Source organism: Actinomadura sp. 9N407, assembly GCF_044326315.1.
Classification (GTDB): domain Bacteria; phylum Actinomycetota; class Actinomycetes; order Streptosporangiales; family Streptosporangiaceae; genus Spirillospora.
On the sequence record NZ_JBIRAW010000010.1, the window covers coordinates 1 to 114,303 of the forward strand.

At 70.8% G+C, this 114,303-nt stretch carries 99 protein-coding genes, 13 tRNA genes and 1 pseudogene (1 of these 113 only partly in view); 70 read left to right on the plus strand and 43 right to left on the minus strand.

Annotated features, from left to right (window positions below; all coding sequences use genetic code 11):
* Positions 1-4,612, plus strand: a 4,612-nt coding sequence (locus ACH34Q_RS17395; protein WP_395984004.1) for a DNA repair ATPase, incomplete at its 5' end; no start/stop codon positions are given.
* 44 nt (positions 4,613-4,656) lie between these two features.
* Here the strand turns inward: ACH34Q_RS17395 and ACH34Q_RS17400 are convergent.
* The gene (locus ACH34Q_RS17400) at positions 4,657-5,307 is read right to left on the minus strand and encodes a TetR/AcrR family transcriptional regulator (protein WP_395984005.1); all 651 of its coding nucleotides are present in this window, start codon (positions 5,305-5,307) and stop codon (positions 4,657-4,659) included.
* 93 nt (positions 5,308-5,400) lie between these two features.
* On the opposite strand from ACH34Q_RS17400, the gene ACH34Q_RS17405 reads away from it, so the two are divergent.
* The 3 genes from ACH34Q_RS17405 (at position 5,401) to ACH34Q_RS17415 (ending at position 10,124) form a co-directional block, all read left to right on the plus strand.
* Positions 5,401-6,408 (plus strand): oxygenase MpaB family protein, encoded by a 1,008-nt coding sequence (locus ACH34Q_RS17405; protein WP_395984006.1) that lies wholly within the window; start codon positions 5,401-5,403, stop codon positions 6,406-6,408.
* A 204-nt stretch (positions 6,409-6,612) separates the two neighbouring features.
* A complete protein-coding gene (locus tag ACH34Q_RS17410) occupies positions 6,613-9,486 on the plus strand; it encodes an ATP-binding protein (RefSeq protein ID WP_395984007.1) in 2,874 nt (957 codons plus the stop codon).
* Between the two features lie 170 nt (positions 9,487-9,656).
* Complete coding sequence (locus tag ACH34Q_RS17415) at positions 9,657-10,124, plus strand: hypothetical protein (protein WP_395984008.1); 468 nt, start codon at positions 9,657-9,659, stop codon at positions 10,122-10,124.
* Between the two features lie 107 nt (positions 10,125-10,231).
* Here ACH34Q_RS17415 and ACH34Q_RS17420 read toward each other — a convergent pair whose 3' ends face one another.
* Entirely contained in the window at positions 10,232-11,080 is an 849-nt protein-coding gene (locus ACH34Q_RS17420; protein WP_395984009.1) for a PaaX family transcriptional regulator C-terminal domain-containing protein, read from the minus strand.
* A gap of 136 nt (positions 11,081-11,216) precedes the next feature.
* On the opposite strand from ACH34Q_RS17420, the gene ACH34Q_RS17425 reads away from it, so the two are divergent.
* On the plus strand, positions 11,217-12,896 hold the full coding sequence (locus ACH34Q_RS17425; RefSeq protein WP_395984010.1) for a class I adenylate-forming enzyme family protein: 1,680 nt from the start codon (positions 11,217-11,219) through the stop codon (positions 12,894-12,896).
* 14 nt (positions 12,897-12,910) lie between these two features.
* On the opposite strand, the gene ACH34Q_RS17430 is transcribed toward ACH34Q_RS17425, so the two are convergent.
* Positions 12,911-13,534 carry a hypothetical protein gene (locus ACH34Q_RS17430; RefSeq protein ID WP_395984011.1) on the minus strand — a complete coding sequence of 208 codons (624 nt, stop codon included), beginning with the start codon at positions 13,532-13,534 and terminating at the stop codon, positions 12,911-12,913.
* 65 nt (positions 13,535-13,599) lie between these two features.
* Entirely contained in the window at positions 13,600-13,986 is a 387-nt protein-coding gene (locus ACH34Q_RS17435) for an STAS domain-containing protein (RefSeq protein WP_395984012.1), read from the minus strand.
* Positions 13,987-14,527: 541 nt separating this feature from the next.
* Here ACH34Q_RS17435 and ACH34Q_RS17440 point away from each other — a divergent pair.
* The 3 genes from ACH34Q_RS17440 (at position 14,528) to ACH34Q_RS17450 (ending at position 15,550) form a co-directional block, all read left to right on the plus strand.
* Positions 14,528-14,782 carry a hypothetical protein gene (locus ACH34Q_RS17440; RefSeq protein ID WP_395984013.1) on the plus strand — a complete coding sequence of 85 codons (255 nt, stop codon included), beginning with the start codon at positions 14,528-14,530 and terminating at the stop codon, positions 14,780-14,782.
* Positions 14,779-15,111, plus strand: a complete 333-nt coding sequence (locus ACH34Q_RS17445; RefSeq protein ID WP_395984014.1) for a DUF2795 domain-containing protein — start codon at positions 14,779-14,781, stop codon at positions 15,109-15,111. Before ACH34Q_RS17440 ends, ACH34Q_RS17445 begins: the two co-directional genes overlap by 4 nt.
* 235 nt (positions 15,112-15,346) lie before the next feature.
* On the plus strand, positions 15,347-15,550 hold the full coding sequence (locus tag ACH34Q_RS17450; RefSeq protein ID WP_395984272.1) for a cold-shock protein: 204 nt from the start codon (positions 15,347-15,349) through the stop codon (positions 15,548-15,550).
* Positions 15,551-15,636: 86 nt separating this feature from the next.
* Here the strand turns inward: ACH34Q_RS17450 and ACH34Q_RS17455 are convergent, their stop codons facing one another.
* The gene (locus ACH34Q_RS17455; RefSeq protein ID WP_395984015.1) at positions 15,637-16,278 is read right to left on the minus strand and encodes a TetR/AcrR family transcriptional regulator; all 642 of its coding nucleotides are present in this window, start codon (positions 16,276-16,278) and stop codon (positions 15,637-15,639) included.
* Positions 16,279-16,364: 86 nt separating this feature from the next.
* On the opposite strand from ACH34Q_RS17455, the gene ACH34Q_RS17460 reads away from it, so the two are divergent.
* Positions 16,365-19,154: an AAA family ATPase gene (locus ACH34Q_RS17460; protein WP_395984016.1), complete on the plus strand. Its 2,790-nt coding sequence runs from the start codon at positions 16,365-16,367 to the stop codon at positions 19,152-19,154.
* Positions 19,155-19,304: 150 nt separating this feature from the next.
* On the opposite strand, the gene ACH34Q_RS17465 is transcribed toward ACH34Q_RS17460, so the two are convergent.
* Entirely contained in the window at positions 19,305-20,273 is a 969-nt protein-coding gene (locus ACH34Q_RS17465; protein WP_395984017.1) for an esterase/lipase family protein, read from the minus strand.
* A gap of 43 nt (positions 20,274-20,316) precedes the next feature.
* Complete coding sequence (locus ACH34Q_RS17470) at positions 20,317-21,057, minus strand: SGNH/GDSL hydrolase family protein (RefSeq protein ID WP_395984018.1); 741 nt, start codon at positions 21,055-21,057, stop codon at positions 20,317-20,319.
* Positions 21,058-21,595: 538 nt separating this feature from the next.
* On the opposite strand from ACH34Q_RS17470, the gene ACH34Q_RS17475 reads away from it, so the two are divergent.
* The 8 genes from ACH34Q_RS17475 to ACH34Q_RS17510 all read left to right on the plus strand — a co-directional run bounded on the left by ACH34Q_RS17475 (position 21,596) and on the right by ACH34Q_RS17510 (position 30,023).
* Entirely contained in the window at positions 21,596-22,525 is a 930-nt protein-coding gene (locus tag ACH34Q_RS17475) for an SDR family oxidoreductase (protein ID WP_395984019.1), read from the plus strand.
* Positions 22,522-23,385: a MaoC/PaaZ C-terminal domain-containing protein gene (locus ACH34Q_RS17480; protein ID WP_395984020.1), complete on the plus strand. Its 864-nt coding sequence runs from the start codon at positions 22,522-22,524 to the stop codon at positions 23,383-23,385. Before ACH34Q_RS17475 ends, ACH34Q_RS17480 begins: the two co-directional genes overlap by 4 nt.
* 63 nt (positions 23,386-23,448) lie before the next feature.
* The gene (locus tag ACH34Q_RS17485) at positions 23,449-24,621 is read left to right on the plus strand and encodes an acyl-CoA dehydrogenase family protein (protein WP_395984021.1); all 1,173 of its coding nucleotides are present in this window, start codon (positions 23,449-23,451) and stop codon (positions 24,619-24,621) included.
* Positions 24,618-25,763, plus strand: a complete 1,146-nt coding sequence (locus ACH34Q_RS17490) for an acetyl-CoA acetyltransferase (protein ID WP_395984022.1) — start codon at positions 24,618-24,620, stop codon at positions 25,761-25,763. The genes ACH34Q_RS17485 and ACH34Q_RS17490 overlap by 4 nt, the downstream gene beginning before the upstream one ends.
* Positions 25,764-25,791: 28 nt before the next feature.
* Positions 25,792-26,193: a Zn-ribbon domain-containing OB-fold protein gene (locus ACH34Q_RS17495; protein WP_395984023.1), complete on the plus strand. Its 402-nt coding sequence runs from the start codon at positions 25,792-25,794 to the stop codon at positions 26,191-26,193.
* Positions 26,190-28,310: an acetate--CoA ligase family protein gene (locus tag ACH34Q_RS17500; RefSeq protein WP_395984024.1), complete on the plus strand. Its 2,121-nt coding sequence runs from the start codon at positions 26,190-26,192 to the stop codon at positions 28,308-28,310. The genes ACH34Q_RS17495 and ACH34Q_RS17500 overlap by 4 nt, the downstream gene beginning before the upstream one ends.
* Before the next feature lie 79 nt (positions 28,311-28,389).
* Positions 28,390-29,397 carry a GlxA family transcriptional regulator gene (locus ACH34Q_RS17505; protein ID WP_395984025.1) on the plus strand — a complete coding sequence of 336 codons (1,008 nt, stop codon included), beginning with the start codon at positions 28,390-28,392 and terminating at the stop codon, positions 29,395-29,397.
* A 2-nt stretch (positions 29,398-29,399) separates the two neighbouring features.
* Entirely contained in the window at positions 29,400-30,023 is a 624-nt protein-coding gene (locus ACH34Q_RS17510) for a DJ-1/PfpI family protein (protein WP_395984026.1), read from the plus strand.
* Positions 30,024-30,097: 74 nt separating this feature from the next.
* Here the strand turns inward: ACH34Q_RS17510 and ACH34Q_RS17515 are convergent, their stop codons facing one another.
* The 3 genes from ACH34Q_RS17515 to ACH34Q_RS17525 form a co-directional block, all read right to left on the minus strand.
* The gene (locus ACH34Q_RS17515) at positions 30,098-30,712 is read right to left on the minus strand and encodes a pentapeptide repeat-containing protein (protein ID WP_395984027.1); all 615 of its coding nucleotides are present in this window, start codon (positions 30,710-30,712) and stop codon (positions 30,098-30,100) included.
* A gap of 168 nt (positions 30,713-30,880) precedes the next feature.
* The gene (locus tag ACH34Q_RS17520) at positions 30,881-31,516 is read right to left on the minus strand and encodes a response regulator transcription factor (protein WP_395984028.1); all 636 of its coding nucleotides are present in this window, start codon (positions 31,514-31,516) and stop codon (positions 30,881-30,883) included.
* On the minus strand, positions 31,504-33,471 hold the full coding sequence (locus ACH34Q_RS17525; RefSeq protein WP_395984029.1) for a sensor histidine kinase: 1,968 nt from the start codon (positions 33,469-33,471) through the stop codon (positions 31,504-31,506). Before ACH34Q_RS17525 ends, ACH34Q_RS17520 begins: the two co-directional genes overlap by 13 nt.
* A gap of 146 nt (positions 33,472-33,617) precedes the next feature.
* On the opposite strand from ACH34Q_RS17525, the gene ACH34Q_RS17530 reads away from it, so the two are divergent.
* The 6 genes from ACH34Q_RS17530 to ACH34Q_RS17555 all read left to right on the plus strand — a co-directional run bounded on the left by ACH34Q_RS17530 (position 33,618) and on the right by ACH34Q_RS17555 (position 37,085).
* Positions 33,618-33,944, plus strand: coding sequence for a hypothetical protein (locus ACH34Q_RS17530; protein ID WP_395984030.1), 327 nt, complete (start codon positions 33,618-33,620; stop codon positions 33,942-33,944).
* Between the two features lie 99 nt (positions 33,945-34,043).
* A complete protein-coding gene (locus tag ACH34Q_RS17535; RefSeq protein WP_395984031.1) occupies positions 34,044-34,748 on the plus strand; it encodes a hypothetical protein in 705 nt (234 codons plus the stop codon).
* Between the two features lie 223 nt (positions 34,749-34,971).
* Positions 34,972-35,454, plus strand: a complete 483-nt coding sequence (locus ACH34Q_RS17540) for a DUF1579 family protein (protein WP_395982024.1) — start codon at positions 34,972-34,974, stop codon at positions 35,452-35,454.
* A gap of 191 nt (positions 35,455-35,645) precedes the next feature.
* Positions 35,646-36,131 carry a hypothetical protein gene (locus ACH34Q_RS17545; RefSeq protein WP_395984032.1) on the plus strand — a complete coding sequence of 162 codons (486 nt, stop codon included), beginning with the start codon at positions 35,646-35,648 and terminating at the stop codon, positions 36,129-36,131.
* 2 nt (positions 36,132-36,133) lie between these two features.
* Entirely contained in the window at positions 36,134-36,529 is a 396-nt protein-coding gene (locus tag ACH34Q_RS17550) for a nuclear transport factor 2 family protein (protein WP_395984033.1), read from the plus strand.
* Positions 36,507-37,085: a CGNR zinc finger domain-containing protein gene (locus ACH34Q_RS17555; RefSeq protein ID WP_395984034.1), complete on the plus strand. Its 579-nt coding sequence runs from the start codon at positions 36,507-36,509 to the stop codon at positions 37,083-37,085. Before ACH34Q_RS17550 ends, ACH34Q_RS17555 begins: the two co-directional genes overlap by 23 nt.
* Positions 37,086-37,134: 49 nt before the next feature.
* Here the strand turns inward: ACH34Q_RS17555 and ACH34Q_RS17560 are convergent, their stop codons facing one another.
* The 5 genes from ACH34Q_RS17560 to ACH34Q_RS17580 all read right to left on the minus strand — a co-directional run bounded on the left by ACH34Q_RS17560 (position 37,135) and on the right by ACH34Q_RS17580 (position 40,278).
* Positions 37,135-38,247, minus strand: coding sequence for a hypothetical protein (locus ACH34Q_RS17560; RefSeq protein ID WP_395984035.1), 1,113 nt, complete (start codon positions 38,245-38,247; stop codon positions 37,135-37,137).
* On the minus strand, positions 38,244-38,384 hold the full coding sequence (locus ACH34Q_RS17565; RefSeq protein ID WP_395984036.1) for a hypothetical protein: 141 nt from the start codon (positions 38,382-38,384) through the stop codon (positions 38,244-38,246). Before ACH34Q_RS17565 ends, ACH34Q_RS17560 begins: the two co-directional genes overlap by 4 nt.
* Before the next feature lie 46 nt (positions 38,385-38,430).
* Entirely contained in the window at positions 38,431-38,835 is a 405-nt protein-coding gene (locus tag ACH34Q_RS17570; protein ID WP_395984037.1) for an RNHCP domain-containing protein, read from the minus strand.
* A 14-nt stretch (positions 38,836-38,849) separates the two neighbouring features.
* Complete coding sequence (locus tag ACH34Q_RS17575; RefSeq protein WP_395984038.1) at positions 38,850-39,236, minus strand: RNHCP domain-containing protein; 387 nt, start codon at positions 39,234-39,236, stop codon at positions 38,850-38,852.
* Between the two features lie 259 nt (positions 39,237-39,495).
* The gene (locus tag ACH34Q_RS17580) at positions 39,496-40,278 is read right to left on the minus strand and encodes a phytanoyl-CoA dioxygenase family protein (RefSeq protein WP_395984039.1); all 783 of its coding nucleotides are present in this window, start codon (positions 40,276-40,278) and stop codon (positions 39,496-39,498) included.
* Between the two features lie 91 nt (positions 40,279-40,369).
* Here ACH34Q_RS17580 and ACH34Q_RS17585 point away from each other — a divergent pair, with 91 nt between their 5' ends.
* From ACH34Q_RS17585 to ACH34Q_RS17610, 6 genes are all read left to right on the plus strand, one after another.
* Positions 40,370-41,245, plus strand: a complete 876-nt coding sequence (locus ACH34Q_RS17585) for a helix-turn-helix transcriptional regulator (protein WP_395984040.1) — start codon at positions 40,370-40,372, stop codon at positions 41,243-41,245.
* 179 nt (positions 41,246-41,424) lie between these two features.
* Positions 41,425-41,754, plus strand: coding sequence for an Lsr2 family protein (locus ACH34Q_RS17590; RefSeq protein ID WP_395984041.1), 330 nt, complete (start codon positions 41,425-41,427; stop codon positions 41,752-41,754).
* Positions 41,755-42,449: 695 nt separating this feature from the next.
* A complete protein-coding gene (locus ACH34Q_RS17595; RefSeq protein ID WP_395984042.1) occupies positions 42,450-42,650 on the plus strand; it encodes a hypothetical protein in 201 nt (66 codons plus the stop codon).
* 191 nt (positions 42,651-42,841) lie between these two features.
* The gene (locus tag ACH34Q_RS17600; RefSeq protein ID WP_395984043.1) at positions 42,842-43,114 is read left to right on the plus strand and encodes a hypothetical protein; all 273 of its coding nucleotides are present in this window, start codon (positions 42,842-42,844) and stop codon (positions 43,112-43,114) included.
* A 63-nt stretch (positions 43,115-43,177) separates the two neighbouring features.
* The gene (locus tag ACH34Q_RS17605) at positions 43,178-47,950 is read left to right on the plus strand and encodes a caspase family protein (protein ID WP_395984273.1); all 4,773 of its coding nucleotides are present in this window, start codon (positions 43,178-43,180) and stop codon (positions 47,948-47,950) included.
* A gap of 125 nt (positions 47,951-48,075) precedes the next feature.
* Complete coding sequence (locus tag ACH34Q_RS17610; protein ID WP_395984044.1) at positions 48,076-49,245, plus strand: phosphatidylserine/phosphatidylglycerophosphate/cardiolipin synthase family protein; 1,170 nt, start codon at positions 48,076-48,078, stop codon at positions 49,243-49,245.
* 170 nt (positions 49,246-49,415) lie between these two features.
* Here the strand turns inward: ACH34Q_RS17610 and ACH34Q_RS17615 are convergent.
* From ACH34Q_RS17615 to ACH34Q_RS17670, 12 genes are all read right to left on the minus strand, one after another.
* Positions 49,416-49,488, minus strand: a tRNA-Arg gene (locus ACH34Q_RS17615).
* A 5-nt stretch (positions 49,489-49,493) separates the two neighbouring features.
* A tRNA-His gene (locus ACH34Q_RS17620) sits at positions 49,494-49,564 on the minus strand.
* Positions 49,565-49,639: 75 nt separating this feature from the next.
* Positions 49,640-49,710 (minus strand) — tRNA-Val (locus ACH34Q_RS17625).
* Positions 49,711-49,737: 27 nt separating this feature from the next.
* Positions 49,738-49,812, minus strand: a tRNA-Asp gene (locus ACH34Q_RS17630).
* A gap of 51 nt (positions 49,813-49,863) precedes the next feature.
* Positions 49,864-49,937, minus strand: a tRNA-Glu gene (locus ACH34Q_RS17635).
* 26 nt (positions 49,938-49,963) lie between these two features.
* A tRNA-Glu gene (locus tag ACH34Q_RS17640) sits at positions 49,964-50,039 on the minus strand.
* 30 nt (positions 50,040-50,069) lie between these two features.
* Positions 50,070-50,142, minus strand: a tRNA-Gln gene (locus tag ACH34Q_RS17645).
* Positions 50,143-50,168: 26 nt separating this feature from the next.
* Positions 50,169-50,254, minus strand: a tRNA-Leu gene (locus tag ACH34Q_RS17650).
* A gap of 6 nt (positions 50,255-50,260) precedes the next feature.
* A tRNA-Lys gene (locus ACH34Q_RS17655) sits at positions 50,261-50,333 on the minus strand.
* A 5-nt stretch (positions 50,334-50,338) separates the two neighbouring features.
* Positions 50,339-50,429: transfer RNA gene (locus ACH34Q_RS17660), tRNA-OTHER, on the minus strand.
* A gap of 4 nt (positions 50,430-50,433) precedes the next feature.
* Positions 50,434-50,508, minus strand: a tRNA-Arg gene (locus ACH34Q_RS17665).
* 583 nt (positions 50,509-51,091) lie between these two features.
* A complete protein-coding gene (locus tag ACH34Q_RS17670) occupies positions 51,092-51,493 on the minus strand; it encodes an arsenate reductase ArsC (RefSeq protein ID WP_395984274.1) in 402 nt (133 codons plus the stop codon).
* Between the two features lie 153 nt (positions 51,494-51,646).
* Between ACH34Q_RS17670 and ACH34Q_RS17675 the strand changes: the two genes are divergently transcribed.
* The 7 genes from ACH34Q_RS17675 (at position 51,647) to ACH34Q_RS17705 (ending at position 56,557) form a co-directional block, all read left to right on the plus strand.
* Positions 51,647-52,003, plus strand: a complete 357-nt coding sequence (locus ACH34Q_RS17675) for an ArsR/SmtB family transcription factor (RefSeq protein WP_395984045.1) — start codon at positions 51,647-51,649, stop codon at positions 52,001-52,003.
* The gene (locus tag ACH34Q_RS17680) at positions 52,000-52,884 is read left to right on the plus strand and encodes a methyltransferase domain-containing protein (RefSeq protein WP_395984046.1); all 885 of its coding nucleotides are present in this window, start codon (positions 52,000-52,002) and stop codon (positions 52,882-52,884) included. Before ACH34Q_RS17675 ends, ACH34Q_RS17680 begins: the two co-directional genes overlap by 4 nt.
* Complete coding sequence (locus ACH34Q_RS17685; RefSeq protein WP_395984047.1) at positions 52,862-53,176, plus strand: ArsR/SmtB family transcription factor; 315 nt, start codon at positions 52,862-52,864, stop codon at positions 53,174-53,176. The genes ACH34Q_RS17680 and ACH34Q_RS17685 overlap by 23 nt, the downstream gene beginning before the upstream one ends.
* 65 nt (positions 53,177-53,241) lie before the next feature.
* Entirely contained in the window at positions 53,242-54,294 is a 1,053-nt protein-coding gene (arsB, locus tag ACH34Q_RS17690; RefSeq protein ID WP_395984275.1) for an ACR3 family arsenite efflux transporter, read from the plus strand.
* 138 nt (positions 54,295-54,432) lie between these two features.
* Complete coding sequence (locus tag ACH34Q_RS17695; RefSeq protein WP_395984048.1) at positions 54,433-54,900, plus strand: hypothetical protein; 468 nt, start codon at positions 54,433-54,435, stop codon at positions 54,898-54,900.
* A 317-nt stretch (positions 54,901-55,217) separates the two neighbouring features.
* Entirely contained in the window at positions 55,218-55,871 is a 654-nt protein-coding gene (locus ACH34Q_RS17700) for a dihydrofolate reductase family protein (protein WP_395984049.1), read from the plus strand.
* A 302-nt stretch (positions 55,872-56,173) separates the two neighbouring features.
* Positions 56,174-56,557 carry a hypothetical protein gene (locus ACH34Q_RS17705; RefSeq protein WP_395984050.1) on the plus strand — a complete coding sequence of 128 codons (384 nt, stop codon included), beginning with the start codon at positions 56,174-56,176 and terminating at the stop codon, positions 56,555-56,557.
* A gap of 189 nt (positions 56,558-56,746) precedes the next feature.
* Here the strand turns inward: ACH34Q_RS17705 and ACH34Q_RS17710 are convergent.
* Positions 56,747-56,832, minus strand: a tRNA-Leu gene (locus ACH34Q_RS17710).
* 112 nt (positions 56,833-56,944) lie between these two features.
* Between ACH34Q_RS17710 and ACH34Q_RS17715 the strand changes: the two genes are divergently transcribed.
* Positions 56,945-58,234, plus strand: coding sequence for a M20/M25/M40 family metallo-hydrolase (locus ACH34Q_RS17715; RefSeq protein WP_395984051.1), 1,290 nt, complete (start codon positions 56,945-56,947; stop codon positions 58,232-58,234).
* Positions 58,235-58,560: 326 nt separating this feature from the next.
* A complete protein-coding gene (locus ACH34Q_RS17720) occupies positions 58,561-60,222 on the plus strand; it encodes a chaplin family protein (protein ID WP_395984052.1) in 1,662 nt (553 codons plus the stop codon).
* Between the two features lie 63 nt (positions 60,223-60,285).
* Here ACH34Q_RS17720 and ACH34Q_RS17725 read toward each other — a convergent pair whose 3' ends face one another.
* Positions 60,286-60,471, minus strand: coding sequence for a DUF5703 family protein (locus tag ACH34Q_RS17725; RefSeq protein ID WP_395984053.1), 186 nt, complete (start codon positions 60,469-60,471; stop codon positions 60,286-60,288).
* Positions 60,472-60,717: 246 nt separating this feature from the next.
* On the opposite strand from ACH34Q_RS17725, the gene topA reads away from it, so the two are divergent.
* The 9 genes from topA to ACH34Q_RS17770 all read left to right on the plus strand — a co-directional run bounded on the left by topA (position 60,718) and on the right by ACH34Q_RS17770 (position 73,227).
* Positions 60,718-63,468, plus strand: a complete 2,751-nt coding sequence (topA, locus tag ACH34Q_RS17730; RefSeq protein WP_395984054.1) for a type I DNA topoisomerase — start codon at positions 60,718-60,720, stop codon at positions 63,466-63,468.
* A gap of 28 nt (positions 63,469-63,496) precedes the next feature.
* The gene (gene tmk, locus ACH34Q_RS17735; protein ID WP_395984055.1) at positions 63,497-65,575 is read left to right on the plus strand and encodes a dTMP kinase; all 2,079 of its coding nucleotides are present in this window, start codon (positions 63,497-63,499) and stop codon (positions 65,573-65,575) included.
* A gap of 157 nt (positions 65,576-65,732) precedes the next feature.
* On the plus strand, positions 65,733-66,872 hold the full coding sequence (locus ACH34Q_RS17740; protein ID WP_395984056.1) for a DNA polymerase III subunit delta': 1,140 nt from the start codon (positions 65,733-65,735) through the stop codon (positions 66,870-66,872).
* A gap of 138 nt (positions 66,873-67,010) precedes the next feature.
* Positions 67,011-68,735, plus strand: a complete 1,725-nt coding sequence (locus ACH34Q_RS17745; protein WP_395984057.1) for a S8 family peptidase — start codon at positions 67,011-67,013, stop codon at positions 68,733-68,735.
* Between the two features lie 103 nt (positions 68,736-68,838).
* Complete coding sequence (locus tag ACH34Q_RS17750) at positions 68,839-69,321, plus strand: low molecular weight protein-tyrosine-phosphatase (RefSeq protein WP_395984058.1); 483 nt, start codon at positions 68,839-68,841, stop codon at positions 69,319-69,321.
* Between the two features lie 3 nt (positions 69,322-69,324).
* On the plus strand, positions 69,325-70,215 hold the full coding sequence (locus tag ACH34Q_RS17755; RefSeq protein ID WP_395984059.1) for a fructosamine kinase family protein: 891 nt from the start codon (positions 69,325-69,327) through the stop codon (positions 70,213-70,215).
* 187 nt (positions 70,216-70,402) lie between these two features.
* The gene (locus tag ACH34Q_RS17760; protein WP_395984060.1) at positions 70,403-71,425 is read left to right on the plus strand and encodes a hypothetical protein; all 1,023 of its coding nucleotides are present in this window, start codon (positions 70,403-70,405) and stop codon (positions 71,423-71,425) included.
* 65 nt (positions 71,426-71,490) lie between these two features.
* On the plus strand, positions 71,491-72,378 hold the full coding sequence (locus tag ACH34Q_RS17765; protein ID WP_395984276.1) for a stage 0 sporulation family protein: 888 nt from the start codon (positions 71,491-71,493) through the stop codon (positions 72,376-72,378).
* A gap of 6 nt (positions 72,379-72,384) precedes the next feature.
* Entirely contained in the window at positions 72,385-73,227 is an 843-nt protein-coding gene (locus ACH34Q_RS17770) for a GNAT family N-acetyltransferase (protein WP_395984061.1), read from the plus strand.
* 4 nt (positions 73,228-73,231) lie between these two features.
* On the opposite strand, the gene ACH34Q_RS17775 is transcribed toward ACH34Q_RS17770, so the two are convergent.
* The 6 genes from ACH34Q_RS17775 to ACH34Q_RS17800 form a co-directional block, all read right to left on the minus strand.
* Entirely contained in the window at positions 73,232-74,149 is a 918-nt protein-coding gene (locus ACH34Q_RS17775; protein WP_395984277.1) for a BTAD domain-containing putative transcriptional regulator, read from the minus strand.
* 187 nt (positions 74,150-74,336) lie between these two features.
* Positions 74,337-75,347 carry a hypothetical protein gene (locus ACH34Q_RS17780; RefSeq protein WP_395984062.1) on the minus strand — a complete coding sequence of 337 codons (1,011 nt, stop codon included), beginning with the start codon at positions 75,345-75,347 and terminating at the stop codon, positions 74,337-74,339.
* A gap of 243 nt (positions 75,348-75,590) precedes the next feature.
* Positions 75,591-76,727, minus strand: coding sequence for a fatty acid desaturase family protein (locus ACH34Q_RS17785; RefSeq protein WP_395984063.1), 1,137 nt, complete (start codon positions 76,725-76,727; stop codon positions 75,591-75,593).
* Positions 76,728-76,743: 16 nt separating this feature from the next.
* Positions 76,744-77,802, minus strand: coding sequence for a ferredoxin reductase (locus ACH34Q_RS17790; protein ID WP_395984064.1), 1,059 nt, complete (start codon positions 77,800-77,802; stop codon positions 76,744-76,746).
* A gap of 178 nt (positions 77,803-77,980) precedes the next feature.
* Positions 77,981-78,661 carry a DUF427 domain-containing protein gene (locus tag ACH34Q_RS17795; protein ID WP_395984065.1) on the minus strand — a complete coding sequence of 227 codons (681 nt, stop codon included), beginning with the start codon at positions 78,659-78,661 and terminating at the stop codon, positions 77,981-77,983.
* A gap of 49 nt (positions 78,662-78,710) precedes the next feature.
* A complete protein-coding gene (locus tag ACH34Q_RS17800) occupies positions 78,711-80,345 on the minus strand; it encodes a TlrC/CarA/OleB/SrmB family ABC-F type ribosomal protection protein (protein ID WP_395984066.1) in 1,635 nt (544 codons plus the stop codon).
* A gap of 394 nt (positions 80,346-80,739) precedes the next feature.
* Here ACH34Q_RS17800 and ACH34Q_RS17805 point away from each other — a divergent pair, with 394 nt between their 5' ends.
* Positions 80,740-82,266, plus strand: coding sequence for an alpha/beta hydrolase (locus ACH34Q_RS17805; protein ID WP_395984067.1), 1,527 nt, complete (start codon positions 80,740-80,742; stop codon positions 82,264-82,266).
* A gap of 58 nt (positions 82,267-82,324) precedes the next feature.
* Positions 82,325-82,400 (plus strand) — tRNA-Thr (locus ACH34Q_RS17810).
* A gap of 129 nt (positions 82,401-82,529) precedes the next feature.
* Here ACH34Q_RS17810 and ACH34Q_RS17815 read toward each other — a convergent pair.
* Positions 82,530-83,195 (minus strand): DUF1361 domain-containing protein, encoded by a 666-nt coding sequence (locus tag ACH34Q_RS17815; protein ID WP_395984068.1) that lies wholly within the window; start codon positions 83,193-83,195, stop codon positions 82,530-82,532.
* A 232-nt stretch (positions 83,196-83,427) separates the two neighbouring features.
* On the opposite strand from ACH34Q_RS17815, the gene ACH34Q_RS17820 reads away from it, so the two are divergent.
* The gene (locus tag ACH34Q_RS17820) at positions 83,428-83,841 is read left to right on the plus strand and encodes a DUF3592 domain-containing protein (RefSeq protein ID WP_395984069.1); all 414 of its coding nucleotides are present in this window, start codon (positions 83,428-83,430) and stop codon (positions 83,839-83,841) included.
* Between the two features lie 170 nt (positions 83,842-84,011).
* Here ACH34Q_RS17820 and ACH34Q_RS17825 read toward each other — a convergent pair whose 3' ends face one another.
* On the minus strand, positions 84,012-84,650 hold the full coding sequence (locus ACH34Q_RS17825; RefSeq protein ID WP_395984070.1) for a hypothetical protein: 639 nt from the start codon (positions 84,648-84,650) through the stop codon (positions 84,012-84,014).
* Between the two features lie 381 nt (positions 84,651-85,031).
* Here ACH34Q_RS17825 and ACH34Q_RS17830 point away from each other — a divergent pair, with 381 nt between their 5' ends.
* The gene (locus ACH34Q_RS17830) at positions 85,032-86,645 is read left to right on the plus strand and encodes a hypothetical protein (protein ID WP_395984071.1); all 1,614 of its coding nucleotides are present in this window, start codon (positions 85,032-85,034) and stop codon (positions 86,643-86,645) included.
* 46 nt (positions 86,646-86,691) lie between these two features.
* Here ACH34Q_RS17830 and ACH34Q_RS17835 read toward each other — a convergent pair whose 3' ends face one another.
* Positions 86,692-87,114: a MarR family winged helix-turn-helix transcriptional regulator gene (locus ACH34Q_RS17835; protein WP_395984072.1), complete on the minus strand. Its 423-nt coding sequence runs from the start codon at positions 87,112-87,114 to the stop codon at positions 86,692-86,694.
* 60 nt (positions 87,115-87,174) lie between these two features.
* Between ACH34Q_RS17835 and ACH34Q_RS17840 the strand changes: the two genes are divergently transcribed.
* Positions 87,175-88,674, plus strand: coding sequence for an MFS transporter (locus ACH34Q_RS17840; RefSeq protein WP_395984073.1), 1,500 nt, complete (start codon positions 87,175-87,177; stop codon positions 88,672-88,674).
* A gap of 107 nt (positions 88,675-88,781) precedes the next feature.
* Here the strand turns inward: ACH34Q_RS17840 and ACH34Q_RS17845 are convergent, their stop codons facing one another.
* Positions 88,782-91,322 carry a VIT domain-containing protein gene (locus ACH34Q_RS17845; RefSeq protein WP_395984278.1) on the minus strand — a complete coding sequence of 847 codons (2,541 nt, stop codon included), beginning with the start codon at positions 91,320-91,322 and terminating at the stop codon, positions 88,782-88,784.
* Positions 91,323-91,324: 2 nt separating this feature from the next.
* Entirely contained in the window at positions 91,325-92,068 is a 744-nt protein-coding gene (locus ACH34Q_RS17850; protein ID WP_395984074.1) for a MerR family transcriptional regulator, read from the minus strand.
* A 157-nt stretch (positions 92,069-92,225) separates the two neighbouring features.
* On the opposite strand from ACH34Q_RS17850, the gene ACH34Q_RS17855 reads away from it, so the two are divergent.
* The 3 genes from ACH34Q_RS17855 to ACH34Q_RS17865 all read left to right on the plus strand — a co-directional run bounded on the left by ACH34Q_RS17855 (position 92,226) and on the right by ACH34Q_RS17865 (position 96,426).
* Entirely contained in the window at positions 92,226-93,089 is an 864-nt protein-coding gene (locus ACH34Q_RS17855) for a nuclease-related domain-containing protein (protein WP_395984075.1), read from the plus strand.
* Between the two features lie 202 nt (positions 93,090-93,291).
* Positions 93,292-95,046: an RNA polymerase sigma factor gene (locus tag ACH34Q_RS17860; protein WP_395984076.1), complete on the plus strand. Its 1,755-nt coding sequence runs from the start codon at positions 93,292-93,294 to the stop codon at positions 95,044-95,046.
* Between the two features lie 126 nt (positions 95,047-95,172).
* A complete protein-coding gene (locus ACH34Q_RS17865; RefSeq protein ID WP_395984077.1) occupies positions 95,173-96,426 on the plus strand; it encodes an NlpC/P60 family protein in 1,254 nt (417 codons plus the stop codon).
* 169 nt (positions 96,427-96,595) lie between these two features.
* On the opposite strand, the gene ACH34Q_RS17870 is transcribed toward ACH34Q_RS17865, so the two are convergent.
* Positions 96,596-97,087: an inorganic diphosphatase gene (locus ACH34Q_RS17870; RefSeq protein WP_395984078.1), complete on the minus strand. Its 492-nt coding sequence runs from the start codon at positions 97,085-97,087 to the stop codon at positions 96,596-96,598.
* A 138-nt stretch (positions 97,088-97,225) separates the two neighbouring features.
* On the opposite strand from ACH34Q_RS17870, the gene dacB reads away from it, so the two are divergent.
* From dacB to ACH34Q_RS17925, 11 genes and pseudogenes are all read left to right on the plus strand, one after another.
* Positions 97,226-98,629: a D-alanyl-D-alanine carboxypeptidase/D-alanyl-D-alanine-endopeptidase gene (dacB, locus tag ACH34Q_RS17875; protein WP_395984079.1), complete on the plus strand. Its 1,404-nt coding sequence runs from the start codon at positions 97,226-97,228 to the stop codon at positions 98,627-98,629.
* A 154-nt stretch (positions 98,630-98,783) separates the two neighbouring features.
* Positions 98,784-99,908, plus strand: a complete 1,125-nt coding sequence (locus ACH34Q_RS17880) for a zinc-dependent metalloprotease (protein ID WP_395984080.1) — start codon at positions 98,784-98,786, stop codon at positions 99,906-99,908.
* A 74-nt stretch (positions 99,909-99,982) separates the two neighbouring features.
* Positions 99,983-101,008, plus strand: coding sequence for a tRNA lysidine(34) synthetase TilS (gene tilS / locus ACH34Q_RS17885; RefSeq protein ID WP_395984081.1), 1,026 nt, complete (start codon positions 99,983-99,985; stop codon positions 101,006-101,008).
* Between the two features lie 34 nt (positions 101,009-101,042).
* Positions 101,043-101,597, plus strand: coding sequence for a hypoxanthine phosphoribosyltransferase (gene hpt / locus ACH34Q_RS17890; RefSeq protein ID WP_395984082.1), 555 nt, complete (start codon positions 101,043-101,045; stop codon positions 101,595-101,597).
* A gap of 416 nt (positions 101,598-102,013) precedes the next feature.
* Positions 102,014-104,017 (plus strand): ATP-dependent zinc metalloprotease FtsH, encoded by a 2,004-nt coding sequence (gene ftsH / locus ACH34Q_RS17895; RefSeq protein WP_395984083.1) that lies wholly within the window; start codon positions 102,014-102,016, stop codon positions 104,015-104,017.
* A gap of 11 nt (positions 104,018-104,028) precedes the next feature.
* Positions 104,029-104,658, plus strand: coding sequence for a GTP cyclohydrolase I FolE (gene folE, locus ACH34Q_RS17900; protein ID WP_395984279.1), 630 nt, complete (start codon positions 104,029-104,031; stop codon positions 104,656-104,658).
* Positions 104,659-104,854: 196 nt separating this feature from the next.
* Positions 104,855-105,670: pseudogene (gene folP, locus ACH34Q_RS17905) on the plus strand (dihydropteroate synthase); the annotation flags it as partial.
* 161 nt (positions 105,671-105,831) lie between these two features.
* On the plus strand, positions 105,832-106,263 hold the full coding sequence (locus ACH34Q_RS17910) for a nuclear transport factor 2 family protein (protein ID WP_395984084.1): 432 nt from the start codon (positions 105,832-105,834) through the stop codon (positions 106,261-106,263).
* A complete protein-coding gene (gene folB, locus ACH34Q_RS17915) occupies positions 106,260-106,625 on the plus strand; it encodes a dihydroneopterin aldolase (protein ID WP_395984085.1) in 366 nt (121 codons plus the stop codon). The genes ACH34Q_RS17910 and folB overlap by 4 nt, the downstream gene beginning before the upstream one ends.
* Positions 106,622-107,209 (plus strand): 2-amino-4-hydroxy-6-hydroxymethyldihydropteridine diphosphokinase, encoded by a 588-nt coding sequence (gene folK / locus ACH34Q_RS17920; RefSeq protein WP_395984086.1) that lies wholly within the window; start codon positions 106,622-106,624, stop codon positions 107,207-107,209. Before folB ends, folK begins: the two co-directional genes overlap by 4 nt.
* A gap of 115 nt (positions 107,210-107,324) precedes the next feature.
* Positions 107,325-107,798, plus strand: coding sequence for a DUF3180 domain-containing protein (locus ACH34Q_RS17925; RefSeq protein ID WP_395984087.1), 474 nt, complete (start codon positions 107,325-107,327; stop codon positions 107,796-107,798).
* Positions 107,799-107,857: 59 nt separating this feature from the next.
* Here the strand turns inward: ACH34Q_RS17925 and ACH34Q_RS17930 are convergent, their stop codons facing one another.
* The gene (locus tag ACH34Q_RS17930; protein ID WP_395984088.1) at positions 107,858-109,006 is read right to left on the minus strand and encodes an NADH-quinone oxidoreductase subunit D; all 1,149 of its coding nucleotides are present in this window, start codon (positions 109,004-109,006) and stop codon (positions 107,858-107,860) included.
* A gap of 265 nt (positions 109,007-109,271) precedes the next feature.
* Between ACH34Q_RS17930 and ACH34Q_RS17935 the strand changes: the two genes are divergently transcribed.
* The 3 genes from ACH34Q_RS17935 to ACH34Q_RS17945 all read left to right on the plus strand — a co-directional run bounded on the left by ACH34Q_RS17935 (position 109,272) and on the right by ACH34Q_RS17945 (position 112,888).
* Positions 109,272-109,970 carry a PH domain-containing protein gene (locus ACH34Q_RS17935; protein ID WP_395984089.1) on the plus strand — a complete coding sequence of 233 codons (699 nt, stop codon included), beginning with the start codon at positions 109,272-109,274 and terminating at the stop codon, positions 109,968-109,970.
* A complete protein-coding gene (locus tag ACH34Q_RS17940; protein ID WP_395984090.1) occupies positions 109,967-111,505 on the plus strand; it encodes a PH domain-containing protein in 1,539 nt (512 codons plus the stop codon). The genes ACH34Q_RS17935 and ACH34Q_RS17940 overlap by 4 nt, the downstream gene beginning before the upstream one ends.
* A gap of 171 nt (positions 111,506-111,676) precedes the next feature.
* Entirely contained in the window at positions 111,677-112,888 is a 1,212-nt protein-coding gene (locus tag ACH34Q_RS17945) for a cytochrome P450 (RefSeq protein ID WP_395984091.1), read from the plus strand.
* On the opposite strand, the gene ACH34Q_RS17950 is transcribed toward ACH34Q_RS17945, so the two are convergent.
* Positions 112,873-113,883, minus strand: coding sequence for an SAM-dependent methyltransferase (locus ACH34Q_RS17950; protein WP_395984092.1), 1,011 nt, complete (start codon positions 113,881-113,883; stop codon positions 112,873-112,875). The two genes, ACH34Q_RS17945 and ACH34Q_RS17950, sit on opposite strands and share 16 nt — an antisense overlap.
* A gap of 108 nt (positions 113,884-113,991) precedes the next feature.
* Between ACH34Q_RS17950 and ACH34Q_RS17955 the strand changes: the two genes are divergently transcribed.
* Positions 113,992-114,303 carry the 5' end (the start) of a sensor histidine kinase gene (locus ACH34Q_RS17955; RefSeq protein WP_395984093.1) on the plus strand. The gene runs 858 nt beyond the window's last position, so only the first 312 of its 1,170 coding nucleotides appear in the window; it begins with the start codon at positions 113,992-113,994; the stop codon falls past the right edge of the window.

Sequence of the window (114,303 nt, forward strand, 5' to 3'; positions counted from 1 at the left end):
GCACCGCCTGGCCCGGGAAGGGGAGAGCGTCTCGTTCGAGGCGGGCGGTGGCGCGCTGCCCGAGCTGCTGCGCGACCCGGGGTTCGAGCGCGACTTCGCGGAGATGTACCGCTACTACCGGCAGGCGCGCCTGCTGCGGTTCCGGCGGGTGGACGGGCGGCTGCTGGCGGTGTTCCAGACCGGGCCGCGCCTGGACGACGTGCGCGTGCTCCGCTGGGAGGCGCGGCCGGACGGGAGCGTCCGCTACCTCGACAACCGGGGCGAGCGCGATCACGTCCGGCCGCCGTCGCACGACTTCGCGTGGACGGAGGCGACCCGCGAGGACCACGTCACCGGGCCCCACCCGTACATCTCGATCGGCGGCGAGGTGCTCGTCGACACGCTCGGCGGCACTCTGACGCTCGCGGTCGAGGAGGGCGGCGCCCCGATCCACACCGAGCCTGTGGACGAGCCGTTGCAGAGCCTCGCCGACGCGGACGTGCACCACGCCCGCGTCGGGGCGCTGATCCTGCTGCGCGTCCGCCCGTACAACGAGACGGCCTGGCGGCACCTGGTGTTCAACACGCGCACCAAGACCGTCACCCGGCTGGACGGGATCGCGCAGGCGTGCCGACGGCTGCCCGGCGACAAGGGGATCATCTTCCCGGGCGGCTACTACCTGGACACCGGTACGGCCAAGACGTTCGACACCGACGTCACCGGGCTGGAGTACGAGCGGGTCGTACGGTCGCCGAACGGCGAGGACGTGCTCTACGTCTTCCGTTCGGCCGACGACGGCAGGTCGCTGCTGCTGCACTACAACGTGATCCGCAAGGAGGTGGCGACGCCGATCACCTGCCAGGGGTACGCGCTGTTCGACGACGGCACGCTGGTGGTGCTGCGCCTGAACACCGGCGAGGCCGCCCGGGTGCATCCCCTCCAGGTGTGGGCGAGTCCGTACATGTCGGACGCCTACGCCGCCGCGCAGCCGACCGGCAGCGGACCGCTGGAGCGGATCGGCAACGCCGACCTCGTGCGGGGCATCTCCGACTGCATGTCGGTCACCCGGATGGTCGAGGAGATGTCGGCGTCGGCGGAGGTGTTCGAGGCGCTGATCGCGGCGTGCGTCCGGGCGGCCGACTTCCACCACTGGCTCGGCGAGGACGATCTCGCCGACCCGCTCGCCCCGCTGACCGAGGTCCGCGCGACGGCCGAGCAGGTACTGGCCGAGTACGAGAACGTTCAGGAACTCACCCGGAAGGCGGCGGACGCGGTCGCGGAGGCCGCCGGGACGGTCACCTCCCTGATCCGCCTCGCCGAGAGCCAGGACATCGACACGGCGGACGCCTGGGTCGCGCGGCTCGCCGAGCTGCGCCGCGCCCAAGGGCACCTGGAGACCGTACGCGGGATGCGGTACGCCGACGGCGCCCGGATCGACGAGCTGGCCGCCGCGCTCGCCGACGAGCAGGACGCGACCGGCCACCGTACGGTCGACTTCCTGCGCGGGGAGGGCGCGTTCGCCGGCTACCACGCCGAGATCGACGGGCTGACGGCGGCCGCGGCGGCGATCGAGACCGCGGCGGACGCCGTTCCGGTGACCGGGCGGCTGGCCGCGCAGACCGAGGGCCTGGAGATCGTCACCGAGGTCGTCGGCGGGCTGGAGATCGCCGACGCGACGGTCCGTACCGAGATCCTCGCGCGGGTCGGCGAGGCGCTCGGCGGCGTCAACCGGGCCCGCGCCGTCCTGGAGTCGCGCCGCCGCGAGCTGCTGGACGTCGAGGGACGGGCCGCGTTCGCTGCCGAGTTCGCGCTGCTCGACCAAGCCGTCGCCGGGGCACTGGCGATGGCCGGTACACCCGAGCGCTGCGACGACCAGCTCGGGCGGCTGCTGCTCCGGCTGGAGGGCCTGGAAGCGCGGTTCGCCGAGTTCGACGACTTCCTCGCCCGGCTGGAGGCCAAGCGCGCCGACGTCTACGAGGCGTTCTCCGCGCGCCGGCAGTCCCTCTTGGACGAGCGCGCCCGCCGCGCCGACCGGCTGGTCGAGTCGGCGGGACGGATCCTCGCGGGCGTCCAGCGCCGCGCCGCCGCGCTCGGCTCGCTCGACGACGTCAACACCTACTTCGGGACCGACCCGATGGTGGACCGGCTGCGCGCGGTCGCCGGCGAACTGCGCGACCTGGGCGACCAGGCGCGGGGCGAGGAGCTGGAAGGACGGCTCAAGGCCGCTCGCCAGGAGGCGGGACGTGCCCTGCGCGACCGGCTCGACCTGTACGCCGACGGCGGCGAGGTCATCCGGCTCGGGCCGCACCGCTTCGCCGTCAACACCCGGCCTGCCGAGCTGACCCTCGTACCGCACGAGGGCGCGATGGCGTTCGCCGTGACCGGTACCGACTACCGGGCTCCCGTACGGGACGCGGCGTTCCTGGAGACCCGGCCCTTCTGGGACCAGCTCCTGGTGTCGGAGACGCCCGAGGTCTACCGGGCCGAGTACCTGGCGGCGTCCATCCTTCTCGACCGGCCGCCGTCCGGGAGCGACGGCCTGCTCGCCCTCGTCCAGAAGGTGGCGGGGGAGCGTTTCGACGAGGGGTATGAGCGCGGCGTCCACGATCACGACGCGGCGCTGCTGCTCCAGGCCCTGCTCGACCTGCACGAGGGCGCGGGCCTGCTGCGCTACCCGTCCGGCGCCCGAGCGGCGGCCCAGTTCTACTGGACGTACGGCCTCGACGCGGCCGCCCGTACGGCATGGGCCACGCGGGCCACGTCCCTCGCCCGCGCGCGCGCCGCGTTCGGCCGTACGGACGCGGTCGGCGAGCTGTGCGCAGAGCTGGACGCCGCCATTTCCGGCTTCTGCGACGCCACCGGACTGCCGACTGCGGCTCTCGCCGGGGAGTACCTCTTCGAGGAACTGGCCTCGGGCCCGTCCGGCTTCGTCAGCGGTGCACCTTCCCGGGAGCTGCTGAGCGGCTTCCGTACGGCGCTTGGTGACACATCGGCCGACTTCGATCGCGACCTGGACGCCCTCACCGCGCTCCCCGCCCGCCACCAGCTCGCCGAGGCCTGGCTCGACTCGTACGGTGCCGGGGAGCTGGACCGGCCCGAGGCGATCGCGACCCTCCTCTGCGGCTCCGTACCCCGGTACGAGTCGGACGCCGAGCTGACCACCACCGTGGACGGCCTGCTCGGAGCCCACCCGCGCCTGTCCGGGCGCGGCCTGCGGCTCCGGCTGGACGAGACGCTCACGCGCGTGCGCCGGTTCGATGCGGAACGCGTCCCGGCGTACCGCGCGTACCAGCGGCACCGCACCGAGCTGATCTCCACGGAGCGCGGCCGGCTCCGGCTGGAGGAGCACCGGCCGGGCGTGCTGAGCGCGTTCGTCCGCAACCGGCTGATCGACGAGGTGTACCTGCCGCTCATCGGCGACAACCTCGCCAAGCAGCTCGGCGCGGCCGGCGACGCGCGGCGTACCGACCAGATGGGCATGCTGCTGCTGATCTCCCCGCCCGGCTACGGCAAGACGACGCTGATGGAGTACGTCGCCGACCGGCTCGGCCTGCTACTGGTCAAGGTGGACGGGCCCGCCCTCGGCCACGGCGTCACGTCGCTCGACCCGGCCGAGGCGCCCAACGCCACCGCCCGGCAGGAGGTGGAGAAGATCAACCTGGCACTCGAACTCGGCACCAACGTGCTGCTCTACCTCGACGACATCCAGCACACCTCGCCCGAACTGCTGCAGAAGTTCATCCCGCTCTGCGACGCGCAGCGCCGCATCGACGGCGTCTGGGACGGCGAGACCCGGGGCTACGACCTGCGCGGCAAGCGGTTCGCGGTGTGCATGGCCGGAAACCCGTACACCGAGTCGGGGACCCGCTTCCAGATCCCCGACATGCTCGCCAACCGCGCCGACGTCTGGAACCTCGGCGACGTGCTGTCCGGCCGGGACGAGCTGTTCGCGCTCAGCTACATCGAGAACGCGCTCACGTCCAACCCCGTCCTCGCGCCGCTGTCCACCCGCGACACCGGCGACATCGAGCTGCTCGTACGGCTCGCGGACGGCGACGGGACGGTCCGGCCCGACCGGCTCTCCCACCCGTACTCGCAGGTGGAGCTGGACGAGGTGCTCTCGGTCCTGCGCAAGCTCATCCGCGCCCGCGACGTCGTCCTCGCGGTCAACCGCGCCTACATCGACTCGGCCGCCCAGGCCGACGCGTCCCGTACGGAGCCGCCGTTCCGGTTGCAGGGCTCGTACCGGAACCTGAGCAAGATCGCCGCGCGGATCCTGCCGGTGATGAACGACGACGAGCTGGAGGCCGTCCTGGACGACCACTACGCGGGCGAGGCGCAGACCCTCACCTCGGGCGCGGAGGCCAACCTGCTCAAGCTCGCGATGATCCGCGGCCGGACGACCCCCGAGCAGGCCGCCCGCTGGGCCGAGATCAAGGCCGCGCACGCCCGTACGCTCGCCATGGGCGGCGACGCCGACGACCCGATCGGCCGGGCGGTCGGCGCTCTAGGCCTCCTCACCGACCGCGTCGCCGACGTGGAGACCGCCATCACCCAGGCATCCCAGCGCCTCGGGCACACCCCCACCAACGGCTTCTACGCACCGAACGACCCGTACCGTCGGATCGAATAAGGCGCCGTGTCCCCTTTCGCCGCGCCGCTCACAACCGGGTACGCCTAGCGGGCCAGGCGTTCGGCGGTCGTGGCGTGCAGGGACAGGGAGAGCCGGACGGCATGGTCGACGACCGCGTCGAGGTCGTCGCCCAGCCGGCCGTCGGCCCACTGCTGCGCCAGCTCGGCCATGGCACCCACGAACATGGTCGCGGCGATCACGACCGGGAGCGCCGGGCCGTCCCCGGCGTCCCCGGGACGGCTCGTCTCGATGAGCAGCCCCTCGAGGAGCGCCGTCTGCGCCGCCCGGCGCCGCCCGGCCAGGACCTCGTTGCCGTGGGCCTCGCCGAACAGGATGCGTCCCCGGCGGGGATCGTCGCTGATGAACCGCAGCACGCCGCGAATGCCGGCGCGCGTCCGGGCTCCGGTGTCGGGGCCCGCCTCGTCCAGGGCGGCGCCGAGGGCCTCGCCGAGCGCGGTCGCCTGCTGGTCGTAGACGGCGGCCAGCAGCTCACCGGTGTCGGCGAAGTTCTCGTAGAAGTAGCGGGTGTGAAGCTCAGCTTCCCGGCAGACCGCGCGGACGGTCAGCCCGGCCTCGCCTTCGGCCCCGAACAGCGTGAACGCGGCGTGCAGCAGCATGTCGCGCCGCTCGCCCTTCCGCAGGGCCACCGGGACCCCGGCCCATCGGGTGGACGTGGCCGTCCGGGCGTTCACCATGGCGCTCACGATAGCAACCGGCGCCAGGTCTGGACACGACTGTAACCAGACACTTATTCTGGCTACAGTCGTACCCAGAACCAGGGAGTCCGGATGCCACCGAAGACCAACGTCGTCGCCCAGCGGTTCGAGCAGTCCTTCGACGCCGACATCCGGTCCAGGTTCTTCAAGGGCCTGGAGTTCGCCGGCCCCGAGGGCGACCCCGGCTGGTTCGGCCCCGGCAGCGCGGTCTGGTACGTGCACTCGCACCTGCCGACCCTCATCGTTGGCCTGATCGGCGCCGCGTACATCGAGGGCCTCGACCCGAGCATCAGCTGGATGGGCTACGACCACTCGCGGCTGGCCGAACGGGTCGACGGCATCCCCACCGGCAACATCGACATGGAGGGCGGAGCCGTTCGCCTCGGCCACTCCATCTCGTTCTTCATCGGCACCGCGTACGGCTCCACCGAGACCGCCGAGCGCCTGGCCCGTACCGTCCGCGCCATGCACCACACCGTGAAGGGCACCCGCCCCGACGGGCTGGCCTACGACGCCGACGACCCCGACTGGCTGCGCTGGAACTACGCCACCGTCGTGTGGGGCCTGGCGACCGCGCACGAGCGCTACCACCGCCGCCCGCTGCGCGGAGCCGACCTGGACCGCTACTACCGCGAGTTCGTCCGCGTCGGCGAGGCATTGGGCGGGACCGACCTGCCCGCGACGAAGGCGGAAGTGGCCGAATGCCTGGAGTCGTACCTGCCGCGCCTGGCTCTTACCCCGATCAAGGCGTTCGCCACCGGACCCAACCTGCGCGACAGCAAGGCCCGGCCATGGGAGCCCGGCAGCGAGTTCATGGACTGGGCGGCCCGCGACATGCTCCCGAGATGGGCCCAGAAACTGGCCCTCTACCAGCCGCCCAACCCGATCCGCCTGCGGGCTCGCCGCACCTCACTCTGGCTGGCCCTCAACGGCCTGTACGAGGCCACCGGCCCCATCCGCGAGTTCCACGAGGCCCGCGCCCGCGTAGCGAAGGGCACGAGGACCCCGATCGCTCCCTCCACCGCTCCGACGGCTCCCGACCCGATCCTCACCCGCGCCCAGATCGAAGCCACCGCCTGATCCACCACGAGTCAACGGAATAGGTGTGTAGCGGTGGGGGTGAAAACGTTCCCGGGTGGTTGTCAGGTGGTGCTAACCGGGTGTGTCAATTCTCGCTCCCGGTGGCGAGTGGGGATGGCAGTTAGTCACAGCGGCACAGAACGGAGCTAGGCAGCGCGATCTCGCCGTGTGAAAATCCCGGCGAGTGGCTGGAGGTTCCCCGTCATGCCGCCTCGGGATTCGCCGTTGGTCGAGCGCGAGCGCGACCTGGCATCGCTGGTGGCGGCGCTCGCCCGTCCTCCCGCGATCGTGGTGGTCGAGGGGGAGTGCGGGGTCGGGAAGACCCGGCTGGTGCGCGAGGCGCTGGCCGACCGGCGGCTCGCCGGGCGGCAGCGGCTGCTCGGGTGCGCGGTGCCGATGGCGGCGCCCTGCCCGCTGGGGCCGGTGATCGAGGCCCTCGCGACCGCGAGCGGGCCGCCCGTACAGCGGCTCAGCGAACTGACCGGAGTGCTGCGGACGGTGCTTCCCGATCTCGCCGGGATCCTGCCGCCGGCACCGCCGCTGCTGGTCGAGCCCCGGCTGTTCCGGCATCGCCTGGTACGTGCCGCCGCCGAGCTGCTGGCCAAGCTCGGCCCCACCGTACTGGCGCTGGAGGACCTGCAGTGGGCCGACGATGCCACGGTCGAGCTGCTCCGGATGATCGGCGCGCGGCCGCCGCCGGAGCTGTCGGTCGTGGTGACGCGCGGGTCTCCGGCCGACCCTCCCGAGCACGGGTCGTGCGCCGTACGGATCCCTCTCGGGCCGCTGTCGGTGCCGGGCGCCGGGCTGCTGGCCGCCGCGAGCCTGGACGAGGCGGCGGTCGTGCCCACCGACCTGGCGGAACGGCTCTACGAGCGCAATGGCGGTGTGCCGCGCGCGGTACGGGAGGACGCACGGCTCCTGCGGGATCTCGGGCTGCTCCGTCCGGTGGACGGGGAATGGGCCCTCCGGACCGGAGGGGACGCGGCCGGCTTTCCGGCGGTGGCGCCACGTGCGGTCGCCTTGGAGATCGTCGACAGGGCCCGTGGGCTCGGGGTCACCGGAAGCGCCGTGCTCGAGGCGGCGGCGGTGCTGGCCGAGCCGGCCGAGCCGGAATTGGTGGCCAGGGTCGCCAGGGTGGATGCCGGGGAGACACGTGGCGCGCTTGCGGACGCGATCCGCTGCGGGCTGCTTCGTGATGACGGTGGCACCGTGCGATTCCGGCACGAGCTGGCCCGGATCGCCGTGTACGCGTCCATTCCGGGATACCGGCGGCGCGAGCTGCACGGCACCGCCGCCTGGGAACTGACCTGCCGGGGCATGGTCGTACGGGCGGTCGACCACCACCGGAAGGCCGGTGACCTGCGGGGATGGGCGGCCAGTGCCGAGGCCGCCGCCGCGCTCGCGGCGGCCGGGGGCTCCTTCGATACCGCCCATGCCTACCTGCGCGAGATCCTGCGGTCCGGCGCGGTCGCGCGGGAGCGGCGGGCCGAGCTGGCGATCAAGCTGGGACGGGCCGCGCTGGGTGGCGACGGGCGGAGTCCGGGGACCGCCGCGCTGCTGGCGGCGGCGCTTGACCGCGGTACGGCCTCGCCCGTCCAGCGGGCCGAGCTGCTGCTGCTCCGGGCCTGGTGGGAGCTGGATTCGAGCGGACCTGGTTCGGGCGGAGAAGCGGTCGGCGCCGCCGTGGGTGAGCTGTGCGGCGTGCTCGACGACCTCGCTTCGCGGCCTGATCTTCAGGCGATCGCGCATGCCCTGCTCGCCACGCCGAACCGGCTGCCGGACCGCGATCTGCCCGCGCAGCTCGCCTCCTTGGCCGAGGCCCGCGAAGCGCTGTCCCGTACCGACGATCCGATGGCGCGGGCGGTCGTCCTGACCACGGCCGCGCACCTGCTCCTGACGATCGGCAGCCCCGATGCGTGGGCCGCCGTGGGCGCGTTGCCCGTTCGGGGTGAGCGGCCGGACGTGGAACTGCGGCTCGTACGGGGGCTGCTCGACTTGGCCGACGCGGCGCTGCACCTGGGGCATTACCCGCGCAGCCTGGAACTGGTCGAACGGGGCCGGCGGCTGGCCTCGGGCGTACGGTCGCATGCGTACGACGCGCGGCTGCGGGCCACCGCGTCGAGGGTCCGTTGGGCGATGGGTGAGACCGGCGCGAACGACCAGGCCGGTGAGCCCCAGTCGTACGGGCCGCCGGCCGCCCGGCTGCTTCCGGCACAGATCCGTACCGGCCGGGGGCGGCTGGACGACGCGCGCCGCGCGCTGCGGGCCGTGGCCGAGGACGCGCTGGGGATCGGGGAGATCGCCGTCGCGGCCCATGCCGCCGCGGACTTCAACCGGGTGGCGCTGACGGCGGGGCAGCGGCGCCTCGGGCACGCACTCGCCCGCCGGATCCTGGACGAGGTGGCCCGCAAACAGATCTGGGTCTGGGCGGCGCCGCTGCTCCCGTTCGCGCCGCTGGATCTGGTGAGCGCGGCGCTGCCCCCGTACCGGAGTGCCCTGGCGGGACGGGACGTACCGCTCGCGCGCGCCGCGCTCAGCTTCGCCGAGGCCCGGATGAACGAGCGGGACGGCGACGCGCGGCGGGCGTCGGCCGGCTACGGCCGCGCGCGCCGCCGGTACGCCGCGCTGCCCGATCCCCGGCTCGCGGCCCATGCGTCCGCCGCCCAGGCGCGCTCGCAGGTTGCCGCCGGGCAGGCACCGGACGCCGAGTTGCTGCGCCATGCGTGGAGCACGTTCACCGGCCTCGGCCTGGCCTGGGACGCCGACCGGCTGAAGCAGCTGATGCGGTCGGCGGGCCTGCCCGTACCGCACCGCCGGGGACGGCCCGGGTACGGCAACCGGCTGACCCCCCGGGAACGGGAGATCGCCGACCTGGCCGCCTCGGGCCACACCAACCGGGACATCGCCGCTGACCTGTGCCTTTCGGACCGCACGGTCAAGTACCACCTGGCCAACGCCATGCGGAAGCTCGCGGTGAGCAGCCGCCGGCAGCTGCGCGACGCCCTCGACCCCGGGACCGCCGACGGCGGGCACACCTGCCGCTGCGGGCGATGCGGGCGCCGACTAAACCCGTCCTGATCGGACGGGTCATCGGCGCGGCGTTCCGGCGACTATGAGGGAGATTCACGTTCGGCCGGCCGGTACCGGGCTCCCACCCGCCGCGCCTCGCACCCCGCGCGAGGCGACCGGTGGCCGTGCCGGACTGCGGCGGAGATACCGCCGCGCTCTCGAGGAGGAGGACCCCCCGCATGAGATCCGCCCGCTTGATCGGCGCCACCGCCACCGCCGTCGTCGCCCTCGGCGTCATGGCCGCCCCCGCCCACGCGGCCCCCGGCCTGGTCGACGGCTCCGTCACCGCCATCGGCGCCACCTGCACCTGGACCGACGCCGTCACCAGCGACGTCCCGCCGAACACCCTGACCGTCGACCACACCACGATCAACGCGTCCTGCAGCGGCGGCGTCACCGTCAGCATCAGCAGCTCCCCGACGGTCACGTTCGACGACGCGGCCGGCACCGCCACCTCCCCGTCGATCTCCGTCACCGGCTCGGGGCTCGGCATGACCTGCGGTTACAGCGTCAGCAACGTGTCGATCAACCGCGAGGGAACGACCCGTACCTACAGCGGCGGCCCGTACACGGCCACCAAGACCTCGGGCGGCTTCCTGTGCCCGGGTACGGCGACCGTCGACTCGGCCACGTTCAACTTCCACTGATCCGGCTTCACTGATCCGGCTCAACTGACACGACTCAACTGAAACGAAGGCGCCCCCCGCTCGCGGGGCCGAGGCTCCGGCCTCGGCCCCGCTTCGCCGTTCCGGGCTCAGCGGCGGCCGGCGTCGGAGCGCAGGAGGCGCTCCAGCCAGTCGATGGCCTCGGGTTCGAGGGTGGTGAACCGCTCGCGGTACAGGGCGGCCGAACGGGGCGCCGGCCAGTCGTCCTGCAGTTCCTGGACGGGCAGGCCCGGATCGGTGCGCAGCAGCTGGAGCCAGTCGGCGCCGAGCAGGGTCAGCCGGCCCAGTGCTCGCCCGCGCTCGTCCCGGTCCGCCTCCCAGGTGCCGATGAACGACTCGTGCTGGGCGCGGATGGCGTCCAGATCCCAGGCCTTGCGCAGCAGTACCTCCACCTGCGTGCCCGGCAGCGGGGTCGCGGCGAACGCCTGGGCCAGCTCGGCCACCTGGGTGAACTGCGGCGCGCCGAACACTTCGGCGATGTCGACCCGGCCGGGAGCGATCCACAGGCCGTCGCGCAGGCCGCCGAACCCCGCCCAGGCGAGGCGGGCCCTGATCTGGTGCCGCAGGTCCCGCCGGCTCTCCGGCATCGAGTAGCTCAGCAGCGTCCACTCGCCCTCGGGATGGCTGAACGGCGCGTCCGAACCGACCCTCGACCTGGCCTGGCGGAGCACCTTCTCGCCGGCCGGGGTGAGCCGGAAGCGGGCCGTACGGCCCTCCTGGACCCGGTCGAGCAGGCCGCGCCGGGTCATCCGGGCGAGCGTGGCCCGGCCGGCGGCCTCGGCCACCCCGAGGTCGTCGAGCACGTCCAGGAAGACTCGGGAGCTGATCGGGGGGAGGCTCCGGTCCAGCACCAGCGAGCCGAGGAAGCTCAGCAGCAGCTGCTGCGAGCGGCGGGGGCCCTTGCCTCCGCCGTCGAGCGAATCCCGCCCAGCCGTCATCCGCGCTCCTCTCACTGTCCGCACACGGCAGGTGCCCGCACGGCAGCATCCCATGATCCGTAAGCGGTGATGCCGGTCACAAGAATGCTCAACCAACTATTGACGGGCGACATCAGCATGTCTAACGTTTGCCGCCATGTCCACCAATCCCCCGCCCGATCGGGACACCGGCCCCGCGCCTGAGGTGGAGGCCACCCTGGAAGACCCCAGCGGAAGGGAAACCATGGCGGACGATCTCCAGCGGTCGGAGTTGTACGGCCCGGCCGGCGCACCACTCCAGGAGGCGGTGGTCGGTGACGTCCTGCGCCGGGCCGCCCGGCTCGGGCCGGACGACATCGTCCTGACCACCCTGGACCCTGGCGGGGCGTCCGGCTGGACAGCGGCACGGTTGCTGGCCGACGCGTCCGCCGTGGCGGCGTCGCTGCTGCGGCGCCATCCGACCGGCTCGCGGATCGCCACGTACCTGCACAACGGGCCCGAAGCGGTGCTGCTGCAGTTCGGGGTGGCGCTGGCCGGCATGGTGCTGGTTCCGATCAACCCGAAGGCCCGGCCGGGCGAGCTGGCGCACGCGCTCGGCCTGGCAGGGGCCGTGAGCCTGTACGCGGACGAGGAGTCCGCCGGGCTGGTGGACGGGATCAGGACGGGGCTGCCGCGGCTCACCGAGGTCGTACGACTGGACGGGGAGTGGCGGGCGCTGCTGGAGGACGGGCCGCCGCCTGCCCTCCCGCCGGTCGATCCCGACTCGCCGGCCCAGATCCAGTTCACGTCGGGGACGAGCGGGCGGCCGAAGGGGGTGCGCATCCATCATCGCGGCATGGTGCACACGTCCCATGCGTTCGCCCGCCGCATCGGCCTGCCGTCAGGGGGCGTGTGGGTCAACCCGATGCCGCTGTTCCACACGGCGGGCAACGTGCTCGGGGTGCTCGGCGCGTTGTGGCAGCGTGCCGAGCATGTCGTCCTGCGGTTCGAGCCCGCCGCCGTACTGGAGGCCCTGGCCGTGCGGCGGGCGACCCTGCTGTCGGCCGCTCCGACGCTGCTGCATCTGCTGATGGACCGACCGGAATTCGCCGGCACCGACCTGAGCGGGCTGCGGGTCGTGTTCACCGGCGGCTCGCCCCTGACCCCGTCGATGGTCGATGCCGTCGAGGACGGCTTCGGCGCACCGCTGTCCATCACGTTCGGCATGACCGAGACGTGCGGCTGCGCGCTCCAGACCGCACCGCTGAGCGACACCGCCGAGGTTCGCCGGACCACGGTCGGTACCCCGATCGAGGGCACCGACGTCCGCGTGGTCGACTCCGGCGGCGAGATCGCCCCGATCGGGGTGTCCGGAGAGCTGCTGCTGCGCGGATCGCGGCTGACCCGGGGCTACCACGACGACCCGGAGGCGACGGCGCGCGCCATCGACGCGGACGGCTGGCTGCACACCGGCGATCTGGCCGCGATGGACGCGCACGGCCGGCTGCGCATCGTGGGACGGCTCAAGGACATGATCAAGACGGGTGGCGAGAACGTCGCGCCCGAGGAGGTCGAGGAGGCCGTCGCCGGCCATCCGGACGTGGCGCGGGCGGCGGTGGTGGGCGTCCCGGATGACCGATGGGGCGAACTCGTGGTGGCCTTCGTCGTCCTCCGGCCCGGCGCGGCCTTCGACGCCGGGGCGGTCGGCGCGTACTGCCGCGAGCGGCTCAGCCCGTTCAAGGTGCCCCGGCGCTGGACGGTCGTCGACGAACTCCCGCTGACCGCCTCGGCCAAGGTCAGGCGGGCTGAGCTACGGCACCGCGCCCAGGAGGACCGAGCCGGGGAGACGGAAGGCTGAGGAACGGCCCGGGATCACGCCTGCGCGGTCGGCGGGTGCAGGACGTGGACGGAGCCATGGGCCGGGCCAGGGATGCGCGCGGTGGACGTCGGGGCCGCCGAGTGGCGCTCCTCCGACAGCTCGATCAGCCGGGCGGACATGTCGGCGAACAGCAGCAGCTCGCGAGCGGTGGCCGTACTGAACGGCGACGCGCCCGGACGGCCGATGACCGAGAGCACGCCGCGGGTGGCCTCGCCCGTGTCCAGCGGCAGCATCAGGATCGGTCCCGGCGGCAGGCCGCTGAGCACCTGGTCGTCGGCGATCCGTGAGGACAGCGCGCGCCGGGAGCTGAACGCCCGGCCGATCATCGAGCGGCCGCGGCGGACGGTCAGGCCGAGGATCCGGTCGCCGCCGGTACCGACCGCGACGTCGACCCGCAGCGTGTTGCCGTCCTCGATGGGCAGCGCGATGAACGCCAGCGGGGTACACGCGATGGAGCGGGCGCGGGTCGCCACGAGGGTGAGCGCCTCCGGCAGGCCGATCCCGTTCAGGACCGCCGCCATCAGGTCGAACGACGAGGCGAGCCGGTCGCCGTCGCCCAGGGCCCGGGGGCTGCCCGCGGACCCCCACGCCATCGCCAGGGCATCGTCCGTCGTCATGTCGTCATCCCGCTTCTTCTCGGCCAGGCTGGGGTCCGTTCCGGTGGCGGTGGAGCGCCGCGCGGTCAGGCCGCCGCCGATCGGCCATGGGCGCGGGCGAGCCGCGCGGCGGCGACGGAGCGGCGGATGGTGAACGCGCCGTGCAGTCCGGTGACGCCCAGCATCCGGGTCATCTGCGCGCTGGGCGCGGCGAGCACGAGCGTGACGCCCTTGGGCTCGGTCCTGCGGCGGGCCCCGACGAGCAGGGCCAGGCCGGAGGCGTCGCAGAAGGTGACCTGCGAGAGGTCGATGACGACCAGCGGCCCCGGGTCCTGCAGGGCGGCGTGCAGGCGTTCCCGCAGGGCAGGGGTGGAGGCGACGTCGAGTTCACCGCGGAGGGTGATCAGGACGTGTCCCGGCAGCCGCTCCCGGCTGAGCCCGGCCCCGATCGGGGGTGTGACGGTGTTGATCATGCTGGATCTCCGATCCAAATGCCTGCAGATGCCGGTCCGGACCGAATCCGGACCGGCTGCTCCGCGGGGGTCAGCCCGCGGGAAGGTGCTCGTTCCGGCCGGGGCGAGGCCCAGCGGAGGGATGGAATGGTCCGGCCGCCGTGACCGCCCCGCCGCGAGGTGGTGCCACCCGCGCGCGGGTGGACTGGTGTTGCGGCGTCATGCGCGCCGGACCTGTCTGGGCCCCCGAGGGGGACCGAGTAGCGGATACCAGGGGGACGCCGGCTTGTTACCCGCATCGAGAACCCCTCGTTCACCGGGAGTCTACGCCTTCCCGGCGCGGTACGCGGATGGCGCCGTTGAGCAGCCCGGGGACGGCCGTTCCCGCGGCGAGGCCGGTCCTGGCGGCCGTCCAATTACCACCCAAGTCGCCCTCGGGTTTTGGTCGTCCGAAACCGGGCACGCCCAGCGCATGCGGCCCGCGACCCTGCCCTGGTCCTTCCCAGGTACGGCGGCCCGGTTCCCGCCCGACGAGATCACCTAAGCGGAAGGTGGCAGACCGGTGAGCGAACGCGATGTGCCGTCTCGCGGCCAGCCCGCTCCCCCAGGGGAGGTCACCGCGGCCGGCCCGACTCCGGATCCGGACGTCGGAGTCGAGACGCCGGAAGGGGACGCGGTCGAGCAGCGGCAGAACGGCGACGACGACGAGTCGGCCCCGGACGCCGAGTTCACCGGCGACCTTCCGATGAACGCCGACGAGGCCGATGTGGTCGAGCAGCGGCGGATCGTGCACACCGAGGAGGAGGAGTACCGATGAAGATCAAGGACACCGGCCAGATCGCGGATCTGCTGAACGACATCGACTTCCCGGCGAGCAAGCAGCAGATCGTCGAGCATGCGCACCAGGCCGGTCCCGGAACCGAGGCCGAAAGGGCGCTCGCCGCGCTTCCGCTCGGGGACTACGACAACCTGCAGGAAGTGCTGCGGTCCGTCCCCACCGACCCGGACCCGGGCCGCAGCGCCTCGGAACGCGACTACCAGCGGACCCATCACCGCAAGTCCGGCCTCGCCGAGCACATGCGCGACACCGAGCGGACGCCCGTCGAGGAAGAGCTGCGCAGGGACCCCGGCAGCGAGCGCCGGTAGCCGAGGCTCCCAGGGGTCCGGAAGGGGGCGGGAATAGTCGAGGGGCCTGGGGCGCTATACCCGGTGGTTGTAGTTGAGGTTTGCGAAGTGGAAACGCCCGCAGAGTTCTGACAGCGGGCGTTTCGCCGCATCCGGAGATCTTTTCTTCGTGCGTGGACGACCGGCAGCCCGGACCGTGCGACCGTACGGCACCGAACGATCCGTCCCCGCGAAGGAGACACACATGGCTCAGGAAATGGTTCAGGGAACCGTGAAGTGGTTCAGCGACGACAAGGGCTTCGGCTTCATCGCCCCCGATGACGGCACCGCCGACATCTTCGTCCACCACTCGGCGATCACCATGGACGGCTACCGCACGCTGCGCGACGAGCAGCGCGTCGAGTACACCGCCGTCCAGGGCCCCAAGGGCCAGCAGGCCGACGAGGTCCGCCTGGTCTGAGGCACCTGCCTGACGACCCCCGCTCCGGGAACGGAGCGGGGGTTTCGTCGTTCTACGGTGTCCCTGGTTCTACGGCGCCCGTCGTTCTACGGCGTCCCTGGATCCTCGTCCGACAGCCCGGCGAAGAGGCGGCGCATCGACGAGGACCAGGCGGCGGGTTCGGGGTTCTGGACGTCCAGCGCCGCCAGGACGTCCATGCCGACGGAGATGTAGAGCATCAACCGGGCCAGTACGGCCGCGTCCACTTCCCTGGTGAGGGTGCCCTCCCGCTGGGCGAGCAGCGCCAGGTCCGTCAGCCGCTTCTCGCTCGCGCGCAGGGAGCGGTGGACCTTGGCGGCCACTTCGGCGTCGCGCTTGGCGGCGGCGAGGGCCTCGCTGATCAAGGGGGCCCAGGCCCGCTGGCAGGGATCGGCGGCGACGGTCACGATCGTCTCGAGCAGCCTGGCGGCCCCGACCCCGTCGTTCAGGGCCCGGTCCACCATGCGCGACGCGGCGGCCAGGCCGCTGTCGACCGCCTCGGCGAGCAGTTCGGCCTTGTTGCGGAAGTTGCCGTAGATGGCACCGGTGGTGAGACCGGCGCGGCGGGCGATGTCCTGGACCCGGGCCCGGTCGTACCCCTGCTCGCCGAACTCCTGGACGGCCGCGGCGATCAGCCGGTCCCGTACCGAAGCGCCCTCCGCCGCCGGGGCGGCGTCTTCCGCCCGCGCGGGAGAAGCGGTCTCTGCCATGGCGGCAGCGTAGTGCGCGGCGCCGCCGGCCCTGGTAGCGCAGGCATAATAACGATTATTCTGAGCTCCCGAGCTGGAGCGTGGCCGTGACACACCGCACCGAGCAGCCGTTCATCGGCAGGCAGGCCGAGTGCCGCCGGCTCGCGGAACTGGTGGACGCCTGCCGCAGGGCCGGGGGCGGTGGCCTGGTGCTGACCGGAGACCCGGGGATCGGCAAGACGGAGCTGCTCGGCCACGCGGCGAGCCTCGCGGACGGCTTCCGGGTGATCCGCGCCGACGGGGTGCGGTCGGAGGAGGCGCTGACGTACGGGGCGGTGCACCGGCTCGTACGGCCGCTGGCCGCCGGGCTCCGCCACCTGCCGCCCGCCTCGCGGGAGACGCTGGAACGGGTGCTGGTACGGCGCGGCCCGCCGCCTCGCGAGCGGCTGCCCGTCGCGGTGGCGACGCTCGGCCTGCTGACCAGGATGGCCGCCGCGGGCCCGATCCTGATCCTGATCGACGATCTGGGCTGGATCGATCCCGAGTCCCGCGACGCCCTCGGGTTCGTGGCCCGCCGGATCAGTACCGAGCGGGTGGCGGTCCTGGCGGCCACGGACGGCGACGCGGCGGTGCTGATGCCCGGCGTTCCGGTGCTGCCGATCGGTGCCCTTGACGACGCCGGCTGCCTGCGGCTGATCGCCGAGCAGCAGCCCTCGCCGGTCGCGCCCGCCGTACGGGAGGTCCTCGTGCACGCGGCCGGCGGCAACCCGCTCATCCTGCTGGAGCTGCTGCGTACCCTGACGCCCGCGCAGCTGAGCCAGCCGTCCCTGCTGCCCGACCCGCTGCCCTTGGGGCCTCGGCTCACCCGCATCCGGCTGGCCCGGTTCCACGGGCTGCCCGCCGACTGCCGGCGCCTGCTGGTGCTCCTGGCCGCCGAGCCGCGACTCGACCCCGCCACGCTCTTCCACCTCGCCGAACGGGCCGGGACCGACCCCGCCGTACTGGAGGCCGCCGAGGACGCGGGCCTGATCACGCAGACGGCCACCACCGTGTTCTTCCGGCACGCCGATCTGGGCAGGGTCGTCTACCACGGCGTCGATCTTGCCGAACGGCACCGTGCCCACGAGTCGCTGGCGGACGCGTTCACCGACACCGGCGACGACCGGCGGTACTGGCACCTCGCGGCGCTGCACCCCGGAACCGACGACGAGCTGGCGGACGTCCTGGAGCGCCAGGCCACCGACGCCCGGCGGCGCGGCGGACCGGCCATGGCCGCCGGGCTGATGGAACGTTCGGCCCGGCTGACCCGCGACGGCGGCCTTCAGGGACGCCGCCTCGTCAGCGCCGCCGACTGGGTCAGCCAGGCGGGCCATCCCCGGCGGGCGGCGCGGCTGCTGGAACGCGCTACCGCCCTCGTCGAGACGGACCGGCCCGCCCTGCGCGGACGGATCGAGTACCTGCGCGGCGTGATCTGCCTGCACCACGCGGCGGCCACCGACGCCTACGACGCGCTGCTGATCGCCGCCGACGTCCTCGCCGCCACCGACCGGCCCCTCGCCGTGAAGGCGCTGGTCACCGCAGGTGAGGCGGGCCTGTACGTAGGGGACGCCGCGCTCCCGATCCAGGCCGGCCACCGCCTGCTGGCCCTGCTCGACGATTCCCCCGAACCGGACCGTACGGAGATCCGCTTCGCCGCCGACTTCCTGCTCGGCGTCGCCGACTCGTTCCAGGGGCGGTTGCCCGAGGCGGCGACCCGGCTGCGGCGGCTGTTCGACGTCGCCGGGCAGGTGACCGATCCACTGCTGCTGGCCTGGGGCGCGTACGGCGCGCTTTTCGCAGCGAGCGACGATCGCGCCCGCGCACTGGCCTCACGCGCGGTCTCGCTGGCCCGTACGGCGGGCGACACGACCACGATGGCGCACGCGATGCAGTACCTGGCGTACGCCGAATGCTGGCTCAGCGGGCCCGCCACCGCGACGCTCACGGCCACCGAGGGACTGCGGCTTGCCCACGAGACCGGCCAGCTCAACTGCGCCCGCAACCTCATGGGCATGCTGATGCTGTCGGCGGGACTGGCCGGGGACGCCCAGGCCTGCGAACGGTACGCGCACCGCGTGGTCGACGATGCGGCCGAACACGGACTGGGTCTGGCCTCTTCCCTCGGCTTGTGGGGGCAGGCCCAGCTCGATCTCGCGCGCGGCAACTGGGCCGACGCTGCCATCAGGCTCTACCGCGTCACCCGTGCACGGACGGGCCACCCGGGTATCGCGCTGGAGGCCGTACCCGCCTATGTCGAGGCGGCCGTCCGTGCCGGCGAGGGACACCGGGCCGAGAGCGCCGCGATGGCCTTCACCCGGTGGGCGGAGGCGATCGGCGGGAGCTGGCCGGCCGCGCAGGCGGCCCGCTGCCGCGCCCTGCTGCGGATCGGCGACAGCGAGAAGAACTACCAGGAGGCCCTCCGGCTGCACCGGACCGGTGAACGGGAACTCGAACGGGCCCGCACCGAACTGCTGTACGGCGAGCACCTCAGCCGCGAACGCAGGCGCGGGGAGGCCCGCGTCCACCTCAGGGAAGCGGCGGACATCTTCCAGCGGCACCGCGCCAGCCTGTGGCTGGAACGCGCCCGTGCCGAACTGCGCGCCGGCGGCGACGACTGGAACGCGACCGGACGGGACGGCCCCGGCCACGCCATCGAACTGGCCGGCACGGCCTCGGTGCTGACCGCACGCCAGCGCCAGATCGTCGAACTGGTGGCGGCCGGCGCGACCAACAAGGAGGTGGCGGCCCGGCTCTCGCTGAGCCCGCGTACGGTCGACTACCACCTGCGGCGGGTCTTCGAGCGGCTCGGGATCACCTCGCGCGGCGACCTGATCCGCCGGTTCGCCGAGACGGGCTGATCGCGACGCGTCGATCGCGACGGGACGATCGAGGCGGGCTGATCGCGACGGGTCGATCGCGACGCGAAGAGGCCTGGAGCGCCTGCACGCGCCGGGGAGGGCTCGTACGGGAACTCCAGGCCTGGCTTCAACGGTGCCCGGACATCCGGGTCAGCAGCGCGGGCGGAGCCCCGGGTCGGCCGGGCCCTGCCGGTCCAGCGCGCTGAAGACCCACTGGAACGCGACCCGGTCGAAGATGATCGTCAGGTGCGAGGCGCGGTTGCCGGCGCACCGGTCCTGGAGCCGCACGTTGGTCACGCGCTCCGCCGGTCCCTGGAGGAACTGCTGCTCCGGCGTTCCCACGATGCCGTCGTACTGGCTGGCGACGACGGTGTAGTCCACACCGTCCCGGATGCGCTGGCCCTGGTTGGCCGGGGCGATGCCGACCAGCTCGGACACCTTGGCCGCGTTCTCGGTCAGGTAGCCGTGGGGCACCATCCCGCCGCCCAGGCTGTGGCCGACGAAGGCGACCTTCTCCGCTCCCGTGGCGGCGAGCACTCCGTCGACGAAGACGGACAGCTGCTGGACCCCGCGAGTGACCGGGATGGTGGCCGAGTAGTCGAGCGCGAAGACGCAGTAGCCGCGCTGGCTGAGCTGCGGTGCCAGCGAGGACCAGACGCTGCCGGTGGACAGCATTCCGTGCACCAGCACCACGGGCTGCGGATGCGCGGCCCCCGGTCGGCACGACCAGTTGTTGGCGCCGCGCAGGTTGCGGGTGGCTAGGCGGCGCGCGTCCTCGACCGGGCCCTGTGCCTGTGCTCGAGGCTGCGCGGCTTGGCGTGCGGGGGCGTTCGCCCGTACGCCGTCCAGCGTGGTGCCCGCATGGCGCGTGGCGTCTTTCCTGGCCGTCCCGTCCGGAACGGTCCGTACGGCCTGGTCGCCGGTGGCCGAGGCAGGCGCGGCGGACTGCGGCACCTGGCCTGCGAGCGCGACGGTCCCGGCCGCGACGATCAGCCCGGCCGTCGCGGCCAGCGCCAGCCGGACGCCGAGCCGGATGCTCAGCCGACTGCCCGGCCGGCCGCGGCGGTCGCCTCCTTCGGTACGTGGGTTCTCGTTGGGGGGAGGCACATGGATGCCCATGGACGGTCCTTCCTGATGCTTTGCGGGGGTGGCGGGGGGTCTGCTAGTTCGCGGCGGCGGAGAAGGCTGGGAGGTAGCCCTTGGCGTGGCCCTCGGAGGTCGGGTGGATGTTGGTGGCGCTGATCCACGCGTCGGCGGTGCAGATCTCGTGCCCGGCGAACGCCGGCCGGCCGTCGGCGAACGCGAATCCCGCGGCCCCGGCCCTGTCGGCGATGACACCGTTGAGCAGATCCGAGCCGTCATTGATCATCGAGCGTTTGCGGGCACTGATTCCCCCGAAACAGAAACCCTCCTTGTAAAGGTAGGGATAGCCGACCACGACGACTTTCGCCCTGGGTGCGCGTGTCTTGATGGCGGTGTAGAGGCGGTCGAGCCGTCCGGGCAATTGGTAGCGGACGAACGCCGACGCGTTGTTCAGGGCGCTTTCGCATGCGCTGTCGGTGGAGAACATGCAGCTGATCATCGTCGCCGCGAAGCCCGAGTCGTTGCCGCCGATGCTGATGCTGACCAGGGAGGTGGTCGACCGCAGCGCCGAGAGCTGGGAGTTCTGCACGTCCGGGATCTGGGCGCCCCCGCAGGCCACGAACCTGAACGTACCGGGGGAATTGGCGGTCGCCCATCGCGCCGGATAGGCGTTCCGGCTGCGGGAGCAGAACACGTCCGAGTAGTTTCCGGCGCCGGACCCTGAAGCGTAGGAGTCGCCCAGCGCGACGTACTCGTTTTCGTCCGCGTGTGCGACGGACAGGGGCGGGAGAAGCGCAAGGGAAAGTGCGCCGATGATCACGGACGGGATGCGAGAGAAACGCATAGGACCTCCAGCGGGACGGTGGTTTCGTCAGTAAAGCCACCAGTCACGCCGGGGGAAACACTCGTCGTCATGAAAGTGAAACAACCGCCGCAGCCGCGAGCGGCTCTTTCTCTCGATGCGCCCGCCGCACCTGCGGTTTCCCTGATCGGAAGGTCTCCGGGGCCGAGCGGCCAGGCGGATCGCCGGTGTCCGCCGCCCAGGCGATGTAGCCGATTCGCACACCGGCCGCCCCCGGTAGATGTGGCGGTGAGCCGGGCGCCGTACCGGGTGCCGGGAGACCGTTGACATCCGCGGGTGACGGGGAGCACATTAGAGGCGGATTCTAGAATCCGCCTCTAGGTCCTGTGGGTCTCCCCGCCTCGCAGAAAGGCGTGCCGATGAAGCCGTCCGCCTCCGCCGCCGTCGTCCCGGCCGTATCCCTCGCGGCCATCGTCCCCTTCGCCATCTTCCTCCTTTCGGGGCCGTTACGGCATGGTCCCGGCCACGCGGACACGATCCGAAGGGAGCAATGACCATGGCAGCGATCTGTGATGGACGGGTCGTCATCGTGACCGGCGCCGCCCGGGGCATCGGCCGCGAGCACGCGCTGGAGTTCGCGCGGCACGGCGCCCGGGTCGTCGTCAACGATGTCGGGGCCGAGGTCGACGGCAGCGGCTCGTCCACCGGACCGGCGGGCGAGGTGGTCGAGGCGATCCGCGCGATGGGCGGCGAGGCCGTCGCCGACGGCTCGGACGTCTCCGACTTCGAGGGTGCGCGGCGGCTGGTCGCGTCGGCCGTCGAACGCTTCGGTGACCTGCACGTCCTGGTCAACAACGCGGGCATCCTGCGCGACCGGATGCTGGTCAACATGACCGAGGAGGAGTGGGACTCGGTGATCCGGGTCCACCTGCGCGGGACGTTCGCGCCGCTCCGGCACGCCGCCGCGTACTGGCGGGAACGGCACAAGGCGGGCCACGACGTGGACGCCCGCATCATCAACACCACCTCCTCGTCCGGGATCTACGGCAACCCCGGCCAGGGCAACTACGGTGCCGCCAAGGCGGGCATCGCCGGGCTCACCGTGATCGCGGCTCGCGAGCTGGGACGGTACGGCGTGACCGTCAACGCCGTGGCCCCCGCGGCGCTGACCCGGATGACCGAGGGCCTGATCGCGGCGTCGGGACGGCCGGAGCCCGAGCCCGGAGCGTTCGCCCCGGCGGCCCCCGACAACATCGCGCCGCTGGTGGTGTGGCTGGCGAGCCCGGGAGCGCGCGACGTCACCGGGCGGGTGTTCAACGTCCGTGGCGGAATGATCAGCGTCGCGGAGGGCTGGCGCGCCGGGCCGATGGTCGACAAGGGCGCCCGCTGGGCCCCGCACGAGCTGGACGAGGTCGTACCCGCGCTGCTGGAGAAGGCGCGCCCCAATGTCCGTCCCGACGGCGTGACCCCGGAGGATGCGAAATGACGCTCGACCACAGCCTCGTCGGAGAGCCGTCCGAGCCGGTCGTCCGCAGCTGGACGTCCGCCGAGACCCTGCTGTACGCGGTGGCGGTCGGCGCCGGCCTGGACGACCCCACCAGCGAACTGGCCTTCACCACCGAGAACTCGGCGGGAGTGGAGCAGCGCGTGCTGCCGACGTTCGCCGTGCTGGTGACCCAGGCGGCCGGGCGGCGCAGGCTGGGGGACTTCGACCCGGCCATGCTGGTGCACGCCGAGCAGTCGTTCACCGCCCATCGGCCGCTGCCTCCCGCCGGATCGGTACGGGTGACCTCGACGGTGACCGGCATCTACGACAAGGGTTCGGGCGCGCTGGTCGTGAGCGAGACCTCCGCCGTCGATCCGGACAGCGGCGAGCCGGTCGCCGATGTACGCAGCGCCGCGTTCATCCGGGGCGAGGGTGGTTTCGGCGGCGAGCGCGGCCCCCGCGCCACGTGGACGCTCCCCGACCGGAAGCCGGACCAGTCCGTGACGTACCAGACTCGGCCGGAGCAGGCGCTGCTCTACCGGCTCTGCGGTGACCGCAATCCGCTGCACTCGGATCCGGTGTTCGCCGCGCGCGCCGGGTTCGAACGGCCCATCCTGCACGGGCTCTGCACGTACGGCGTCACGGGCCGCGCTCTCCTGCACGCTTTCGCCGACTCCGATCCGGCGCGCGTCGCCTCTGTTTCGGGCCGTTTCAGCAGCCCGGTCTTCCCTGGCGAGTCGCTGACCGTCTCCGGCTGGACGGACGAGGACGACCGGAACGCGGTGTCGTTCCGTACCACCAAGGACGACGGGACCGTCGTCATCGACCACGGCCGCCTGACGCTGCGCTCCCAGCACTGAACCGTCTTCGTCCCCCTTCACCCGACAGGGCCTCGTGAAGGCCCGAAAAGGAGCGGCAAGCTCATGGTGGACTTCTCCCTCAACGACGAGGAACGGCAGATCCGCGACACCGTACGGGCGTTCATCGACAAGGAGGTCGTGCCCCTGGAGCCGGAGGTACTGCGCCGGGAGCGGGCCGGGCAGCCGGCCGTGGACCCCGACGTGGTCCGCGAGCTTCGGGCCAAGGCGCGGCAGGTGGGTTTCTGGGGCATCAACACGCCCGAGGAGTACGGCGGGATGAACCTCGGCGCGGTCATGTCGGCGATCCTCGCCATGGAGACCGGGCGCACGTTCGTCCCGTTCAGCTTCGGCGGTTCGGCCGACAACATCCTGTACGCGGGCACCGACGAGCAGAAACAGCGCTACCTCGTCCCGACGATCGAGGGTGAGCGGCGGTCGTGCTTCGCGATCACCGAGCCGGGGGCGGGCTCCGACGCCCGCAGCATCCGGGCGCGTGCCGTCAAGGACGGCGGCGACTGGGTGATCAACGGCGAGAAGACGTTCATCACCGGCGGCAACGAGGCCGACTTCGTGATGGTGTTCGCCGTCACCGACCCCGACAAGGGCGCGAACGGGGGAGTGACCTGCTTCCTGGTCGACCGTGACATGGGCTGGAAGTCCGAGCCCATCCCCACGATGGGCCAGTGGGGTCCCGCCTCGCTCGTCTTCGAGGACGTGCGCGTCCCGGAGGAGAACGTCCTCGGCGAGGTCGGCAAGGGCTTCGACCTGGCGATGCGGTGGATCGGCCAGGGCCGCTACCTGATCCCGGCGCGGGCGATCGGCTCGGCCGAGCGGATGCTGCAGATGGCCGTCGAGTACGCCAGGATCCGCCATTCCATGGGCCATCCGATCGCCGACTACCAGGCCATCCAGTGGATGATCGCCGATTCGCAGGTGGAGATCGAGGCGGCCAAGTGGCTCACGCTGTACGCGGCGTGGCAGGTCCAGGAGGGCAAGGACGCCCGGCACGCCTCGTCCATCGCCAAGCTGCACGGCGCCGTGATGGCCAACCAGGTCGTGGACCGCGTCCTGCAGATCCACGGCGGCATGGGCTACACCAAGGAACTGCCGATCGAACGCTGGTACCGCGAGCTCCGCCTGCTGCGCATCTTCGAGGGGACCGACGAGATCCAGCGCCGCACGATCGCGCGCAACCTCATCAAGGGGCATGTCCGCCTCGGCGGGATCGGCGAATGACGGGGGAGCGGCGCGCGGGGATCGTCGGGGTCGCCGAGTCCGACATCGGCAAGACCCCGCACCTGACCGTCCTGTCGCAGCAGGCGCTGGCCGCGCGGGACGCGCTGGCGGAGGCGGGGCTGGGCAAGGACGACGTGGACGCGGTGTTCACCGCCGGTGGCTGGGGCTGGGCACCGACGCTGACGCTCGCGGAGTACCTCGGCATCCAGCCGCGCTACACCGACTCCACCAACATCGGCGGCTCGTCGTTCGAGGCGCACGTCGGGCACGCCACGGCGGCGATCCGGGCCGGCCTGATCGACGTCGCGCTGATCACGTACGGGAGCACGCAGCGCACCGGACGGTCCCGGGGACGCGCGGCCCCGCCGCAGCTCACCGCGCAGTTCGAGCTGCCGTACGGGCTGCCGCAGCCGGTCGGGGCATACGCGCTGGCGGCGATGCGGCACATGCACGAGTACGGCACCACACCCGAGCAGCTCGCCGAGGTCGCGGTCGCGGCCCGCGAGTGGGCCCGGCTCAACCCGCGCGCGCCGTCCCATGAACCGCTGACGGTCGCGGACGTGCTGGCCTCGCCGATGATCTGCGAGCCGCTGCACAAGCTGGACTGCTGCCTGGTCACCGACGGCGGCGGAGCGGTGGTGGTCGCGGCCGAGGACCGGTTCCCGGACGTCGCCACCACGCCGGTCGAGGTGCTCGGGCACGGCGAGACGCACACCCACGCCACGATCTCGAACATGCCCGACCTCACCGTGACCGGGGCGGCACAGTCCGGCCCGGCCGCGATGCGGATGGCCGGGGTCGCGCACGACGATCTCGACGTGGTGGAGATCTACGACTCGTTCACCATCACCGTGCTGCTCACGCTCGAATCGCTCGGCTTCTGCAAACCGGGCGAGGCGGGTGATTTCATCTCCGGTGGACGCGCCGCGCCCGGCGGCGCCTTCCCGATGAACACCAACGGCGGCGGACTGTCGTACACCCACCCCGGCATGTACGGGATCTTCCTGCTGATCGAAGCCGCCCGGCAGCTGCGCGGGGAGTGCGGCGACCGGCAGGTGCCCGGCGCCGAGCTGGCCCTCGTACACGGCACCGGCGGCGTGCTGTCGTCCACCTCTACCGTCATCCTCGGGAGGCACCGTTGACCTCCACCGTCCCCCTCGGGAGGCACCGTTGACGCCCCGTCCCGTACCCGACGCCGACACCGCACCGTTCTGGGAGGGCGTCGCCGCAGGTGAGCTGCGCCTGCAGCGCTGCGGCGGATGCGAGCGCGCGGTCTTCTACCCGCGCGCCGTGTGCCCGCACTGCTGGGGCGCCGACCTCGCCTGGTTCGCCGCCTCCGGCGACGGAACGATCTACTCGTACACGGTCGCGCACCGCGCCTTCGGGGACTTCGCCGAGGAGGTCCCGTTCACCATCGCGCTGGTGGACCTCGACGAGGGCGTCCGGATGATGACCCGTGTCACCGGCTCCGGGCGGCCCCGCATCGGTGATCGTGTACGGCTCGACATCACCCAGGTCGCGGACGACCTCACGCTCCCGTACTTCCGCCTGGCCGGAAGGGAGGACGCATGAACGGCAACGCCACCACGGCGAGTCGATTGGCCGCCCTGTTCAATCCCCGTTCGATCGCGCTCGTCGGCGCCACCGACAAGTCCGGCTGGTCGCTCAGCACGTTCGCCAACCTGGGGCGGCACGGCTTCACCGGTCAGGTCCATCTCGTCAATCCCCGTACCGAGGTGGTGCACGGGCAGCGCGCCCACAAGTCCCTGTCCGACATCGCCGAGCCGGTCGACCTGGCGTTCATCATGGTCCCGACCGGCGCGGTCCAGACGGTGCTCGAGGAGGGCGTGCGGTGCGGCATCCGCGACTACGTGATCCTCACCGCCGGGTACGGGGAGACCGGCGACGAGGGCCAGCGCCGCGAGGACGAGCTCGCCGCCTTCGCCCGTGAGCACGATCTGCGAATCCTCGGCCCCAACGGCAACGGCTACATCAACGCCGCCGCGAGCATCACCCCGTACGGGCTGCCGATCGCGCCCCCGCTCGTGCGCGGCTCGGTCGGGGTGGTGCTGCAGAGCGGCGCGCTGGCCACGTCCGTGCTGTCGTTCGCCCAGTCCCGGAACATCGGCATCAGCATGCTGACCGCCATGGGCAACGAGACGGTCGTCTCGATCACCGACGTCGTCGACCACCTGATCGACGACCCGGCCACCAAGGTGATCGCGCTGTTCCTGGAGTCGGTACGGCATCCGGACGAGTTCGCCCGCGCGGCGCGCCGGGCGCTGGCGGCCGGCAAGCCGATCGTGGCGCTCAAGATCGGCCGCAGCGCGATCGCGTCCCGGGCCGCGCAGGCGCACACCGGCGCGCTGGTCGGTGACGACCGGGTGGTGGACGCCGCGTTCCGGCAGCTCGGCGTGGTCCGGGTCGGATCGCTGGAAGACCTGATCATCACCGCCGGGCTGCTCGCCGAGACCGGGCCGCTGCCCGGCCGCCGGCTGGGCGTGGTGACGCCCTCGGGCGGCGCCTGCGAGATCATCGCCGACCGCGCGGAGGAGGAGGGCCTGGAGCTCCCGCCGTTCGACCCGCGCACGGTGGCCCGGCTGAAGGAGATCCTGCCCGCGTTCGCCACCCCGCAGAACCCCTTGGACGTGACCGGCTACGTCGTCGTCGACCGCACGCTCCTCGGCCGCGCCCTGGAGATCGTGGCGGCCGATCCCGGCATCGACGCGGTCCTCGGCCTGTCCGAACTGCCCCGCCATTCCCCCGCCGATCCCGAACCCCTCATGGCCCTGTACGAGGCGAACGCCCGCCGCCTGGCCGCGTCCCCCCGCCCGACCATCCTCATGGGCAACGCGCTCATCGACATCTCCCCGTTCGGCCGCAGCGTCCAGGAACGCACCGGATACCCGCAGGTCGTGGGCGGTATCGAGCACGGCATGCGGGCCCTGGCGGCAGCGGCGACCTGGTCCGAACACCATCGCCGCGTACCGCAGGCCCCTGACACCCCGCCCCTGGAACCGGTCGTACGAGGCGAGACGACCGGCGTGTGGGCCGAGCACCGTGCCGCCGAACTGCTGAGAGACAACGGCATTCCGGTCATCCCGGGCACACTCGCGTCCACCGAGGACGAAGCCGCCGCGACCGCCGAACGGCTCGGATACCCGGTCGTCCTGAAGCTGGCGGCCGACGGGCTCGCCCACAAGAGCGACATCGGCGGCGTACGACTCGGCCTGCGCACTCCCGCCGAGGTCCGCGACGCCCACCGCGACATCCTGGCCGCCGCGGGCGAGGCCGGGCTCACCGGCGCCGCGACCCTCGTCCAGCCCCAGCGGGACGGTGGCGTCGAACTCCTGATCGGCGTGATCCGCGACCCCGCCTGGGGCCCGGTCCTCGCCGTCGCGCTGGGCGGGGTCTGGGTGGAGGTCCTGCGCGACTCGTCCCTGCGGCTGCTGCCGGTCGACGCCACCGAGATCCGCCGGGCCCTCGGCGAGCTGCGCGGCATCGACCTCCTGCTCGGCGCGCGCGGCGCCGAGCCCGCCGACCTCGACGCGCTCAGCGAGGTCATCGCCCGCGTCGGCGCCCTCGCCGGGGCACTCGGCGAACGGCTGGAGTCCCTGGAGACCAACCCGCTGCTGGTGAACGGCAAGGACGTGGAGGCCCTGGACGCCCTGGTGACCTGGCGCCCCTGAGCGAAGGCCGGGCCCGTCCCTCGGGCCCGGCCATCCCACAGCCCTCCGGCCGTTCCCGGTGGCCTGAAACGCAATGTTCGTGTCATTGACGCCATACCGGCAGGCGACCAGCATCGAAGGCATGCAGCGCCGCGTGGTGACCGTGGTCTTCGAGGGCTTCCAGATGCTGGATCTGGCGGGCCCGGCCGACGTGTTCGCGGCGGCGGACCTGATGGCGCGGAACGGCGGTTACCGGCCGGAGGTCGCGGCGGTACGAGCGGGGGCCGTAGCGGCGCAGAACGGAATGACGATCACGGCGGACACCGCGCTCCGCGACATCACCGGACCCATCGACACGCTCCTGGTGGTGGGCGGCCTGACGGCCACGGCGCACCTGGACGATCGTGAACTGATCGACGGAGTCGCCCGGCTGGCGCGTACGGCCCGCCGCGTCGCCTCCGTGTGCAGTGGCGCGTACATCCTCGCCGAGGCCGGGCTGCTGGACGGTCGGCGCGCCACCACGCACTGGCTGTCGGCCGACGACCTCGCCACCCGCTACCCCCGGATCAACGTGGACGCCGACCCGATCTACATCCGGGACGGGAACGTGTGGACCTCGGCCGGTGTCTCGGCCGGTGTGGACCTCGCCCTCGCCATGGTCGCCGACGACCACGGCCACGTGCTCGCCCGGGACGTCGCGTGCGGTCTGGTCGTCTACCTGCACCGTCCTGGCGGGCAGAGCCAGTTCAGCACGCCGATGCGCGCCCTGGCACCGGCCGGCGAACCGTTCCGCGAACTGCAGGCGTACATCGACGCGCACCCGGCCGAGGACCTGAGCGTACCCGCGCTCGCCCGGCGGACCGGGATGAGCGAGCGCCACTTCTCCCGCGTCTTCACCGCGCAGACCGGCCTGCCGCCCGGCCGGTACGTCGAGCGCAGCCGGGCCGACGCCGCCCGCCGGATGCTGGAGATCACCGACCATCCGCTCGACCGGGTGGCCAGGACCTGCGGGCTCGGCCGTCCCGAAACCCTCTACCGCGTCTTCCGCCGTCACTGGCGGGTCTCGCCCGGCGACTACCGCCGCCGTTTCCACCTCAAGGAGAGCTGAACATGCAGGTCGCGATCCCGCTCTACCCCCGGTTCACCGCGCTGGACGCCGTCGGCCCGTACACCGTCCTGGCGTTCGCGCCCGGCTGGACGGTCACGTTCCTGGCCACCGAGCCGGGGCCGATCACCGATGACCAGGGCACCCTCACCCTCACCACCACCGCGTCCTACGCCGACGTGCCCCGCCCGGACGTGATCGTCGTACCGGGCGGCCCGGGCACCGCCGAAGCCGTCGGCGACAAGGCCATGCTCGACTGGATCGCCCAGGCCCACGAGCACACGCAGTGGACGACCTCGGTGTGCAGCGGATCGTTCGTGCTGGGAGCCGCGGGCGTGCTGAACGGCCGCAAGGCGACCAGCCACTGGGGCTTCGTCGAACACCTGGCGGGCATGGGCGCCGAGCCCGTCAGCGAACGCGTCGTCGAGGACGGCCGGATCATCACCGCGGCCGGCGTATCGGCCGGCATCGACATGGCACTGACCCTGCTCGCGCGGGCCACCGACGACGCGACCGCGCAGGCCGTACAGCTGGCGATCGAGTACGACCCGCAGCCCCCGTTCGACAGCGGCTCCGCCGCCACCGCCTCTCCGGCCATGAAGGAGCGCGCCCTCGGCCTGGTCGTCTGACCGTTCAGCGCAGGTCGATCAGCGCACGTCGACCAGCGCACGTCGACCAGCGCACATTGACCAGCGCACATTGGTCAGCGCACATCGAAGCCGAAGGCGCCCGCGACCGCCGCGGCCTGCGCCGGGTCGATGATCGCCGAACGGAACCGCGCGGTGTCGAGGTTCAGCACGTTCAGGTCGCTGCCCCGCAGGTCGCACTCGGCGAGCTCGGCCTGGTGGAACCAGGAGGCCGACAGATCGCAGTCGCGGAGCTCGGCCTTCTCCAGCCGGGCGCCGGTGAAGTCCACCTCGCGCATCCGTACCCCGGTGAACTTCGACCCCCGCAGGTCGGCGCCCGGAAACCCGGCGAACGACCAGTCGCCACCGGTCACCTTGAGCGCCCCGAACGTGTTCCCGTCGAACATGCTGCCCGTGAGCTTGCACCCGCTGAACGTGGCGTCGAAGAACGCGCAGCGCGTGAACGTGCAGTTCACGAACGCCGAATCGGTGAGGACCGCGCAGTTGAACCGGACCCCCCGGAAGCTGCACTCCTCGAACGTCGTCCCACCGGCGAGGGTCTCCGTCAGATCGACATCCACGAACAGGACCCGCGTGAACACCTCGTTCTCGAGATCGCGGAACTCCCAGTCCCCGGACCGGATCGTCGTCTCGGTCGGCGCGGCCTGCGTACCGTACCTGCGTTCGGCCATCCAGACCCTCCACTCCTAGGCGATGCCCCGCCGCCACAACGTAGAGGACCGGACCCTGCCCCCGGCAGGGTTGACTCGTGGCGTGTTCGCCTGGAACGCCATGGTGAGAGGCGAACACGCCACGAGTCAACGGAAGCTGCCGAGGGGCGGGGCGGCGATGTGCAGGTGTCACAGGGATTTCAGATAGGTGAGGACGGCCAGGATGCGGCGGTGGGTCTCGGCCGAGTCGGAGATGTGGAGCTTGTGGAAGATGGATCGCATGTGGGCTTCCACGGTGCGGGCGGTGATGACCAGGCGGCCGGCGATGGCGGCGTTGGAGTGGCCTTCGGCGACGAGGGCGAGGACTTCGCGCTCGCGCTGGGACAGGCATGCCAGCGGGGTGTCTCCGGGGCGCAGGAGCGCGGAGACGACGTCGGGGTCGAGGGCCGAGCCGCCGCCGGCGACTCTGGAGAGGGCGTCGAGGAAGTCGGTGACGCGCAGCACCCGGTCCTTCAGGAGGTAGCCGAACGCACCCGTGGTGACCAGCGAGACGGAATTCCTGATCTCGATGTGCTGGGACAGCAGCAGCATGGGCAGGCCGGGCATTTCCCGGCGCAGGAGGTGCGCGGCCTGGACGCCGTCATCGGTCATGGTGGGCGGCATCCGCACGTCGATGACCGCGATGTCGGGACGGTGGGCGCGAACGGCGTCGAGCAGGGCGCCGGCATCCGTGACGGCGGCGACGACCTGGTGGCCGGCGTCGTCCAGAAGCCGGACGAGGCCCTCGCGGAACAGGGCGGAGTCTTCGGCGACTACGATCCGCATGGCATCGCCGCCTCGACCGTGGTGCCCCGGCGCGGTGCGCTGGTCACCGTGAGGGTTCCGCCAAGGGCACCGACACGGTCACGCAGGGCCGTCAGAGACAGCTGGGCTGGTGGCGCGCCGATCCCGTCGTCGGTGACGGTGATGTGCAGATGGTCGTCCCGCTGGTGCACCCGGACCGAGATCCTGGTGGCCTGGGCGTGCTTGAGTACGTTGGTCATCGCCTCGGCCACCAGGAAGTACGCGGTGGCGCTCACGGTGTCACTGGTCCTCACTTCCTGGGCGTGGAGGTCGACCGGGAGCGAGCATCGGTCACTGAGCCTGCCCAGGGCGACGGACAGCCCGTCGTCGAGACTGGCCGGACGCACGCCGTGGGCCAGCCGCCGCAGCTCGCCGACGGTGTCCTCCAGCCGGTCCACCGCCTGGTCGAGCTCGGCGAAGACGGGATCGTCCGGGTCCAGCCGCCGCTGGGCGGCCCGCAACTGCATGCCGATCGCGAGCAGGTGCTGCTGGGCGCCGTCGTGCAGGTCGCGTTCCAGCCGCCTGCGCTCGGCGACGGCGGCGGACACCAGGCGGCGCCGGCTGTCGGACGCCTCGGCGAGGGCCCGCCGCAGCCCCAGCCGCAGCCGGCTCACCTCGATCGGCAGCCGGGCCGCCGACACCGCCAGCCGGACCCGCCGCCGGCGGCGAGCCGATCCCCGCCCGAGCAGCACCAGGCCGATGTCGGCGTCGGCGGTACGCATCGGCATCGTGATCGAGGCCTCGGCGGGTGTGACGTCCAGGCCCTGAAGGTCCACGTACCCGCCGTGCTCGGCCTCGGTGAGCAGGAGCACCAGCTGCGGATCGTCCAGCAGAGCTCTCAGGATCTCCTGCACCGACTCCGGCTCGGCCGTACCGTCGCGGACCCGATCGACGAAATCGGCGACTCCGGCCAGGATCACCGTGCGATCGTGGTCGAACACCCGCCCGGTGACCCGGTGAATCCGGCGGAACATCGGCATCAAGATGATCGCGGCCAGGAACACCGCCCCCGCCAGACCGGCCCGCGAGTCCTGGCCGAGCAGCGAACCGAGCACGACGGCCGACGCCGCGAACGCCCCGGCGGCGATGGCGGCGGTCAGCGCCCAGGCCGCGGAATCGCTCAGAATCCGGTCGATCTCGAACAGGTCGTGCCGGAGTACGGCCACGGCCACCGCGGCCGGCACCAGCACCACGATCCCGATCAGGAAGCCGCTGTGGGCGGCGGGGCCGGCCCATCCCAGCGAGGTGATCACCCAGCTGAGCACCATCAGCAGCACGATGACCATGGCCGCCAGGACCAGCCACCGTCCCTGCCTGCGAGTCCGCTCGTCCCCGCGGCGGTAGCGCAGCACCACCCCGCTCACGCTGACGATCACCACCGCGAGCAGGACGGCGAGCGCGGCCACCATCACGGGTCCCCAGAGCGGCTCGGGTACCGACACCGGTGAACGCGCCGCCGGCGGCGGATCGTAGTGGTTCATCGTCGCCACCATCGCCACCGTCACGACCAGCGCCGACAGAGGGACCGAAGCCGCCGCCGCCCGCCATCGCCGCCCGGGCAGCAGGCCCGCGGGGAACACCAGCAGGAGGAACAGGAACCCCACCAGTTGCCACGACCAGACCGCCGAGCCGAGCACGGCCATGAACCCCGACCCCGGCCAAGGACCGCGCGTGCCGTGCGTACGTCCCCAGACCTCCACCGCCGCAGTGGCCAGCATCGAGACCGCCACCCCGGCCAGCGCGCCCGCCACCGGGCCGGCCGGCGCCCGGACCGCGATCAGCCACCCCAGCCCCAGAGGCACCAGTCCGACGAGATAGACGGCGAACGACCAGCCACCGTCCAACCGCGCCGGCCCGAAAGCCGCGTACGCCAGCGCGGTCCAAGCACCGATGCAGACGACACTCGCCGCGAGCATCCACGGGTGAATGCGGCTCATCGCGTCATTGTCCACCGGCACGCCACATAGGGCATCAGTGCCAGCACTTACCGGCCAGCACCAGAAACGGTCAGGTACTGGCATCGATGTGCGCGATGGCCGGGCCCGTTCACAGTGAACCCATCCCGACCACACAGGAGGACACCGTGATCGCAATCGTCGTCATCGTGCTGGCCCTGCCGATCGGCCTGCTGATCCGCAACCGGCTCGGCGCCTACCTCGCCTTCGCCGTCATCTTCGCTCAGGTCTACACCTTCCAGACCGGTCTGCTGGTCATGCAATGGACCAACGGAGCCGACGACGCCTTCCCCCGCAGCGACTCCCCGGAACTCCTCGACGGCACGATCGGCTACCTGCTGTTCACCTCGGTGATCTACATCGCCGGATTCGGCCTGGTCACGCTCGGCCACTGGCTGCGCAACCGGCACCGCCCGGCCGCCGACGAGGTACGACTCGACAGCCAACAGATCTGACGACCGACCGCCGCGACCGGCCACCGGGCCGCGCACGGACGCCGAAGGGCTTACGCGCGGGGCCCGGCCAAGGTCGTTCGGCTGTGGGAAGGTGCCGATATGGAGGCGATCGGGTCGGTGGACTGGGCCTCGATAGCCGGGCGCCCGGATTGGTACGACCCTGAGTGCGCTGCCGCCGGCATGAGGGAGTTGGCGGCCGCGACGAGCAACCTCGCAGCGGCCGTGGCCGCCACCCGTCTGCGCGGCCACGGCATTCTCCACGACCACAGCGGCGCCGTCTTTCCCGCGGCCGCGGTCGCGGCTCCACTTCTTCTCGACATCGTCGAACGCGGCCATCCCGCGGCGAAGAATGCCGCTGTAGTACTGCTCAACGACGCCCTCGACTTCGAGCCGTTCAGCGGATACACCAGAATCGACGTCCCTTCGGCCAGGGCGGTCCCGCTGTGCTGTGCCATCGCTGAATGCGTACGTGCACGTCGGGATCTGCTGACCGGTTACGGCAAGGAAGGCAGGTCCCTGCTCGAGAGGACGGCGGAGCACTGGTGCTTCGCGATCCGCGAACTTGTCATCGATGACACCGACACGATCGCTTTCGGCTTCCTCGACGGCACCTTTCCCGACGGCCACCACCCGGCGGAACTGCACGATGCGCACCGGATCATTCCGCTCCTCGAGGTGACGCTCGAGTATCCCCTCGACGATGGCTCTGCCGAGGCGTGCCTGCGCCTGGTCGGTGTACCTCCCGACCACGTGCGGACGAACACGCTTCTCTACTCGGCGGAGTGCGGCGCCCGCGTGCACTGACGCGGATCTCCGCTGCGACGTGTCACGACGCTGCGATCGAAGGCAGGGCGCTGCGTTCCAAGGGCCCGCCCAATGGACGCTCGTAGAGCCGGCACCGAGCACGTGGTGGGCACGTGGTGGGCAGGTGGTCGCCACGGATGTGGGGGTGGGGGGTCCGAGCGCATGCTTGGGGCAACGGAAACGACGGAAACGCCCTCAAGGGGGCGGACGGAAGGATCACATCATGTCCGAGACGCCCGAGTTCGAGATGCCGACCCCCGACCCCGCGCTGAAGAAGCTGGACTTCCTGGTGGGGGAGTGGAAGCTGAAGGGGTCCACGATCGAGGGGCCGATGGGGCCGGCGACCGAGATCGTGGGGCACGAGTCGTTCGAGTGGATGGAGGGCGGGTTCTTCCTGGTGCACCGCTGGACGAGTTCGTTCGAGGTCGGCGGGATCACGGTGCTGGACTCCGGGTACGAGATGCTGGACTACGACCCGGCCGGCGGCCGGTACCGTACGCACTTCTTCAACAGCCTGGGTCCCTACGACGACACCGCCAGCAAGTACCACGGCAACTTCAGCGGGGATGCTCTGGTGGTGACCGGGCCGGCGCGGATCACCCGGACGCCCAACGCCGACGGGTCGGTCACGGTCGACTCCGATGTCCCGATCGGTGAGGACACCTGGGCGCCGATGATGACCTACGACCTCACCAAGTCCGCCTGACCGCAGGACCCGCCTGACCACCGGGCGCCTGACCACCGGGCCGCCTGACCGCTGGGCGCCTGACCGCAGGGTGACACACGAAGAAGGCGGCTCCCGTGACGGGAGCCGCCTTCTCGCCGTCCCTCGCCGTCCCTTGCCGTCCAGTATGACACCTGTTATTAATTTAACTAGTGTCGTATTGGAGGTCTGGAATGACCGCACAGGCAGGGACCATCGTCCTCCGGCAGCCGCATCGCCCTCGTACGATCAGCTTCCAGGGGGTCGAGGCCATCGCCGGATGGACGGTGAAGCTGTACGGGATCAGTGCGCAGGCCGCCGCTCCCCGTGCCGTTCTCATGAGCACGACCCTGCGGCTCGCGGCGTCGGCGCTGCCTTCCCCGCCGCGTACCGGAGACCGGTACGGCATCGGCTTCGCCATCGCGCACGACGCGGCCGACCTCTGTTTCGCGCTGGTGCACTGGTGGTCCGGCGAGAACGAGATCCATCAACGGCTGTTCTCCGCGCCGGTGGACCGGCCGGACGAGATGGCGCCCCATCCGAGCCCGGCGATCGGCTGCGTGTGGGAGCTGGCCGTCACCGACCACGAGCGGCGGGCGTGGCTGCGCCATGTGCTCGCCAACCCGGAGGGCCCCGACCTGGCGGCCTACCTGGGTGACCACTTCGAGGGAAGGATCTGAGCATGGCGATGACCCTGGAACGCCTGGCGGAGTTCGGTGCGGCGTGGCGGGACAAGGACCTCGATCGGCTGATGGAGTTCATGACCGACGACTGCGTCTTCCAGGCCTCCGTCGGAGTCGAGCCCGGTACGACCTTCAGAGGGCCCGCCGAGGTGCGCCGCGGCTTCGAGTTGATGCTCGCCTATGACGCGGGCTCCGAATCCCAGGGCGGCACCGCGTTCATCGCCGGTGACCGTGGCGCCGGCCGGTGGTCCTACGTCCGTACGGACGAGGGCGGGCGGGTGCACCGGGTGGACGGCTGCGACCTGTTCGAGTTCGACGGCGACCGGATCCGCGTGAAGGACGCCTACCGCAGGGTTCACGGAGACATCGGGCATGCTCCCGCCGACCGGTCCTGAGGAGGTCGGCGGGCTGCCCGCGGGCATCGCCCTGATCCACCATTTCGCCAACACCGAGGACCTGCGCGCCTTCGCCGCCCACGGCCGGCGTCTCGAGCCGCACGACGGCCTCGCCTCGCCCGCCGACCTCGAACGATGGCTGTGCGAGCACGACCTCCTGGAGCCCGGCGCGACGTGTGACCAGGACCATCTCGCGCGGGCCCGTACCCTCCGGACGGCCCTGCGCCTGACTCTGCGCCAAGACGGCGAGGCCGGTGAGATCCCACTCGACTTCTCGTTCGGCGTCACCGTCTCCGCGAGCGGCGCCGGACTGGTCTCCCCTGGTGACCCCGTGACCGCCGCGCTCGCCCGGATCGTCATCGCGGCGGTCACCGCGACGGCGGACGGCACCTGGCGCCGGCTCAGGATGTGCCCGGCCCAGGACTGCCAATGGGTCTTCTACGACCGGTCCCGTCCCGGCAAGGCCCGCTGGTGCTCCCCACAGTTGTGCGGCAACCGGATGAAGACCCAGGCCTACCGCCGCCGCGTCACGGACCCGGTCCAGCGTCGCTCGTGAGCGGCGCTGGACCGGGTTCACCGGCCACGGGCCTCCGTGGTGGCGTCGATCAGTTGCTGCGCCAGTGGGCCAGGTCCGCCCACCCGGTCGCGGTGGTGCTGGTGGCTCCGACCGCCCAGACCGTCCTGGTGCCCGGCCGGACGGCCATGTCGTTGATCCGCGGCGTCGTGCCGGCCGGTACGGTCACCGTCTCGGTCGACCAGGTGCCGTCCGCGGCACGGTGCCGCATGACGCCCTGGTTTTCCATGATCCACATGCCGCCGGCGCCGTCCGAGGTGATCTCGGTGAACGCGGTGCGCGGATCGCCGATGGTGTGGGTCCACTTGGTGCCGTTCCAGTGCGCGAACAGCGACCGGCTGGACGCCTTGCCGGAGGCGTCGGCCAGCTGGACCGCGCCCACGGCCCAGACGTCGTCGTCGGAGACGACGAGGACGTCGTGGAAGGAGGACGCGATCTCGCCCCGCACCGTACCCGCGATCTCGGGGAACGGCACCGTGACCCACGCCGAGCCGTTCCAGCGGGCGGCCGCGGGCTGCGGGCCCGTGGTCCCCACCGCCCACGCGCCGCCCGGCGAGGCGGCCACGGCGCGCGGCCTGATCCCGATCGGGGTGTCGGCCCAGGCCGTGCCGTTCCAGTACTTGGCGCCCGAGTAGCTGACCGCCCACACGTTCCGCGTGTCGCGCGCGGCGATGCCGGTGGACTGGAACTGGTACGGGACGGTGAAGGTCCGCCACGCCTTCCCGTTCCAGTGCCCGATCGCGTTCTCCGCCCCGCTGTCGGCGAGCTGCCCGGCCACCCACACGTCGGACGCGGACGTCGCGGTGACGGAGTTCAGCGAGAGCTTGCTCAGGGAGGCGGGCAGGCCGACGTTCGTCCATGTCCCGTTACTGAGGCGCTGGAGGGCCGGCTTGCGGTCGCGGTACCGCGAGCCGGACGCCCACATCGTGCCGTCCGGCGTGGTGGCGATGGAGCTGAGACTCGTCCCGGTGTCCTGGCCGGGGGTCCCCTGGACCAGCGGCCAGACGGTCGCCGCGGCCGCCCCGGCGGACGCCGCCGTCCGCTGCGCACCGGAGTCCGCGGCGGTGACGGTGATCGTGGTGGCCAGGGCGCCGAGCGCCACGGTGGAGCCGGCCGCCACCACGAGCTTGTTGCGCTTCTTCACATGTCGCCTTCCAGTAAATGATCTTCGAGCATGCGGACGGTACCAATGAAGATCAGGTTGTTCAGGAGAATGGAAAAACGGATCGCACGGGTCGGTGGCGGCCCCGGAGCGCGGGCCGCCCCGGAGTGGCCGGCCACGGCGGCGCAGGCTCCCGGCCTTTCGGCCGGGAGCCTGCGTTCGCTACTACAGGGTGAGCAGCGCGCCCACGGACAGACGGTTGTCCGACAGCGGGCGTACGGCCATCCGCATCAGCGCGAGGGCGTTGTCATCGCCCGCGATGCGGTTGGCGCTGAGTTCACCGCAGGACAGGCACTCATGGATGATCATCCATTCGCCGTCCCGCCGTACCGACAGGGTCAGTGCCGCCATCCGCCCGCGGCAGCCGGCCGCCCGGTCGCCCGGGATCCGTTTGTCGACGTGCAGGCTGGTCAGGCAGTGCGGGCAGTGGTTGCGGTGGGCGGTCCCCGGCGTGGCCAGGGGCACATCGAGGCGGCACCCGACGCAGCGGAACGCGTCGCCCGTACCGTGCGGTACGTCCTTCGGCCGCTGCGGCCGGTGTCGTGGATGGTGTGGTCGACGTCGTGGCATGGTCTACCGCCCCTTCACAGGTCGCCGAAGGCTTCGAGCGGGAAGGGCGGCTGTGCCAGCGGGCGTACGGCCATCCGGATGAGGATCAGCTGGTTGTCGTCTCCGCAGATGGGGTTCGAGGTCAGCTCGTCACAGCGGACGCAGCGGTGGATGACCGTCCAGTCGCCGGTACGCAGCACCGCGATCGAGATCGGGGTCATCCGCGCGAGGCAGCCGGAACGTCCGCCTTCGACGTGGTCGATGCTGTGCTGCGAGCTCAGGCAACTGGGGCAGTGGTTGCGTCGGGTTCCGTCGGACGCGAGCGTGGCGACCGTGAGACCGCACCACACGCAGGTGAAGGTGTCGGTCCGCAGGTAGCCGCTCGCGGTCGGACGCTTGTGCTGAGGGTTGTCGGTGGACACCCGGATACTCCTTGCCGGAAGTGTGAACGTGGCAGAGGCAAGCACCGAGCGGCCCTCGAGGGGCTGGCGGTCGGTCAGGTCCGGCCGGTACCGGCGCACGAAGGGGTGCGAAGAGGGACGCTCGGAACCACTGACCGGGCCATACATCACTACTTTCCAGGGCAGGCGCCCACGACTCACCGACGGACGAAGTGGCAGCAGCGTAACAACGGGTCCCGTTCCGAACCACCGAATTATCCCGTACGTCCAGGTGAGCGCCTCAGGCCCACGGGCGCGGGAAGTTCTCGCCGTCCAGACGGTCTCCTGCCGTGAGGCCGAGGTCGTCGGTCACCGGGTGGGCGTCGCCGGTGTAGACGGTCTCCGCGTCCATGTAGATGTTGACGTGCGCGAGCCGGGCCGTCCCGGTCTGGTTGGGCAGCGCCATGTGTCCTGTGTAGCCGCTGTGGAACGTGCAGTCGCCGGCCCGCAGCGGGACGGTGACGCGGGGCGCCCATCGCAGTGACGGGTCCGCCGCGAAGAGGTCTTCCGCGTCGTGCAGGTCCTGCGGACGCAGACCGTCCTGATGCTGGGTCCCGGGCAGGAAGGTCATGCATCCCCGCTCAGGCGGGACGTCGACCAGCGCGATCCAGGCCGACAGGGGCAGGCGGTCGCCGCCGTGCGGCCAGTACGGGCGGTCCTGGTGGAATTCCGTGGCGGCGTTGCTGTGCGGCTCTTTGACCAGCATCTGGTCGTGCCACAGCCGCAGTGGGAAACCGGCGAGGTGCTCGGCGATCCGGCCGAGCCGCCGGTCCAGGGTGAGATCGCGGAGGACCGGGTCGCGCCGCCAGACGTTGACCAGCTGGCTGAAGACCCCGAGGGTCTCCAGGCTCTCGGCGCGATGGGCCTCCAGGAAGGACTCGGTGCCGCTCTTGAACCGTTCGATCGCGGCCGCGTCCAGGACGCCCCGGACCCGGACGAAGCCGTGCTCGCGGTACGACGCCACCAGCTCTCGCGAAACCCTGCCGTCGGCGCCGACATCGGTGCCCGCCTGGCTGTTCATCATGGGAACTCCGTCCGTGGGGATGTGCCAAGCCTCGCTCCGATGCGCCGCGAAGGGCTAGGCCGATTCCGGCGAAGAGTCGTACGATCCCGACATGGTCGCCACGCTGCACGCGCACGCGCTGTTCGCCGGCGGCCCGATCTGGGGCGGCGTCCACCACCTGACCGCGGGCGTCGAGCCGCACACGCACGACTTCCTCGAGATCGCGATCATCGGGCCCGGCGGCGGCAGCCACACCACCAGCGGAGGCGACCGTCCGCTGCGCCATGGCGACGCGATCGTCGTACGCCCCGGGGCGTGGCACGCGTTCCGGGACTGCGCCGATCTCACCGTCGCCAACTGCTGCCTGTCCGCGGACGCATTGCAAGCCGAGCTCTACCGGCTGCCGATGCTGCGCCGGCTGCTGTGGACCGACCCGGTGTCCCGCGGCGCCCGCGGTGTGGCGGTACGGCCCCTCGCCCCCTCCGACGCGGACGAGGCCATCGAGCAGATCCGGCTACTCGAACGGGACCTGGAATCCGTTCAGCGCCGGCCCGGCCGGATGCTCGGCCGCCTGATCACCGTGCTGGGCATTCTGGCCGACGGCGGTGATCTCGAACACGACGCCCTCGAATCGACCGTCCATCCCGCGGTCGCCGCGACCATCGCGCGCCTGGAGGCGGCGCCCTCGGAGCAGTGGCGGCTCGATGATCTCGCGCGGGCCGTCAACCTGGATTCCGCCTATCTGGGACGGCTGTTCGGCCGGTACATCGGCCTCACGCCGCTGAACTTCCTGGCTCGGGTGCGAGCCGAACGGGCGGCGACCCTGCTGGCGAACTCCGCCCTGCCCGTCGCCCGAGTAGGCGCCGCCGTCGGCTGGGACGACCCGACGTACTTCGCCCGGCGCTTCAGGAATCTGGTAGGGCTGACACCCACGGAATACCGGCGGCGGCACAGATCCTCGACCGCAATGGAGACTTTCGCCGAGTAGCGAAGGTGCGATGCCGCGAGAACCGGAAGTACAGTATCGAGAACGCGAACCTGCCCGTGGAGCACTTCCCTCGTGCCCACCGAGCGTCGGCGGCGCATCCCGATGGACGGCGCTCAGGTGGGACCTCTGAAACCACGCTCGTCGGAACCGACTGGCACAAAACTGATAGGAGGCCAGTAATGGCACAGAAGATCGAAGTCCTGATGATCGATGACATGGACGGCAGCACGGCGGTGGAGAACGTCTCGTTCGCCCTCGACGGAAAGTCCTTCGAGATCGACCTGAACGAGGAGAACGCCAACAAGCTTCGCACGGCGCTGCACCCGTACATGGAGAAGGCCCGCCGGGAGCGTGCCCGTACGGCGACCAAGACCGCCGCCCGCCAGGCCGGTAGCCGTGAGCGCAGCGCCGAGATCCGTGCCTGGGCCAAGGGCAACGGCATCGAGGTCAACGAGCGGGGCCGCATCCCCGCCAAGGTGATTGAGCAGTACGAGGCCGCGAACGGCTAGCCAGTGTTTCTAAAGACCCGGCCCAGGTACTCGCCTGGCGGCTCGTACCTGACCGGTTCTTGTGCGAGCGCGGCATCGCTTCGCGATCTGCCCGGATGAGGCTCGCCTTCGGCTTCGCCTCACCGGCCAGGTAACGCGCTCGCGCGGTGGCTGAGGCCACTTTGAGACAGCCTCTGGCCAGAACCCGCGAGACGCCCCCGGCCGGAAGGCCCGGGGGCGTCTTCGTGAATGGCTCTCGCGGCGGCGGTCAGGAGACGACGGGCCGTGCCTCCTCCGGCTGGAGTACGAGGATCTGCGCCGAGTGAGGGACGACGGGGTGGGATCATTCACTGAAGATGGCCCTCTCGACAGTCGACGCTGTGGTGGGGTCATGGACATTGTCGGCACGGCCGGGGCCGGCGAAAGAGTGGTTCACTTTCTGGCGCGAGGTCACTTCTCAGACGCGGGTTCCCTGCGATTCGCGTTGCTAGCCGGAGGCCCAGAGCCGTTTTCCGTGCTCGGCTCGGTATCAGCGATCTGGGTCTGGTACAGGCGGCGTTGATGACTACGACGACGTAACCGATCTACCGCACGCCCAAGCTGATCCGGCAGGCCGATCCTGAAGTATTCAAGCTGAGTCGCATCGTGCGCGGTCGCGGGCATGGTGGCGCAGGACGGTGGGCGCGCCTATTTCAACGTCGGGAATCTGGTGCTGTATGACGCCGTACCGCCCCACGTCAGGCGGCGCGCTGATGGCCCAGATCCACGCGTTCATCCGCGTACACCTGGGCGACGCGGACCTGACGCCGGGCGCGATCGCCGTCGCGCACCACATCTCCCTGCGCTACCTGCACGAACTCTTCCACCAGGACGGGCACACGGTCACCGGTCCCGACGGAGGCGCATCGCCCCGATAGGTCACCGTGCCGACGTTCTCCTGTTCCTATCCCGGCCATCGACACCGATTCTGGGTGATCACGCGTTAGCATCCTGTGCCTGGATGTGGCGGTTTGCTCGATCATGGACGGGGGATCTCACGGTGGCTGGGGATGCGGCACAGGAATCTCCGCTGGAAGCAAGGGGGGAGACCCTCCCCTTCTTCGTTTCGGTGGACGAGCAGGACACGACGATGGGCCTGTTCACCGGGGCGGATGGGCAAATACTGCTCCGTAACATCCCCCTTGACGTTCTCCGGGAGAACCTGCGGCGCACCACCGATGCCCTGCGTGCCGTCCTGGGCGACCTGGCGGGCCCTGCGGAGGGCTTCCGGCTCAGAGAGGCCCAGATCGGGGTGGAGGTCTCCGTCGAGGGCGGCATTCAACTCATCGGCACCGCCAAGACCGGCGCCAAGGCGAACATCATCCTGGTCTTCGGCGACTGAGGGACGGCCGTGGGACGCTTTCGCGCGCTCCTCCTGGGGGTCGCCGAGTACGACGACCCCACCGTGCCACCGCTGGCCTTCGTTCCCGATGATCTCGTCAACATCGCCACCGCGCTGGAGGCGAGGGGCTACGCCACCGAGATCCCGGACGACAGCGGCAGGCTGGGGCAGACCAGGATCCGCAGCGAGGTCAGCCGCTTCCTGGCGACCGCGCAGCCGAACGACACGCTGCTCGTGTACCTCAGCGGTCATGGCGCGCACGGGGACGGCGTCGACTATCTGCTGCCCAGCGACGCCGACCTGAGGTGGCTGCGACTCGCCGACGTGGCCGTCCCGCTGAACGCATGGGGACCGGTGATCGAGTCCAGCCGGGCCGGCGGCATCGTCTTCCTCGTCGACGCCTGCCGGGAGGGCTTCCACGAGCAGACCAAGTCGATCGCCGCGCGCACCAAATGGTCGCACGACAAGATCGCACGGTCGGCGCGGCGGAATGTCGCCTGGATATTCCCCTGCACGCCCGGACAGGTCGCTCACTACGTCTCGGACGGACCGGAGGGCAGGTCGTTCAGCATCTTCGCCGCCGCGGTGGAAGGCGCGATCAACGAGGGGGCGGCGTCGGTGACGCTGGCGGCGTTCACGCGCGCCATCGCGGAGCGCATGGACGCGCTGACCGCCGAGCATCACCTTTCCCCCCAGCGGACGCGGGCGGCGGGGGAGGCCGACGGTGACGCCTTCGTGGTGCTTCCGGGCTCGGTGGCCGACAGCGAGTCCGATGACTGGGCCACTGCCGCCGCCAAGCACGTCGCATGGCAGAAGGCCGTCGACGTCCACGGGGCCGACTCGCTCAAGGACGACGTGACGTCCCTCGTCCGCCACCTCGCCACCGCGCGCCGGACGTCCGAGTCGGCGCTCGCGTCCGACCCCTGGTACGACAGGCGGTTCGCGCTGCGGACGAGTGAGCGGATGAGCCTGATCCTCGGTTCGCTCCTCGACGACATCCGCCTGACCCCCGCGGAAGCGGCGCTGCTGGTCGCGCTGCCTTTCGTTCATGACGCTCACTGGTCGCGGTCCGTCGCCGACGCGAGGATGGTCGACCCCTTCGAGCTTTCGCCCGCCACCGCGCCATCGCCCGAACGCGAGGGGTACGAGTCCTACGCCCGCGGCCGTCCGCGGCTCCTCCGCCGCGCGGCGGGCGCGAGTGCCACCGGCGACCGGGAGGTGGCGGGTCAGATCGGCTGGTGGCTGCTGCACCGGTGGATCACCAGCAGGGGGGAGATGTTCGGCGAGCGGGCGGTCGTCGAGTCTCTGGCGGGGTGGGCGCCGGGAGGCCGGCTGGCCGAGGAGGTATTCGACGCGGGCCGGTTGAGCGAGATGATCCGCCTCCTGTACGCCGACCCGGGCTTCATCGCCCGCACCGACCGTCCGCAGGGCCTTTCCTCGTCCCTGGTGGTGGCGCCGGGACTGCTCGGTGAACAGGAGCTCCGCGAGCGCCTGGTGGTCTACCTCCTCGTGGTCGCCCATCGGATGGCGATCGAGATCACCGGGCTGCCACCCGTGCTCGTGGAGCACGTCGGTATCCCCAAATCCGTCGTGCCGGCGGATGTGCTCCGAGCCTTGGACGAGGCGCGCTGGGAGCCTCGGGGCTCCGGCCGCGCACTGCGCGCCGCCTGCTCCCATCCCGCCGTGGAAGTGGCGTTGCGCGAGCACGTCGGTGCCCTCGACCGCCTGCTCGCCGATCTCGGCAACTCCGAGGATCCGTCCCTGGCCGGGCTGAAGCGACTTCCCCGGTACGCGGACGCCACTCAGGTGCGCGCCGCGGAATCGGAGCAGGGTTCCGCGTACACCTCGGCGGGAATCCGGTTCCAGCTCGATGACGCCCGGGTCCAGGAACTGCTCATGGGCGAGAACCTTTACGGGGACACCGATCTCGCCATTCGCGAGATCTACCAGAACGCCCTCGACGCCTGCCGCTACCGCCAGGCGCGCACCGAGTACCTGCGAGCCACCGGAAGGCCCGTACCCGAGTGGGAGGGCCGCATCCGCTTCACGCAGGGCATCGACGCCCAGGGACGCCCCTACATCGATTGCGAGGACAACGGCATCGGGATGGGCGTGAGAGAACTGCGCGACGTCTTCGCGCAGGCCGGCGTCCGGTTCGCCGAACTTCCCGAATTCATCGAGGAGCAGGCCGAGTGGGATTCACTCGAACGGCCTGTGAAGCTCTACCCGAACAGCCAGTTCGGTATCGGCGTGCTCAGCTATTTCATGCTCGCTGACGACATCACGGTGAACACCTGCCGCCTCGGCCGCGATGGCAGGCCAGGAGAGCGGCTCAAGGTCTCGATCGCCGGACCGGGCACGCTGTTCCACATCGAATCCCTGGGCCCCGGGACGGACGCGGGAACCGTGGTGCGGCTCCACCTGCGAACCGCCGGCGACAAGACACCCGTGTCCTGTACGCAGACTCTGCGCAACGTCCTGGAGTACTCGGAGTTCCGCGTGGAGAGCAGGGACGGACCGTCCATCGCGACGTGGCGGCCGCACGAGCTGAAACCGAGCTTTTCTTCGCAGTCGTTGTACCCCGTTCCCGGGGCGCCGGTCTGGTGGTGCGATGGCCGCGGAGCCGTCCTGGTCGACGGCTTGCGCACCAACGAGTCGTGCTTCGGGGTAGTCGTCAATCTCACCGGAAAAAATTCTCCTGAGCTGTCGGTCGACCGCAAGGAACTGCTCGCAACCCCGAGGAACAAGAAGACCCTCACGCGCGTGCTGTCGGGCGCCGTGGACACCTTCGCGTCCTCCCAGGGTCCGCTGCCGACCTTCGACTGGCTCTGCGAGTTCGCCGAGCAGCAGCCGATCGTCGCGGACTCGATCTTTCGGACGGCACTCGATGCCGGTCGCGGCTTCAAGATCAATGGTCGGGATCTGGACTTCGCGCGGCTCGGCCTGCTGGGGCCCGATCGTCTTTTGCTCCGGCCCGCCGACTCCTACCGAAAGCCGGAGTATTACGTACGTAGCCTGAGGGAACGTCAGGATCGCCGCGGGGCCGAACCGTTGACCGATCATCTGACGCGATGGCGCCTGGCCGGGTTGGGTCGCCGCGATGCCTCGTGTCCGTCGAGTCCTGACGAACAGGCCCGGCCCTCCGACGCGATAATTCTCGACACTGAACCAGAAAACCCGATCCTTGTGAGGAGTGGCCGCGAGCGATGCTGGGCGTCCGTTTCCGAGCCGGTTCCCGTTCGCCAGATCGTGCAGGCCGCCACGAGAACCGGATATTCCATCGGCGACGTGGCGAACCGCCTCGCCCGGCTGGGATACCGGCCCCCGCCGACGCTGTTCGCCCTGGGCGAGGCCGAGCCGGCGGACCTTTTGATCATTAGCTCGGACATCGACGGTGTCGGGCCATGGTTGCCCGAGCGCGATCCCGAGGGGGGCGCGGCCGAAGTCGGCACGGGACACATCGTGGCGGCCGCGACCCAACTCGGCCGACCGGTCGCCAGAGTGGCGGAACGCCTCGCCGCTCTCGGATTCGGTGTGCCCCAGGTCCTGCTGGACGCGGGGATCGCCGAGCCGGCCGACCGCATCCTGCTCAGCGAGGCCCTCGACGGCAGCCGGCCCTGGTTGGAATCGCTTGACGCCGAAGGGAACCCCGTACCCATCCCGGCGGGTCACATCGTGTCCGCGGCGGCACAGCTCGGCCGCGACGGCGCCCGCGTGGCGGACCGGCTGGCGAGCTTCGGTTTCACGGTGCCGGCGGACCTGCCCGTCGGGGGCATGGTCGATCCGGACGATCGTTTGCTGCTCAGCCGTGAGGTGAACGGCCATCCGCCAATGCTTCCCGGCGTGCCGACGATTCCCCTTGGGCACCTTCTTTTCGCGTCCGAGCGGCTCGGAAAAGGGATCGGCGAGATCGTTCAACGCCTGATCGAACTGGGCTTCCGCGTGCCGGATGCGTACGCCGCCGGGGTTGCCGATGACCTGTGGCTCCTGAGCTTGGAATTCAATGGTGAGCCTCCCTGGCTGAGCATGAAGGGTTGGGTTCGGTCTCATCACGTCGTTCACGCGGCGATCGTGTGCGGACGTCCCGTAGGGGATGTGGCCCGCAGGCTGGCCGATCTCGGCTTCGACCTCCCCCGGGCGATCCTTGACGCAGGTGATGTCCAGCCGGGCGACGACCTGCTGGTCTGCCGAGACCTCCGGGCGGGCATCAGGCTGCGCCAGTGGGACGAAGCTGAGGAACTCGTGCCGGTTCCCGTCGGCCACATCATCGCGTCAGCGGAAGAGCTTGGGTGCTCGATCGGCCAGGCGGCACGTCGCCTGTCTCAGTTCGGCTTCCTCGTCCCGTCCGAGCTCGCCCGGCTCGACGCTCCGCTACCGGGCGACCGGGTGCTCGCCAGCAGGGACCTGACCGGCGACTGGCCGTGGCTGACCGAGCGTATGGCGCCACTGGGCCACATCTTGACGGCCGCCGAGCGCTCCGGCCGCATGCCGGAAGAGACGGCCCAGCGCCTCGAAGAACTCGGATTCGCGGTCCCCGCACTACCGCACGAGCCTGTCGGCTCCACAGATCTCATCCTCATGAGCCGCGAACTCGCGGTCCTGCCGCCGGCCGAGATGCTGCACACCCGTCGCTATGACGACCGGGGCTGGTGGCTCGACCAGGAGGCTCCGGTGCCGCTGTGGAACCTCGTGGCCGGTGCCGCGCAGACCCACGTTTCCGTTACCTGGGCGGCGGATCGATTGCGCGCCCTCGGCTTCGAGGTGCCCGAGATCGGCGACCTGCCCGAAGCACTGGCTGCGTCCGCGGGGGCGTCCACAGCCGCGGACCACCCGTAGGAAGCGCGGCTCGGCATAGCTCCAGGCGTTCATTTTTCGGACATGGATCATTTGTTGATCTTGATGTCCGGAATCAGGAGCATGGGACGCCCGCTCTGCGGCCGTTACGAAGGAGTGCGTCCCCCATGCTGATCAGGTCCCTGGCGCTTGCCGCCCTTTCCGCCGCCTCCCTCGTGGCCGTCACCGGTACGCCCGCGCATGCGGCGACGCCGTGCGCGGACGCCCCGGCCTCGCCCGTCCGGACACAGGCGGTGTTCAACGACGCGTCGAAGGGGGACGGGGCAGAGATCGTGCAGGAGATCTGCAAGCTGATCCACGCGGCACCCGCCGGCTCCACGATCCGGGTGGCGCACTTCGTAATGTCCGGAGCCGCGGGCGCGGACTTCGCCGGCGAACTGATCAAGGCTCATGGGCGCAGAGTGAACGTGCAGGTCATCCTGGACGGAGATCTGCGCAACACCGGGATCCTCGCGCAGCTCACCAAGGGGCTGGGCACCGACGAGTCGGCCCGATCCTGGGTGCACAGCTGCACGGGGCCGATGTCCGGTGGCACGGCGGCCTGCGTCGGCGACAAGGGACAGCACAACAAGTTCTACGTCTTCTCGGAGACCGGCGGGAAGCGCGAGGTCGTCGTCCAGTCCTCCGCCAACCTCACGAACCTGAACACCACGACGTACTGGAACAACGCCGTCACCATGGTCGGCAACCGGCACATCTACCGTGCCTACGACTCCTATTTCCATGACCTGGCGGCCGAGCGCAAGAACCCGGACCACTACACGGTCACCACCGGTCGTTCCCGGGACGGCATGATGCGGTCCCACTTCTTCCCCCGGGCGGGGACGGGCCCCTCCACCGACACCGTCGTGGAACTGCTCGACCCGGTGGTGTGCGGGAGCCGTAAGGGCAGGACCGAGATCCGCATCGGCATGTCAGAGTGGGACGCGTACCGGATCGGCATCGCCGACCGTCTGAAGGCGCTGGCCGCCCAGGGATGCCGGATCTCCGTCGTCCACGGCCCCATGGACACCGAGGTCGCCGAACGGCTCGCCCCCGCCGGAATCGACCTGGACGTCTTGGACGGCTCCACGCCGGCAGGCCGCATCCACTCCAAGTACATGCTGATCGAAGGCACGTACGGACGGGACCAGAAGGCAAGGATGGTCTTCACCGGCAGCCACAACTACAACCAGACGTCGCTGCGCAGGAACGACGACACCCTCCTGGAGATCGACAATCCCGAGATCTATACCCGGTACCGCACCAACTTCGAAACCCTGCGCAGCCAGGCCTGACGCTGCGGCACCTGTGCAGACCGGGTCATCACGGTGGTCGTGGTCGGTCGTCCGCTGGAACGGCCCGGAGGGCAGAACGGGACAAGACTCCACAATGGAGAACGCAAATGGAAAGCGTGGCCGGGGAGCCGCGAGGGCTGCGCCTCGCGGCTCCCGGATGGCGCCGAACGTACCCTCTGCAGGAATCGAACCTGCGGCCTTCCGGTTCGGAACCGGGCGCTCTGTCCCCTGAGCTAAGAGGGTAGGAAGGTGGCCGGGCGGAATCGAACCGCCTGCTACCTGGGTCACAGTCAGGTTCCTCACCAATCGGTTCGGCCACAGTACCCGGTGAAGGAATCGAACCGCCTGCTACCTGGGTCACAGTCAGGTTCCTCACCAATCGGTTCGGCCACAGTACCCGGTGAAGGAATCGAACCTTCGCCTACGCTGTGTGAAAGCGTCGCTCTCCCATTGAGCCAACCAGGCCTGGCACTCGCAAGACGGCGGGTGCCGTGGCGCCTGCGACGGGATTCGAACCCGCACCTCCCGGCTTGACAAGCCGGTGCTCTCCCATTGAGCTACACAGACAAGACCGTACCCTTTGCCGGGACGGCCGACATGTTTCGTTGCATACACACGCAGCGCAGACGGGATTCGAACCCGCACGTTCCCTGCTTGAAAGGCAGGTGACTCTACCATTCGTCCACTGCGCCTTGATTCAGGTCACCCTGAAGTGAAGCAGCCCGTGTCGGATTTGAACCGACGTCCTTCCGGCTGAGAACCGGACGTCCTTGCCCTAGCTAGACCAACGGGCCATGTCTTGACGAGTCGAAGAAGCGCATGCGCTGCCGGAGCAGGATTCGAACCTGCACCTGCCCGCTTCAAAGGCGGGTGTCCTGCCGATTGGACGATCCGGCATGGGGGCGCGGCGATAGCGTGCGCCCTGGTACGGGAGACAGGAGTCGAACCTGCATGAGCTCGTGCTCGCCGGGGTTTGAGGCCGGTGCGTCTACCATTCCGCCACTCCCGCACGGAGTACCGCCCGAAGGACTTGAACCTCCTCATTCCGGCTTAAGAGGCCGGTGCCCGTCCGGTCGGGCGCGAGCGGCTTGCGAGCCGTACCAGGGAGTCGAACCCTGCACTCCGGTTCGGCCCTGTACTTTGATCTGAAAGGCCGGCACCTCAACCCTTTCGGCTTGTACGGCACGGCACCTCTGCCAGGACTCGAACCTGGGACCTCCGCGTTCGTAGCGCGTTGCTCTTGTTCCACTGAGCTACAGAGGTAGGAACCTGGGGTAGTGGGCCCCAAGGGCCGTCGACTGGAAGCGTTGCCGCTCCCAGTTCATGCGTTCTCCACTGTGGACTTGTCAATGCGAACCGTGTTCGCTGCATATTCCGTGCCGCAGGCCGAAATTGTCGCATGGTGGCAGGATTCGAACCCGATTCCCGCCGGTTTTGGAGACCGGTCGCCTATCCGACTGGATCACCCGCATGTGAAAGGCCGCCCCGGGACGTCTCCCCGGGGCGGCCTCTGGAGGCTGGAAAACCCTATCCAGAGGCGCCTTCGGGCGTGGCGTCGCAGCCTTGCGGGCTTCGCAAGGACGCACAGCGTTCGTGGCCGGTCCGATTGATCACGCTCGTGCGTCCTTTCTTTCGTGTCCCTGTCGTCTGTCTCCATTGAAGACGATGGACCGCCCAGGAGCAATCGGTTTTATGGAGAACTTCTTCGCCGCGTTCCTGTGGTCGCGACTGCAGGACCTCAGATCGCCTCTCCGTGCGGCAGCGGCGCGGCGGCCAGGGCGGCGAACCGGTCCATGTGGGCGCAATGACCTCGGGGGCATCGCCGCCCCTCGGCCGCGAGAGGCCGCTAGGGCTTCAGTTCGCTGATCAAGGTCTCGATCCGCTTGCGGATCTCGTCGCGGATCGGGCGTACGGAGTCGACGCCCTGGCCTGCGGGGTCCTCGAGCGTCCAGTCCAGGTACCGCTTGCCGGGGAAGACCGGGCAGGTGTCGCCGCAGCCCATGGTGATGACCACGTCGGACGCCCTGACGGCGTCGATGGTGAGGATCTTGGGCGTCTCGGCGGAGATGTCGATGCCCTCCTCCGTCATGGCCTGCACGACGGCGGGGTTCACCGCCTCGGCGGGCTCGGATCCGGCCGAACGGACCTCGACGGCGTCTCCGGCCAGGTGGGTGAGATAGGCGGCGGCCATCTGCGACCGGCCGGCGTTGTGCACGCAGACGAACAGCACGCTGGGCTTGTCGGGCATCATCGATCACCTTCATGCGGGACTTGGCCTGCGGAAACGACCTCACCAATATATCAGCGCCGGATGACATCAGTCGAGATTGATACGTCTGGAGGTTGCTCGGTGCGGCAGGGTCTTCCCTCATCTCCATTCATCGTTTATCGTCGATGAACGATGAATAGGGACAAGGGGCCGCTGGATCGGCTCACCGCCGCCGAGTACGCGTCCTGGTTCAAGGCCCTGGCCGATGCCACCAGGATCCAGATCGTGTCGCTGCTGGCCCGCCAGGGGAGGTCGATGAACGTCGGCGAGATCGTCGAGGCGGTCCAGGTCGGCCAGTCCACCGTCTCGGCCCATCTGAAGGTCCTCGCCGAGGTGCGGTTCGTGCTGGTGGAACGGCGCGGGACCGCCGCGTTCTACCGGATCAACGACGCCTGCGTGAGCTGCTTCCCCTCGGCCGCCGATGTCGTGATGGGCAACCCCGCGCCCGTACCGCCCGCCTGCGACTCCGCAGAAGGAGAACCGCCGTGACCGACTCTCGAGCAACCGACTCTCGAGCAACCGACTCTCGAGCAACCGACTCTCCAGCACAAGAGCAGCCCCCGCCGCAGACTCAGGCGGCGATCATCGAACGGTACGGTGCCCTGGCCCGCGCCGCGTCCGAGGGCCTGCAGATCATCGATTGCGAGCCCGGCGCGTCCACCGCCGGATGCTTCGGCGCCGCCGGCTACGACGACATCGGCACCCTGCCCGAAGGTGCGGTGCGCGCCAGCCTCGGGTGCGGCAACCCCACCGCCGTCGCCGAACTGCGCCAAGGCGAGATCGTCCTGGACCTGGGGTCGGGTGGCGGCATCGACGTGGTCATCTCGGCCCGCCGTGTCGCCCCCGACGGCATCGCCTACGGCCTGGACGCCAGCCAGGACATGCTCGAACTGGCCCGTACCAACGCCGCCGAAGCGGGCGTCACCAACGTCCGCTTCCTGTACGGGCGCATCGAGGACGTTCCGCTGCCCGACGCCGCGGTCGATGTCGTCATCTCCAACTGCGTCATCAATCTCTCCGCCGACAAGCCCCGCGTACTGAACGAGGCGTTCCGCGTCCTGCGCCCGGGCGGCCGGCTGGGCGTGAGCGACGTCATCGCCGATGACGACGGCGACGGCGACCAGCCTCGCCGGATGGCCGCCGAGCATCGCGTCGGATGCGTCGCCGGGACACTCACCGCGGCCGGTTATCGACAGCTCCTCCAGCAGGCCGGGTTCACCGAGATCGGCATCGTCCCGATCAGCCCCGCGGAGGACGGCCTGCACTCGGCGATCGTCCAAGCCGTCAAGCCCGGCGGCACCACCGGTACTTTGTGCTGCGGAAACACGCCTGGTAACGTATCAGCCCATGGTGATGTCAGTCAGAAGTGATGTAACTCGGCTGCTGGCCGACCCGCTCCGGGCCCGCATCGTCGAACTGCTGTCGCGCGAGGCGCTGTGCACCTGCCATCTGGTCGAGGAGACCGGCGCCAAGCAGACCAACATCTCCAACCACCTGCGTGTGCTGCGCGAGGCCGGGCTGGTGGACACCGAGCCGTGCGGCCGGTTCACCTACTACCGCCTGCGGCCAGAGCCCTTGGAGGACCTGGCCGTACACCTCGGCGACCTGGCCCGCGCGGCCCGCGACTCCGCCACCACCGAGAGAAAGAGGCCCTGTCCGTGACGCAGAGCGACACCGCACCGGAGGCCGCCCGGGACGATCCCGCGGCGGCGCCCGTGCTGGCCCGCATGTCGACCCTCGACCGGTTCCTGCCGGTGTGGATCATCGCGGCGATGGCGCTCGGCCTCGGCCTCGGCCGGTGGATCCCCCAGGTCCAGGACGGGCTGGACGCGGTCAAGATCGGCGGGACGTCGCTGCCGATCGCCGCCGGCCTGCTCCTGATGATGTACCCGGTGCTGGCCAAGGTCCGGTACGAGGAGATCGGCCACCTCGCCCGCGACCGGCGCCTGATGTGGCTGTCGCTGCTGCTCAACTGGGTGATCGGCCCGGCGCTGATGTTCGCGCTGGCCTGGATCTTCCTGCCCGACCAGCCCGCGTTCCGGACCGGGCTCATCGTCATCGGCCTGGCCCGCTGCATCGCCATGGTGCTGATCTGGAACGATCTGGCCGGCGGTGACAGGCAGGCCGCCGCCCTGCTGGTCGCGGTCAACTCCGTCTTCCAGATCGCCGCCTACGCCCTGCTCGGCGCGTTCTACCTGAAGATCCTGCCCGGCTGGCTCGGCCTGGAGACCCAGGACGTGGACTTCTCGATCTGGAGCATCACCAAGGCCGTCCTGATCTTCCTGGGCATCCCGCTGGTCGCCGGCTACCTCACCCGGCGGATCGGGATCGCCAAGGCCGGTGTCGAGGCGTACGAGAACAGGTTCCTGCCCAAGATCGGCCCCATCGCCCTGTACGGCCTGCTGTTCACGATCGTGGTCATGTTCGCCCTCCAGGGCGAGACCATCACCAGCGAGCCGCTGAACGTCGCCCGCATCGCCCTGCCGCTGCTGGCCTACTTCGCGCTCATGTGGACGATCTCGTTCTGGCTGTCACGCCGCGCGGGCCTCAATTACGAGCGCACCGCCACCGTGGCGTTCACCGCCTCCGGCAACAACTTCGAGCTCGCCATCGCGGTCTCCGTCGGCATGTGGGGCGTCACCTCCGGCCAGGCCCTCGCCGGGGTCGTCGGCCCCCTCATCGAGGTACCGGTGCTGGTGGCCCTGGTGTACGTGGCGCTCTGGCTGCGCCGCCGGATGGTCCCGTCCCCGGCGCAAGGCGCGGGTACCGGCACGCCATGACCTCACCGGCGCCTCCGGCCTGGCCGACGTCGTGGTGATCGGCGGCGGCCAGGCCAGGCTCCATCGGCGTTGACCCGTGCCCATTGGGCCGCGCAAAAGCCACTCAGCGCCGTGTAGCGGATGCGACACTGTCCGTCTATGAAAATGGCGATAATGCCGAACGGCGCGCGGACCCTCACTTTCGCCGGGCTGACCCTGGCGCTGGCTTGCGCCGGTTGCGGCGCATCCGGCGAGTCACCCCCGGCTCAAGCATCAAGTGCCGCGCCCAGCCGTACCCCCGTACAGGCTCCGCAGACACCGGGATTCCCTCAGGCCGCGGACGGGACGAGCGTGCGCGCCTGCCGCGACGGGAACTGCGAGGTCCTCGTCACCAAGCGGATGACGATACCGCTCGATGCCCGCTTCGGATTCAAGACCTTCTCCTTCGATCCCGCCGACTCCACGTGGCGTTACACCTATCCCGACGGTGGCAGCGGGCAGCTGAAGTTCATCGAACCCCCCTACTCGGGATCGTGGGCCGGACCGACCGCCGACCAGCAACTCAACCTCAAAGTGGTCGCCTCCGACGGATCCAAGGCCGTCATCTCCCTGACCCCCGGGAAATAGCCGCAGCCGGATCAAGCGAACTCGGCCACGGGGTTCACCATGGCGTCCAGTGGGCCCGGCCAGCATGATGACCAGCCATGTTCAATGGAAAGACCCTGGCCATCGGCGGTCGTCACGCGAACACGCCGCTGCTGCAGGCCGCGCGCTCTCACGGCCTGAGCGGCTCGCGTTCCAGCTTCGAGCGCGTACCTCCATCGTTGAACGTGACTAAAGGGTCCGTTTCGTTATTGCCGGTTGTTGCCCATCCTCGTCGCGCTCCATGCTGATCCCGGTTGCTCCACGGCATTCACGCTCAACGATCTCACCAGGGAACTCTCATGGAACTCAGCGTTCACACCTTCGTCAGCCTCGACGGCGTCATGCAGGGGCCGGGCGGGGCCAAGGAGGACGACAGCAACGGCTTCGAGCGCGGGGGCTGGCTCGTACCGCACAGCGAGGCCGGTCAGCTCGACCCCATGGGCACGTGGTTCGAGAAGGCCGACGCGATCCTGCTGGGACGCACCACCTTCGAGATGATGCGCTCCTACTGGCCGCAGGTGACCGAGCCCGACAACCCCGTCGCGACCGCTCTCAACGGGTCGAAGAAGTACGTCGCCAGCAACACCCTGTCCGACGCCGACACCGCCTGGGGCGACACCACGGTCCTGCGCGGCGACGTCCTCGAGCAGGTGCGCCGGCTCAAGGAACTGCCCGGCGGTGAACTCCAAGTGCACGGCAGCTGGCAGCTGGTGCGCACGCTGCACGACGCCGGACTCATCGACATCTACCGCCTGCTCCAGTTCCCCGTGATCGTCGGGGACGGCAAGCGCCTGTTCGCGGACGGCTCCGTCCCCGCGACCTACCGGATCACCGAATCGCAAGTGCTGACCGGAGGCGCGGGCGCGGTCTCCCTGACCCTGCGCCAGGACGGGTTCGGCAGCACCGGCGTCGGCGAGTTCGTGGTGAGCGACGGCCAGGAGGCCCTCGCCTGAGCACCGATGACCTTGACGAGCCGGTGCGCCCAGCAGGGCACCGGCTCGCCAGGGGCGACGATGCAACGGGAAGCCCCCCGGCGCGGCCGAGCCGGTCAGCCGTCCGGTGGGGCCGTCGTCAGGCACCACCGTCAGACGGTCCCTTGCGTCCGGTCCTTCTGGGATAGCTTGGCCGGTAACGCCGCAAAAGGGGGGGCATGAATCAACCCTGGGAATCCCCGCAGCAACCGTCGCCAGGCTGGTACGGGCAGCCGGGCCAGTATCAGTGGGCGGGCCAAACCGCTGCGGGGCAAGGCCAACTGGTGATCGACATCAAGTACCATCCGCTGGCGTTCATCTACCGCTTGTGGACACCCGTGGTCACGCTGAACGGGCAGCGCGTCCCTGCAAATTGGGGCCCCAATGCGCTGGTGCTTCCGCCGGGCCACTATCAGCTGGGGATACACATTCCCTACCTCTTGCCGCCCGAGATCGGGCGTGCCGGGGCATCCGTACCGCTGCAGCCGGGCGCGCAGGTGCATCTCGAATACCGCGCACCCCTGGCCACCTTCATGCAGGGCGCACTCGGCGCCGCGCCGCAGAAATGGCCCGGCCTCATCCTGACGTACGTGATCAGCGGCTCTGGGCTTGTACTCATACCGTTGATCGCGGTCGTGTTCATACTGGCAGGGGCGAGCGCAGAGTGACCGAACCGCCACTGTGACCGGGGAGTGAACGCACCCTTGGTCGCTGCAGACGGCTACGCGGAAACCTTCATGCACGAGATCAACGGTCGCGGCCGGGCGACGACGCCGGCAGGCGGTCCAGGCCGCCGACGCCACAGAGGACGAAAGCAAAGTGGGACAGGCGCCTGCCTGTCCCACTTCGCCGTGATGTGTCCGAGGGGGGACTTGAACCCCCATGCCCCGTAAAGGGCACTAGCACCTCAAGCTAGCGCGTCTGCCTATTCCGCCACCCGGACATGCCGCAGTGCGTTGCGGCGGGCTTCACCCTACCAAAGGTCCGGAGTCGCGGCGACGTCGCCGGAGGGGCACGATGGTGGGGTACGCAGCGTCGGCGCGAAGGTGATCATCGTGGACGAGGTCGTCCAGCTCTGCCAGGAGCTGATCCGGATCGATACCAGCAACCCGGGGGACCATTCGGGTCCCGGGGAGCGGGTGGCGGCCGAGTATGTGGCGGGGAAGCTGGCGGAGGTGGGGGTGGAGGCGCGGGTTTTCGAGTCGCACCCCAAGCGGACCAGCCTGGTCGCCCGGATCGAGGGGGAGGATCCGTCGCGGGACGCGCTGCTGCTGCATGGGCATCTGGACGTGGTGCCGGCGCAGAAGGAGGACTGGACGCACGACCCGTTCGGCGGGGAGATCGCCGATGGGTGCGTCTGGGGTCGCGGGGCCGTGGACATGAAGGACATGGACGCGATGATCCTGGCGGTCGTGCGGCAGCGGATGCGGGAGGGGCGCAAGCCGCCGCGGGACGTGGTGCTGGCCTTCCTGGCCGATGAGGAGGCCGGTGGCAAGTGGGGGGCCCAGTGGCTTGTACGGGAGCACCCCGAGCTTTTCGAGGGCTGTACGGAGGCCGTGGGGGAGGTCGGGGGGTTCAGCCTGACGGTGCCCGGGGATCGGCGGATGTATCTGATCGAGACGGCCGAGAAGGGCATCGGCTGGATGGAGCTGACGGCCAAGGGCACCGCGGGGCACGGGTCGATGGTGCATCCGGACAACGCGGTGACGGCTCTGGCGGCGGCGGTGGGGCGGCTGGGGTCGCACGAGTTCCCGATCCGGCTGACCAAGACCGTTCGGGCGTTCCTGGAACGGGCCTGCATGGCGTACGGGGTGGAGTTCGATCCGGAGCGGCCGGAGGCGTGCCTCGCGGAGATCGGGCCGATGGCGCGGATGATCGGGGCGACGCTCCGGAACACGCTGAATCCGACCCGGCTGGATGCCGGATATAAGACGAATGTCATTCCGCAGCTGGCGACGGCTCAGGTGGATGGACGGTTCCTTCCGGGGCATCAGGATGAATTCTTCGCGACCGTGGACGAATTGCTCGGACCGGACGTTCAGCGTGCATTCGTCCACCATGACGATGCCATCGAGACGGAGTACGAGGGTGCCCTGGTCGCGGCCATGGAGGCCGCGCTGATCTCGCAGGATCCGGGCGCCCTGCCCGTTCCGTACTGCCTGAGCGGCGGTACGGACGCCAAGGCGTTCGCGCGGCTGGGGATGCGCTGCTACGGATTCGCGCCGCTGAGACTGCCCCCGGATCTGGACTTTTCCGGAATGTTCCATGGCATCGACGAGCGGGTTCCGGTCGACGGCCTGCGTTTCGGTGTCAAGGTTCTCGACCATTTCCTCGACCACGCTTAGTTTTTCCCCGAAAAGGGTCCCTGTATAGCCCTGAGTGGTGCTACGGTCACTTTCCGTACGGGCGCTTGACTCGCTCTTGGGGTTCGGCGGCCGATGGGACGGGACACCGGTGACGGACGGCGCTACGTGGATACGGACGGTCCCCGTCCGGTCGCGGACAGGCCTTCTTCTGGACGGGTCGTCGCCGCCGTACGGCCGCTTCGGCTGAGCGCTCCGAGCGCCCCGCGGAGGACGAGCACGCCCGTCCGCCGACGGCTCGTCAGGCCTGCCGAGGATCGGCGCCGCGGCCGCCTCCCAACCACCCCTCATCCCCCCAACGGAGCATCATGCGAACGTGGGCTCGAATCACCGCTCGTGCGGCGGTGTTCACCGCCGGTTTCGTCGCCCTTGGTGTCACTGTGATCCCGCCCGGTGCCTCGGCCGACTCGGGCGGGAGAGCCGCGTCCTCCAGCGTGGAGAGCGCCGGCTCCGGAAATCAGGTCGACGCGCCGGTGTCTGCACCGGTCAACGCCTGCGGCGGCACCGTCGCGATTTTCGGTACGGCCGATGCCGACTGCCCGCGCGGAACGTCCGTCCCCGACCGGAGTGGTCCGAGGACCTCTGGCAAGCACGGCATCGCCTCCGGGAACCAGGTGAACGCGCCCGTCTCGGCGCCCGTCAACGCCTGCGGAAATGCCGTCGCGATCTTCGGTGCGGCCGAAGCGGGCTGCGGGAGCGGCGCGTCCGTCCAGGACGGTAGCGGTGGTGTCACCACCGGCCGGAACGGAGCCGTCGCCGGAAATCAGGTGAACGCTCCCGTTTCCGTGCCGGTGAACATCTGCGGTAACTCGGTCGCGATCCTCGGCAGGACGGTCGCTTCCTGTACGGGCGGTGCCGAGGTCGGGAACGACGGCGGCGGCCAGTCGACGTCCGGGGATTCGGGCCTGGGCAGTGGCAACCAGGCCAACGCGCCGGTGAGCGCCCCGATCAGTCTCTGCGGCAACGGCGCGGGCCATGCGGTGGCCGACTGCGACGGCGGCGCCACCGTACGGAACGGCGGCCAGACCAGCGACGGCGACTCCCGCGTCCTGGGTGGCAACCAGGCCAACACGCCCGTCTCGGCGCCGGCCTCGGCTTGCGGTGACGCTGCGGCGATCCTCGGCGAGGCGGGCGCGTTCTGCGATGGCGGGGCACATGTGCGCGGTGCGTCTGGGGGCCCGCGCACGTCGGGTACGGGTGGGATCGGGTCCGGAAACCAGGCGAACGCGCCCTCGAACGCCCCGTCCACGCTCTGCGGCAACATCGTCACCGCTCCCCATCACGGCGCCACCGCCTGTGATGGCACCGCGATCGCCGGGGGCGAGCCGGGGCCCCGCACTTCTGGAGATTCGAGCCTGGGCAGCGGCAATCAGGCCGGTGTGCCCGCACGGGCACCGGCGTCCATCTGCGGCAACGCCGCCGCGGTGACCGGTCACCCCGAGCCGGTGTGCGAGGACGGCGCCGGCCGGCGGATGCCCAGGGTGACCAAGGCATTTCTGATCAACGACGCCACGGGCGGTGGCGGACTCCCGGCCGCCCCCGAGGCGTTGCGCAGAGTGATCGCGGGCACCGGTCCGGGTGACGGCACCGACTCTGGAGCCCCGTCGGCAACCGGAATCGATGAGATCCCGGTCACGCTGCAGCGGCCGGGCGCGGTGCCGCGGGAACGCTCCGTCGCGAGGGCGGACGGCGGCGCCGCGAAGATTTCCCGGCTCCCGGCCGATTGGCAGATCCCGGCCACTTCCCAATCTCCTGCCGCGTCCCAGGTGCCGGCGGCGGGCGGCGGTCTTCCGGCCTCGGGCCACCCGGCCGTCGAGCCGAACGTGGCTCTTGAACGGTACGTTCCCGCCCGAAATGTACGCGGTGATGTGCAGGTTCCGGCTGGAATCGGGCAGGGTGTACGAGAAGGCGCCGTTTGGGCGTTGGGGCTCGTGGCAGGGGTGCTGGCGCTGCTGCGGCGGTTGGGGTGAAGCCGCGGACGTCACCTGTCGTGCTCGGCTTGGTGCGGAGTGCTACCATCCGGGCGGGTTCGGTCAGAACGTTCGGACCTGGCGGATGATCTTGCGGCGGAGCTGGATTCGGCGGCTGCCGTCGGGGTAGAGGCGCAACCGATCGATCTCCCAGCCGCCGCGTTCGGCGTGCTCGGTCAGGACCCGCCGGGCGGTGTCACGGGTGGTGCCGCGCGGCAGTCGCAATACGAGGTAGGTGTACTCCACCATCGCCGACCATTATGACGGGGCAGGGCTCACCGGGGGAGACCCTGGGGGTGCCTCCGGGAGAGACCTTGGTCCGCACCCCCGGTGGCGACGTGTCATCCTGTCGGAGGTTCGTCGCGGTGAGACGTGTGGCCCGCACTGCGCAGTGATCAACAGGCGGCGGTGGGAACTTTCGGGCATGAAAACGGCGTCTTGCAGCGTTGTTAGCTAGCCCGAGCAAGAAGACCAGACAGCGAGGTTGGAGCGACTGTGCCAGCCAAGAACGGCACTGCGAAGAGTGGCCGGGACGGGTCCAACGTGACCCGCCTGGTGATCGTGGAGTCGCCGGCCAAGGCGAAGACGATCGCCGGTTACCTGGGCGGCGGCTATGTCGTCGAGTCCAGTATCGGCCACATCCGGGATCTTCCCCGGGCTTCGGAGGTACCGGCCAAGTACAAGGGCGAGGCCTGGGCCAAGCTCGGCGTGAACGTCGACCACGGCTTCGAGCCGATCTATGTCGTCAACGCCGACAAGAAGCAGCAGGTCACCAAGCTCAAGAAGCTGCTCGCGGAGGCCGACGAGCTGCTGCTCGCGACGGACGAGGACCGCGAGGGCGAGGCGATCGCCTGGCATCTCCAGGAGGTGCTCAAGCCCAAGGTGCCGGTGCACCGGATGGTCTTCAACGAGATCACCAAGGACGCCATCAGGGCCGCCGCGGCCAACCCGCGCACGCTCGACATGCAGCTGGTCAACGCCCAGGAGACCCGCCGCATCCTCGACCGCCTGTACGGGTACGAGGTCAGCCCGGTGCTGTGGAAGAAGGTCATGCCGGGCCTGTCCGCGGGACGGGTGCAGTCCGTGGCGACGCGCCTGGTCGTGGAGCGGGAGCGGGACCGGATCGTGTTCGTTCCGGCCCACTACTGGGACATCCAGGGCGAGTTCGACACCGGCAAGGGCACCGCCGAGGAGCCGAGCCTGTTCAAGGCCGGCCTGGTGTCCGTCGACGGCAAGCGGGTCGCTCAGGGGCGCGATTTCGCCTCCGACGGCACGATGAAGGCCCGCGACGTCCTGCATCTGAACGAGGACGCCGCCCGCGGGCTGGCCGAGCGGCTCGCCGAACAGCCGTACGAGGTCAAGTCGGTCGAGCGCAAGCCCTACTCGCGCAAGCCCTACCCGCCGTTCCGTACGACGACGATGCAGCAGGAGGCCAGCCGCAAGCTGGGCTTCTCGGCCAAGTACGCGATGTCGGTGGCGCAGAAGCTGTACGAGAACGGCTTCATCACCTACATGCGTACCGACTCGACCACGCTGTCCGCGACCGCGATCACCGCGGCCCGGCAGCAGGCGACGACGCTGTTCGGCGCGCAGTACATCCCGGACAAGCCGCGGGTGTGGGCCAGCAAGGTCAAGAACGCGCAGGAGGCGCACGAGGCGATCCGCCCGGCGGGCGAGTCGTTCCGTACGCCCGGCGAGACGCGCCTGTCGGGCGACCAGTTCCGGCTGTACGAGCTGATCTGGAAGCGCACGATCGCCAGCCAGATGAAGGACGCCGAGGGCCAGTCGGTCTCGGTGCGGGTGACCGGGACGTCCACGGCCGGCGAGGTCGCCGAGTTCGGCGCGACCGGCAAGACGATCACCTTCCACGGGTTCCTCAAGGCGTACGTGGAGAGCGCGGACGACCCGTCCACCGACCGTGACGACCAGGAGCGGCGGCTGCCGAACCTGGCCGAGGGCGACGGGCTGTCGGCGCACTCGATCCAGGCGGAGGGCCACTCGACCCGCCCGCCGGCCCGCTACACCGAGGCCAGCCTGGTCAAGGAGCTGGAGGAGCGGGAGATCGGGCGGCCGTCGACGTACGCCTCGATCCTCGGCACGATCATCGATCGCGGCTACGTGTTCAAGAAGGGCACGGCGCTGGTGCCGTCCTTCCTGGCGTTCGCCGTGATCAACCTGCTGGAGCAGCACTTCGGCAACCTGGTCGACTACGACTTCACCGCGCACATGGAGGACGGTCTCGACGAGATCGCCCGCGGTGAGGCCGAGCGGGTGCGCTGGCTGGACCGGTTCTACTTCGGTGCCAACGGCAACGGGGGCGGGCTCAAGGAACTGGTCAGCGACATCGGCGACATCGACGCCAAGGGGATCAGCTCGTTCCCGATCGCGGGCACCGACATCATGGTGCGCGTCGGACGGTACGGGCCGTACCTCGACCGCGACGGCGACCGGGTCAACATCCCCGAGGACATGGCGCCCGACGAGCTGGACGCCGAAAAGGCCGAGGAGCTGTTCGCGCAGCCGAGCGGCGACCGCGAGCTGGGCATCGACCCCGGTACCGGGCACGCGATCGTGGCCAAGTCCGGGCGGTTCGGCCCGTACGTGACCGAGGTCCTGCCCGAGCCCGAGCCGCCCGCGGAGGGCAAGGACGGCAAGCCGGCGCCCAAGCGGCGTACCAAGAAGGACACCGCCAAGCCGCGCACGAGCTCGCTGTTCAAGTCGATGTCGCTCGACACGATCACGCTCGAGGACGCGCTGAAGCTGCTGTCGCTGCCGCGCCCGGTGGGCGAGCTGGACGGCGAGCCGGTGACCGCGCAGAACGGCCGGTTCGGGCCGTACCTGAAGAAGGGCACCGACAGCCGCTCGCTCGGTTCCGAGGACGAGCTGTTCACGGTCACGCTGGAGCAGGCCAAGGAGCTGTTCGCGCAGCCCAAGCAGCGGGGACGGGGCCGTGCCGCGGCCGCGCCGCCGCTGCGCGAGCTGGGCGACGATCCGGCCAGCGGCAAGCCGGTGGTGGTGAAGGAGGGCCGGTTCGGCCCGTACGTCACCGACGGTGAGACCAATGCCAGCCTGCGCAAGGGTGACGAGGTCGAGTCGGTGACGATCCAGCGTGCCGCCGAACTGCTGGCCGAACGCCGTGAGAAGGTGGCCGCGGGCGGTGGCGCGCGCAAGAAGCCAGCGGCCAAGCCCAAGACGGCGGCGAAGCCGGCCCCGAAGCGTCGATCCTCCGCAAAGTCCGGCTCCTAAGGACAACGGCGCCGATACCCTGACCGACATGAACAGAACGGGCGCCACCCGGTCACCGCACGTGGTCGATCCACAGCCGAGCGTCTCGGCGATCAAGCCGTTCCGCCGGCTGTGGATCGCGCTCTGGCTGTCCAGCCTGGGCCACTGGCTGAGTGTCCCGGCGCTGGCCGCGCTGGCCGGTACGGTCACGCGCGATCAGGCGCTGCCGGCCCGGGCGCAGGCGATCGCCGGCGTGCTGGCGTTGATGGCGTTGCCCGCCGTACTGCTGGGCCCGGCGGCCGGGGCGCTGGCCGCCCGGCTCGACCGGCGGCTGGTGATGATCGCGGCCGATGTGCTGCGGTTCGCGCTGATCTTGTCGGTCCCGCTGGTGGGCGCGCTGCCGTGGACGCTCGCCGCCGCGTTCCTGGTGGGTTGCGCGACCGCGCTCTGGATCCCGGCGATGGGCGCGGCGCTGCCCGCGCTGGTCCCCGAGGAGTACGGCGAGGACGCCCGCCGTTCCGCCCTGCGCGGCGCGTACGGCTCGGCCCCGGTCGCGGCGGTGCTGTTCGCCGTTCTGGCACTGATCGCGGGCGCCGCGTTCGGAGTGGCCGAGCGGGCCGACCTGCCGCTGTACGTGACGGCGGTCGTCTTCCTGGCCGCGGCCGGCGCGACGTTCGCCGTGGGCGAGGTACCCGCCACCCCGGCCGGACCATCGCCGCTGCAACTCGTCTTCCGCGGGCAACGCCGTACCGGCGACCGCCCCGTCGCGGGCGCGCACGCGGCCGGTCCCGTACGGGGTCTCGGTCTCGCCGGCGTCATCATCGCGCTGACCGCCGCCGCCGTGTTCGCGGTGGCCCGCCTGTACGCGCGCGACCTGGGCGGCGGGGACGCTGGCTACGGATCGGTGCTGGCCGGGCTGGCGACCGGAACGGCCCTCGGGCTCTTCCTCGGCCCCCGCCTCCTGACACCCCTCAGCCGCCGCCGCGTGACGGGCCTGGCGACGATCACCACCGCGCTGGCGCTCGTACTGGTGGCCCTCGTCCAGAACCTCGTCGTCGTGGTCTTCCTCACGGCGTTCCTCGGCCTGGCCGCCGGTGTCGCCTGGTCGGTCGGCGTACGGCTGGCCGGCGACCAGCCGGACGACCGCGCCCGCACGTTCGCGGTCCTGCGCTCGCTGGCCCTGGTCACCGGGCTGATCGCGGTCGCCGCCGTACCGCTGCTGGCCGGCCTGATCGGCGACCACCGGCTATCGCTCGGCGACGCCGCGTACACGATCGGCGGCCCGGGCGTGGCACTGCTGATCATCGCGGTGCTGTCGCTGCCCGCCGCGCTGGTCGCGTACCGGAAGCTGGACGACCGGCGCGGGATCCCGCTGGCGGCCGACCTATCCGCCGCGCTGGCCGGGCACACCTACGTACCGCCGGAGCAGGCCAAGGCAGGCCCGGCGGTGATCCGCAACCGCGGCGTGTTCATCGCGTTCGAGGGCGGCGAGGGCGCCGGCAAGACCACCCAGGCCCGGCTGGCCGCGATCTGGCTGCGCGACCACGGCTACGACGTGATCGCCACCCACGAGCCCGGCGCCACCAAGATCGGGATGCGGCTCCGCGCGATGCTGCTGGACCGCGAGACCACCGGCCTGTCACCCCGCGCCGAGACGCTGCTGTACGCCGCCGACCGCGCCGACCACGTCGCCAACGTCATCCGCCCCGCACTGGACCGCGGCTCGATCGTCGTCAGCGACCGGTACGTCGACTCCTCGCTGGCCTACCAGGGCTTCGGCCGCGAGCAGGACGTCTCGGAGATCGCCCGGGTCAACGGCTGGGCCATCGGCGGGCTGCTCCCCGACCTGACCGTCCTGCTGGAGGTCCCCCCGGACACCGGCCTCGGCCGCCTGGTGTCCCCGGCCGACCGGATCGAGTCCGAGCCGCACGAGTTCCACGAGCGTGTCCGGCAGGGCTTCCGCGCCCTCGCCGACGCCGACCCCGACCGCTACCTGGTCCTGGACGCGAGCCGCCCGCACGCCGAGATCACCCGCGAGATCCAGTACCGCATCCGCGAGATCCTCCCCGACCCCATCCCCGCCGGCACCGAAGACGTCACCAGCACCTTCCCCGCCATTCGAGACTGAGTCCGTGCTCATGGCCTTCGCCTCCGCTCGGCGGCGAGCGGGCGCTGAGGCCCGATCCTTCGGTTGACTCGTGGCGTGTTCGCCTGTTCGTGGGCCTTCCTGGGGCGAACACGCCACGAGTCAACGGGGGTGGGTGGGACGGCGTAGCCTTTGGCCCATGAGTGTGTGGGATGACCTGGTGGGGCAGGGGCCTGTGACCGGGCAGTTGCGTTCTGCTGTCGATACCGACGGCAAGATGGCGCATGCCTGGTTGTTCACCGGGCCGCCCGGGGCGGGGCGTTCGGCGGCGGCGCGGGCTTTCGCCGCGGCGCTGCAGTGCCAGGAGAGTCCGCGTGGGTGCGGGCACTGCCCGTCCTGCCATCAGGTGCTCCAGGGCACGCATGCCGATCTTGAGATCGTCCGGCCGGCGGGGCTGTCGTACGGGGTGAAGGAGACGCGGGCGCTGGTGCTGCGCGCGTCGTCGGCGCCGAGTGGCGGGCGCTGGCAGATCGTGCTGTTCGAGGACGCGGACCGTGCGACCGAGGGGGCCGCGAACGCGTTGCTGAAGGCGATCGAGGAGCCGCCGCCGCGGACGGTGTGGTTGCTCTGTACGCCGTCGCCGGAGGATCTGCTGGTGACCATCCGGTCGCGGTGCCGGCTGGTCACGTTGCGGACGCCGCCGGTGGCGGCCGTGGCCGAGGCGCTGGTGCTGCGGGACGGGGTGGACGCGGAGACGGCGGAGACCGTGGCGCGGGCCGCGCAGGGGCACATCAGCCGGGCGCGGCGGCTGGCCTCGGATCCGGATGCGCGGCGTCGGCGGGCCGAGGTGATGGCGATTCCGCGCCGGCTGACCGGGGTGGGGCCCGCGGTGATGGCCGCGGACGCTCTGGTGGAGGCGGCCAAGGCGGAGGCCAAGGCGATGGCCGATGAGCTGAACGAGTCGGAGACCGGCGCGATGCGGCAGGCGCTCGGGGAGAGCGCCAAGGGACGGATGCCGCGCGGTACGGCCGGGGTGCTGAAGGATCTGGAGGCGCGGCAGAAGTCGCGGGCGACCCGGGTGACGCGGGACTCGCTCGATCGGGCGCTGCTCGACCTCGCCTCGTACTACCGGGACGTGCTGACGCTGCAACTGGGTGCGGGGTCGGAACTGGTCAACACGGAGCTGGGGGCCGAGCTGCGGACGGCGGCGGCCCAGGGGTCGGCGGAGGCCACCCTGCTCCGGCTGGACGCGATCATGGACTGCCGGGAACGGCTCGGGGCGAACGTGAATCCGCTGCTGGCCGTGGAGGCCCTGACGCTGGCACTGCGCACCTCATGAGGCAAGGAAGGTGATCTTGCCAACAGTGGGTCTTTCTTTTTGTTACTTATCCGTACACATCTCTCAACATCAACACGCGTAGCGTCTCCTGGCTGGGTCCATAAAACGGGCCCATCCCCCCAAACCAGGAGGTGTGCATTGCGGCGCGCCATCATCACAGCCGCGGCCGCTTGTGCCGTCGTCACCACGACGGCACTCGCGCTCCCCGCTGCGGCAGCACCGAGCCAGGCCCGTGAACCGGGCAAGGCCTCGGAGTACGTCGTCCTCTACAAGGACGGCGCTTCCCTCGACCAGGCCCGGGCCGCCGTGAAGGCGGCCGGAGGCACGATCGTTCGCGAGAACACCGATGTGGGCGTGGCCACGGTCACATCGTCGAACGCGCGGTTCGCGGCGCTCGCCGGACGGCAGGGCGCGCTCGACGGCGCCGCGTCCAACCGCGTGATCGGCAAGGCTCCCAAGACCCCCGGCGCTCCCGCCGGCAAGGGCGTCGAGGCCGAGGCCGGTACGCAGGGTCCCGTCCAGGTGAAGAAGCCGGGCCGGGGCGAGGAGCCGCTGGCCGGCGTCCAGTGGGACATGAAGCAGATCAACGCGACCGCCAGGGGCTCGTACCGGGTGGAGCCGGGCGACCGCCGCGTGCTGGTCGGCGTCATGGACACCGGTGTGGACGGTGATCACCCCGACATCAAGCCCAACTTCAACCAGAAGCTGAGCCGCAACTTCACCGTCGACATCCCCGCCGACGCCAACGGCGAGCCGGTGGACGGGCCGTGCGAGGACGAGCCGGACAAGTCCTGTAACGACCCCAACAACGTGGACGAGAACGAGCACGGGACGCATGTGGCCTCCACCATCGCCTCGCCCCGCAACGGGCTGGGCATGGCCGGTGTCGCGCCGAACGTGTCGCTCGTCAACCTGCGGGTCGGCCAGGACTCGGGCTACTTCTTCCTGCAGCCGACCGTGGACGGGCTGACGTACGCCGCCAAGAACGGCGTCGATGTGGTCAACATGAGCTACTACATCGACCCGTGGCTGTTCAACTGCGCGACGAACCCGGCTGACTCGCCCGCCGACCAGGCGGAACAGCGGGTCATCATCGAGGCCACGCAGCGCGCGCTCGACTTCGCGCACAAGCGCGGCGTCGCGCTGGTCGCGGCGGCGGGCAACGAGCAGATCGACTACACCAAGACCAACCAGGACTCCTCCAGCCCCGACTTCGCGTCGGAGCCGGGCGAGGCACCGTACGAGCGGACCGTCCCGGCGAGCTGCATCTCGATGCCGTCCGAGGGTGAGAACGTGATTCCGGTCTCCTCGACCGGCATCAGCACCCGCAAGGCGTTCTACTCCAGCCACGGCAACGGGTACGTCGCGGTGGCGGCCCCCGGCGGCGACAAGGTCGACACGCCCGACGGCAAGCCGGACGACCGGCGCGGCATCTGGGCCGCCTACCCCGAGTCGATCGCCCGCGAGCGCGGCGAGCTCAACCCGGACGGCACGCCCAACACCGCCCGCGTGCTGCGCGACTGCAAGGGCGGGACCTGCGCGTACTACCAGTCGATCCAGGGCACCTCGATGGCCTCGCCGCACGCGGCCGGTGTCGTCGCCCTGATCGTCAGCAAGTACGGCAAGAAGGACCGCGCGACCGGCGGCCTGACGCTGGACGCGCGGGTCTCGGAGCAGATCCTGCGCCGCACGGCCAACGCCAAGGCGTGCCCGAGCCCGAACACGGTCGAGTACGTCTGGTACCGGCTGGAGGACGGCAAGTGGGTCAAGTACACCTCCACGCAGACGTGCGAGGGGTCCAAGTCCCGCAACGGGTTCTTCGGTGACGGCATCATCGACGCGCTGAGCGCCGTACGGCGTTGAGCACGGTCACGCTGGTACACGTTCGCTAGCAGTGGTGTGGCTCCCGGTCCGGATCTCCGGCCGGGGGCCACAGCGCTTTTGATGAGTCGGGCAGGATGGAGTCATGTCGTACCGCGTCACGTTCGTCTGCACGGGCAACATCTGCCGCTCTCCGATGGCCGAGTGGGTCCTTCGCCACCATGTGGACGAGGAGGGGCTGGACGTCGAGGTGGACAGCTCCGGTACGGGCAACTGGCATGTGGGGGACGACGCCGACTCCCGTACGGTGCAGGCCCTCATGCGCGCCGGATACCGGTCGGCGCACATCGCGCGGCAGTTCGAGGCCGCCAGGTTCGGCGCGTACGACCTGGTCATCGCGCTGGACAAGGGACACGCCCGGGCGCTGCGCGCGATGGCACCGGACGAGGGGGCGCGGCGGAAGATCCGGCTGCTGCGCGAGTTCGATCCTGCGGCCGACCCGGGTGACCTGGACGTTCCCGACCCGTACTACGGCGACCGCGCCGACTTCGATCATGTGCTGGAGCTGGTCGAGGCGGCCATGCCGGGCCTGCTCGACGAGATCCGCGCGGCGCTCAAGGCGGGCTGAGCCGTGCCGCGCCCGGCTCCGGAACGGATCGCGCGGCTGGTCGGCGGCGGCGCGGAGGTCGAGTCGATCTCCGACCTCGGTTCCAGCCACTCCTGGACGCTGCACCGCGCGGCCCTCGCCGGCGGCCGCGAGATCTTCGTGAAGGCCGCGTCCGGCGCGGACGGCGGCAGTGGCGGCGGTGGCGTGTTCGCGGCGGAGGCGGCCGGGCTGCGCTGGCTGGCCGAGGGAGGCGGGCCGGAACCGCCCGTACCGGAGGTCCTAGCGGCCGACGACCAGCTGCTGATCCTGCCGTGGCTGCCGCCCGGCGCGCCCACCCCGGAGGCGGCCGAACGGCTCGGGCGCGAGCTCGCGGTGCTGCACTCGTCCTCGCCGCCCGCCGCGTACGGAGCGCCCTGGGACGGCTTCATCGCCGATCTGCCGCTCGACAACACGCAGGTGGAGGGCGAGTGGGCGGGCTGGTACGCGGAGCGGCGCCTGGTGCCGTTCCTGCGGCGCGGTTCACGTACCCTCGGCCGGGACGGGGTACGGCTGGTCGAGCGGGTCATCGAGGAGATCGATGCCCTGGCGGGACCGCCGGAGCCGCCGAGCCGCATCCATGGCGATCTGTGGTCCGGGAACGTCCTGTGGACGGGCGGGAGGGGCGTTCTCATCGACCCGGCGGCGCACGGCGGGCACCGGGAGACCGACCTGGCCATGCTGGCGCTTTTCGGCGCTCCGTCACTGGATCGGATCGTCGCCGCCTACGATGAAGCCCTGGCCCTCGCGGACGGCTGGCGGGAACGCGTACCGCTGCACCAGCTGCACCCGTTACTGGTGCATGTGGCACTGTTCGGCGGGGGTTACCGGGCACGGACGGTCGAGGCCGCCCGGGCGGCGCTCGCGGTGGCCCGCTGATCCGGGTACCGGCTCGGGACCGGTTCGGGGATCTGGTTCACTTCGACTTGGTAACTCCGCAATCATGGCTGTTTGTCGCAGGGAAGATGAGATAGAAACGACGAGTCACTGAGCCAGCACGGGCACTGAGCCAGCACGGGGCATTGAACGGGGCCGGACGAGAAAGGGCGGGTGCGGCGTAACCCCTATGGACGGCAAGCACAAGGAACCGGGTCCTGCCTCGGAAAAGAAGGTCGGCAAGGCCGTACGAGGCCTCGTCCCCATCGCCATCGCCTCATGCGCGGCGCTGGCGATCGGTGGCGCCGTGGACGTCGTCCACCAGCACCAGAAGTCCGGCAAAAAGGAACGGTCCGCTACGGCGGCCGCCAAGAACGATGAGACCGGCCCGCGCTTCGTGGTCGGCGTCCGCACGAAGGGCACCGCCCTGGTCGTCCGGGACGTCCGTACGGGACACGATGTCGGCCTCCCCGTGGCGGCTCCTCAGGGCCAGCGCTTCCAGCGCGTGGCGGCGGCGGGCGAACGCTCGTACATCGTGGCCACCGGCGCGGGCAAGCAGGTCACCTTCCAGCGGCTCGAGTTGAAGAAGGACGGCAGTCCCGAAGCACTTGAGGCGCTGCCGGAGGCCACCGTCACCGGTGTCTCGACCGCATGGTCGGACCTGGCCGTCGGCCCGAAGGGCGAGCAGATCGCGTACGTGACGTACCAGCGCGGTGGCGGCAGCAAGGTGGACGTCGTGTCCGCCAAGGGCGGCGGCCACAAGGCCTGGACGTCCGCGATCCCGGCCCGTGTCGGCAACCTGTCCTGGGCCGGTACGACGCTGTCGTTCGTCTACACGCCGGTGAAGAAGGCCGCGGGGAAGACCGTTCACCAGGTCCGGACCCTCGACACCAACGCCGCCGCCGGTGATCTGAAGGTCAGCGAGCCGGTGCTGAAACTGCCGGCGGGCTCCACGACCGCGGTGCTGAGCCGCGACGGCGCCAGCGTGCTGTCGGCCGTCTTCCAGAACGGCCAGGTCACGATGCAGGCGTACGCGGCGGCCACCGGCCGTCCCGCCAAGGTGCTGTGGACGCGCAAGGCGCCGGGCACGCCGTCGCGGCTGGATCTCGACCACTCCGGCGAGCATCTGCTGGCCGCCGGGAGCGACGGGCCGCTGTTCGGCTCGGGTCCCCAGTCCGTACCGGGAGAGGATCTTCTCGACGCCGCCTGGTGACGATCGTCCGGGGGAACGACGTAGGGTGGCCCCACGAACCGGGCGAACGGAGCGAAACCGTGGGCATGGTGATGGCCGTCAGCTTCACCCGCTACGGACGCCTGTACTACCTGGACCCCGGCTCGCACTCCCCTCGCGTCGGCGACCGCGTGCTCGTCCCGACCGACTCCGGGCCCGAGGTCGCCGAATGCGTCTGGGCACCGCAGTGGGTCTCCGAGGACATCGACGGCCTGCCGGTGTGCGAGGGCCCCGCGACCGACGAGTTCCTGGAACGGGACGAGCAGAACCGGCGGCGCCGGGCCGAGGGCCGCTCCATCGCCAAGCGGCTGATCCGCAAGCACGAGCTGCCGATGAAGGTGATCGGGGTCGACTACCTCGACACCGACGGCGTCTTCAAGATCTACTTTTCGGCACCGCACCGGGTCGACTTCCGCGCGCTCGTCCGCGACCTCGCCCGCAACATCAAGGCCCGCGTCGAGCTGCGCCAGGTGGGCCCGCGCGACGAGGCGCGCCTGCAAGGGGGCATCGGCCCCTGCGGGCGGGACCTGTGCTGCGCGACGTTTCTCAAGGACTTCGAGCCGGTCTCGGTACGGATGGCCAAGGAGCAGGACCTGCCCGTCAACCCGCTGCGCATCGCCGGTGCCTGCGGCCGCCTGATGTGCTGCCTCAAGTACGAGCATCCGCTGTACGTCAAGGCGCACGAGCGGATGCCCGCACTGGGCGCGCGCGTGGACACTCCCAGTGGCCCGGGCCAGGTCGTCGGACGCAACGTCCCATCGGATAGCGTCAGCGTCCGCCTCAACAGCGGGGGCCGTTGCTCGTGCCCGTCCGCGTCCGTCTGCTCTCCACGGCAGCAGCACGAGACGATGTACGGGAACGGCTCGGACGGTGCTGAGGGCACAGACGGCTCGGCTGGCACGGATGGCTCGGATCGCGCGGATGAACAGGGATAGATGCGGATGCTCGACGTACCGGTCAGGCGCCTCAAAGTCGAGGACGACCTGACGGACTGCTTGAACCTTGCCCAGGACAGGTCCTGGGCACGCGAAGAGAACAAGTGGCGGCTGCTCTTCGCCATCGGCGACGTGTACGGGATCGACGACCCCGAGCATGGTGGCCTCGCCGGAACGGTCGTGTCCACGCCGTACGGCCGGGACGTCTCCGCCATCAGCATGGTCCTCGTCGCCAAGCGCCACGAGCGGCGCGGGATGGGCGGCCGGTTGATGCGCCACGTGATGGAGAACAGCGGCACCGCGAGCGCCTGCCTGACGGCCACCGACTACGGGCGCGTCCTGTACGAGCGGCTCGGCTTCCGTACGGTCGGCCAGTGCACCGCCTACACGGGCGAGTTGTCCGAACTACCCGAGCCCCGCGTCGAGTCGCCCCGCGTGGAGCCCGTCGACATGCCCGCGATCCTCGCCCTCGACACCGAGGTCTTCGGCGCGCCCCGTACCGAGCTCTACCAGCACTTCCCGGACTTCGCGGAGGTCTTCCGCGCCGTCCGCGACTCGGGCCCGGGTGGCCTCGCGGGCTTCGGCGGCGCGTGGCACAACGGCGACCAGCTCATCATCGGCCCGGTCATCGCGCGGGACGCCACGACGGCATTGGGCCTCGTCGAATCCCTGGCCCGGACGACCGGGCAGGTGCGGCTGGACGTCGACCACCGGCATCCCGAGCTGCGGGAGTGGGCCGTGGAACGCGGACTCGAACCCCTCTTCAGTACGGCGGTCATGGAGTACGGGGAGCCGATCAGCGGCGACCCGTCCCGCATGTTCGTCCCGGTGATGCAAGCCCTCGGATAGCGCGTCAGCAGCCGGGACAGCCGGGGCGCCGGGGCCCGCCCGACCCTCGCCGCCTGTACGGGCGGCGGGAGCCCGGTACGGCACCGGTACACGTTCGGCTGCGCAGGCTTCCAGGCGACGAGCGCTGCGTTGACGTGGCCGGCTTCGGCGGGGTCGGGGACACCGCCCGTACGTACATCGCGGGATCGTCGCGCAGGATGGCCTCGTACAGCTCCCGCAGCTCGTGTCCCGGTTCCACGCCGAGTTCCTCCGCGAGGATGCGGCGGCCGTCGCGGTAGGCGCCGATCGCCTCGCCCTGCCGGCCGGCCCGTACCAGGGCCGTCATCAACAGGGCACGCATCCGTTCCCGGAACGGATGCGCGGCGACCGGCTCGATGAGCGCGCCGATGAGCTCGTGATGGCGGCCGAGAGCCAGGTCCACCTCCGCTGCCTCCTCGGTGACGGTCAGCCACAGCTCCTCCCAGCGCAGCGCGCCCGCCGCGATGAGCGTCCGGTCCAGGCCCGCGAGAACGGGCCCGTGCCAGAGCGCCAGCACGCCGTGGAAGAGCTCGGCGGCCTCCCTCATGTGCCCGACTTTCGCGGCGCGGCGGGCCCGTACGACCTGCTCTTCGGCCGTACGGGCGTCCAGGGACCCGGCGTGGGAGGGGATCCGGTAACCCGGCCGTACGGTCTCGATCACCTGATGCGCGCAGCCCGCGTCCCGGAACGCCCGCCGCAGGCCGGACACGGCGATGGCGATCTGCGTACGGGCCGACGCGGGCGGGCGCTCGTCCCAGACGGCCTCCACCAGGCGGTCGACCGACACGACACGGTCCGGCTCCAGCAGCAGCGCGGCCAGGACGAGCCGTGCCCTGGTGCCGCCGAGGTCGACCTGCCCGCCGTGCCGTCCCTCCGCCCGCAGCGGTCCCAAGATCTGAAACATCACGCGGTCCGTCACCCTCTCCGTCGCGGTGGCTGCGCTGACGATCTCGCGGGGTGTGCTGCGCCGGGCACCAGAGTGGCCTCGGTGCCCGCAGAAGGTTAGACACCGATTCGCGCCGGAGGTTCGCGCTTTTGTCGGCTGAACCGTTTCCGCTCTGTTCAGAACAGGGAAAGTCCAGGTCAGAGGCCTAGGTCGGGCACTGCTTGGTGACCGCCGGGTCCGGGTGACGGGCGACATGAAGCGCCGACGCGGGCACGTACCCCCACCCGTTCAGCTCGGGCCGCCCGGTGGCCCGGTCACCCTGCGTGTAGTACCAGACGTCGTTCCCGCCCTGGTGCCGCTCGCCGCGTACCCAGCAGATGAACCAGCTGGGGTCGGTGTCCAGCACGGCGACCTTGGTGCCCGATGCGGCCTCCAGGTAGACGTCCGTACCGGGCTGGTTAGGGCACTGGTACAGATGCGCCCAGGTGCGCTTGGTCCGGGTGTCGTCGATGGTGCCCCGAAGGTACTGGCAGCTCGTCGCCGGATTCGAGCGGGTCTTCGGCGGTGCGGCCACGAACGCGACGATCCCCGCCGACAGCGCCGCCGCGACGACCACGACCCCGATGACCGCGTACCTGCGGCCGTGCACCGCCCGCCTCCCAGCAGTGTCCCGTTCCGCCCCGTCCTTTTCCCCGTCACACAAGCCGGAGCCCACCGGCGCCGCGATCACGTCTCGCGCTGTCCCGCTCGCAGCCCCGCGCCTAGCGGGTCCTTCTTCAGGAGCGGTATCCCCTTCGGGGGCGCTCGCCGCCCCAGAGCCGGACTCGCGCACGGCGGCGTCCGCCACATCGTCAGGGGCCGTTGCTTCAGCGCCTGTTGCCGGCTCGGCCGCGGGGACCGGCGCGGTCTCGGGGGACTGGTCCAGGCGCTTCCACTGCTCTGTCCAGCGGACGAGTTCGCCTTCGGTGTCCGGCCAGTCGCGGTAGCGCAGGCAGGCCTCGGCGAACCGGGCCGTGGCCGTTTCCGGTGGTCTGGTCAGCGGGTTGCGGCCGATGAGATTGGACACGGCGGCGGGAGACAGGCCAGGGGTGCGTCCGCACAGGGCCCGGTACTTCGGCGTCCCGCACCATTCGTACAGCGCGCGGAGTGCGCCGGTGAACTCGGACCAGGAGGCCGCGTTCTCGGGAGCCGGAGGCGCGGGACGTGCGGGAGGCATGGGAGCGGTGTCGGGCAATGCACTCTCCTGAGGACAGGCGGGTGATGCCCATTGTGACCAAAGGAAGGGTGCGGCGCTGCTGTACGTGACGTGCCGCCGTCCCGTGAGCTGGGACGACGGCACGCAATCCCCCCGAAACCGCGCGCCCCCGAAACCGCGCGGCCCCTGAAAACACGCAGTCCGTGAAACCGCCCGGCCTCCGGAAACCGCCCGGGTTCCGGCGCGGCGGACCCGGGCGGTCGTTCAGGCGGTCGTTCCGGCGGGCACGGGCTGGTCGGGCACGGGCCGGTCGGCGCGAGGCCGGGGCTTGGCCACGATGCCGCGGGGGCCGGGGAACGCGTAGCGGACGATCTTCTTCCAGGTGCTGCCGACCTGCTTGGCCAGGGGGCCGGTGTGGTACGGCAGGTCGTACTTCTCGCACAGCTCGCGGATCCGGGGCGCGATCTCGGCGTAGCGGTTGCTGGGCAGGTCGGGGAAGAGGTGGTGCTCGATCTGGTGGCTGAGGTTGCCGCTCATCAGGTGCAGCAGCCGGCCGCCGCTGATGTTGACCGAGCCCAGCAGCTGCCGGACGTACCATTCGCCCTTGGTCTCGCCGTCGAGCCGTTCCTCCTCGAACACCTCGACGTCGCCGGGGAAGTGCCCGCAGAAGATGATCATGTGGGCCCAGACGTTGCGGGCCACGTTGGCGGTGAAGTTGGCGGCCAGCGTGCTGGCGAACTGGGGACCGCTCAGCAGCGGGAACGCCAGATAGTCCTTGCCCCACTGCCGGCGGATCTTGCGTCCGATCGCGCGCAGCTTGGCCTTGGTCTCCTCCGGGTCGTTCGTGCCCTCCCGGATCTTGTCCAGCTCCAGGTCGTGCACCGCGACGCCGTACTCGAAGAACATCGCCAGCAGCAGGTTGTAGACCGGCTGCGGCAGGTTGGCCGGATGCCACTCCTGTTCGGGGGCGACCCGCAGGACGCCGTAGCCGACGTCGTTGTCCATGCCGAGGATGTTGGTGAACGTGTGGTGCACGAAGTTGTGCGAGTGCTTCCACTGCTCGGCGGGCGAGACGTTGTCCCATTCCCAGCTGGTGGAGTGGATCTTGGGATCGCGCATCCAGTCCCACTGGCCGTGCATGACGTTGTGCCCGATCTCCATGTTCTCCAGGATCTTGGCCACGGCCAGCGTGGTCGTCCCGGCGATCCAGGCGGGCGGCAGCGAGGACGCCATCAGCAGGGCGCGGCCGCCGATCTCCAGCCCGCGCTGCCAGCGGATGACCCGGTGGATGTACGCGGCGTCGGTCTCGCCCCGGTCGGCGACGATCTCCTCGCGGAGGGCGTCCAGTTCGCGGGCGATCGATTCGTAGTCGGCCCGGGTGAGATGCGAGATGTCGGTCATGTCGTGCTCCCCTCCTTCACAGCTCGATCCGTACGGGTCCGGCGGCGGCCGAGACGCAGGTCTGGATCAGGTGGCCCTCCTCGCCGTGCACCTCGCCGGTGCGCAGGTCACGGACCTGGCCCGCGTGCAACCGGCCGACGCAGCTGTAGCAGATGCCCATCCGGCAGCCGCTGGGCAGCAGCGCGCCGGCGCTCTCGCCGGCTTCCAGCAGCGGCGTCCCTCCGGCGGCGTCGGTCTCGACACCGCTGACGGTGAACGTGACGCGCCCGCCCTCCGCGTCGCCGGTGCCCTTCAGATCGGGCTGGAAACGTTCGATGTGCAGTGGACGCGCGGCCTCGGCCCAGTGCGCGGAGATCTCCTCCAGCATCCCCGCCGGCCCGCAGGCCCAGGTCTCGCGTTCGGCCCAGTCGGGGCAGAGGTCGTCCAGCTCGGCGGGCTTGAGCCGCCCCTCGTCGGCAGTGTGCCGCTCGTACAGCCGCAGGCCGGAAACCCGCGCCAGTTCGCGCAGCTCGGCCCCGAAGATCACCTCGTCGGGTGTACGGGCCGAATGGATCAGCATCACGCCGGGCAGCGCACCGGGCATCGTGCCGTCCAGATGGCGCAGCATCGCCATCACGGGCGTGATCCCGCTGCCCGCCGTCAGGAACAGGATCCGGTCCGGAACGCGGTCGGGCAGGACGAAATCCCCGTCCGCGGGCGCGATCCGGATGATCGTTCCGGGCGTGATCGCGTGCACCAGATGCCGGGACACCCGGCCGCCGGCCTTGACCGTGATCGTCAGCCGGCCGTCGGAACGGGGCGGCGAGGACAGCGAGAACGTCCGCCAGTGCCGGACGCCGTCCAGGTCCACGCCGATCTTGAGCCACTGCCCGGGACGGTGCCCGGTCCAGGCCGTTCCGGGCCTGATCAGCAGGGACGCCACGCCGGGCGCCTCGTGCCGTACGGCCTCGATCCGGCCGCGCGGATCGGCACCGGACCAGAGCGGGTTGATCAGTGCGAGGTAGTCCTCGGGCAGCAGCGGTGTGGTCAGCCGGCGCACGGCGCCGGACAGCCGCTGTCGCATCGGAGTGCTCAAAACGGGCCTCCCCCGGGGCGCGGTAACTTACTCTTCCGTAACCTACGGTTGCGTAGGTCCAGAGGGAAGGGCTCCCGGGCGAAAGCGACGGGCATCACACCATCGCACGATGTAACATCGCGCGGTGTAATGCCCGTTGATAAAGCGTGTGCCGCCGTTTGTCAGGTCTCGCGACCCGTCAGGTCTCGCGGCGGACGCCGTCGACGAACACCTCGACCTTCTCGTCGTAGAAGCACACCAGCCCCGCCACGTTCCGGCTCTCCGGGAGCGGCGTCGCGTACGACCAGGCCAGGTCCTCGTGGCCCAGCACCGACCAGTACTGCGCGTCCCCCTTGTACGGGCAGCGCGTGACCGTGTCCGTCGGCTCCAGCAGGTCCATCCGCACGTGCGTCTTCGGCAGGTAGTAACGCACGGGCAGCCCCGTCTCGAACAGCATCCGGGGACTGCTCGACTCCGCCACCGTCACCCCGTCCACCTCGACCCGTACATGCCGGGACGAGGCGAGCACATCGACCCGGGTGTGCGGATCGCGCGGATGGACGAACACCTCCTCGTCCTCCTCGAACCAGGCGTCCATCGCGTCCCAGTCGATCCGTACCAGCTCGGGCAGGTCGGCGCGGCGCCGCGCGGCACCCTCCGCCCGTGCCCCGTCGACCGTGACCGTGTACGTGGTGGCGTCCCCGTCGGAACGCTCGTCGGTCAGCTCCGCTCGTACGTCGGAGACCGGAATGTAGTACGTCGGGTAGTACGGGATCTCCCAGACGAGCGACGGCCGCGTGGTGTCGGCGACCAGCCGCCCGCCCAGGTATGCCCGAACCCTCTTGGCGCCCTGCTCGACGCGCGGTTGTGTAGAGCCCATGTCCGGGCAACAACGCCGGCCCGTTCCCTCATCCGGATTCGCGGACCGATCAGGCCGCGATGAGGTCGGCGACCCGGCCGTCCCGCAACTCCAGGCGCGAGCCGGTGAAACGGGACCGCAACCGGCGATCATGGGTGACCACCACCACCGCGCCTCCGTACCCGGCCAGTGCCTCCTCCAGTTCCTCCACGAGCGCCGGGGACAGGTGGTTGGTCGGCTCGTCCAGTAGCAGCAGGTCCACGGGATCGCTGACCAGCCGCGCCAGCTCGATCCTGCGCCGCTGGCCGTACGACAGCTCACCGATGCGCAACCGCAGGTCTGCCGGACGGAACAGGCCGAGCGAGAGCAACTCGTCGGCATACGCCTCCGCCGCACCCGGACGTCCCTCCGCGAACGCCTGGAGCACCGTTAGCCCTGGCCCCCAGGCCGTCTCCTCTTGGCGCAGGTATCCGACCCGGCCGGACACGCGTACGGTCCCGGCGTCCGGCTGTAGTTCACCGGCGAGGACGCGCATGAGTGTGGTCTTGCCGGCGCCGTTCGGGCCGGTGACCAGCAACCGTTCCCCGGCCTGGACGCGCAGTTCCGGCAGGTGGAGCCGCTCGTCCACCCGTACGCCGTCGAGTTCGGCGGGCAGCCCGGTGGCCTCGCCGGTCTCGGCGGCGATCCGCGCGGTGAAACGCAACGGATCCGGCGGCGGCGCCACAGGGTTGCTCGTCATGCGGTCCACCCGTTCCTTGGCGTTGCGGATCCGGCTCATCGCGCCGTGCCCCCGTCCTCGCGCGCGGAACGGACCGGCCGCGAAGACGGCCAGCGGCAGTTTGCGCGGGATGGCCTCCAGCCGTACGACGTTGGTCTCCACGAGCTTCCGGTTGCGCGCCAGGTCGGCCCGCCAGTCCTCGTACTCGCGCAGCCGCCGGCGGCGGGCCGCGGCCTTGGCGGCCAGGTAGCCGTCATAGCCGTTGCCGTAGCGCTCGACCGTGCCCGCACCGACCGTGCCCGCACCCACATCGAGGATCGTCGAGGTGATCCGTTCGAGGAACACCCGGTCATGGGTGATCGCGACCACGGTGCCGCGGTGGGCGCGCAGGTGCTGTTCCAGCCACGCCACGGCCTGGTCGTCCAGGTCGTTCGTCGGCTCGTCGAGCAGCAGCAACTCCGGCGCGGAGGCCAGCGTCGCCGCCAGTGCCAGCCGCGATCGCTCCCCGCCCGACAGCGTGCCGAGCGTCCGCTCGCGGTCCAGGCCGGGCAGTCCGAGCCCGTGCAGCGCGATGTCCACCCGGGAGTCGGCGCCGTAACCGTCGCGCGCCTCGTACCGTGCGAGCAGGTCGCCGTACGCCTCCAGGGTCTCCTCGGAAAGCTCGGCCTCGGCCTTCCTCAGCCGCGACTCGAGGTCGCGTACCTCGGCCAGCGCGAGATCGATGGCATCGCGAACGGTCGCGGCCGGGGGGAGATCGAGTGTCTGGGCCAGATATCCCACCCCACCGGGCGCCACCACCGTCACCTCCCCGTTGTCCGGCGCGATCCGTCCCGCGATGATCTTCAGGAGCGTGGACTTGCCGGAACCGTTGTCGCCGATGACACCGACCTTCTCTCCCGGCCCCACGGTCAGGGAGACGTGGTCGAGAACGACATGGTCGTCGTAGCGCTTGGTGATGTCGGTAAGGGTCAATTGGGCGGTACGCATAAGAGCGTCCTCCTGTTCCCGGCCCTGTCGAACGTAGATGGGCCGAACGTGAATGGGCCGAACGTGGACGGAACGAACGGAGAGGCCCGCGCACGGCAGACAGGCGGCCGCGGATGGCGGCCATGAGGGTGGGGGTGCGCGGACGGGCACGACGGCGGAGCCAGAGCTCAACGCGGCCGTGTGGCCATCACAGGAAGTAACGCATGTCCCGGAATGTAATGATCGTCCGCCGGCATGTCAAGATCCGATTCGCGGGCCGCCGGGGGCCGGGCCAAGCCGGCTCCCGGACGGCATCGAACGCGAATGCGGGCGGTGGCCGGAGCGCCGCTGGCCCTCGGATCCTCAGGAGACATAGCGTGGACCTTCCTGCCGGGACGACAGACGGGACGACCAGGTGCGCGCAACGAGGCTGATCGGCGTGACCATGGCGCTGACGCTGGCCACGATGGGATGCAGCGAGGCCGCTGAACGCCCCGAAGAGGCCACCAGCACGCCCGGGACGCCCCCGGCCGGAACGCCGGCGGGCCTGGACGTCTTCTACAAGCAGCGCCTGGCCTGGTCCGACTGCGGCGGCGGCTTCCAGTGCGCCAAGGCCGACGTTCCGCTCGACTACGCCAGGCCGGCCGGCGGGAAGGTCAGCCTCTCGCTCATCCGCCGTCCCGCGGAGAACAAGTCCAAGCGCATCGGCTCGCTGTTCACCAACCCCGGCGGCCCCGGCGGCTCCGGCGTCGACTTCCTCCGCCAGGCCGCCACCAGCTTCGGCAAGGACCTGCGCGAACGGTTCGACCTCGTCGGGTTCGATCCCCGCGGCGTGGCCGGCAGCGAACCCGTACAGTGCCTGAACGGTGGCCAGCTCGACACGTACTTCGCCACCGACTCCTCACCCGACGACCGGAAGGAGATCGACGCCCTGGCGGCCCAGAGCGAGAAGTTCGCCAAGGCCTGCCAGACCAAGTCCGCCGCCCTCCTTCCGTACGTCGGCACCCTCAACGCCGCCCGCGACATGGACGTCCTGCGCGCCGCGGTCGGCGACGACAAGATGACCTACTACGGCGCCTCGTACGGCACGTACCTCGGAGCCTTCTACGCGGAGCAGTTCCCCAAGAACGTCCGCGCGCTCGTCCTGGACGGGGCCGTCGACCCCAAGGAATCCTCCACGCAGATCCTCGTCGAACAGGCCAAGGGCTTCGAAACGGCGTTCCGCGCCTTCGCGGCCGACTGCGTCAAGAGCGCCGGCTGCCCCCTGGGCACGTCCGAGAACGCCGCCCTCGACAACATCTCGGCCCTGCTCGCCAAACTCGACAAGACCCCGCTGCCCCAGCGCCTCGACAGCCGCAAACTCACCGAATCCTGGGCCGCCACGGGCATCGCCGCCGCCCTCTACGCCAAGCAGACCTGGCCGGTCCTGCGCCAGGCCATCATCCAGGCCACCCAGCAGAACGACGGCACCCTCCTGATGACGCTCGCCGACCAGATGGTCGACCGCAAGAAGGACGGCACCTACAGCAACCAGGCCGCCGCCAACATGGCCGTCAACTGCGTCGACAAGCCCAACCCGGCCGACCTCGCCGCGTACGAGAAGTACGTGGACCAGAGCAAGAAGACCTCACCCCGCTTCGGCCCGTTCGTCGTCTGGGGCGGCCTCGCCTGCGTCTACTGGCCCGTCCAGACCGAGCAGCAGCCCAAGGCCACCACCGCCAATGGCTCGCCCCCCATCCTCGTCATCGGCACCACCCGCGACCCGGCCACCCCGTACAAGTGGTCCCAGAGCCTGGCCTCCCAGCTGCAGGCGGGCGTCCTGCTCACCCTGGAAGGCGACGGCCACACCGCCTACCTTCAGGCCAACCCCTGCATCAGCAAGGCCACCGACGACTACCTCGTCAACGCCAAGCCCCCCAAGGACGGCACCATCTGCCGCTGATGCACACCCACCCGCGAACACGCGGTAGACTTCTGCCCGCCGTACTCGTACGGCGAGCGCCGCCTTAGCTCAGTCGGTAGAGCGATTCACTCGTAATGAATAGGTCAACGGTTCGATTCCGTTAGGCGGCTCCACATCAAAGGGCCTCTCCCAAACCGGGAGGGGCCCTTTGGCTTACAGGCTTGCTGACAGCGGCGTTCAGGTGACGTCGCCATGACCCGAGCGAACACCTCCCTCCTCGGACCAAGGTCGAGGACGGGTTCTCAGCGGGCGCGGACCGTCTGCAGTTGGCGCGCGGCGCTCCTGGCCGCGTCCCGGGTGGCTTCAGCGATCGCCTTCGCCAGGAAGTGGCCCAGCCAGGTGACCAGGAAGACGGCCACGATCAGGATGGGTGCCCGGCTCCAGGTCAGGTGGACCACGATTCGTTCGAGTGCGCCGTGCGGGTCGACGACCGGTTCCCAGCTGTTGAGCCGAGCCCAGCGTCCCAGGAAGACCCCGAGGGCGCAGAGGGCATGCGCCGCGATCGTGACCCGGCCCTGCCACGCGCCCAGCCCGATCTGGATGAGATGGCGGCGGGCACCCGCCAGCGCGAGGTAATAGGCGAGGAAGCCCGAAGCGATGAAGGCGGCGTAAACAGGCAGGATGGCGGTCATCACGGGACCGCCACGGTCCGACAGGAGCACGTCGTTGCGGATGTGGACGATGTCGGTCACCACGTACGGGGCGTTGGGCAGGAACAGTACGAACAGCACGAGCCCCGCCCACCACAGCGGCGACCGCGACACCCGCCGCTCCGTACCACCGCCCCGGAACAGCCCCCAGGCCAGCGCGACCGGAATCCAGGCCAGCAGGGTGTTCCAGGCCATCCACATGGCATCACGGCGAAGGAGATCAGCAAGATTCGGTGCCACATGCTCCAGCAACCCCATGGCCTCCATCTTGCATCAGCAACGATCCGCCGTGGGCCCCTGAGCGCCAGACGTCGTTGGAGGACGTTCAGCGCGACCGTCTCAGCGGGTCGTCGTTGGTCGAGGTCGTCCTCCCTTGAGGACTCGTCAGGCGAGTTCAGGAGGAGATCTCGGCATGCCGGAGATCGCAGGGTCCCTGTAGCCTGCCGCGGGCGGGCCGGTCGATGGGCCTTGCGGGCGGCCGGGAGGTCTTGTGGACGAGTGGTCGTTCTTGATGGTCTGGGGAGTCGGCCTGATCCTGGCCGGGATCGTCCTGCTGATCAGGGCCAGGCTGTTCCGTGCCCGCGCGGTGCGCGTCTCTGGGCGGATCACCAAGCTCGACGTCTCGGTCGTGGAGAACGGGGCCAACGTCCGGGAGGCGACCGTCGAGTTCGTCACCGAGGACGGGCGCGAGATCACGACCAAGGCCGGCGACATCGGGAGGCAGCGCCTGCGCGAGGGCAGCCAGGTCAAAGTCCTGTACGACCCCAAGAAGCCCACGGTGGCCTATGTCGAAGGCACCTCGATGCGCGGCGGCTGGGTCGGCGGAGTCCTCATCGGTTTCGGGTTGTGCTTCTTGCTCGTCCCCGTCCTGATGCATTTCTTCGGCCCCGAAGGAACGATGTGAATGTGGTCATCTGTACCTCCTTTCTGTGGAATCTGCCCTGGCCAGGCCGGCCGGGGTATGGGGTGATCGAGCACCTGGGGCCGGTCCTGGCCGACACGTTCCAGAAGGTGCGCTCGGACGAATAGCGGTACGCGCCGAGGGTGACGGGCGGCTTCAGGCCGGCCTCTCGTTCATCCGGCCCTCTCGGGCAGCGGGCGGATCGTGTCGGCGATGTCGTCCAGGTCCTTGATCTCCTTGCCTGGGCTCATTCCGAAGGTGACGCCGCAGATCTTGTCGTCGGGGGTGAGGATCCGGAATTGGACGGCGCGTGCGGCGATCGCGGCCTTCGCCGTGTAGCTCGCCTTGACCGCGGGCATTCCGCCGATCGTCAGCCGGCTGGACTGGATCTCCTTCGCGCCCATTCGGGCCAGGCCCGAATGGGCGGCGTTCTTCATCTGATCGACGGGCACGCCGTTGTTCGGGGCGCAGAGGCCGCTGATGTTGCCCACGTAGCCGCTGGAGGTGCCCATCGTGTCGACCAGGTAGAGCGCGTCCTTGCCCGCGAGCGCGGCCGCGGATCGTTCGATGGTCGCCGCCGCCACGCCGGAGATCTTGGTCTTCCGCAGGGATTCGGCGATCTGGCCCGGCTCGAGGTCGATCTGGGTCCATCCCTTGGGGACGGCGATCGACAGGCCGGCTTCGGGGCTGTCGATCCTTTGCCAGCCGGCCCGCAGTGGCGGAGCGGCCGCGTCCTTGGATCCGGACGAGTAAACGGCCAGGGCCGCCAGTACCGCCACGCCGAGGACGCCGGCGAGTGTTGCGCGCTCCACTCAGGTACCTCTCAAGGGGTCGCCACCGCACTCGAAAACGCTGTGCTGATCGCGTTGCGTCAGATGAAGGGCACCTCACCCGATGGCAGGATCGCACAGCGTTCACCATTTCGGGTTGAGATGGCCTAGGCGGTCATTGAGGTGCGAGGCAGGCCGTGTCGAGCGGCGATGGTGGGTGGGAACGTGTGCTTCGGCGTGGTGTGCGGGGCGGAAGTTTGTCGCCTGCGTTGTTTACGGAAAAGGCCGGGCCTGGTTTTACTTCGCGGTAAAGCTCTCCGAGGTGGAAGGACGGCCATGGTTCGCCGTAGGTGGCTCGTCGTTCCGTGTGCGGTTCTGCTCGCGGTCTCGGGTCTCGCGGTTCCCGCGTACGGGGAGACGCGGGTGGAGACGCCGGTGGGGAGCGGTTCGCCGATCAGGGACGTCGCGGAGTCGGTGGTACGGCTGAAGCTCCCGCTGCCGGGGAGCGGTCATCCGCCGGAGTGCGATTGGGTGTCCTACCTGCGGTTCCGGCATCGGAACGGGCCGGTGGAGGCGGCGCGGGCCGATCGGATCCTGGTGGCGCAGCCCGGGGTGCTGGAGGGGGCCGGGGCCTTTGACGGGGTGGCGCGCAACACGATCGTCGAGGCCGCGAAGAAGGGCCGGTACGTCGAGATGTGGGCCTTGGACCGCCGTTCCAACTGCCTTGAGGACAACACGGGCGTACGGGCGGGCCTGGCCACTGGGGACGTCCATCTGGCGGTCGATTACTACTATCGAAGGAAGCCGGTCGGGGGACGGACGTTCGGCGGTTATCTCAACAACGAGCAGGTGCGGTTCCTGCAGGACGTCGGGCTCGAACGGACCATCCGGGACCAGTACGAGTTGATGCTCAGGGAGTTGCCCGATCCGGCCGTACGCAGGGAAAAGGTGCTGTGCGGCGGGCATTCCCTGGGTGGGATGCTGACCGGCTATTTCGCCGTGTGGGATTTCGACGGGAACCATTCGACGACGGCGGACGCCGGTTACAACCAGTGTTCGGGTTACTTCGCGCTCGACAGCCGGATCCAGGCGTCGGGTGTCGGGCTGGAACGGGTCGTCCCGTCCAACCTGCTGCCGGAGGAGGGATCGAGCCCGGACCTGATCCGGCTGGGGCTGGAGTTGGGGATCATCCCGAGGACGCTGTCGGGTCCGGCGGTGATCAACGCGGAGACGATGAACCTGCTGGCCCTCGCGGGTCTGGCGGCGCGGAACGACCCGGACGGCGAGTCCGATCTGGCCTCCTACATTCCGGCGGGCTTCAACCAGGACACCACGTACCGGATGCTGTTCTCCAAGGACTACGCGACGTTCGTCCGGGGGACGCCGACCGTACGGGACTTCCGGTTCACCAACGCCGCGGCGCTGGGCGGGCTGATGGACGACAACTCGGTGCCGCTGGGGTTCATCCAGACGAGCGTGGGCTTCTTCGACGGCGGCGAGATCGTCGACAAGGACTTCCCGCTGCCGAACGATCTGGCCGGGCTGCCCCTGCTGGAGCCGTTCAAGCGGCTGGTCGGTACGGGGAAGAAGGCGATTCCGGACGAGCCGGAGGGGCCGCTGTACGGGTGGCGCAACTATGACCGGGTGGGAGCGGCCGACGATCCCGTTCACCGGTCCAAGGACGGGACGCCATTCACGACGGCGGCCGACGAGGTGACCGATATCGGGCAGTTGGCGCGGAGCCTGTCGGAGCATCCGCTGGACTTCACCGAGGACTACTTCCCGACCCGGATGGTCACCGACATCTGGTTCGGCGAGCACGAGGACGCCGTGCACACCGGCGGGATCAGGGCGCGTCCGACGATCCTGCTACTGGCCGGGGACGGCGTACTGCCGCCGCCGGATCCGCAGGAAGGCGTGAAGCAGGTGGTCGCGCCGGGTTACCAGCATCTCGACGTGCTGACCGCCGCCACCGTTCAGAACGGCGGTGGGCCGGAGCGGATCTCGGTCGAACTGGCGGGCTTCGCCGCCGGCTGACTCCAAATACGTGCGGAGGACGTGAGCCCGCCAGCGGCCCCGTCGTTCACGTCCTCCGTGCTTCGGCCAGGTCGGGGACTTCCGCCAGGTCGGGGACTTCCGCCGAGTCGGGCGTCAGGTGCTCGGCGAGGATGGCGAGGTGCGTCTCGCGCGCCTTGGCGTGCCGCTCGCGGCCGGCCTCGGTGATCCGGACGAACACGCCGCGCCGGTCGGCCTCGCAGAGCGCCCGTTCGGCCAGGCCGAGCTTCTCCAGCCGGGCGACCGTACGCGACAGCGCGCTCTGGCTGAGGTACATGTCCGCGAGGAGATCCTGCATGCGGCACTTCTCGCAGTCGGTCTCCACGAGCCGGTCGAGGGTCTCGAACTCGCTCATGCTGATCCCATGGGCCGCCTGCAGCTCGCGATCGAGATGGCACGCGATCTCGTTGTAGCAGGTCAGCAGCGACCTCCACCGGCTCACCAACTCCATGGCGCGGATCTTACCATGCGCACGCATCTGATGCGCATGCATTAAGTGCGTGGACATTTGATGCATGTGCATGTAACGTCCTCCGCCGTGACTATCACCGACACCTCACCCGCATCAGCCGTCCGCTCGCCGACGCCCCCACCGGCGGCGGACGAGCAGAAGTGGACGCCCCGGCTCTGGGGCGTCCTGGCCGTCCTGTGCGCCGTGCTGTTCCTTGATGGACTCGACGTGTCCATGGTGGGCGTGGCGCTGCCCTCCATCGGAACCGAGCTGGGCCTTTCCACCACGTCGCTGCAGTGGATCGTGAACGGTTACGTGCTCGGGTACGGAGGCCTGCTGCTCCTCGGCGGCCGGACCGCCGACCTGCTCGGCCGCCGCCGCGTCTTCCTGATCGCCCTGGCCGTCTTCGCTGTCGCCTCGCTGATCGGCGGGCTGGTCGACAACGGCCCGCTGCTCATCGCCACCCGTTTCGTCAAGGGGCTCGCCGCCGCGTTCACCGCCCCCACGGCGCTTTCCATTTTGACCACCACGTTCCGCGAGGGACCGGCCCGCAACCGGGCCCTTTCGGTCTTCTCCGTCTTCGGCGCCAGCGGGTACTCGTCCGGGCTGATCCTGGGCGGGCTGCTCACCAGCTTCGGCTGGCGCTGGACGTTCCTGACGCCGGTGCCGCTGGCGATCCTGGCCCTGATCGCGGGCATCGCGCTGATCCCCAAGGACCGTCCCGCCGCCGGCGGCGGCCACGACCTGCTCGGCGCCGCCACCCTGACCAGCGGGATGCTGCTGGCCGTCTACACCGTCGTCTCGGCTCCCGCGCGCGGCTGGCTCGACCCGGTCACCCTGGGCTCGGTCGCCCTGGCGGTGGCCCTGCTGGCCGCGTTCGTCATCACCGAGAACCGCGTCAAGCACCCGCTGATCCGGCTCGGCATCCTGCGGATCGGCACGATCGTCCGCGCCAACCTGAGCATCGTCGCGCTGTTCGGTTCGTACCTCAGCTTCCAGTTCATGATGACCCTCTACCTGCAGGACGTGCTCGGCTGGTCGCCGCTGAAGATGGCGCTCGGCCTGCTGCCGGCCGGGCTGCTGGTGGCGTTCGGATCGCCGTTCGTCGGCCGCCTGATCGACCGGTACGGGACACCGCGGCTCATCCTGGCCTCGATGCTCTCCCTCAGCCTCGGGTACGTGTGGTTCCTGGCCACGGCCGGAAACACCCCGAACTACGCGTTCACCATCCTGCCGACGATGCTGCTGCTGGGCGGCGGGTTCGCGTTCGGGTTCAGCTCGATCATGGGGCAGGCGACCGAGGGGATCCACGACGACGAGCAGGGGCTGGCCTCCGGGCTGGTGAACACCTCGGGCCAGGTCGGCGCCGCGCTGGTGCTGGCCGGGGTCACGGCCCTGGTCGCGGGCGGCTCGCACACCGGTACGGGCGGGACGGACTTCGGCCAGTTCTTCCCCGGCGTCAACCTGGTGACGGGTGTCGCGGTGGTCGGGCTCGCGCTCAACATCATCCCGCTGCTGACCCGCTACCGGGCCAAGCACGCCCTGGCGTCCGACGCCTGATCGGCGCCTGACGCTGGACCCTGTCGCTGGATTCTGTCGCTGGACGAGGTGGGCGCCCTTCCGGATTCGGAAGGGCGCCCACGCTCGTTCCTGTGTCAGGTCCTAGGTCAGGAGCGCTTCCAGAACGCCCGCCTGGGCGCCGGCCGGGGCGCGTCGTTCTCCGTGGGCTGCTCCACGAGGTCGCTCACGACCTGGATCGCGCGTTCCCACAGCTCGTCGAAGCGCGCGCTGGCCGGCTCCGGAGCCTCGTTCAGGGCCCGCAGTTCCCTGACCAGTTCGAGCAGCGGGGCGATGACCGCCCTGTCCACGCCACTGCCCTCCAGGCTCTGGACGGCCTCGTCCAGCGTGGTGAGCGCCGTGGTGGTCAGGTACGTCCTGCGGTCGACCGGCCCGTCCCGAAGGTCCGTGAGCAGGCGGCGCAGCGGAGCCTGCACCTTGGACAGGGCGCGTTCGGTCGCCTTCGGCGCGTTCGGCCGTACCCTGCGCGGATGCCCGCCGGAACCGGCGCCGCGTGCGCTGCCCCGCGCCGGCGGCGCGGAACGAGGGCCTTCGCCGAGGAAGTCCGGGGCATCGAGGTCATCGCTCGGGGGCGCGCCGACCGCCATGGCCCCGCCGGGAGCGGGTGGGGCGGGCGGTGCCGCACCGAAGCTGCCGTACGAGGGCGGCGCTCCGGTGGGGGCCGAGGGCAGCGGCATCGCGGACGCCCGGGCCACCATGGGCGCGGCCATCGGGGCGGCGGCGGGTGCGGAGCCCCAGCCTTCGGGGGACTCGACCGGCTGTACGACCCGGTGCGGTTGCCCGCCCTCGGTGACGACCCGGCTGTCCACCGCCACGAAAGCGGTGAAACGGCACAGGACGCTGAAGCGCAGCGAGGTGTCGATGATCCGCTTCTCGAGATCGTCCGGCCCGCCCGTGACGTACCGGTCCTCCAGGTCCCGCAGGTGCGCGCGGGCCCAGATCGCGCCCGCGGCGGGGGCCTTGGTCTCCGTGCCGTCGGCGCGCCGTTCCCAGGCCGAGCCGTCCGGCGTGGTGCCCCGTACGACGACGCTCCCGGACGGCGCGCCACGGAAGCGGCCGGACACCACCAGCGGAACGCCCGGGTACAGCGCGCCGATACGGCGCGGCGCCACCGAGTCCGGAACGATCTCCAGCCCGCCGGCCGCCTCCACCCGCAGGCCGGTGACCAGCGGCGATCCGATGCGGTGGTGGATGCCCTCCATCGCCTCGTCCAGCCGGTCCTCGGACTCGACCAGCTCGCACCGGCCCCGCCCGGCCTCGGCCAGGCGGTTCAGGAACCCGGCGTTCACGGCCCGGTCGATGCCGACCGTGTGCACGCGGACGCCGTTCAGCCGGCTGCGCAGCCGGCTGAGGATCTGGTCCTCGTTGCCGATCTGGCCGTCGGTGATCAGTACGAGCACCCGGTCGCGCCCGCCGTCCGACAGCAGGCCGCACGCCTCCTCGAGCGGGCCGAGCATCTCGGTGCCGCCCCGGGCGTCCAGCCCCGCCAGATGCTCGACCGCGCGGAACCGGTTGCGGTCGGTGCCGTCGGCCAGGCCGGGTCCGAGACCGCGCGGGCGCTCCACGACGTTGTCGAACGACAGCACCGCGAACCGGTCGGCGGTGGTGAGGGTGTCGACGATCCGCCCGGCCGCCCGCCGCGCCGCGATCATCTTCCAGCCGTGCATGCTGCCCGAACGGTCCAGGATCAGCACGACGTCGCGCGGCGCCGGCCGGCTCCGCTCGGAGGGCAGCAGGGTCAGCGTGAACGTGCCCTCCCCGCCTTCCGCGCCTTCCGTGCCTTCCGCGTCCGGGCTGAGCGCGAGCGCGGGCGCGTCCGGCGAGGCGTAGGCCAGCCGCAGGATGAAGTCGCGGTTCAGCCGCTCGCCCGGGTGCAGCCGGATCGTGGTGCGGCCGCCCGGGCCGCCGTCCTCGGCCACGACATGGAGCGCCGAACGTACACCGGTGAGCTCCAGCCCCGCCGGATCGATGTCCACGGCGATCGACAGCCGTACCGGATCGGGGAAGCCGGGCAGCAGCACCGGCGGGCTGATCCGGGAGGCGTCCGGCACCGCGTCGGTGTCGGGGACGACGCCCGGCCCCGCCGGCTCGTCCTCGATCTGGGCGCCGGGGATGTAGCGCGGCGCCACGACCAGCGGGAACCGGAACGTGGCCTCCCCGGGAGCCTCGCCGGAGGTGTCCTGCTCGTACGGCAGCGGCTGGTTCAGCGTGAGCCGGATCGTCACGCGCTCGCCGGGCAGGATGTTGCCGACCCGCATGCTGAAGACGTCGGGACGGTCCTCCTCGGCGATCGCGGCGCGCTGACCGGCGGCGATGGCGGTGTCGTAGTCCTGCCGCGCCTGGCCGCGCTCCTTCAGCACGCCGTCGATCACCCGGTCCGCCGCCTCCATCCGCAGCGCGGTCACGGCGGCGCGGTCGGGCAGCGGGAAGATGTAGGTGGCCTCGAGCGGCTCGTCGTACGGGTTGCGGAAGCCCTGCTCGACCTCGATCGCGGCGGCCAGGCCGCTGATGGTCGCGCGGACGCCGACGCTGTCGAGCGGCAGGTTGCCCCGGCCGGTGGTCAGCGCGCCCAGCCCGCCCTCGTCGGGGGCCGGCGGTGCCGCGGTCTCGGGAAGAGGGGCGATGTGCATGGTCACTGGGACCTCCCGGGTGGTTCGGCGGACTCGATGTCGATCGGCGGGGGAGGGACGGTGTCGTCGGGATCCGGTCGCTGGGTCAGGCCGCGCCGCCGCAGCTCCTCCAGGAGCGGGCGGGCGGCCGTCTCGACGGCGGCGATGTCGTCGGCGTCCAGCGCGGGGACGTCCAGCAGCACGGTGAGCTCAGGCCCGAGCCGTACCCCTTGGACGAGCGAGGCCCGGCTGTCGGGTGCGGCCGCGCGGGGCGCCGCACCCCGTGACCGCACGGTCGGTGCTGCGGCAGCGGTCGGCCCGGCTGTCGGCGGCTCGGGTGCGGCCTGTGCGGCGGGCGCCGGGGGTGTGGACGGCCGGGGTGTCCAGAAGCGGTCGCGTTCGGTACGGGGCGGAGCGGCCGCCCGTGGTGGAGCAGGTGACGGAACGGCCTCGTCCGGGAGGCGGGCGATCTCGCCGAGGCGGGTGTCGGTGGCCCCGGCCAGCTCGGCCTGGATCTCGGCGATGGTACGGCCGGCGGCCTGGCGGCGCTTGACCGCGACGATCTGGAGGAGGTGCCGCGCTCCGTACAGGGCGGTGCGCCCGCGCCTGCCGAGCGGCGGGTCGACCAGGCCGATCGTGGTGTACCAGCGGATCAGCCGCTCGTTGGGCAGATCGCGCACCCGCCCGTTGACCCGCACGGACTCGCCGGCGGTGAGGGCCGCGACGGCCCGCTCCGCCAGCTCCGCGATGGTCCAGGTGCTCTCCATGGACCCGATGATGACACTGTCATCATGACAGTGTCAATGACGTTCCGGACCCGGTACGGCGAAGCCCTTGAACGGCGCGGGCCATCGGCGCACGCTATGCCTGCGGACGCCGGGAACGGCGGGGCGGAAGGGGCGTCGCGGCAGAGAGGGGCCTCGGGTGCGGAGCACGGGTATCGGCGCGTCCGGCGCCGGTGACTCCGCATGGTCGCGCTACCGCGTGCTGGCCGCCCGCGACCGCCGCGAGCGCGTGCTCGTACGCGCCGTTCTGGCCTGCGCGGCCGGAGTCGTCGCGGCGGGCATCGGCGTGTGGTGGGCCGGGATCGCCGTGGCGGTGGCCGCGTTCGCCGGGCTCGCGGCGTACGAGCGGGCCCGTCCGGGCGTGGTGACCGACTGGCGGCGCGGCGCGCTCGCCGAGCGCCGGACCGGCCGCCGGCTCGCCCGGCTCGATCCGGCCGCGTTCCACGTCCTGCACGACCGGGCGCTGCCGGGCGATCTCGCGCCCGACCGGCCCGACCGGCCCGACCGGCCCGATGGGCAAGGCCGGCACGCGGCCGGCGAGCCGGCGACCAACCTCGATCATCTCGTCATCGGGCTCACCGGGGTCTACGCGATCGCCAGCCGGCGCTGGCGCCGGGGTGTCCGGCTGCGTTCGGGGCAGGGCCGGCTCTGGGTGGGAAGCCGACCGGCCGGGAACGCGCACGGCGCCGCCTCCCGGGCTGCCGGGACGGTCGGCGACCTGCTGTCCGGCGAACTCGACTACACGTTGCAGGTCGAGGCCGTCGTCGCGGTGCACGGCGCACGGGTGCCCCGGGACGGGCTGGTGCACGGCGGCGTGGAGTTGCGGGCCGCGCGGACGCTGCCGGGAGCCATCGCGCGCCGGCCGGTGATCTTTACCAGTGCGCAGGTCGCGACGATCGCGGCCGCGGCGGAACGGGCGCTTCCCCCGATGCTGCCCGATGTCCATGCCGATGCCGATGCCGATGCCGATGCTCATGCCCATGTCGATGCCGATGCCGAATGATCCACCTAATGGCAGGCGTAATTTAATAGCGGCCGCAACTACCTCCCCGAGATACGGACGTAGTGCGACAACTCAGATAAATAGCACAATCTCCGATCCGTTCCGGGAACACCCCATACCGGAATGCACGCCCGGCGGACTCGTCAGTTCGAACTTGTGAAATGGGCTGTCAAGCGGCGAGCGAGCCTTTAGTTTTCTGTGCATGAATGACCATCTCCTGGTCGAGGCCCTCGCCGCCCGGGACCCGGGCGCGGCGGCCGCCGTCTACGACGCCTACGCCGACCGGCTCTACGCGTACTGCTGGTTCCAGCTGCGCTGCCGCGACGCCGCCCAGGTGGCGCTGCGGGACACGTTCATCGTGGCCGAGGCGCATGTCGACAAGCTGCGCGACCCCGACCGGTTCGGGCCGTGGCTGTACGCGGTCGCCCGGCTGGAGTGCGGGCGCCGGATGCCCGGCCCCCGGAAGGCGCCCGACCTGCCCGTCGCCAGCCACGACCAGGACGACGTCGACCAGCGGATGATGGCCTGGCAGGCGGTGCTCGGCCTCGACGCGGCCGGCCGCGAGCTGCTCGAACTGCGGGTCAGGCACCAGCTGTCGGTCCCCGATCTGGCGGCGGTCCGCGACCTGCCCGTCAAGGACGCCCAAGCGGCGCTCGACCAGGCCCATGCCGATCTGGAGGTGTCGCTGACCGCCGAGATCCTCGCGCATCGCGGGCCGTACGGCTGCGAGGGGCGGGGGCGGCTGCTGCGGCAACGGCGCGGCGACCTGGACCGTGAGCTGCGCGGCCGGCTGATGGAGCACGCCCAGGAGTGCGACGGCTGCGCGGCCCTGCGGCCCCGTACGGTCTCGGCGGCCAAGGTCTTCGGGCTGCTGCCGCAGGCCGATCTGCCCGCCGAGCTGCGGGTACGGGTGATGAGCGCCTTCCTGGACCCCGACCTCATCGGCTACCGGCTCTTCGTGGCCACCCGCGTGGCGGACCTGGCGCCGAACGGCTTCCCGGTGCAGCCCCGCCGGCCCGCGAGGCCGGGGGCAACGGCTGATGCCGGACGCGTGCCCCGGCTCAAGCGCCGCCGTACAGGCCGGACCGGACGAGCGGCGCGGGCCGCACGGAGCGGGCGCGACCGGAGACCGGTGGCCGATCTCCCGGAGGACGCGAGAGGGCGCCGTTCCGCCGGGTGGCTCGCGGTGGGCGCCGTGGCGACCGCCCTCCTGATCAGCTCGGGCACCGCACTGCTCCAGCTCCGCGCGTCCCAGCACGGCCGGCCCCAGTCGGCGTCCAACGGTGTCTTCCCGGGCGGGGGGCCCAGCGAGGCCCCGCAGGAGTCCCCGACCCTTCCCGCGATCGGCGGCGACGGGAGCCTCCCCGTGTCCGCCACGTTCCCGCTGGGGTCGCTGGTCTCGTCCGCCCCGCCCACCGCGCTGCCCTCCCCGCCGCCCAGCGGAGGGGGAGACGGCGGCACCGAGGCGCCGCGCCCGGGTGCCGACGGGACGCTCTCGGTCTCGCCGCTGTTCCTGGACCTCGCGGACGCTTCCGAAGGCACGGTCGAGTTGCGCGCGGACGGCGGGCCGGTCGAATGGCGAGTCAAGCCCTGGGGCTCGGTACGGGCCGGTACCGAATCTGGATATCTGCAGGCCGGTCAGACGCTGAGGCTTCCCGTGCGGGTGTCCCGTACGGCTCGTTCCAAGGGCGAGGGCGGGCTCGCGTTCTCCCCGGGCGACGTGCAGGTGCGCGTCACCTGGCGCCCGGCTCCCGAGCCCTCACCGGACCCGATGCCGTCCAGCCCAACGCCCACACCCACACCCACGCCGACACGCCCGCCGTCGGAGCCCTCGACCCCGCCTCCTACGACGCCGGGGCCCGCGCCGTCCGACCCCCCGCCCGGATCCCCGGATCCGGAGTCCCCGCCCGCGTCCGCGCCCGATCCGTCCGCCCCCGACCCCTCCGGGACGGCCTGATCGCGGCGGCTCCTCACGACGCGATTTGATCAAGCGGTGTGCCGGGAGACCGGCGAGGGTAGATGCGCGTGTGACTACTCTGGGTACTTGATCGTTTGCGTGTGGTGTAACGCGGTAGGGGGAGCCGTGTTCCTGAGTGCAACCGGCGCCGCCGTGCGCCTGGCCGCTCTTTCGCTGGGTCTGGTGTCGCTGACGGCCGCCGCCACCTGCCACGATGCCCGCGCGGCCGAGCCCGCGCCCAGTGCGCACGACGTCGCCGCGAGCAAGGACCGTGTCCAGGAGCGGGCCGCCGAGGTCGGCCGCACCAAGGCGCGGCTGGCGCAGGCGGGTGCCGAGCTCGAACGGCTCGCCGCCACGGCGGCCCAGGCCGTCGAGCGCTACAACGGCGAGGTCCTCATGATGCGGCGGTCCCTGGACGCCTACGTCCAGGCCCGCGTCCGCCAGGCGGAGGCCGACCGCCGGGCCGAGGAGGCCCGGGCCGAGCTGGCCGCGTTCGCCGCCGAGGCGTACCGGATCGGCGGCGGGTCGCTGCCCCTGGTCGTCGGAGGTACGGGCGGCCCCCAGGGCTTCATGGACCGGGCCGGGATGATGGAGGCGCTGGCACGGCAGCGGGCCGGGTTCATCCAGAAGACGGAAGCGGCCGGCAACGTCGCAGCGCTCTTCCAGCGGCAGGCACAGGACGCGTTCGCCGAACGCCGCGACGCCACTGTACGGGCGTCCCAGGCCAGGCAGGCGGCCGTGACGGCGGTGGAACAGCAGCATGAGGCCGTAAAGCGCATAGGCGCGCAGCAGCAGCGGCTCGAAATGCAGCTGGGCAGTGCACGCGCACACGCCGCCAAGGTCGCGCGCGAACGTCAGGCGGCGCTGGAACGCGCCGAGGTGCGTCGCGCCGAAGAGTCGTTCAACAGCAGTTCCCCGAAGAGCCCCGAGAGCAGTACACAGGCCGCGCCACGGGGGAGCGTCTCTGCCGTACGGCGCGGCGCCATAGTGGTACGCGCCGCGCTCAAATGGCTCGGCACGCCATATTCATGGGGTGGGGGCAACGCGAGCGGACCGAGTTACGGCATCGCGCACGGTTCGCGTATCCACGGCTTCGACTGCTCGGGGCTGGCCCTCTACGCGTGGGCCAAGGCAGGCGTACGGCTCGACCACTGGACGGGGACGCAGTGGACGTCGGGGCCGCGCATCCCGCTGAACAGGCTCCGCAAGGGGGATCTGGTCTTCTTCGCCCGCAACACCTCGAACCCCGCGACCATCCACCACGTCGGCATCTTCATCGGCAAGGGCCGCATGGTCGAGGCGCCGTACACCGGGGCACGGGTCCGCGTCTCCAGCATCTGGCGGAACGGCCTCATCGGTGCCGTACGCCCGGCCGGCTGACCGGCGGCACGGCGTTACCGGAAGAACAACAGGCCCAGGAAACGAAACACTTCCGCACGACCATGTCGTCACGAACACATGTCGTCGCGCACATGTCGTCACGAACTCGTCATACGGAAGTGTTCCGGCCCGTCCTGGACGGCAGGGAGCGGGATGGACGCCGTCCGCCTCAGTGGCCGCCCTTGTCGGCGGCGCGCTTGAAGGAGCGGTCGATCTCCAGTTCGGCCTCGACCCGCCCGACCCAGCTGGCGCCCTCGACGGACTTGCCGGGCTCCAGGTCCTTGTAGACCTCGAAGAAGTGCTGGATCTCCAGCCGGTCGAACTCCGGTACGTGGTGGATGTCGCGCAGGTGCTCCTGGCGCGGGTCCGTCGCCGGGACGCACAGCACCTTGTCGTCACCGCCGGCCTCGTCGGTCATCCGGAACATGCCCACCGCGCGGCAGCGGATCAGGCAGCCGGGGAACGTCGGCTCCTGGAGCAGCACCAGCGCGTCCAGCGGGTCGCCGTCCTCGCCGAGGGTGTCCTCGACGAATCCGTAGTCCGCGGGATACTGCGTCGCGGTGAAGAGCATGCGGTCCAGGCGGATGCGACCGGACTCGTGGTCCACCTCGTACTTGTTCCGCTGGCCCTTCGGGATCTCAATGGTGACGTCGAAATCCAAGATGTCCTCCGCTCCCTGCGCGGTCGCAGTGCATAGTCTTTCGGGGTCCATGCGGGTGAGGCCGACCCCCACGGTGGGTGTTCCCATATATAAGGATGTCGCACGTTGGTGAGTGCTGAGTGGGAGAGGGGTGGTCACGTGCCGAAACGGGCGGTCTCCCTCGTCATGATCACGCTGTCCCTCCTCAATGTCTTCGCCGCCTCCGCCGGTGTGGCAGTGGCGAAACTCACACCCGAGCGCCATCTGTCGCCGCAGCCCCCGTCCGTCGCCGACCGGGTGCCGGTACGTACCGCCGCGGCGGGCACCGCCCCTTACGGCGCGGACGCCCGCGTTCCCGACCCCGGCGCGCTGGCGAGCCGGCTGACCCCGCTGGTACGGGGGGCGGGCACCAAGATCGGCGCGGTCGTGACCGATGTCGAGACCCGGCGCACGCTCTTCGCCGCGGACGCCGACCGTCCCGCGACCCCGGCCTCCACCACCAAGCTGATCACCTCGGTGGCGGCCCTGGCCACGCTGGGTCCCGCGCACCGGATCACCACCAGGACGGTCAGGTCCGGGGATGGCGGTGTGGTGTTGGTCGGAAGCGGGGATCCTACCGTGACCGCGCAGGCACCGGCCCGGGCGGGCTCCGGTACGCCCGGTGAACGTCCCGTGTACGCCTCCCTGCCCGATCTGGCCCGGCAGACCGCGACCGCGCTGAAGGCCGCCGGCGTACGCCAGGTGCGCGTCGACTACGACGTCTCCGCGTACCAGGGCCCCCGTACGGCCGCCGGCTGGAAGCCCAACTACCTGCCCGACGGCGAGGTCGCGCCCGTCTCCGCGCTGACCGTGGACGAGGGACGGGTCAGGCCCGGCGACCCCACGGTGAACTCCCGGGTCGCGAACCCGCCGGCCTCGGCGACCGCCACGTTCGCCCGCCTGCTGACGCGCAACGGCGTGAAGGCCAAGGCGGGACGCCAGGTCACCGCGCCGAAGGGGGCCGCGCGACTGGGCGCGATCCAGTCGCCCACGGCCGCGGAGATGGTCGAGCACCTGATGACCCGGAGCGACAACGACGTGGCCGAGGCGATGGCCCGGCAGGTCGCGATCAAGCTGGGCCGGCCCGCCTCGTTCGCCGTCGCGTCCCAGTCGGTCATGCAGGTCCTGGCCGGGCTCGGCGTCCGCGGCGGGATCCTGGTCAACGACGGCAGCGGCCTGTCGACCGCCAACCGGATCACCCCCGCCGCGCTCGCCGCGGTGATCGCGGTCGCCGCCTCGGCCGACCACCCCGGCCTGCGCGCGGCGATCACCGGGATGCCGGTGGCCGGCTTCTCCGGAACGCTCGACGCGCCCCGCTACACCGGCCCGTCCAGCCAGGCGGGAGCCGGTGTCGTCCGGGCCAAGACCGGGACGCTCGCCGGGGTCAGCACGCTCGCCGGGCTGGCCTACGACGCCGACGGGCGGCTGCTGGCCTTCGCGTTCATGGCGGGCGACGGCAAGGGCCAGGTCGATCCCGCCAAGCTGGACGGGCTCGCCGCCGCCGTCGCCTCCTGCGGCTGCTGACCGCGGGTACCCGCCGCGCGCAAAGACCCGTGCCCGCCGGAATTGCCCGTTCCGCGTGTGGCGGACGCCGTACGGGAGATAACCAGAACGGTTGTTCGTTGAACGATCGAGCAGGGCGCTGATGGCGCCGGGACCCGAACGTACGGTGGAGTACATGAGCGCCTCAATGATCGACTGGAACCTGGCCGTCCAGACCGGTACCCGGCTGCTGAAGCCGGGCCCGCAGGTCGGCCAGGACGAGGCCCGCGAGGTGGTGGAGCAGCTCCGCGAGCTGTCCCGGCTCGCCCAGGGTCATGTCCGCGACTTCACCGGGATGCGGTCGGAGGAGAATCCCGGCCCCGCGACGATCGTCGACCGGCCCGGCTGGATCCGGGCCAACGTCGACGGCTTCCGCGTGGTGCTCGAACCGCTGATGGAGCAGATGCAGGACCGCAAGGGCTCCGGCCCGCTGAGCGGCGGCGCCGGCGGCGTGGTCGTGCAGGCCGTCGGCTCCCGGGTGACCGGCGTGCAGGTCGGCGCGCTGCTGGCGTACATGGCGACCCGCGTCCTGGGCCAGTACGAGCTGTTCCTCCCGCCGGACCCCTCGGGCCGCAACCCCACCGGCCGGCTCACGCTGGTGGCGCCCAACATCGTCCACGTCGAGCAGGAGCTCGGCGTCGACCCGCGCGACTTCCGGCTCTGGGTCTGCCTGCACGAGGAGACCCACCGCGCCCAGTTCACCGGGGTGCCGTGGCTGCGCGAGTACGTCCAGGCCCAGATGACCCAGTTCCTGCTGGCCTCCGACCTCGACCCGGGCGCGATGCTCGACCGGATCAAGGAGGTCGCCGACGCGGTCGCCGACGCCGTACGGGGCGGCGAGGGCAACCTGATCGACGCGATCCAGTCGCCCGAGCAGCGCGAGATCCTCGACCGGCTCACGGCCGTGATGACGCTGGTGGAGGGGCACGGCGACTACGTGATGGACGCCGTCGGCCCGGAGGTCGTCCCGTCGGTCCAGCACATCCGCTCCCAGTTCCAGGGCCGCCGCGACGGCGGCTCGCGGATGGACAAGACGATCCGCCGGCTGCTCGGCATCGACCTGAAGATGAAGCAGTACGCGGAGGGCTCGCGCTTCGTCCGCCGGGTCGTCACCGAGGTCGGCATGGACGGCTTCAACAAGGTCTGGGAGTCGCCCGAGACGCTGCCCACCCACGCCGAGATCAAGGAGCCGGCCGTGTGGATCCAGCGCGTCGTCACCCAGCGCGCCCTCGACGCCCCGCCCAAGGCCGAGGAGGCCTGACCTTTCCGCGATCGCGCGCGTGCGGCAGCATGGACGCGTGATTGACGACGACGCCGTGCCGCAGGCCAGGGCTCATGGGGCCTGATCCGGCGGTCGCGGTCGTCCGGAGTGCGGTACGGCGGGTTCTCGCCGAGCTGCCACCGGACGGCATGGTGCTCGTGGCGTGCAGCGGCGGCGCCGACTCGCTCGCACTCGCCGGCGCACTCGCCTTCGAGGCGCCGCGGTCGAGGCCGGACGGCCGCCCGGCCGGGGGCGTCACGATCGACCACGGGCTCCAGGAAGGCTCGGAGGTCCGGGCCGGCAAGGTCGTACGGACGCTCGCGGACCTCGGCCTCGATCCGGCCGGATCGGTCGCGGTGACCGTCGGCGGACGAGGCGGGCCCGAGAACGCCGCGCGTGAGGCGCGCTATGCGGCCCTGGACGGCGCGGCCGTCCGATTGCGTGCGGCGGCCGTCCTCCTGGGGCACACGCGGGATGACCAGGCCGAGACCGTCCTGCTGGGGCTTGCCAGAGGTTCCGGTGCCCGTTCCCTGGCCGGGATGCCGCCGTCCTTCACGCGTTCCACCGAGCCCACGCGTTCCACTGAGCAAGGCGCGGACGTGCGCTACGTACGGCCGCTTCTGGAGATCGACCGGGCGACGACCCGGCGCGCGTGTGAGGCGATGGGCCTGGAGCCCTGGGACGACCCCCACAACGACGATCCCGCCTATGCCCGCGTTCGGGTACGGCACGAGGCGCTGCCCGCCCTAGAGAAGGCCCTAGGGCCGGGGATCGCCGACGCGCTCGCCCGTACCGGAAGGATGCTGCGCGACGACGCCGACGCGTTGGACGAGCTCGCCGCCAAGGCCCACGCCCAAGCCCTCGGTACGGCGAACGAGCTCGATGTCGAAAGCCTTGCCGGACTGCCGCGCGCCGTACGGACGAGGGTGCTCCGGATGGCCGCGATCCAAGCCGGCAGTCCCGCGGGTACCCTCGCGGCGGTCCATGTCGACGAAGTGGATCGGCTGGTCACGGCGTGGCGCGGGCAGCGGCACGTCGACCTGCCGGGGAGCGTTAGAGCGTTCCGGCGGTATGGGAAGCTGCTCTTCGGCCCGGCGTGATCCGCGGGCCGGAACCGCTAAAGAGGGTGGGTTTGTGGACGAGAAGGACCTGGGCGCCGACCTGGCGAAGGTACTGATCCCCGAAGACACGCTGCAGGCCAAGGTGCGCGAGCTGGCCGCGCAGATCGACGCCGACTACGCGGGCAAGGACCTGCTGCTGGTGGGCGTGCTCAAGGGCGCCGTCATGATCATGGCCGATCTGGCCCGCGAGCTGCACACCCCCGCCTCGATGGACTGGATGGCGGTGTCGTCGTACGGCTCGGGGACCAAGTCCTCGGGCGTGGTCCGGATCCTCAAGGACCTCGACACCGACATCCTGGACCGGCACGTGCTGATCGTCGAGGACATCATCGACTCGGGACTCACGCTGTCCTGGCTGGTCAGCAACCTGCGCTCGCGCGGGCCCGCGTCGCTGGAGATCTGCGCGCTGCTGCGCAAGCCCGAGGCCGTCACGACCGAGATCCAATGCCGCTACCTCGGCTTCGACATCCCCAACGAGTTCGTCGTGGGATACGGCCTCGACTACGGCGAGCGCTACCGGAACCTGCCGTTCGTCGGAACGCTGGCCCCGCACGTGTACGGCGGCTGATCCGGCCACTTGACGGCGCCCCCCACCGTGGACCTACCTTTCGAGAAGCCCTCGGCCTTTCGAGAAGCCTTCGGCCGGCGTCCTCCCTTAGCGCGGGCCGGGTGCTTTTGGCAAGGGGTGGGAGCGTGCGAACGCGAACGCCAGGGAACAACGGGACGTACCGGATCGTTGCAAGGGACGTCGGCGGGTACATCGAAGGCGAGCAGGGGCTCGGCTCATGGCTGCGTCCGCTGTGCCCTGCGGTGTACCGTCGATATACCGGGCTCCGTGTCAGGAGGCCAGAAGGCCGCCACGGCGGCCGGAGCGCCCCGGCGCGGAGCGCACGGTGCAAGGAGCCGGTTCACAGTGGCGCACGTCCCTCGGGACGGGCGAATCGCAAGTCAGGAGGGACGGGCCCCGAAGGGGTAACCGGATAAATGGACGTGAAGCGCTATTTTCGCGGGCCGCTGCTGTGGATCCTGCTGTTCGGCCTGTTGGTCGCCCTCATCATGTGGGGCGTCAACCCCGGCCGTTCCTACGAGAAGACCGACACTTCCAAGGTCGTCGCGGCGATAGCCGCCGGCCAGGTGAAGTCCGCCAAGATCATTGACAAGGATCAGCGGATCGAGGTCACGCTCAAGGACGGCAAGCTGCAACAGGCCTCCTGGGTCGACGGCCAAGGACTCCGCCTGCAGGACCAACTGCAGCAACAGGCCAATGCCAACAAGCTGCCCGGCGGCTACAACGTCGAGGTGCCCAAGCAGAGCGTCCTGATGAACCTGCTGTTCAGCCTGCTGCCCATCGTGGTGATCGTGCTGATCTTCCTGTTCATCATGAACCAGATGCAGGGTGGCGGCAATCGGGTGATGAACTTCGGCAAGTCCAAGGCCAAGTTGATCACCAAGGACACTCCCAAGACCACCTTCGCCGATGTCGCCGGAGCCGACGAGGCCCTGGAAGAGCTGGAAGAGCTCAAGGACTTCCTGCAGAATCCGGCCAAGTTCCAGGCGATCGGCGCCAAGATCCCCAAGGGTGTGCTGCTGTACGGCCCGCCCGGCACCGGCAAGACCCTGCTGGCCCGCGCGGTCGCGGGCGAGGCCGGGGTCCCCTTCTACTCGATCTCCGGGTCCGACTTCGTCGAGATGTTCGTCGGCGTCGGCGCGTCCCGGGTGCGCGACCTGTTCGAGCAGGCCAAGACCAACGCCCCGTCGATCATCTTCATCGACGAGATCGACGCCGTCGGCCGGCACCGCGGCGCGGGCCTCGGCGGCGGCCATGACGAGCGCGAGCAGACCCTCAACCAGCTGCTGGTCGAGATGGACGGCTTCGACGTCAAGGGCGGCGTGATCCTGATCGCGGCGACCAACCGACCCGACATCCTCGACCCGGCGCTGCTGCGCCCGGGCCGGTTCGACCGCCAGATCACGGTGGACCGTCCCGACCTCGAGGGCCGCAAGGGCATCCTGCGGGTGCACGGCCGCGGCAAGCCGTTCGGCCCGGACGTCGAGCTCGACGTGATCGCACGCCGTACCCCGGGCTTCACCGGCGCCGACCTCGCCAACGTGATCAACGAGGCCGCGCTGCTGACCGCCAGGTTCGACCAGAAGCTGATCAGCATGGACACCCTCGAGGAGTCCATCGACCGCGTCATGGCCGGGCCGGAACGCAAGACCCGGGTGATGTCGGAGAAGGAAAAGAAGATCATCGCCTACCACGAGGGCGGGCACGCGCTGGTGGCGCACGCGCTGCCGAACTCCGACCCCGTGCACAAGGTGACGATCCTGCCTCGCGGCCGGGCCCTGGGTTACACCATGACCCTGCCGATGGAGGACAAGTTCCTGACCACCCGGTCGGAGATGAGCGACCAGTTGGCCATGCTGCTGGGCGGGCGTACCGCCGAGGAGCTGGTCTTCCACGAGCCCACCACCGGCGCGGCCAACGACATCGAGAAGGCCACCTCGATCGCCCGCAACATGGTGACCGAGTTCGGCATGAGCGAGCGGCTCGGCGCGCGCAAGTTCGGTACGGGTCAGGGCGAGGTCTTCCTCGGCCGCGACATGGGCCACGAGCGCGACTACTCCGAGGACATCGCCTCCGCGATCGATGACGAGGTGCGCCGCTACATCGAGGGCGCCCACGACACCGCCTGGGAGATCCTGGTCGAGTACCGCGAGGTGCTGGATGAGCTGGTGCTCCAGCTCATGGACAAGGAGACCCTGTCCAAGGACCAGGTCGTCGAGGTGTTCGCGCCGATCACCAAGCGGCCGCTGCAGAAGTCCTACACGGGCTACGGCAAGCGGCTGCCGTCCGACCGGCCGCCGGTGCTGACGCCCAAGGAGCTGGCCCTGATGGGCCCGCAGGACGTCGCCGACCTGACCAAGAACAACGGGCAGGGGGCGGCCGCTCCCGAGCAGGCCGATCCGTCCCGTGGCGAAAGCTGATCGCTTTGGCCATCCCGCATGACGAGGCGCCCGCGGAGCAGGACCCCGAGGAGGTCCTGCCCGCGGGCCCCGTATTCGACCACGCCCGGATCGAACGGGCGGTGCGCGAGATCCTGTTCGCGATCGGGGAGGATCCCGAGCGCGACGGGCTCCGCGACACCCCTGGACGGGTCGCCCGCGCGTACGCCGAGCAGTTCGTCGGCCTGCGCCAGACCCCCCAGGACGCCCTCAACAAGGTGTTCGAGGCCGATCACGACGAGATGGTCCTCGTCAAGGACATCGAGGTCTATTCGACCTGCGAACACCATCTGGTCCCCTTCCACGGTCTGGCCCATGTGGGCTACACGCCCAACAAGCAGGGGCAGATCACCGGGCTGTCCAAGCTGGCCCGGCTGGTGGACGTCTACGCCCGCCGGCCGCAGGTCCAGGAGCGGCTGACCAGCCAGGTGGCCGACGCGGTGATGAACATCCTGGAGCCGCGCGGCGTCATCGTCGTGATCGAGGCCGAGCACCTGTGCATGACCATGCGCGGGGTGCGCAAGCCGGGCGCCAAGACCATCACCTCGGCGGTCCGCGGTGATTTCCGCGACTACGCCGAGACCCGCGCCGAGGCGATGAGCCTCATCCTCGGCCGCGGCTGACCCTTCTGACCACGGGGTGTCACGTTCCAGCCGAGACCCCCGTCACGAAGGCGTTCCGTACCGTTCGCGCCCCGTACCCGAGCCATGATCGAAAGCTCGGGGGCGGGGCGCGAGGCGGTTGCGGGCAAGGCATAGGCTTGAGGGCATGACCGGTGCCGTTGTTCCGGGCCTGCCCGTTACGGGGCGGTGCCTCGTGATGGGCGTGGTCAACGTGACCCCCGACTCGTTCTCCGACGGTGGCGCCTGGTTCGACCCCGACAAGGCGATCCGGCACGGGTTCGATCTCGTCGCCGAGGGCGCCGACATCGTCGACGTGGGCGGTGAGTCCACCCGTCCGGGCGCGCAGCGCGTCTCCCAGGAGGAGGAGCTGCGCCGGGTCGTCCCGGTGATCGAGGCGCTCGCCGCGGGCGGCGTGCCGATCAGCATCGACACCATGCGCGCCGAGGTGGCCGCCGCCGCCGTGACCGCCGGTGCCCGGCTGGTGAACGATGTCAGCGGCGGGCTGGCCGACCCTGACATGCCCCGTGCGGTGGCCGCGGCCGGGGTGCCGTACGTGGTCATGCACTGGCGCGGGCACAGCCACGACATGCAGTCCCGGGCCGTGTACGCCGACGTGGTCCGTGAGGTCCGCGACGAGCTGCTGCACCGGGTCGACGCGGTCCTCGCCGAGGGTGTCGACCCGTCGATGATCGTTCTGGATCCGGGGCTGGGCTTCTCCAAGAGCCCCGAGGCGGGGCACAACTGGTCCCTGCTGGCTCATCTGGACGCGCTGACGGCCACGGGCCATCCGGTCCTCGTAGGGGCGTCCCGCAAGCGCTTCCTGGGCAAGCTGCTGGCCGGTCCGGACGGCGTGCCGCGCCCGTTCTCCGACAGCGACGACGCGACCGTGGCCGTCTCGGCGATAGCCGCCGCGGCCGGCGCCTGGTGCGTACGGGTGCATCGCGTACCGGCCAACGCCGACGCCGTACGGGTCGCTGAGGCCGTCCGAGCCGCCGGGAGCGGCCCGGAGGGCGACGGCCGGTCCCATGCCGCCGGACGCGCCGTACCGGCCGCAGATCAAGGCTCGCGCACGTCCGCGCACATCACTCCGGGGCCCGCGCCGGGCGAACGCGTCACGGCCGTCATCGGGGCCCGCGCCGACGGTGAACGGGACCACCGCGAGGGGGCCGGCCGATGAGCAACGCCGTCGACCGGGCCCGGCTCGAAGAGGTCAACGCCGAGTTCTACGCCGCGTTCGAGGACGGCGACCTCGACCGGATGGGCGCCGTCTGGGCGGACGGCCCGTACGCCGCCGGCGTCAGCTGCGTGCATCCCGGCTGGTCGCTGCTGCGCGGCCGGGAGGAGGTGCTGCGCTCCTGGGCGCTGATCATGGCGAACACCGGCTATATCCAGTTCGTGCTCACCGACGTCGAGACCGACGTCTACGGCGACCAGGCCGTGATCACCTGTAACGAGAACATCCTCACCGCCGATGAGGGCACCGAGTCGGGCTTCCTGGCCGGTGGAAGCATCGTGTCGACCAACGTGTTCGTACGATCCAACGGTGAGTGGCGGCTTTTGCTGCACCATGGGTCTCCCATCCTGAACGGCACAGAGGAAGAATGACTCTCGACCGCATAGAGCTGCGCGGGCTGCGCGCCCGGGGGCGGCACGGAGTGCTGCCCGCCGAACGCGAGCTGGGCCAGGAGTTCGTGGTGGACGTCTCGCTCGGCCTCGACACCGGTCCGGCGGCGGCCGGTGATGACCTGTCGCGTACGGTCGACTATGGATCGCTCGCGAGCCGGCTGGTCGCCGTCGTCGAGGGGGAGCCCGTCAACCTCATCGAGACACTGGCGGACCGGCTCGCCGCGGTCTGCCTGCATGACACGGCGGTGATGGAGGCCGAGGTCACCGTCCACAAACCCGGCGCCCCGGTGCCGCACCCCTTCACGGACGTGGCCGTGAGGATCAGGAGGAGTCGCCAATGACAGCGTCCGATCGCATGCCCGACCGCACCGCGACCGGTGGCCACATGCTGGTGGCGCACCGTGTCGTGTTCTCGCTCGGCAGCAACCTCGGCGATCGACTCGACAACATCCAGGAGGCCGTCGACGCGCTGTTCGACGCGCCCGGGCTCTCCTTCGTGGCGCTGTCCCCGGTGTACGAGAGCCCCGCGTTCGCTCCGCCGGGCCAGGACATCCCCGAGCAGGGCGACTTCCTCAACATCGTGCTGGTCGCCGACACGCGGCTGCCCCCGGAGAACCTGCTGGAACGGGTCCTCAACATCGAGAACTCGATGCAGCGGGTCCGCGAGGTCCGCTGGGGCCCGCGCACCCTCGACATCGACATCGTCGTGTTCGGGAACGTCACGTCCGACGACCCCGACCTCACGCTGCCGCACCCGCGCGCGCACGAGCGCGCCTTCGTGCTGGTGCCGTGGGCCGACATCGAGCCGGACGTGCTGCTGGCCGGGCACGGCCGGGTAGGCGATCTCGCCGCGTCCCGTGCCGCCGAGTCGGGCGGGCCCGCACTGCGCCGCCGCGACGATCTGAGCCTCCAGCCCCCAGCGTGAGCGAGCCGGAGGGGCGCGGCGGCGCCTGGACTGAGGAGCGGCGGGAGCGCAGCGACCAGAGCGACGAGGGAAGGCGCTGCCTGAAGGCGCCCCGTAGGCGAGCGGGGGACACAGCGTGAAGCCCTCGCGTCCGACGTTCCTCGTCGCCCTGGTGGTCGTGCTCGCACTGATCACCTGGGCGGTGCTGGACACGGCCTATGTGTCGCTGCCGCCGCTGCCCTGGACGGCGGTGCCGACCCTGCTGCTGCTCGCCCTGGGCGAGGCGTTCACCGGCTGGAACACCTTGCGGCGGATCCGCCGCAAGGAAGGGACCAGGCCGGTGGAGCCGCTGGTCGTGGCGCGGATGGCGGCGCTCGCGAAGGCGAGCGCGCATGCCGCCGCGGTGCTGGCCGGCGTGTTCGCCGGGTTCGCGCTGGGGCTGGCCGACTCGCTCGACAAGCAGACTCCGCGCGACGACTTCTTCGTCAGCCTCGGTACGTTCCTGGCCGCGGTGGCACTGGTGGGGGCGGCGTACTTCCTGGAGTTCGCGTGCCGCGTCCCCAAGGACCCGGAGGACGAGGCCCGCGACCGGGGCCGTTCCCGCGCCTGACGGCGGTACTCACGCGGGGCCTGCTGTCCGAGCCTGCTGACCTGGCCTGCTGTCCGGGCCTACTTGTCGATGTCGCCGACGACGAAGAACATCGAGCCCAGGATGGCGATCATGTCGGCGACCAGGTTGCCCGGCAGCAGTTCCGCCAGCACCTGGACGTTGTTGTACGAGGCGGAGCGCAGCTTCAGCCGCCAGGGCGTCTTCTCGCCGCGCGACACCAGGTAGTAGCCGTTGATGCCGAGCGGGTTCTCGGCCCAGGCGTAGGTGTGCCCCTCGGGGACCTTGAGGACCTTGGGGAGCCGCTGGTTGATCGGCCCGGGCGGCAGCTCGGCCAGCCGGTCCAGGCAGGCGTCGGCCAGGTCGAGGGAGGCGTGCACCTGGTCGAGGAGGCACTCGAAGCGGGCCAGGCAGTCGCCCTCGGTCCGGGTGACGACGCGCGTGTCCAGCTCGCCGTAGGCCAGGTACGGCTCGTCGCGCCGGAGGTCGAAGTCGACGCCCGAGGCGCGCGCGATGGGCCCCGACACCCCGTACTGCAGGATCTGCTCGCGGGTGAGCACGCCGACCCCTCGGGTGCGGGCCCGGAAGATCTCGTTCCCCATGATGAGCTTGTCGATGTCGGCGGCGCCGGCCCGTACGTCGGCGACGGCCCGCCTGGTGCGCTCGCGCCAGCCGGCCGGCGGCTCCTCCTTGAGCCCGCCGACCCGGTTGAACATGTAGTGCATCCGGCCGCCGGAGATCTCCTCCATCACCCGCTGCAGCGACTCGCGCTCGCGGAACGCGTAGAAGACCGGCGTGATCGCGCCCATCTCCAGCGGGTAGGAGCCGAGGAACATCAGGTGGTTGAGCACCCGGTTGAGCTCGGCGAGCAGGGTGCGCGTCCAGACGGCCCGGGGCGGGACCTCCATGCCGAGCATCCGCTCGACGGCCAGCACCACGCCGAGCTCGTTGGAGAACGCCGACAGCCAGTCGTGCCGGTTGGCCAGCACGATGATCTGCCGGAAGTCGCGGACCTCGAACAGCTTCTCGGCGCCCCGGTGCATGTAGCCGATGATCGGCTCGGCCGCCGAGATCCGCTCGCCGTCCAGGCGCAGCCGCAGCCGCAGCACGCCGTGCGTGGACGGATGCTGCGGGCCGATGTTCAGGACCATGTCCTCGGAGGCGAGCTCACTGGCCCCGGCGCCGATCCCGACGATCCGCTCCGTGGTCATACTCGTGTCCCGTCCGGCTCGGCCGGCTCCCAACGCGTCACGTCTGACATCGTGCCATGCTCAGGGCTCGCGGTACGCGGCCCGTTTCCTGTTGACTGGTCCTGGAATCGGGGAACGCTGGCCGATAAGGGGGCGGGTATCGTGCGGGCAGGTCGCCCGCGGCCGGGTGATCCGGCAGGTGACGTTGAGAGCAGGGGATGAGTCCAGTACGAGTGAGCCGATCGACGCCGCTGAGCGGGCGCCCGCTCCGGCACGCCGGAGCGAAATGAACCCAGGCCACGAGCAACAGCCGCCGCAGCAGCCGCAGCCGGGCTTCGCGCAGCCACCGCCGCAGCAGCCGGGGTTCGCGCAGCCTGGGCAGCCTCCGCAACAGCCTGGGCAGCCCCCGCAGCAGCCGCACGCCCCTGTGGACACCCCGCCGCCTGGGTACCAGCAGGCGCACGCCGCCGTGGACGCCCGGCCGGGATACCCGGCGGACAAGGCCTTCGCGCTCGGGGAAGGGCGCTCCTGGGCGCACATCTCCAAGCGCTTCACGTGGCAGCGCCGCATCTCGGTCCTGCTGACCGCCGTACCCGTGGGCCTGATCGGTGCCCTGGTGGTGTTCCGCGGCGGCGGGACGCTCGCGATGATCCTCTGGGCCGCCGCCATCCTGCTCGCGGTCGTCCTCGCCTGGATCGTGGCCGAGCTGGCGTACCGCTCGTACGGCTACGCCGAGCGCGGCGACGACCTCATCGTCATGCAGGGCGTCTTCGTCAAGCGGCTGATCGTCGTCCCGTACGGGCGGATGCAGTTCGTGGACGTCACCGCGAACCTCCTGGAGCGCTGGATGGGCATCGCCACCGTGCGCATGCACACCGCCGCCGCGGCGACCGACGCCCAGATCCCCGGGCTGCCCTCGGCCGAAGCCGCCCAGCTGCGCGACCGCCTCGCGCAGAAGGGCGAGGAACGGAGCATGGGCCTGTGAGCGGCCCGTACGGTCCGCCGCCCGGGGGCTACCCGCCCCAAGGGCCGCGCCCTCCGTACAACCAGCAGCCGCCAGGGCAGCCGCCCTATGGACGGCCGCCGCCTCCCGGCTACGGTCCGCCGCGCCCGCCCTACGGTCCCTATGGCCCGCCGCAGCGACCGGGGCAGCCGCCGTACGGCTACGGTGCCCCGCCCGGCGGCTACCGGCCCGAGCCGCCTCCGGTGCGGTTCTCCGAGGGAAGCCACCGCCTGCACTGGGCGACGGCGCCGCTGCGCGCGTTCCTCATCCTCATCATCTACTTCGTCCTGCTGGGCTTCCCGCTCCTGCTCACGCAGACCGAGGAGGGCATCGCGCTGATCCTGACGCCCGAGGTACTCCTCAGGTTCATGATCGTCACCGCCGTCGCCGGGTCCATCGCCGTGGTCGCGGGGCTGTGGGGCTGGCTGGCGCTGCGCTTCCGGATCGACGGCGACGACCTGGTCGTGGAGACCGGGCTGCTGAGCAAGCGCAAGCGCCGCCTGCCGCTGTCGCGCATCCAGGCCATCGACGTGGTCCGCCCGCTGGTGACGCGGATGTTCGCCCTGGCCGAGGTACGCGTCGAACTCGCGGGCGGCGCGCAGAGCGAGATCGCGCTGCGCTACCTGGGCCGCCGCACGGCCCAGCAACTCCGCGCCGAACTCCTCGCCCGCGCCGCCGGACTGCCCGGCCACACCCCCGAAGCGCCCGAACGTCCCATGTGGCGGACCCCGTTCGGCGCCCTGTTCGGCTCCCTGGTGCTCAAACTGCCGGTCCTGGGCACCGCGCTGGCGTTCCTCGCCTCGATCATCTTCCTGTTCCTCTTCCTGGAGGGCGGGATGCTGGTGGTGCTGATCCTGCTCCTGCTCGGCCTGATCCGGGCCGTGATCGCGCCGCTGGTGATGTACGTCAACCACTCCGTCGCGCTGTCCCCCGACGGCGTGCGGCTGCGGTACGGCCTGCTGGAGACCCGGATGCAGACCCTGCCGCCGGGCCGTGTCCAGGCGGTCGGCATCGTGGAACCGTTCCTGTGGCGCCCGTTCGGCTGGGCCCGCCTGGACGTCACCGTCGCCGGGTACGCCGGCGAACGCCAGGCGCTCTCGTCCATCCTGCTCCCGCTGGCACCCCGTCCGGTGGTCGTCCACATGGTCTCGCTGATCTTCCCCGGGACCAGCGTCGACTCCGTGCCCATGCTGCCCGCCTCGTCCCGTTCGATCGCCCTGGAACGCGCGGACGGCGCCGGCACCGACGACGTGGCCTTCGTGACCCGCCGCGGCTGGCTCTGCCGCCGCACGGACGTGATCGCCCACGCCCGCGCCCAGAGCGTCCGGATGACCGTCAACCCGCTGCAGCGCATGCTCGGCCTGGCGACCGTACGCGTCGACGCCCCGCCCGGCCCCGTCCAGGTGGCCGCCGCCGACCGCGACCTGGGCGAGGCCCGCGCCATCGTAGAATCCACAGCCCACCGAGCCCTGGCCGCCCGCCGTACGTCCAAAGACCCAGGCCGCTGGGCTGTGTGATCCGATCGCCTTCGGCGGCGCCTTAGCCACCGCCTTCCCTCCTCACTTCGGTCGCTCGTTCCTCGCTTCCTGCATTCGTCAGTCCAGGCGGCGGCGCGCCCCCTACGGCTCCCTTTAGAGGGCGGCCCCTGCGGCTCCCTTTGGATGTGCCTGCGGGGATACCGTCCTTGTATGAGTGTTCTGGGTTATGACCCCTGGTCTCCTGAGTTCGTCGCGGATCCCTATCCCGCTTTCGCGGGGCTGCGGGTGGAGCGGCCCGTGTTCTTTGATGAGGCGACCGGGCAGTGGGTGATCTCGCGGTACGCGGACGTGGACGCGCTGTTGCGGGATCGGCGGCTCGGGCGGTCGTACCTGCATGTGGCGGACCATGAGGGGTTCGGGCAGCCGCCGGAGGCGGAGTTCCTGGCGCCGTTCTGGGGGCTGGTCCGGGCCGGGATGCTGGACGTGGAGCCGCCGGTGCACACGCGGCTGCGGCGGCTGGTGTCGCGGGCGTTCACCGCGCGGATGGTCGAGGGGCTGCGGCCGATGATCCGCGGGCTGGCGGAGGAACTGGCGGGCGGCCTGGCGGAACGGGGCGGTGGCGATCTGCTGGCGGAGGTGGCCGAGCCGCTGCCGGTGAACGTGATCGCCGAGATGCTCGGCGTACCGGTCGAGGACCGGGGGCTGCTGCGGCCCTGGTCGGGCGATATCTGCGGGATGTACGAGCTGAACCCGTCCGAGGAGGCGCAGCGGGCGGCGGTGCGGGCGGCGGTGGAGTTCTCCGATTACCTTCGCGGGCTGGCACGTTCCAGGCGGGAGTCGCCGCGCGAGGACCTGATCAGCGCGCTGGCGCAGGTGGTGGACGAGGGCGGCGACCGGCTGACCGAGGACGAGCTGATCGGGACCTGCGTCCTGCTGCTGAACGCCGGGCACGAGGCGACCGTGAACGCGACCGGCAACGGGTGGTGGTCGCTGTTCCGGAATCCGGGCGAGCTGGCCCGGCTGCGCGGTGATCATGCGCTGGTGCCGCTGGCGGCCGAGGAGCTGATGCGGTACGACACCCCGGCGCCGATGTTCGAGCGCTGGGTCCTGGAGGACATCGAGATCGAGGGCGTGGCCATCCCGCGCGGGGCCGAGGTGGCGCTGCAGTTCGCGTCCGCCAACCGGGATCCGGAGGTCTTCGCCGACCCGGATCGCCTGGATCTGGGCCGCGATCCCAATCCGCACATCACGTTCGGGCTGGGCATTCACTACTGCCTGGGCGCGCCGCTGGCCCGGATCGAGCTGGCCGAGTCGTACGGGGCGCTGCTGCGGCTGGCGCCCGGCATGCGCCTGGTCAAGGAGCCGGAGTGGAAGCCCGGTTTCGTGCTGCGCGGGCTCCGGGAGCTTCAGGTCGAGATCTGAGCGAGGGACGGCGGCAGCGGGATACCGGCGGCCTGGGCGAGCCAGCCGAAGCCGCCCAGTCCGGACGGGTCGATCAGCTCGGCCTCCTCGCCGGCGGCGCAGAGGGCGGCGACGTAGCCGCGCGGGTCCTGGCCGGCCAGGGCGGCCGGGGGCCGCTCGCCGGTGAGGCCGAGTGATCGCAGGGCCTCGCGCTGGGTGGTGAGGAGGGTGGCGTCGGCCCCGGCGTCCTCGCCGGCGCGCGTGCAGGCGTCCAGGGCGACGTGCGCGGTCACGTCGCAGGACCCGTCCGGTACGGCGGGTACGGTGGCGCCGTCCCGGTAGCCGGCCAGCGAGCCGTACACGGGACGGGCGCCGCGCGAGTGCGAGTAGTCCATCGCCACGGCGAGCCCGCGATCGAGCCGTTCCAGGACCGAGGCCCAGGCGGCGCAGCGGGGATGGCCGACCTCGGCGCGCTCGCCCGGCTCGCGCAGCGGCCACCAGCGCTCCATCCAGCCGGCGTCCTCGCCGGTCGGCGGCGGGCCGGGGCGCTCGGCGCCGGTCGCGGGGTCGACCAGCACGGTACGGGGGCCGTCCGGGGTCTGCTCGACCACGTCGAGCGGCACGTTGTCGAGCCATTCGTTCGCGATGACCAGGCCGGTGATCGCGTCGGGCGGCCGGCTCAGCCAGCGGATCCGGTCGGGGGTCCCGGCCGGCGGCGGGGCGATCTCCACGGCGGTGAGCACGAGCCGTCCGGCCAGGCCGGGCGGGACGTTGGCGGTGATGTTGGCCAGCAGCCCGCCGCCGCCCGCGCCGACGTCCACCAGATCGAGCCGGGCCGGGTGGCCGAGCGCGCCGTCCACCTCGACCAGGAGGCGGGCCAGGGCGGCGGCGAAGCGGGGCGAGGCGTGCACCGAGGTACGGAAGTGCTCCGCCGGGCGCTCGCCGCGCCGGTAGAAGCCGTCGGGACCGTACAGTGCCCGCTCCATCGCGGTTCGCCACGTCATCCACGCCGCCACGCGTGCGACGCTATCGCGCCACGGGGAGCCGCCGGCCATCCTCGCGGCGTACGGGGGTCCACCTTCGGGTTGATCCAGGCTTTGTCCTCGGGAAATAGGCTTCATTCCATGTGGGCGAGACTGTGGAACCGGTGTCGCGGCACCAAGCCGCTCGTGGACGCGCTCTTCGCGGCTCCACTCGCCCTCTTCGTCGTGACGGGACTCGCCGGGGACATCTGGGCAATGCCGGTCGAGATCTACCTGGCGTGGTCGTGCGCGCTGATACTCCCGCTCGCCCTGCGCCGGCTCTACCCGCGCTCGGTCTTCGCAACGGTCGCGCTGCTGTCGTTCGCCCAGGTCGTGGTGAACAAGCCGCCGGTGGCGGCCAACATGGCCGTGCTGGTCGCGCTCTACACGATCGCCGCGTACCTGACATTCCGC

Excerpts from the sequence above, each read along its gene's own strand:
- ACH34Q_RS17400 (WP_395984005.1), bottom strand. The coding sequence starts at position 5,307 with ATGGTGAACGCCCGGACGGCCACGTCCACCCGATGGGCCGGGGTCCCG.
- ACH34Q_RS17405 (WP_395984006.1), top strand. The coding sequence starts at position 5,401 with ATGCCACCGAAGACCAACGTCGTCGCCCAGCGGTTCGAGCAGTCCTTC.
- ACH34Q_RS17410 (WP_395984007.1), top strand. The coding sequence starts at position 6,613 with ATGCCGCCTCGGGATTCGCCGTTGGTCGAGCGCGAGCGCGACCTGGCA.
- ACH34Q_RS17415 (WP_395984008.1), top strand. The coding sequence starts at position 9,657 with ATGAGATCCGCCCGCTTGATCGGCGCCACCGCCACCGCCGTCGTCGCC.
- ACH34Q_RS17420 (WP_395984009.1), bottom strand. The coding sequence starts at position 11,080 with ATGACGGCTGGGCGGGATTCGCTCGACGGCGGAGGCAAGGGCCCCCGC.
- ACH34Q_RS17425 (WP_395984010.1), top strand. The coding sequence starts at position 11,217 with ATGTCCACCAATCCCCCGCCCGATCGGGACACCGGCCCCGCGCCTGAG.
- ACH34Q_RS17430 (WP_395984011.1), bottom strand. The coding sequence starts at position 13,534 with ATGACGACGGACGATGCCCTGGCGATGGCGTGGGGGTCCGCGGGCAGC.
- ACH34Q_RS17435 (WP_395984012.1), bottom strand. The coding sequence starts at position 13,986 with ATGATCAACACCGTCACACCCCCGATCGGGGCCGGGCTCAGCCGGGAG.
- ACH34Q_RS17445 (WP_395984014.1), top strand. The coding sequence starts at position 14,779 with ATGAAGATCAAGGACACCGGCCAGATCGCGGATCTGCTGAACGACATC.
- ACH34Q_RS17450 (WP_395984272.1), top strand. The coding sequence starts at position 15,347 with ATGGTTCAGGGAACCGTGAAGTGGTTCAGCGACGACAAGGGCTTCGGC.
- ACH34Q_RS17455 (WP_395984015.1), bottom strand. The coding sequence starts at position 16,278 with ATGGCAGAGACCGCTTCTCCCGCGCGGGCGGAAGACGCCGCCCCGGCG.
- ACH34Q_RS17465 (WP_395984017.1), bottom strand. The coding sequence starts at position 20,273 with ATGGGCATCCATGTGCCTCCCCCCAACGAGAACCCACGTACCGAAGGA.
- ACH34Q_RS17475 (WP_395984019.1), top strand. The coding sequence starts at position 21,596 with ATGGCAGCGATCTGTGATGGACGGGTCGTCATCGTGACCGGCGCCGCC.
- ACH34Q_RS17480 (WP_395984020.1), top strand. The coding sequence starts at position 22,522 with ATGACGCTCGACCACAGCCTCGTCGGAGAGCCGTCCGAGCCGGTCGTC.
- ACH34Q_RS17485 (WP_395984021.1), top strand. The coding sequence starts at position 23,449 with ATGGTGGACTTCTCCCTCAACGACGAGGAACGGCAGATCCGCGACACC.
- ACH34Q_RS17490 (WP_395984022.1), top strand. The coding sequence starts at position 24,618 with ATGACGGGGGAGCGGCGCGCGGGGATCGTCGGGGTCGCCGAGTCCGAC.
- ACH34Q_RS17500 (WP_395984024.1), top strand. The coding sequence starts at position 26,190 with ATGAACGGCAACGCCACCACGGCGAGTCGATTGGCCGCCCTGTTCAAT.
- ACH34Q_RS17510 (WP_395984026.1), top strand. The coding sequence starts at position 29,400 with ATGCAGGTCGCGATCCCGCTCTACCCCCGGTTCACCGCGCTGGACGCC.
- ACH34Q_RS17515 (WP_395984027.1), bottom strand. The coding sequence starts at position 30,712 with ATGGCCGAACGCAGGTACGGTACGCAGGCCGCGCCGACCGAGACGACG.
- ACH34Q_RS17520 (WP_395984028.1), bottom strand. The coding sequence starts at position 31,516 with ATGCGGATCGTAGTCGCCGAAGACTCCGCCCTGTTCCGCGAGGGCCTC.
- ACH34Q_RS17525 (WP_395984029.1), bottom strand. The coding sequence starts at position 33,471 with ATGAGCCGCATTCACCCGTGGATGCTCGCGGCGAGTGTCGTCTGCATC.
- ACH34Q_RS17535 (WP_395984031.1), top strand. The coding sequence starts at position 34,044 with ATGGAGGCGATCGGGTCGGTGGACTGGGCCTCGATAGCCGGGCGCCCG.
- ACH34Q_RS17540 (WP_395982024.1), top strand. The coding sequence starts at position 34,972 with ATGTCCGAGACGCCCGAGTTCGAGATGCCGACCCCCGACCCCGCGCTG.
- ACH34Q_RS17545 (WP_395984032.1), top strand. The coding sequence starts at position 35,646 with ATGACCGCACAGGCAGGGACCATCGTCCTCCGGCAGCCGCATCGCCCT.
- ACH34Q_RS17550 (WP_395984033.1), top strand. The coding sequence starts at position 36,134 with ATGGCGATGACCCTGGAACGCCTGGCGGAGTTCGGTGCGGCGTGGCGG.
- ACH34Q_RS17555 (WP_395984034.1), top strand. The coding sequence starts at position 36,507 with ATGCTCCCGCCGACCGGTCCTGAGGAGGTCGGCGGGCTGCCCGCGGGC.
- ACH34Q_RS17570 (WP_395984037.1), bottom strand. The coding sequence starts at position 38,835 with ATGCCACGACGTCGACCACACCATCCACGACACCGGCCGCAGCGGCCG.
- ACH34Q_RS17580 (WP_395984039.1), bottom strand. The coding sequence starts at position 40,278 with ATGATGAACAGCCAGGCGGGCACCGATGTCGGCGCCGACGGCAGGGTT.
- ACH34Q_RS17585 (WP_395984040.1), top strand. The coding sequence starts at position 40,370 with ATGGTCGCCACGCTGCACGCGCACGCGCTGTTCGCCGGCGGCCCGATC.
- ACH34Q_RS17590 (WP_395984041.1), top strand. The coding sequence starts at position 41,425 with ATGGCACAGAAGATCGAAGTCCTGATGATCGATGACATGGACGGCAGC.
- ACH34Q_RS17595 (WP_395984042.1), top strand. The coding sequence starts at position 42,450 with ATGACGCCGTACCGCCCCACGTCAGGCGGCGCGCTGATGGCCCAGATC.
- ACH34Q_RS17610 (WP_395984044.1), top strand. The coding sequence starts at position 48,076 with ATGCTGATCAGGTCCCTGGCGCTTGCCGCCCTTTCCGCCGCCTCCCTC.
- ACH34Q_RS17670 (WP_395984274.1), bottom strand. The coding sequence starts at position 51,493 with ATGCCCGACAAGCCCAGCGTGCTGTTCGTCTGCGTGCACAACGCCGGC.
- ACH34Q_RS17675 (WP_395984045.1), top strand. The coding sequence starts at position 51,647 with ATGAATAGGGACAAGGGGCCGCTGGATCGGCTCACCGCCGCCGAGTAC.
- ACH34Q_RS17685 (WP_395984047.1), top strand. The coding sequence starts at position 52,862 with ATGGTGATGTCAGTCAGAAGTGATGTAACTCGGCTGCTGGCCGACCCG.
- arsB (WP_395984275.1), top strand. The coding sequence starts at position 53,242 with ATGTCGACCCTCGACCGGTTCCTGCCGGTGTGGATCATCGCGGCGATG.
- ACH34Q_RS17695 (WP_395984048.1), top strand. The coding sequence starts at position 54,433 with ATGAAAATGGCGATAATGCCGAACGGCGCGCGGACCCTCACTTTCGCC.
- ACH34Q_RS17700 (WP_395984049.1), top strand. The coding sequence starts at position 55,218 with ATGGAACTCAGCGTTCACACCTTCGTCAGCCTCGACGGCGTCATGCAG.
- ACH34Q_RS17720 (WP_395984052.1), top strand. The coding sequence starts at position 58,561 with ATGCGAACGTGGGCTCGAATCACCGCTCGTGCGGCGGTGTTCACCGCC.
- ACH34Q_RS17725 (WP_395984053.1), bottom strand. The coding sequence starts at position 60,471 with ATGGTGGAGTACACCTACCTCGTATTGCGACTGCCGCGCGGCACCACC.
- tmk (WP_395984055.1), top strand. The coding sequence starts at position 63,497 with ATGAACAGAACGGGCGCCACCCGGTCACCGCACGTGGTCGATCCACAG.
- ACH34Q_RS17740 (WP_395984056.1), top strand. The coding sequence starts at position 65,733 with ATGAGTGTGTGGGATGACCTGGTGGGGCAGGGGCCTGTGACCGGGCAG.
- ACH34Q_RS17750 (WP_395984058.1), top strand. The coding sequence starts at position 68,839 with ATGTCGTACCGCGTCACGTTCGTCTGCACGGGCAACATCTGCCGCTCT.
- ACH34Q_RS17760 (WP_395984060.1), top strand. The coding sequence starts at position 70,403 with ATGGACGGCAAGCACAAGGAACCGGGTCCTGCCTCGGAAAAGAAGGTC.
- ACH34Q_RS17765 (WP_395984276.1), top strand. The coding sequence starts at position 71,491 with ATGGTGATGGCCGTCAGCTTCACCCGCTACGGACGCCTGTACTACCTG.
- ACH34Q_RS17770 (WP_395984061.1), top strand. The coding sequence starts at position 72,385 with ATGCTCGACGTACCGGTCAGGCGCCTCAAAGTCGAGGACGACCTGACG.
- ACH34Q_RS17775 (WP_395984277.1), bottom strand. The coding sequence starts at position 74,149 with ATGTTTCAGATCTTGGGACCGCTGCGGGCGGAGGGACGGCACGGCGGG.
- ACH34Q_RS17780 (WP_395984062.1), bottom strand. The coding sequence starts at position 75,347 with ATGCCTCCCGCACGTCCCGCGCCTCCGGCTCCCGAGAACGCGGCCTCC.
- ACH34Q_RS17785 (WP_395984063.1), bottom strand. The coding sequence starts at position 76,727 with ATGACCGACATCTCGCATCTCACCCGGGCCGACTACGAATCGATCGCC.
- ACH34Q_RS17795 (WP_395984065.1), bottom strand. The coding sequence starts at position 78,661 with ATGGGCTCTACACAACCGCGCGTCGAGCAGGGCGCCAAGAGGGTTCGG.
- ACH34Q_RS17800 (WP_395984066.1), bottom strand. The coding sequence starts at position 80,345 with ATGCGTACCGCCCAATTGACCCTTACCGACATCACCAAGCGCTACGAC.
- ACH34Q_RS17815 (WP_395984068.1), bottom strand. The coding sequence starts at position 83,195 with ATGGGGTTGCTGGAGCATGTGGCACCGAATCTTGCTGATCTCCTTCGC.
- ACH34Q_RS17835 (WP_395984072.1), bottom strand. The coding sequence starts at position 87,114 with ATGGAGTTGGTGAGCCGGTGGAGGTCGCTGCTGACCTGCTACAACGAG.
- ACH34Q_RS17840 (WP_395984073.1), top strand. The coding sequence starts at position 87,175 with ATGCATGTGCATGTAACGTCCTCCGCCGTGACTATCACCGACACCTCA.
- ACH34Q_RS17845 (WP_395984278.1), bottom strand. The coding sequence starts at position 91,322 with ATGCACATCGCCCCTCTTCCCGAGACCGCGGCACCGCCGGCCCCCGAC.
- ACH34Q_RS17850 (WP_395984074.1), bottom strand. The coding sequence starts at position 92,068 with ATGGAGAGCACCTGGACCATCGCGGAGCTGGCGGAGCGGGCCGTCGCG.
- ACH34Q_RS17860 (WP_395984076.1), top strand. The coding sequence starts at position 93,292 with ATGAATGACCATCTCCTGGTCGAGGCCCTCGCCGCCCGGGACCCGGGC.
- ACH34Q_RS17880 (WP_395984080.1), top strand. The coding sequence starts at position 98,784 with ATGAGCGCCTCAATGATCGACTGGAACCTGGCCGTCCAGACCGGTACC.
- tilS (WP_395984081.1), top strand. The coding sequence starts at position 99,983 with ATGGGGCCTGATCCGGCGGTCGCGGTCGTCCGGAGTGCGGTACGGCGG.
- ftsH (WP_395984083.1), top strand. The coding sequence starts at position 102,014 with ATGGACGTGAAGCGCTATTTTCGCGGGCCGCTGCTGTGGATCCTGCTG.
- ACH34Q_RS17910 (WP_395984084.1), top strand. The coding sequence starts at position 105,832 with ATGAGCAACGCCGTCGACCGGGCCCGGCTCGAAGAGGTCAACGCCGAG.
- folB (WP_395984085.1), top strand. The coding sequence starts at position 106,260 with ATGACTCTCGACCGCATAGAGCTGCGCGGGCTGCGCGCCCGGGGGCGG.
- folK (WP_395984086.1), top strand. The coding sequence starts at position 106,622 with ATGACAGCGTCCGATCGCATGCCCGACCGCACCGCGACCGGTGGCCAC.
- ACH34Q_RS17930 (WP_395984088.1), bottom strand. The coding sequence starts at position 109,006 with ATGACCACGGAGCGGATCGTCGGGATCGGCGCCGGGGCCAGTGAGCTC.
- ACH34Q_RS17935 (WP_395984089.1), top strand. The coding sequence starts at position 109,272 with ATGAACCCAGGCCACGAGCAACAGCCGCCGCAGCAGCCGCAGCCGGGC.
- ACH34Q_RS17945 (WP_395984091.1), top strand. The coding sequence starts at position 111,677 with ATGAGTGTTCTGGGTTATGACCCCTGGTCTCCTGAGTTCGTCGCGGAT.